Origin of the sequence: Christiangramia crocea (assembly GCF_022410465.1) — a bacterium.
In the GTDB taxonomy this organism is placed as follows: domain Bacteria; phylum Bacteroidota; class Bacteroidia; order Flavobacteriales; family Flavobacteriaceae; genus Christiangramia; species Christiangramia crocea.
Map to the genome: position 1 here is coordinate 1 of NZ_JAJSON010000019.1, position 115343 is coordinate 115343.

Sequence of the window (115343 nt, forward strand, 5' to 3'; positions counted from 1 at the left end):
GCCCGGTTATCGCGCCTGCTTTGGGAGCAGGAGGCCGCAGGTTCGAATCCTGCCACCCCGACTTAAGTTTTTGAAACCCTCTGTATTTACAGGGGGTTTCGTGTTTCTACAATCCTTTTTGGACAACATTTGGACAACATTTTTCTTAATTTAATTCAGAACTCGTTTAACATTTTGTTAACGCGATATTTATTGTGATCTCGAGAGTATCATATTATAAAAATCAGAAATATGGACTCGAACTTCTGATTAAAAAGTTATTTGATATTTTCTAAACAGAAAGAGAAACAGAAACAGAAACAGAAACAGAAAATATGATGAGTTAGGTAAACATTAGATGGAAACATTTTCACCTATCTCTTGGTATGCTTTTTTCATTTCCTTTCCAAAATTCTTCCAAAAACGGGAATACTGATTTTTTATAGTATCATCTTCATTAATTTGTTTCATTACGTGATTAGCTTTGTTTAGATAGCTAATATAATTCCCCCAATATTGTTCATTTGTTTTACTATAACCTGATTCGCTAGACGGATCCCTTTTCCAAATCATTCTTCTCTTTGCTCCCTTATAAGAAAACCTTTTATAGAGTCTTTCTTCAAATAAATTATGAGATTTATTTTCAGGTTTTGATGCAAAGTGAATACCTCTTCTAAAAGATCTCTTCATACTCCTGTAAAACTTTGAAAATCCAACAGTTTTCACTCTAACCTTACTTCCATCATATTCAAAGCCCAAATATTCCAACTGTTTATTTTCGGATACTACTTCATCCTCAACGATACCACCCGTGAAGCCATTTTCTTCTTGTTGATATCTATAAATTTTAGTTTTCTCTCTTTGAATTTCGAGATTAACAAGTTTATCTACACTATTTTGGATTAGATTATAAAAATATGCTTCATCTTTTTGATTACATATAATTATAAGGTCATCACTATATCTTTGATAAAACGCCATCCTCTTTTTACATATGTCGTAGACTTTATCATCAAAATCTATCATATAAATATTAGCAAGAGTAGCACTGATAGGTGTCCCTTGGGGTATGCCTCTATATTCACAGTTACCTCTACATCTTTGATGTTGATGGCTACAAGGTTTTTCTTTTCGAATTAAATCAATCGCCTGTGAAAAAAATTCTTTCTTTGTGCAAAAGGCTTTTACTCTTTCCTTTCTGAGATACCATATTTTCTTAACCGATTTTCTCTTAAGTTGAATTTTAGTTCTATCGTTTTTTAGAAACCGCTCAACGATAAGATTATTTTTGAACCTTTCATATAAATCTATTTCATTTACGTATCGTTTTGCTATTAAGCTTTTATAGATATTATAATGATCATCCGGTAAATCATTCACTTTGAGAACTTCTTTCCATTTCGAATGAAGGATTCTGTGATCTAGATTATCAAAGAAGGAAGTTATGTCCGAAACGATCATCGATAATTTTTCTTCTTTATGATCTTCTATAAATTTGAATGCCTCGAATGCAAATTCAATATTACATTTGTTTCCTTTTCCATTCTCATTTCGAATTTTTCTATATGCGACTGAACTTGAATTATAACCTTTGTCTTTTACAAAATCATTATATGCATTACTTAGTTCGTTACTGTAATAGCTATAGATGATTGAATCCAAATGGGATGGATAGTAAATTGGTCTGACTTTACTAGTTTTTATTATTCTTGTTCTTTTCCCAGAAGGATTCTTTTTTGAACTACTATTAGCACGAAATTTTCTTTGCGTTATAGTTTTGTGTAGAAGTGGTGTGAACTTATGCTTGGCAATTTTTTTTTCATCGGTAACATATCCTATTATCCATTTTGTATCCTTCTTAGTTAAAGGTTTACCTATGTGGGGATATTTTTTAAACTTCAGCCAATCTGGTTTCATATAGAATAAAAAAAAGGCTGGTCGTGGCTTGCTTTTAATGATGGTACATGCCTTATGCTACTTCAGCTAAGCTTGCGTAGCGCCACTCATTGTTAGAATTAAATTCATATATTACATAACAGCAACTATGTTACCATCAGTAGATATAGAACCGAAGACATCTTGCTGCCTGCTCCAGGGTATCTGCGAACTGTTGCCAGTTTGCACCTGTATTTGGCAGTTTGGAATGTCTGTCCACGTGTCAGCCGATTTCTGCACGTGATACACTCTCGTGTATTGATAATAAAACGTAACCATCAGCTTTGTCCCAGCCTTAAAATCAAATATAAAGTTTAACGGTTACATTTAAAAATTAAATCGATCAATTCTTCTAAAATGCGTTATAATGCGCAAAACCACATTAAAAGCGATTTGATTGTTGGACAACATTTGGACAACATACCTTTGCTTCATTAAATGCTATAATGATCTAAATAGAGTTAAAATCGAATATAATTTATATTTAATATATATTCTTTACCGATTATACCTCTGTATACATTAATTAAAATCATATGGAAATAGTAGTAATTGGTCCTGCCATCCCGACCAGAAAAATCCAATCACACAACGTGGTTGGATTTTTTGTTTGGAGAAAATCGAAGTTTACTTCGGATTGGAAACAAACAAAAAAGACAAAGGGCGAAGCCTGATTGGATTTTGATGAGCAACAACACCAAACTCAGGATCACCGACCATAGGGAGGTAATCCTTCCACCCCGACGAATCTTATCGAAACAAGAAATAAAACACTGTTTGTTAATCTATTGATTTTAAGTGTTTTTTGTTTTTAACAACATTATCTGATATCATATAAATGTATCTGTTTCAGTGAATGATTCGGTGAATACATTTTAAAATTCATTTCTTTATCTTAGGAGAACATTTCGGTTGATTTGATTTTCGTCTTTGAAAACTATTGCATCACTTAAAGACGTTCGAAATGCCTGATTTTACTACTTTTTCCGTGCTCTTTTTTCCAGAAAATTAAATGCGAAGGAAGACAAGTTATCTATTTATGCCCGTATCACGGTCAATGGAAAATGCTCAGAACTGAGTCTAAAAAGAAAGATTCCAGTGAATAAATGAAATACTTCAAAATCTAGATAAAAAAGAAATTCACCCCAAATACGAAAAATAAATGATTATTTGGACCAGGTGTATTCCAATCTATTGGATACCCATAAAAAGCTTCTGGACAAGGATTCGCTCATCACAGCCCAAAAAATTAAAGCTTCCTACCTGGGATTGGATGAGGATCATAAAACACTCAATGAAATTGTTCAGTACCATAATGAGAAGATGAAAGGATCGCTCAAATGGGGAACACTTAAGAACTATTACATCACTGCGTTAACTGGTTTTTGCATATCATCTGGTATTAAATGACTTCACTTTTCAGGAAGTAATTCGGTGTTCTTAGAACTTTTATTCCCCCTGGCTATAGGAATCTAAGGAAGAAACTAATTGTTTATTATTCCTACACTCATAGAATCCGGTTTTCTTCTGCAAAAAACATCCGCGTCAATTGTTAATATTTTCTAAAAAAAATTATCTTTACTCCCGTAATTTTGTATTCCATAGGTATTTATTGGCATTTTATCGAGACATGAAGCTTTTTCTATGACACGTCTTCTCTATTTTTCTAATTCCGGTTTTACCGGAAAAGTACATGAAATATTAAAAAAGGAATTTTTTGATGTTGAAGTAGTGGAATCTGGGAAATATAAAAAAATTGAGACTTTCCTTGAACGCCAAAAGCAAACCAAACCGGACCTTATCCTGGCTGATTACCATGATAATTATACTGAATCGCTGAGGAAATATTTGTCCAGTATAAAAGAACAAATTCCTTTAATTCTATTGACTGAGGTAGAGAATGAACACTTAGTACTACCTTTACTTGAAAGTGGAATCGTGAACGACTTCCTCTATTCTGACAGGCTGAATAAACTTCCTGCAATAATCAAAAAAACCCTTCACTGCAAGGTTACAGAACAGGAGATAAACGAAAAAAACAGAAAATATAAAGCAATCTATGAAAACAGTTTAGATGGAATCCTTCTTACTGTAACCGATGGCCGTATTCTTGCCGCTAATGCTGCCGCATGCCGGATTTTTCAAATGACTGAAGAAGAAATTTGTTCAGCAGGAAGAAAAGGTTTAGTTGACGTTAGTGATCCTAATTTTTTAAAGTCTTTAGAAGAAAGAAGACTCACTGGCAGACTCAAAGCTGAGTTAATGATGAAACGAAAAGACGGTAGTAGGTTTCCTGCTGAAATAACTTCCTCGGTCTTTACGAGTGGAGATGGCCAGAATATGACCTCTATGATCATTAGAGATATTTCTGAAACCAAGAAGGCTGACGAACAACTACGAACATCAAAACAAAAATATAAACAGCTTTTTAAAAATAGTCCTCTTCCCTGTTTTATTTATGATCTCGAAAATTATGAAATCCAGGAAGTGAATTTTGCTGCAATTAAGAATTATGGATACACACGACAGGAACTCCTTAACCTAACCATACTTGATCTTTTACCTGATAATGAAGTAGTTAATCATCGCAATAACCTGCAGAAAAAGGACCAGAAGGAAGGAGAAGTTTTTCAACACCGAAGGGTTCATTTAAAAAAAGGGAACTCTCCGGTTACAGTAGAAACCTATGAGTATTTTTTGGAATATAAAAACCGAAGATGTCATCTAATAATGTGTTTAGACATTTCTGAAAAGGAAGATTACCTTCGCAGGTTAAAGTCTAAGACTTCTAAATTGCAGATAGCCCAAAAAATTGCCAAACTGGGATACTGGGAGAATGATTTGACTAATGGAAAACTTTACTGGTCTGAAGAAGTCTATAACATCTGGAACCAAACAAGGAAAGATTTTAACCCCACATTAAAGTTTCTTCAAGACACTATTCATCCAGAAGATAAAAACAAGTTTGAAGAAGCTCATAAACTTGCTCTAAAAGGAATTAAAGATTTTGATATAGAGTACAGAATAATTCTTCCTGACGGTACTCAGAAATGGGTTCATGAGATAGGCAGACTTTCATCCAGTCTCTCCAAAAATATAATCTTTAGCGGAAGCATACAGGATATTACAGAAAGGAAGTTAATTGCAGAAACACTGTCCCGAAGTGAGGCCCGTAACCGGGCAATTCTGCAATCACAAACGAATTACCTTATCCGCATAGATTTAGAAGAGAATTATTCGTATTGCAATGATAAGTTTTATTCAGATTTTAAATGGTTATTTCCCGGAGGTAAGATCATTGGTACTCATGCAAAAAGTTCTGTTGAACCCTATCATTATGCCAGAGCTGAGGAAACCTTTAGAAAATGTTTGCAGAAGCCTAATGTAGTTTTTCAGGTTGAAATCGACAAGTTGCAACAAGAGGAAGGTACCAAAACTACTTTATGGGATTTTATTTGTTTAACAGATTCTAATGGAAAACCAATGGAAGTCCAGGGAGTGGGAATTGATATTACAGACAGGATCAAAACAGAAAAATCCTTACAGGAAAGCAACACCCGGTATGAACTTGTACTTAGAGCAACATCAGAGGTTATTTATGATTGGGATTGCACAACAAATAAAATTATTTGGAGTGGAGAATTCAGCAAAATTTTTGGATATGACGAAAAGGACATGCCTTGCGATATTGATGAATGGACCAGAAATGTACATCCCGATGACTCTAATGTAGTTGATTATCTTTATAAAGTACTTGAGGGGGGAGATGAAACTTTTCAGGCTGAATACAGATTCAAAAGAGCTGATGGCGAATATTCTTATGTTGTTGAAAGAGGAACCGTCGTAAGGTGTGAAGATGGAAAGGCTATACGCATGGTAGGAGCTATTAAAGATGTAACCGACAAGAAAACGGCATTATTACAACTGGAGAAAAGTAAATCATGGTATAAAAGCCTTATACAATCTCAGACGAATTATATGGTAAGAATTGATCTGCAGGGAAGATATTCTTATGTTAATAAAAAGTTTAGCGATGACTTTGGATCGCTCTATCCTGATGGAGAAATTATAGGCAAAAAATCCAAGGCTTCAATAATGCCTTATCATTATGCCCGGGTTAAAGAAGTAACAAAAAAATGTCTTGCCAACCCAAATCAGGTTTTCCAGATTGAAATAGATAAGCCCTGTACCAAGGGAGGAGTAAAGACTACCATGTGGGATGTTATCTATTTAAAAGATACTACTGAACTTGATGAAATACAATGTGTAGGAATAGATATTACAGACAGGGTTAAGGCAGAAGCCGAAAACCATTTCCAGGCTAACCTCCTGAGTAAAATTGGCCAGGCAGTAATAGCTACAGACGTTAAAGGGAAGGTTGTTTACTGGAATAATGCAGCCACCGAAATGTACGGTTGGGCTATAGAGGAAGTTTCGGGTGTCCGGATCGATAAATATCTTCCACAGTTTTCACAAAAAAAAGTACCTGTAAATTACGACGGGAAAAAACTTAAGGAAACCTATTCCCGCGATTTAAGAGTAAAGACAAAAAATGGGGAGGTTATTGATGTTTTTCTTACAAATTCCCCAGTATACAATGAAAGAGGTAAACTTACCGGTTTTATTAGTATTTCCAAGGACGTTACAGAACGTGTTAAAGCAGACCAGGAACTGAGGGAGCTAAACCGGGAACTAAAAAAGTATACTGAAGAACTTATAACGGCTAACAAAGGTCTGGAGCAATTCTCCTATATAGTTTCCCATAACCTCAGGGCTCCTGTTGCCAACATTCTAGGATTAGGAGATCTCATGAATGAAGATTATCCGGAAGAAGTCAAGAATGATTTTAAGAATAAGATGCTGGACAATGTAAAACGATTAGATTCAATAGTCAGAGACCTCAATGATATTCTACAGGTAAAGGTAGAGACCAGTGTAAAAAAGGAACCTGTTGACTTGAACGAACTGGTAAGTTCCATTAAGTCTGGTATAAGTGAGGTTATTCAAAAGGAAAATATAGAAATAATTACCGATTTCCATGATGTGCCTGTTTTAAATTCAATCAGAACCTATTTATACAGTGTCTTCTATAATCTCATTTTTAATAGTATCAAATATCGCCAGAATCATAATACTCCGATTATACAAATAAGATCCCATCAAAAAGAAGGAAAGATTATCCTTACATTCAAAGACAACGGGATTGGTATAGACCTGAAAAAACGAGGCAACGAGATCTTTGGTTTGTATAAAAAATTCCACCATCACGTAGAAGGAAAAGGAATGGGACTCTTTATGGTCAAAAACCAGGTGGAATTGATGGGTGGAAAAATTTCGGTCTCTAGTGAAGTTGGGAAAGGAACGGTATTTACAATTGAATTGGAAGAGGAAAAAACGATAAAAAAATTGAATGATGAAGAAGCCACAACAGTTTATTATAATTGACGATGATCAAACCAATAATTTGATATGCAGCCATGTAATTAAAAAATTCAATTCTAATGCCGAGGTAATACTTTTTCAGGATCCGGACCTGGCATTAGAATCTTTTCTAAATGATGAAGAAAAACTAAACGATAAAAACCAAACCGTGATGTTTCTAGATCTTAACATGCCTTCAATGTCCGGTTGGGAATTCCTGGATGTATTAGAAAAAAATAAACCGGAAATTTTACAACACGCAGAAATCTACATACTTTCTTCATCGATTGAAGATTTTTCACAGCAAATGGAGCAATATCCTTACATGGCCGGATTTATTTCAAAACCTCTTACTAAAGATATTCTCCAGGAAATTGCACTTAAAAAGGAAAAAGCCTAAGATAACCTCCTATGCTAAGAAATAGTATTTATAAATTCTTACTAATTATTTGACTATAAAATGAACATCCAGATAAGGCATCAAAATGTATTGATGCCCCATAAATACTGCCTGAAAACAATATAAAAGCACCAACTCAACCATCATTCCTGCCTGAAGATGCCAGGATGCTTAAAGTGAAAGAATGAATATTGCCACTCCCCTTATATTACTTGTGTAACCATAAACGCATTATATTTAATAATTTGTCAATATTTACCGGTTTGGTAAGATAATCATTGGCACCTGCCTCCAGGCTTTTGGCCTTGTCTTCTGGCATTGCTTTAGCGGTTAACGAAATTATAGGGAGATTTTTATAGGCCGAATTTTTCCTGATTTCAGTGGTGGCTTCGTATCCGTCCATTACCGGCATCATTACGTCCATCAGAACAATATCGATGTCTTTTTCCCGCTCTAATTTCTCAATCGCCATTTTTCCATTATCTGCGACAATCACTTTTATACCTGAGTCTGTTAAGGCTTTGGAAAGCGCATAGGAATTACGTTTATCATCATCTACAAGCAGTACCTTTTTATCTTTCAAACCATGTTTCGGATCGTGCAGGTCCGCCATTATCTTTTTTTGCCGGTTCGAAAGCTTACTTTCGTCAAAATGTATAAATAAAGAAACCTCATCCAGAAGTAATTCTGGTGATGAAGCACCTTTAATTAAAATACTATCTGTGAATTTGTACAGCTCCCTGACTTCTGCTTTTGTAAGTTCCTTTCCAGTATATATCACTACGGGGATATTATTTGGTTTTTGACTGGACTTCAATTTCTTAAGCACATCAAATCCGGTAATATCAGGTAATTTAAGGTCAAGTATTATACAGTCGAAGTTTTTAGACTGCAGCAGGTTTAATGCCTCCTTACCAGTAGTCGAAGTAAAGATTTTAATCTCCTTATTCTCCAGGATACTTTTAATTGCCTTTAAAGTTGCCTCGTCATCTTCAATAATTAGAATTTCTCTAACAAGTGAATTGTTTAGTTGTTCCATCTTTTGTATGGCATTCTCTATATTCCTGGGGGAAACAGGTTTTAGACTAAAGTCCATTGCACCTTTACTTAGCGCTTCACGACTTCGATCTTCTTTTGCCATAAAATATACCGGTATATGTCTGGTTTTTAAATTGAATTTTAAATGATCCAGAACGATAAGGCCTTTCATATCTGATAATTGCTCATTCATTAGGATACCATTTGGCTGATATTGCACGGCCAGTTTCATTCCTTCTTTCCCATCCCTTGCAAAAAGCAACTTAAAGTCATATTTCTTAACTATTTCTTTTACTGTTTGAGCAAGAAACCTGTCCTCATCAATTATCAGTAACGAGTAATCGGAAACTTTTAAATTTTCTCTGTCATCATGGATATAGCCCTCCGGAACTTCCTCTGATTTGGTGTTGCCCATTCCCCTCGCTTCATTATTTCGAGATTTGTCAGATTTTGAATCCCTGTATGAAGAAATAGCATCATCCTTTTCCTTTATGGGTGCATTGGTAAGGTCCACGGGGACATATACCTTAAAGGTACTTCCTTTTCCTTCTGTACTCTCTATATGGATTTCACCTCCTAATAACCTTGAAAGTTCTCTAGAAATTGTTAATCCGAGTCCTGTCCCTCCAAACTGACGACTGGTTCCTCCTTCCGCCTGTTGAAAAGCCTCAAATATCATCATCCGCTTAGCTTCAGGAATTCCTATCCCCGTATCTACTACCGATATTTCCAAAACATCTGATTTAGACAGGGTGATTTCCCGGAAAGTAACCTTTGTATCGGGTTTGCCAATTGAGACATTCACCGAACCTTTTTCAGTAAATTTAATTGCATTTGAAATAAGGTTTTTTATGATTTGTTCTAATCGCTGCCCATCGGTTATTATCCTTTCCGGCGCATTTGTCTTCGTTTCTATAGTAAACTTCAGCTTTTTTGATTTTGCCAGTGGCTGGAACTGATTTTGCAAATTATTTACAAGGCTGTCGATTAGAATTTCTTCAGGATGAATCTGTAGTTTACCAGCTTCTACTTTGGAAAGATCCAGAATATCATTAATAAGGTTTAGCAGATTTAGCCCTCCTTCATAAATAATACTGGCTGACTTTTGCTGATCTTTAAATAAGTTCCCTTTTCTGTTATCACTAAGATCCTTGGAAAGGATTAGAAGACTGTTCAATGGTGTTCTCAATTCATGAGACATATTGGCCAGAAATTCTGATTTATATTTACTGGCAAGCTCCAGTTCCTTTGCTTTGCGTTCTACTTCAACCCTGCTGGATTGCAGATCTTCTTTCTGCATCTCCAAATCTTTAGTTTTTGATTCAAGGTCGTCATTGGCCATCTGTAATTCCTTACTCTGGATTTTTAGTTTTTCCTGTTGTTCCAGCAACTCTTCAGATTGTCGCTGCGACTCTTCGAGTAAGTCTTTCATTTTTTCCCTATCCAGGGAAGAATTTGTCGTAATAGCTATATTTTCTCCTACTGAGCGAACCAATTCCAGCTGGTTATCATTAAAGGATTTAAATGATCCAATTTCGATCACTCCTTTTACTTCACCATCAATCATGAATGGCTGAACCAGAATGTGTCTGGGTTCTGTTTTTCCCAGGCCTGATGATACACTTATATAGTCTCCGGGTATTCCCGAAAGAACAATCGCTTCTTTCTCTATGGCAGCCTGACCAACGAGACCTTCTCCGAAATTAAAAGTGGTTTTAAGGGATTTTCGATGGGTAAACGCATAGGAGCCGGTCATTCTCAACTGTCTCTTATCCTTATTTTTTTCAGCCAGATATATTACCCCCACCTGACCACCCAGGTATTTAGTTAGATATGAAATGATATTTTTAGACAAGGTCAAAAGGTCCTGTTCTCCACGCATTCTGTCGTTAAGTCCCGCCTGCCCGGTCTTTATCCATGCTTCGTTCTCATTTTCCTCCGATATTCTCTTTAAGTTCTCGGTCATTGAATTCAATGCTATACCCAGTTGATCGGCTTCACTACGAAGTGGCATCTCAATTGAAAAGTTCCCCTCTGCTATAGTATTGGCGGCTTTTACAATAGTAGTGAAACTGTCTACCATCGCATTGATGTTATTCTTAAGCTCCTGAACCTCTCCTTTTACCTCAACATCAATTTTTCTGGAGAAATCTCCCCTTGCAAGTGCTGTAGAAACTCCTGCAATATCCCGTACCTGCGAGGTTAAATTACTCGCCATCTGGTTTACGTTGTCGGTAAGGTCTTTCCAGGATCCCGCTACATTTGGCACCTCTGCCTGGCCACCAAGAATACCTTCAGTTCCCACTTCCCGGGCAACATTGGTCACCTCATCTGCAAATATGTTAAGGGCATCAACCATTATATTGATGGTGGTAGAAAGTTCCAGTACCTCTCCTCCTTTTCCCTGTTCCGAAATTTTCTGTGAAAGATCCCCATGTGCTACTGCTGTGGTTACAGACGCGATCTCCCGTACCTGTGTGGTAAGATTACTTGCCATAGTGTTCACGTTATCGGTCAATCCTTTCCATGTACCTGCAACATTGGGTACTTTTGCCTGGCCTCCAAGCATACCTTCGGTTCCCACTTCCCTGGCAACACGGGTTACCTCTGCAGCAAAGACATTCAGCGAGTCCACCATCTGGTTAATGGTGTCTTTTAATTCGGCAATTTCTCCTTTTACGTCAATAGATATTTTTTGTGAAAGGTCCCCGTTCGCTACCGCGGTTGCCACGTTGGCAATCTCCCTTACCTGACTGGTAAGATTACTAGCCATGGTGTTCACATTATCAGTAAGATCCAACCATGCACCGGCAACATTAGGAACTTCTGCCTGACCTCCCAACATTCCTTCAGTACCTACCTCCCTGGCAACACGCGTTACCTCATTAGAAAGTATATTCAGCGAATCCACCATCGTATTGATAATAGTGGAAAGTTCCAGTACTTCTCCCCCTTTCTCTTCTTCAGATATTTTTTTAGATAAGTCACCATTTGCAACGGCCTTGGTTACCGATGCAATCTCTCTCACCTGCGTGGTAAGGTTTGATGCCATTGTATTTACATTCTCAGTTAGTTCCCACCATGCACCACCTACGTTTGGAACTTCCGCCTGTCCGCCCAGGATTCCCTCGGTACCTACTTCCCGGGCAACACGGGTAACCTCATCAGAGAAAATGTTCAGAGAATCCACCATCGTGTTGATAGTTTCTTTTAACTCTGCTATCTCCCCTTTGGCTTCAATTGCAATTTTTTGTGCCAGATCGCCTTTTGCCACTGCGGTTGCCACATTAGCTATTTCCCTTACCTGCGTGGTAAGGTTCGAGGCCATATAATTCACATTATCAGTAAGGTCTTTCCAGGTTCCGGCTACATCCGGTACCTTAGCCTGACCTCCAAGAATTCCTTCTGTTCCCACCTCACGGGCAACACGGGTTACCTCATCAGAAAAAATGTTCAGTGAGTCCACCATCTGGTTAATGGTATCCTTCAGTTCGGCTATCTCACCTTTTACATCAATAGTAATTTTTTGTGAAAGGTCACCATCAGCAACCGCGGTAGCCACATTGGCTATTTCCCGAACCTGAGTAGTCAGGTTACTGGCCATAATGTTAACATTGTCGGTAAGGTCTTTCCAGGTTCCGGCGGCAGTTGGAACGGTAGCCTGACCTCCAAGCTTTCCTTCAGTACCCACTTCTCGGGCAACACGGGTTACCTCAGCAGCAAATAATGTTAAAGAATCGACCATGCTGTTGATTGTATTGGAAAGAATGAGTACTTCTCCCCCTTTTCCTTCTTCTGTAATCTTTTGGGAAAGGTCTCCCTGGGCAACCGCGGTTGTTACCGAAGCAATCTCCCGCACCTGGTTGGTCAGGTTGCTTGCCATTGTATTTACATTGTCTGTAAGGTCTTTCCAGGTTCCGGCCACATCGGGAACTTCGGCCTGTCCTCCCAGCTTCCCTTCGGTACCTACTTCCCGGGCCACACGTGTTACCTCATCAGAGAAAATATTCAGGGAATCTACCATTTGGTTGATTGTATCCTTAAGTTCTGCTATTTCTCCCTTTACATTAATGGAAATTTTCTTTGAAAGGTCACCATTGGCAACTGAAGTTGCCACTCCAGCGATCTCTCGTACCTGAGCGGTAAGATTTGAAGCCATCGTGTTAACGTTAACCGTAAGATCCTTCCAGGTTCCCGCAACGTCCGGCACATCTGCCTGTCCTCCTAACTTTCCTTCTACTCCTACTTCACGCGCTACGTTCGTAACCTCTGCAGCAAAGATGTTCAGGGAATCCACCATCCTGTTAATAGTTGTGGATAGACCAAGTACCTCTCCTCCTTTACCTTCTTCCGTAATTTTTCTGGAGAGATCCCCATCAGCAACCGCCGTGGTCACTCCGGCTATTTCCCTTACCTGCTCAGTAAGGTTGCTTGCCATCTGGTTTACATTATCGGTAAGGTCTTTCCAGGTTCCGGAAACATTCGGTACACTTGCCTGACCACCCAGTTTTCCTTCCACTCCTACCTCACGGGCCACCTGGGTTACCTGTTCCGCAAATATATTCAGGCTGCCTAAGGTTCGGTTGATTACATCGGCCATGGCCCTGAAATCACCGGTTACCGTAAGACTAAATTTATCTTCCAGCTTTCCTGCTGCTATACTGTTTAGGATCCTGCTTACTTCAAGTACCGGTTTAGCAATTGCTTCAATCAGGATATTAATATTGTCAATCATGTCCTTCCACACCCCAGTGGAAGCCTTGAATTCAGCTCTGGCATCCAAATTACCTTCGATACCTCCCACACGTGATATACGCGATACTTCCGTACTTACCCCCCCAATCATTTCAACCATGGTATTATAAGCTTCGGCTACATCTGCGAATTTGTCATTCCGCTCCTTAGACAATCTAACGGAAATATCTCCTTCCCTAAATGCCTCCAGTGCAAATATCAGTCTGTCTAGCTGTTCATGCATATAATCGTTATCCTTGAACATATCTTTATCCGCTACCCTTTTGGACTTTTTAACAACTGTGCGTTTCGCTGGTGGAGTTTTCCGGGAAGAGGTTTTGCTAGTAGTTTTCGTGGTCGTGGTCTTTTTTGCCATTCTTATCGGTAATTTCAGTTAGATTTTCGTAGTAATTGAGGTAGTATATATATTAACAGGTTGTAAAAAACGGACTTTATATCTATGGTTTATGTGAAATTTATGCTAAAAATGTGTGAAAAATTTATGAAATGTTAAAGAATAAGACTTACGCAAAAATTATGGATCAGAAATTAAAATACGCTATTCCACTGATATATAGCATAAACCGACCGTTTACAGAAATCAGCTTAAATTCGGAAAGTAAAAACTTTTCTTAAATTCAATAAGTCGTAGGTTTATGTATCCAGATTAGCATTCCCTGATTCTTGAATTAATGCTTATTTTTGACCATTTAGGTTAAAAGGCAAAAGTATCCAGAAACCATAATTCCTTACGGAATCTAAACAAATTACCTGTAAGTTGATTGAGGTCAATAAAATGATCAATTAAATTAAAATTATCAAAATGAATAAAATTTTACTGGTAGAGGACGATTATCACCTGGGGCAAATACTCAAAGACCAGCTAGAAATGAATGGGTATGAAGTAAGTTTATTAAGGTTCCCCAAAAAAACGGTCGAAAATCTTCAGGAAAGTAAATTTGACCTGGTAATACTGGATAAATTATTGAACGGGATTGATGGTACACATATTTGTGCTGAAATAAGGAATACAGAACTTATTTCAAATACACCCATTCTTATGATGTCCGGATTTGATGGGGCCAGGAAAATTTGTACCGATGCCGGAGCTGATAATTTTATTGCCAAACCCTTTGAAGTTGACAGCTTCCTAAACAGTATTAAAGCTACAATAGATAAGACCAGGAATTTTCAGGATTAAATGGTTTGAATTATAATTGAGCTGGTGATATCCACCCGGTCTCAAAGAATTTTCCAGTAAATAAATACCTTAACCGTTTTATTAGCGACCCCTATTTCCTTCACGAGGAAAAAAATATAGTTTTATTTTATAATTATAATTTCCCAGTCTTCGGGTTTATTAATAATCTTCACCGTCACGTCAGAAAGACCTTCGTTTACGTTATGTCTTTGTAAATGTACATTGGTGTAACTATCCCCAACTGGGAGGTTGTCTAAATATACAAATTCCAAAAACTGAGGTAATTCCGGATTATGAAAAATCAATTTTTTTTCAATAGCATTAATTTCGATTTTAATGCTCGCCTGAAGTAACATAAACAGCGAACCTACTGCCCAGGCTTGGGGAGAACATGCTACCGGGTATTCCACAGGTTGTTTTTTAGGCTGCTTTTCAAATCCGCAAAACAATTCCGGCAATCTCTGAAGTTCAAAGAAAAGATCAGCCTCATAAAGTGCTTCAAAGATTTGCAGGGCTTCTGCTATTAAGTTATAGCGGGCAAGCCCCATTGCGATTAAGGCGTTGTCATGTGGCCAGACAGATCCGTTATGATAAGACATGGGATTATATCTTACCTCTTTAGAAGAAAGAGTTCTCACACCCCAATTAGAAAACATTTCTTTCCCTAATAACATATTGGCTACCGCTTTCGCGTGATTCTCATCTACAATCCCCGAAAATAAACAATGCCCCACATTAGACGCTTTTACCCTGCAGGGTTTCTTGTTCCCATCAAGTGCCAGGACATAAGTTTGTAATTGCTCATCCCAGAAAACCTCATTGAAATTTTGCTTTAAAATCCGGGCTTCCTCCTTTAAATTTTCTGCCAGCTCTTTCTTATTTAAAGAATTTGCTAATAAGGCGGCATTAATCTTTGCATCATATACATATCCCTGTACTTCACACAATGCGATAGGCGATTTAGCCAGATCTCCATTCTCATGGCTTATAGAATCAAATGAATCTTTCCATCCCTGGTTAAACAGTCCTTTTTCGCTATGATGCTGATACTCCACGAAACCATCTCCATCGATATCTCCATAATTTTTAATCCACTCCAGGGCAGCTTCAATATTCGGCCATATCTTTTTAATCGTTTCCAGATCCGCGGTCTGTCTATAATAATGACCTGCTAACACAATAAATAAAGGAGTCGCATCTACCGTTCCGTAGTATAATTTAAAAGGAATTTCTCCCAATTCTGCCATTTCGCCGTCTCTGGTCTCATGAAAAATTTTACCCGGTTCTGCATCTTTAGTATCATCTTTAACAGTAGACTGGGTTTCAGCCAGGTATAAAAGAACGCCTTTTGCAATATCCGGTTTTACCCAGAGAAGCTGCATCGCCGTGATAATTCCATCTCTTCCAAAAGGGGTATTATACCATGGTATTCCAGCATAAGGATATTTTCCATGAGAAGTAAGGGTGGTTAATGAAATTATATCTATACGGGCCTGATCAAACCAAATATTAAATAACTCATTATCGCTGGTAATTCTGGACATTTCTCTAATACTCTGCTCTTGTCTGGTTATCACTCTTTTGTGACAATCCTCAAAACTCAATGCTTCATCCGTAATGTTATTTTCTTGAATCTTAAATAGAACGCAATAGCCAATCTCAATAATCTTCAGGGGTTGAAGATGTAGTTTGTATTTTACTTCATTTCCACTAAAACTATCGGGTGGCGAAAAAAATATAAATTCAGTAGTCCTTTCAATATTGTCTAAACCCAGATATTTAAAGCTCACAACATTTGGTTTATTATGGGTTTTGGTCACTTTGCCCCTCTTTTCTCTTTTTTCTCCTCTTACTTCAAAAATATCTTTAAAATCTGCGTCTATTAAAAAAGAAAAGTCGATCACATGTTCTTTTCTATCATAATTGATAAGAGTGATCTTTTCATGGGCCTTGCCATTTTCAATAAATTTGGATCTACTTATATGAACCGTTCCTTTATTTAAATATTCATCTTTTTCTTTTAATAAATCAAAATTTGTCAAATCTGCATTTAGAATACTATCATCTACCGATGAACTAAGTAATAATGGCCTTTCTCCATTTATTTTAAATTCCATCTCCGATACAAAGCGGGTTCCAGCGTGAAAAATCCCCAAGGTTTCTTTTCCTATCATGTTCACATCTCCCCAATGGTCAAAAATTCCAAAAGTATCTCCACTGTTCGCTACATGAACCCTGGTATCGGCATAAGTGGAATTGGCCAGAATATAATGCTTATCTTTAATTTTTATTTTCTCACTCATAACTCCAGTTTTAGATTGACAGGCTTAACTTTTTTAATCAAATAATCATAAATTCTAAGATAGTCCCGGGTCATTCTTTCAGCGGTAAACTTTTCTTCAAAAATTCTGCGACAGCCTTTTCGGTCTATTTTATCAATATCCTTAATGGCCTGTATAGCTTCCTTCACTGAATTAACAATGAATCCAGTTTGCCCCTTATCTATTACCTCTGGTACTGAACCTTTGTTCCAGGCAATAACAGGCGTCCCGCAAGCCATTGCCTCTATCATAACAAGTCCGAATGGCTCACACCAGGTTATTGGAAACAGAAGAGCCGTTGCTTTTCCTAAAAAATCACTTTTCTCATGCTCTCCTATTTCTCCTATAAATTCGATTAATTCGTGATCAAGTAAGGATGCTATCTTTGTTTTAAAATAGTGTAGATCTGCTTTATCAACCTTAGCAGCTACTTTCAATTTTATCCCGATTCTTTTAGCAATATCAATAGCCCGCTCTATGCCTTTCTCCGGAGATATTCTGCCAAGAAAAGCCAGATATTCATCCCTTTCGTCAGTAGGCTGCAGCAAATCAATTGGTAGACCATGGTAAATTGTATCTATCCAGTTAGCCCATGGCAGGGGGGTTCTTTGATTATTGGAAATTGAAATTAAAGGGATGTCAGAAAAAACCTTATATAGCCCTTGTAAGTCAGGTAAATCCAGTCTCCCATGTAAAGTGGTAAGATGTACACTATTATTTATTTGAGATAAAGGAAAATGAAAATAATCTGTATGATAATGAATAATATCAAAGTCTGAAATTCTCTTTTGAACCATCTGCAGCTGTATCGTATGATGTACAAAAGAATCTATACATTCCGGATCAAGCCTCAGAGATTTTTGACAGACTGGTATTAACCTGGCACTTGTTTTAGAATCTCCTGAAGCAAAAAGGCTTACTTCATGCCCTTGTTTAACAAGTTCTTCAGTTATATAATGAACAACCCTTTCTGTTCCACCATACATTATAGGTGGTATACTCTCATACAATGGTGCAACCTGAGCAATTCTCATTTTTTCCTTATTTAACTTACACTTCCAACATTTTTGGCTTCCGCTTTATTTATATTCTCAATTCCCTGCAATAAAGCATCCGGATTAAAAGAAATACTGTTAATCCCCGCTTTTACAAGAAAAGATGCGAAATGGGGAAAATCACTGGGTGCCTGACCACAAAGTCCAATTTTCTTTCCGACTTTGTTTGCCTTTTCAATAGCCTGCGCGATCATGCTCTTGGGTGCTTTATTATTCTCATCAAAAAGTGAAGCTATAAGTTCGGAATCACGATCTATTCCCAGGCTAAGTTGGGTAAGGTCGTTGGAGCCGATGGAAAATCCGTTGAAGACCTGTGCGAACTCCTCGAGTAAAATCACATTACTCGGGATTTCAACCATCATATAAATTTCAAGTCCGTTTTCATTCTGTACCAATCCGTTTTCGGCCATTATCTCAACAACTTTTTTCCCTTCTTCTACAGTCCTGCAGAACGGAACCATCACCTTTACATTAGTAAGCCCCATTTCTTCCCTTACTTTCTTTACCGCATCACATTCCAGTTCAAAACCAGCTTTATATAAATCGTTATAATAGCGGGAGGCTCCTCTAAAGCCGAGCATAGGATTCTCTTCTTTTGGCTCAAACTGACTTCCTCCAATCAGGTTCGCATATTCATTAGTTTTAAAATCACTCATTCTTAAGATCACTTCCTTCGGATAAAATGCGGCGGCCATTGTAGCTATACCTTCAGCCAGCTGCTCTATGAAATAATCTTCCTTCTTAGTGTATTGTTCAGTTAATTCTGTAATTATCTTTCTAGCCCTCTTATCCTCAAGTTCATCAAATCTGACTAATGCCATAGGGTGTACCTTCACTATATGGGTTATAATGAATTCCATTCGCAGCAGACCTATACCATTATTTGGATAAAAGGAAAGCTGGTAGGCATTTTCAGGGTCAGAAAGAATAAATTTCACTTCAGTTTCAGGCTGTTTCACTGAAGAAAAGTCTACCGCCGTTTCTTCATATTCCAGGATTCCTTTGTATACATAGCCGGTTTTTCCCTGACTGCAGGAAATGGTTATTTCAGTGCCATCGTCAATATTTTGAGTAGCAAAATTACATCCCACTACCGCCGGCACACCTAATTCTCTGGCTACAATAGCAGCATGGCTGGTCCTTCCTCCCCTATTGGTCACCACTCCTGCTACCCGTTTAAGCAACGGATCCCAATCCGGGCTGGTTGTATCGGTAATGAGAATATCTCCTTTTTTTAATTTTCCCGCTTCCCTTGGAGAATCCAGTAAGCGTGCTGTACCAGTTGCTATTTGTGTACCTATGGCATTGCCCGATGCTAAAACCTCACTTTTCCCGGTAAGATTATATTCGATATGTGTACTGGTTTTTTTAGAGTAATGGACGGTTTCAGGACGAGCCTGAGTTATAAACAGTTCATTGGAAATACCATCTTTGGCCCATTCTATATCCATAGGCTTTTCATAATGTTTTTCAATGGCCAAAGCCCACGTGGCAAGTTTAAGGACCTCGACGTCAGAAAGCACAAAAATATCCTGTTTCTTAAGGTCGGTATCGATATTTACCGTTGAGGAATGCCCGTCAGATTCTGCATAGACCATCATCTTTTCTTTGTGGCCCAGCTTTTTCTGAACAATGGCATTCTTCCCCTGTTCAAGGGTAGGTTTAAAAACGTAAAATTCATCCGGATTGATAGTTCCCTGGACGATATTTTCTCCAAGTCCCCAAACCCCTGAAAGATGAATTATATCCTTAAATCCCGACTCAGGCTCAAGGGTGAATCCAACTCCCGAACAGCCTTTATCTGATCTCACCATCTTTTGAACACCTACCGAAAGGGCTACTTCCTCATGCTTAAATCCCTGATCTTCCCTGTATTTTATAGCACGATCTGTATATAAGGAAGAGAAGCACTTTTTTACAGCTTTCAACAAGGCTTCGTCCCCATGTATGTTGAGAAATGTATCATGCTGGCCGGCAAAACTCGCCTGGGGAAGATCTTCTGCCGTAGCACTGCTTCGTACTGCTACTTCCAGTTCATCACTCTTTCCCAGATCTCTGTAGGTTTTGATTATTTCCCTTGAAAATTTCTCAGAAAATTCCCCCTCTAAAATTAACTCCCGGGCCTTCAATGCTATTTCCGAAAGATTAGAATAAGTTTTCCTGTCCAGTTTCTTAAGGAGGTCTATTAATGCTTGCTTAAGATTGTTTTCTTTCAAAAAGGACCAAAAAGCCTCTGCAGTAGTTGCAAAACCATCAGGTACCTGTACTCCTTTAGAAGCCAATTGATTATACATTTCTCCCAGGGATGCATTTTTCCCTCCAACTTTAGGAACATCGGTTATAGAAACTTCACTGAATTTTTTAATAAGCACCTCCATATCCCCATAATTTTATCATTATTATGTACGTGATAAACTATATCAAAAAGGCAGGTACCTGTAAATAAAAGGCCGGAATACAGTAATGTATTGGGTTTAGCTTTATAATTTCCAGGCTTCAGGTTTTACGATTGGGAAAGACAAACAATTTAAAGTTAATAACCTATCTGAATATAGAGATTTTAATTTAAATATTCTGCTCAGTCTCGATAATAAATTTAAGCAATGGCAACCATTTTAAACATGATATATGTCATTAAGAAAACCATGTTGTCGGTTAAGTTTAAGAATCTAGACAGTACAGTATTTTGAACTAACATGGTTTTTCAAAAGAGATTAAACAAGTATGTAAATAAATGATTACAAATCAACTGAAATGATCTTTATCATTTTAGTGCTGCGACTTATGATTTAACTTTATTAGATCATTTAAAGTTTAGGTCATGAAAGAAAGGTTAAAAGGCAAGCGGGCTGTGATTACTGGCGCCGCCGGTGGAATTGGAAAAGCAACAGCTGAGCTTTTCATTAAAGAAGGAGCTAAAGTCATGCTGGTAGATCGCAATGAAAAAGGACTTAAAGAAATCGCATCCGGTTATGAATCGGGAGAGGTCGAAATTTTTGTTGCAGATGTCTCTAAAAAAGAGGAGGTTCAAAAATATGCTGATGCGGCTCTAAAAAGTCTGGGGAAAATTGATATCTTTTTTAATAATGCAGGTATCGAAGGAGTGGCAAGTCCATTTTATGATTATCCTGATGACGTTTTCGAAAATCTATTAGACATCAATTTAAAGGGTGTATGGTATGGCTGTAAATATGTAATCCCTCTTATGTCAGATAATGGAAGTGTGATCCTTACCTCTTCAATAGCCGGACTAAAAGGCTTCTCCGGCCTGGGACCTTATGTTGCATCTAAACATGCGGTAACAGGTATAATGAGAGTCATGGCACTTGAAAGCGCAGAAAGAAAAATAAGGGTTAACAGCGTACATCCCGGCCCGGTGAATAACCAGATGATGAGGTCTATTGAGAAAAAAATGTCTCCAGATGATCCCAGTTCCGTACAAAAAGAATTTGAAAAACAGATCCCGTTTCAGCGGTATGCGGAAAATCAAGATATTGCCATGCAGGTGCTTTATCTGGCTTCTGAGGAGAGTGCTTACATTACTGGAACTACCGCAGTTGTTGATGGAGGAATGCTTCTATAAATGCAATTCTTTTGGTTTGTTACATTAATTCTCTCAATATTATTCAGGTAAGTTTACTTATGAATAGGGAGGACCAGAAATGGATTCTCATTACGAAAACCAAATTTTTCCACTGGCGAGGAAAATAGCAGATTCCTGAAAAACGAATGCTTGTTATTAACCATCACTAAAAGATCTATGTCAAAATCTTTCTCAAATTCCATAATTGCTTTTACCAGGTTTTTGCCTTCTATAGTATGGAATTTATGCTGAACATCCTTTAGTGCCTGAGCAAGTAATTTTTTACTGTTGGTAGTTTCATGATCTAATTTATTCATCAGGACATGAAGAATATGAATTTGGGATTCGTGTGTTAAGCAAATATCTTTAACCACTTCAAGTATTTTGAGCGGATAGTTTAAATGAAAGTCTGAAGGAAATAGAATATGTTTTGGTCTTTTATAAGTATATTTTTCAGGTACTATAAGCAACGGACAGGAAATATTCTTAAGTGCATGAACCGTGTTGCTTCCCCATAAAATCTCCCGGGCCCCTGTTGCTCCTTTGGTACCCATTACCACCATATGAATTTCCTTATCGGTAACTATTTCGTTGATAGCAGATATAAGTAAATTAAAACTGGCTATTTTCTGAAAACTATGATTTTTTCCGGCGTATTTTTTTAATTGTTGTACCACTGTGTCAAGGCTTTCCTCAACGCCTTCAAGTACATAATCAAACTTTTCAATCATAAATATTTGAGGATCATACACCACCGGGGTATATGTATGCAGCACATAAAATTTGCATTTATCTTCCTTAAACAGCTCCATTGCATACCTCATGGCATTTAAAGAATTCTTAGAGAAATCGGTTGGTAAAAGAATGGTTTTCATAGTCCTATTTTTTAGGTAGCATACCTCATACCTTTCTGACACCTAAATTTAAAACCTATTATATTCTTTTTAAATGATAAATATCACATCACCTTAATATCTGGTAGTGAGTTGTTTATAAACATTTTATCACCCAGTAAGTACCTTATAAATGTGAGTTATGAATATAGATATATCCTTCATAGGTCATTAATGCTTAGGGAATAAACATTATATAGAACTATGAAAGTAGCTTTAATTAATACTTAATAAGCCAACAACTGGATTAACGCCTCAGAGGACGGAATTGACTTTATATTTTAATAATATCAGACGGGGTCTCCACCAAAATAGTCTTCTTTCCCTGTATGGCAATGGGCTGTTTCATAATTTCAGGATGATGCTGTATAAGCTTGATCCAGTCTTCTGATGATAAATCGGAAGGTTCGTAAATAGATCTGTAGGCATTATGATTTTGATTTACCAGATCTTTGATCTTTAAATTAAGTCTATCTGCAATTTCGGAAATCTGGGTTCCGGTTAAGGTTGTTTTTAAAATATTAATTTTCTGTAACCTCAGGCCTTCTGCTTTTGCATAGCCAATTGCTTTTTTTGCCCTTATTGATTCCGGATGATAGTAAATAGTAATAAGGCGTCTTGATGTTGCAATTTCACCCATTATTCTAAAAATTAAGTAATTATCTCCCCGAGTCTATCGTTTTCAACGATATGCTCAGTAATAGAAAAGAGCTCTCTTCTTTGTGTTCTGCAACTTTTGATAAACTCTGAAATTTTATCTTCGAGGCCCTGGTGTTCTTCTCTGAATCTCTGAGAATCATGAGTAAAAGGATCTTCCATAATATCTTTGATATGACCAAGATGTTTCAAAGTTTCCTTAATTAAATCATTTGACTGCCTGGTAAGTTTAATAACGCCATTGCGGATACTTTCAGCCTTTACCTGATGTTCCTTTTCATTTATCCAAATGAAATATTTGTCAATTAGATGACGAAAGAACTTTAGATCGTCTTTATAGAACTCTAAATTGGAAACCCAATGCCTTGTTAATACATAGAGCTCTTCCCAATTAGTTTCTAAAATATAATCGTCTTTTGGTCTCGATCTAAACATGGTACACTGTATTAATCTTATAAATGAAATTAGACTAAAAAAGAAAATTATAAAATGATAAAAATCATCATACAATTTCAAATCATCTCCAGACCTCAGGATTAGGAAAAGCTTTTTTAGCTCAGGAAGGCCTTAAAAAGAATATCTGAATGCAGCTTTTTCTAATTATTCCTAATAACTAACAAGTTAAATTCAACCTGATGATAATTATAAAAAACAAAATTAAAATTAGATTAAAAAGCTAGCATTTAGTAAATTAGACTGGGGATTAATGCCTTGGTAATTAAAAAAATCATGGTGAATATTTTACTTATTGAAGATGATAGGAGTCTTAGGGAAAACACTAAAGAAATATTAGAACTTGCGGGTTATAATGTGGAAACCGCTGAAAATGGACGGAAGGGAGTCCAGCTGGCACTTTCAAAGGATATAGATCTAATTCTATGTGATATAATTATGCCGGTTCTCGATGGGTATTCCGTGCTTAAAGAACTTTCTACAGTTCCCAGGACACAGAAAATCCTTTTTATTTTTCTTACTGCCAAATCCGGTTTAAAAGAGATAAGGGCTGGAATGAACCTGGGAGCAGATGATTATCTGGTTAAACCCTTTGAAGAACAGGAACTATTAGATACGATCCATAGCCGGCTCCTGAAATTTCAAATTTCACATAAGTATAATTCTAACAATTCTAAAAATGGAAGTTCAAAGATTGCCGATATTCAACATTTTAAAGAATATTTTATAGAAAACGGGGAGAAAAAAAACCTAATGAAAAATGAAGTTTTATTCAGGGAAAATAATTTATCCAGATATGTATATTTCTTAAAAAAGGGGTTGATCAAAACTTTCAAAATGGACGAATATGGAAAGGAATTGATTACAGGAATCTATCATAAAGAGAGCTTTCTAGGATTGTATTCTTTTAATGGTCTTGTTTCGTATCCTGAAAGCTCTCTCGCCATGGGTCCTTCCCTGCTCTACAGGCTGCCTTCAAATTTCCTTCGGGAAGCTTTTAAATACAATACCCAGTTAACCTTGGAATTGGCACAGAATATTGCCGAAGAAATCATTGAACTTAAAAATCATCTGTTACAAACCGCATACTCCTCAGCTTTACGAAAAACAATAAACACTATACTTGATTTCTCACAAAAAATGAAATTTGAAGAAAATGAAATGGGGGAAATATCCCGCAGCGACTTAGCCAATATCGCAGGTATTTCAAAGGAAAGCTTTATACGCTGCCTTTCTACTTTAAAGAATGAAGGCTTTATAAATATAGAAGGCCGAAATTTTCAGATTTTAAATATGAGTGGACTGCGGAAAATTAAATGATTACCGGATAAAGGATTATATATTCAGAATTTTCCCTGAATTTTTTTTTTCGCCAGGCTCAAACCCTTTAAATCACAATCTTCATTCTCCTTCATTAAGATCCCGGGTCTTATAATTCGTAGAATTCCCTTTTTAACTTCTGATGATACTTATCAATTATTGCTAATATGACTGGACATTAATTCATATTCAAGATGATATAAATCATTGCTAATCAAGTGATATTGAGATATCTTAATAAGAGAAACTGAAAAAAACTCAATAATCACTTTAATAATTAGAAATCATGAAAAAAATTCTTTTAGGCTTATTAATAATGGGACTCGCCAACCCAATTTTTTCACAGAAACCGGAACAGTTATCTGAAGTTACTGTTTATGCTACTAATTATAAATATTTGACAAATGTAAGCAGTGAAGAAGTTGCCTCTATTCCTGTAAAGGAACTGGAAGAAATGGTGGCTAATTACGATCTAAAAAGTTCCGACTTTTATCAGGACGAGTATGATGAATACGTCATAAGTTTTTACATTCCTGAAGGGAAAATCCTTGCCGCATATGATAAAGACGGAAAATTACTTCGCACTGCCGAGAAATTTGAAAATGTTAATTTACCTCGTGTTGTAAAAGAGTCTATTGCACTTCGATTTCCAGGTTGGACTGTTACCAAAGACATGTACCTGGTAACTTATTTTGATAAATCAGGAGCCGAGAAAAAGTATAAACTAAAACTTGCAAACGGAAATAAAACAATTCGTGTGAAAATGAATGAAAAAGGTGAATACCTTTAAACTTCCAAAATAATATTCTGGAATTAATCCCGTCCATGAAAAGGACGGGATTATTTTTTTAAAAAAATAAAGACTTCGATTTAAACTAAAATTTTTATTATGAATAGAAAGCGTCAATTTAAAGCTGATAAAGATCACCTTTAAAGGTGATCTTTATCATTGTTAAGGTACATACCATAAAGTACCTTTATAATATCAAATAAGAGATAAACGGCGGCTTGTAAAAGCCAACCTAATTTCGATTCAGATTGTGAAATTCATATACAGGTGTATATGTCGGGATTAAAAAGAAGATTTTAAGTTAAAGTCTCAGATAACTTTGGTTAGAGATAAAGCCTTAATAACTGTAATTTGATGTTTAAAATTTTTTTGAAGAGAAAAATTTTTGACAAAGCGGGTTTTAAAACCCGCTTACTGTTTTTAGAGCCCTGATGGTTCTGAAAGATCTCACCACATTCAAAAGCTTATAAATACACGCAACTAGAATTCAGAATTGTTAATCATTTCAAATAATTCAATCGCCTCTTTATCTGATATCTGGTCAAAATTTTCATAAAATTGACCTACTCCCTGAAAATTAACTGGTTTCTCCAGACAGATGACTTCATCAATATATGAGGATGATGAAAGCTTTAGAATAGTTGAGCTGGGTGCCACCGGAACTGCAACAATTATTTTTGAAGGTGATTCTTCATGCACCAGTTGAGCTGTAGCTAAAATGGTATTCCCGGTAGCAATCCCATCATCCACAATGATAGCCGCCTTATCTTTTAACTTACGAGGTTTACGGTTTTTATAGAATTCATTATGTCTTTTATTAAGGATGGACCTTAATCTCTGTGTTTCATTCTTGATATAGTCCTCGGATATTCCGGCAGCCTGCCTGTCTAAAATAATATTGCTTAAACTCACAGCCCCGATCGCGTATTCCTTATTAAACGGATGACCTATTTTTTTTATTAGTACTACTTCTAAAGGTAACCTTAAGTTTTTTGCCAATATAGCTCCTATGGGCAATCCTCCTCTGGGGACCGCCAGTATTATCGCATTCTTGCCCATATAGGATTGTAATTCTTCAGAGAGTAATCTAGCTGCTTCAGATCTGTTTGAAAACATGACTTACTTAATTTAGATATTTATCAAACCATTTGGAGGAAAATAATGCTACTTCCTCAAGTTTTCCTGGTTCAGCAAAAAGATGACCTGCTTCGGGAATAATTTGTAACTTTTTGATGCATTCCATTTTTTGTAGCGCCTTTTGATTTAATTTGATCACATCTTCGTCATCTCCTCCAACTAATAACAGTGTGGGGGCAGTTATTTTTTTCAAATAGGAATTTCCCGTAAGGTCCGGTCTTCCTCCACGAGAGACCACAGCTTTCACCTCTTCCCCCATAAAGGCTGCAACTCTTAATGCTGAGGCGGCTCCAGTACTGGCTCCAAAAAATGCCAGAGGCAGATCGTTGGAAGAAGGCAAACCTTTCAACCATTCAGATGTTAGGAGGAGTCGGGCTGTTAAAAGCTCAATATCGAACCTGTTTTTTAGATGCATATCTTCCTCTTCGGTCAAAAGATCGAAAAGCAGTGTTCCGAAATTTTGAGAATTCAGATTACGGGCTATATAATTATTTCTCGGACTTAAATGACTGCTTCCGCTGCCATGGGAAAAAATAACAAGCCCTCTGGAAGAAGCAGGAATTGTCAATACTCCTCGTAGGCTAACCCGCCCCAGGTCTATACGGACTAAATTTGTTTGTTTGGTTTCCATCTCTTCTGTATTTAAAAAAAGGATTAATGTATCTTCAGTACTTTAGCACCTTTTATGCTTTTGTTTTTTAAATCCATTAATGCTTTATTAGCATCTTTCAGGCGGTATTCCTGATAAACGGGTTTAATTACTGAGGCAGCTGCAAATTTTAAAAAGTCCTTTACATCTTTCCCTGTGACATTTGCCACGGTCTTGATCTCTTTTTCCATCCAAAGATGTTTTTCATAGGATAACTTAAGTAGCAGGTTTTGATCCTGGTTTTCTTTTCGAATGGCATTGATCACCAAACGCCCCCCCTTTTCTAAATTTTCCAGGCTATTTACAACTGGCTTCCACACAGGTGTTGTATCTATTATAGAATGAAGTTTTTCAGGTGATTTATCTGAAATATCGCCGCTCCATGAAGCCCCTAGTTGGTCTGCAAAGCTCCTCTCTTCGCTATTTCTGGAAAAAACAAAAACCTTAGTAGAAGGGAATAGATCTCTGACCATTTTTAATACCAGGTGGGCAGATGCTCCAAATCCCATTAAGCCCAGATTTTGACCATTTTTCAGGTTTGAAAGAGCGATAGACCTGTTTCCTATTGCTCCTGCACATAATAACGGAGCTGCTTCAACGTCTGAAAAAAAATCCGGAATGGGATAAATGAATTTTTCAGAAGCTGTCATGTATTCAGCATAACCTCCATTTTTATCCCTTCCCGTAGCTTTAAAAGCTGAGCATAGATTTTCTCTGCCCGATTTACAGAATTCACATTTACCACAGCTGGAATAGATCCATGCTACTCCCACGCGCTGCCCAATCATGGATTTTTTCACCTCTAATCCCTGGCTGATAATTATACCTACCACCTGGTGTCCCAAAATAACAGGAAAAAAAGCCGGCGGGGTTCTGCCTTCAATTTCGTCAAGCTCGGTATGGCAAACGCCACATGCTGAAACTTTTATCAATACCTCATTAGGTCCCGGAGTGGGAACAGGCAATTCTTCCAAAAGCAAAGGAGTTTGATTGGTTTCAAGTGAAGTACATTGTTTTAAAACCATTGCATTCATCAGGTTCTATGCTTTTAGATCAATTTCAGACCCCGGTTTATTTACATCTTCTTTTGTATATAATTGGTTAACAGGCCTATCGTAGTAATTTTTCCATAGTCCTCTTCGGGGATCTCTATTTCGAATTTTTCATTTACTGAAACAATAAACCTCAGGGTGTCAAAAGAATCAATATCCAGGCTTTCCTTAATATTTTCATCAGGTGCTAAAGCCGAAGGTTCTGTTTCGGGAGCAATCTGTTGGAGCAGCGCATAAAGCTCCTGTTTGATCTCATTCTCCTTCATAAGTCCTCAGGGTTTTGTAAGTTTTTATTTAGAATGGTCAAAAAGCGGTTTCCCGTGAGACCATCGGTAGCTCTGTGATCCCCTGAAAGGCTTGCATTGATGACCGGCCTAATTCCTAACATGCCATTTTCTGCCCAGGCTTCTTCAATAATTCCTCCAAAACCGATCACCGCCACTTGGGGAGGGTATATAACCCCTAACAAGGTATCGGCTCCTCCTTCTCCCAGGCTGGTGAGAGTAATGGTCGAACTGTTCAGTTCAGAGCTTCTGAGCTTCATAGCTCGTGCTCTGGGGATAAGATCATTAAGTGAGTCCATTATCTGCGAGACACTTTTCAGATCGGCATTATTGATAGATGGCACCATGATACCTCCACTTCTGAGCGAAACAACAAATCCTACATTGATCTCATTTTTGATCTGCAAAGCGTTTTCCCAGACAGCATTTAATTGCGGAACTTCATCAAGGGATTTTGCCACCGCCTTTATAAGCAGGGCGGCAGGAAGAAGTCTTTCCTGTACCGAACGTTCCTTATTACTTTCTTTGATCCAGTAAAGGCTTTTGCTCATATCAATCTTTTTCGAAAGATAATAATGCGGAATTTCACGATTGGATTTGCTCATTGCCGCTGCTACTGCCATTCTAATGCTTTTCCCAGAATCAGCTATTTTTTCAGGTTCTTTTTCCGGAAGTGTTTCCGAAATTTTTTCTTCTGTTTCTGGCGCTGTTCTTTGTTCTATAGCTTTATTGACATCATCTTTTATGATAGCTCCATTTTCTCCGGTTCCCGTTATTTTTGAAAGATCAATCTTGTTCTCTTCTGCGATCCTCCTTGCCAAAGGGGAAGCTTTAATCCTTTTTCCTGGAAATTTCTGTGGAAGAGGTTTTTCATCAAAATGTTCTTCCGTAGGTTGCAGAACCACCTTTTCTTTTTCTGAAACAGGGAATTCTAAACCTTGTTCTTTCTCCTGCCCTGTTTCAGAGTCTCCTGTCCTGATAAGCGCCATAGCTGTGCCTACCGGAACTTTCTCTCCCGGATCAACCAGTAACTTATCAACATATCCATCTTCAAATACTTCGATCTCAATGAGACCCTTCTGGGTATCTACTTCTGCTATGATATCACCACGAGTCACAGGGTCCCCCGGCTTTTTACGCCACTCCACAAGGGTTCCATCTTCCATATCGGCGCCCAGGCTGGGCATGAGAAATTCTTTCATGGCCGTATCATTTTTTTCACAACTTCAACTATATCTTTTTTTTGAGGAACTGAAGCATCTTCCAGATGTAAGGGATACGGGATGGGTACTTCAGCACCACATACCCTTTTCACAGGCACATCAAGTTCATAAAAAGCTTTTTCAGTAATACGTGCACTTACTTCAGAGGAAACACTCACTGAACGCCATGCATCTTCCACGATCAAAGCGCGGTGGGTTCTGCTTACCGAAGCAAGAAATGCAGCCTCATCCAGTGGTCGTAGGACCCGCAGGTCCAGCACTTCAGCTTCAATTCCTTCCACTTTCAGTTCTTCAGCCGCTTCCATACATTTGTTTACAGCTGCGCCATATGTAATAATCGAAATATCAGTACCTTCTCTTCGGATCTTTGCACTTTCAATATCTACTTTAATTGTTTCTTCAGGAAGCTCTCCTTCCATGTTGAGCATAGAGGTATATTCAAATATCACGACCGGATCAGGGCTTTGAAGAGCAGCCTGCAACACTCCCCGGGCATCTTCGTGAGTTCCTATCGATATTACTCTCAATCCAGGGACGTGAGCATAATAGGGTTCCCAGCTGTGAGAATGTTGGGCGGCAAGCTGCTTTCCAATTCCGCAGCTCATGCGTATTACTACAGGTACATTTATTTGACCCCCGCTCATGTGAAGCATGGTAGCCGCATTGTTCACCACCTGATCCATGGCAAGGAGTCCGAAATTCACGGTCATTACCTCTACTATAGGTTTCAGGCCTGCCATCGCAGCTCCAATTCCGGCTCCAACGAAGCCCGATTCAGAAAGGGGAACATCCATAATGCGTTCCTCACTAAATTCTTCAAGCAAGCCTTTACTCACGGCAAAAGCTCCTCCATACCTGCCCACATCCTCACCCATAAGGAAAACCTTGTCATTTTCGGTAAGAGCCTCTCTGATGGCTTCTTTAAGAGCCTCTCTGTACGTTATTTTACGGGTTTGACTCATTGGTATTGATTTTCGGAATAAACATATTTTGTGAGGTTTTCTACCGGTTCAAAAGTTCCTGTTTCAGCAAATTCAATTGCCTTCTTCACATCCTCTTCCACGCGCTCTTCAAGAGCATCCACCTTTTTCTGGGTAATAAGCTTTTGTTTCAATAAAGAATCCCTGAAACGAGGGATGGGATCCTTCTTTTTCCATTCATCAACTTCCTTTTTATCCCTGTAAAGTTCAGCATCAAACATAGAATGTGCTCTGAACCTATACGTATTACATACCAGCAGATAAGGTTTTCCGGTAGTTCTTATTTTTTTTACTGCCTTTTCAGAAGCTTCCATTACAGCTTCCAGATCCATTCCGTCAACTGTAGAAGAAGCCATTTTATAGGAAGGTCCTTTTTTCGCCAGTTCCTGCATTGCATGTGTGTAACGGAGTGCTGTTCCCATGGCGTAGAGATTATTTTCGCAAACGAACAATACCGGAACCTGCCAGAGAGAAGCCAGGTTCATGGCTTCATGAAATTCGCCTTCAGCAGCTGCTCCTTCTCCAAAAAAACAGCAGGTAATTTTCTTTTGTTTAAGTTTTTTAGCAGCCAGGGCCATTCCTACGGCCATTGGCAAATGAGCTCCAACTATGGCATTGCCGCCAAAGAAATTTTTACTTTTATCAAAAAGATGCATGGACCCGCCTCTTCCCTTACTGCAGCCTTCCTGTTTGCCGTACATCTCAGCCATTATAACCCCGGGATCCATGCCGCGAACCAGCGCATGACCATGCTCGCGATAGGTAGCAAGAATATTATCCTCATCTTTCAGGGCCTGAATAACTCCGGTTGCAACGGCTTCTTCTCCAATATATAAATGCAAAAATCCCCTGATCTTTGTTTTGGTATATTCTTCAGCTGCTTTTTCTTCAAATCTCCTTATTAAAAGTATTTGATATAAAAGCTGTTGCCCCCTTTCCGTATTTTTACTTTGCATCTTCATCAGTTTTTTTCCAGAGTTGAAATATCGCCTTCAGGCAAACCGAGCTCACGTGCTTTAAGAAGTCTTCTCAGTATCTTTCCACTACGTGTTTTTGGAACGCTATTAACAAATTCTATTTCCTTAGGAGCTACCGCGGGACCCATCTCTTTCCTTGCAAAGCCGATTATTTCCAGTTTTAGTTTCTCACTGGCTTCCTTGCCTTTACTAAGAACTATAAATGCTTTTACCAGCTCACCAATTGAAGGTTCGGGTTTTCCTATTACAGCAGCCTCGGCTACTGCGGGATGCTTCATCAAACAACTTTCAACTTCAAAAGGGCCTACCATATGCCCGGAGGTTTTAATGATATCGTCTGCTCTGCCTATAAACCAGAAGTAGCCGTCCTCATCCTTTTTTGCTAGGTCACCAGTGATATACCAATCGTCAATAAAGCATTTGCTATAGCGGGTTTCATCATGTAGATAGGCCCGAAACATTGAAGGCCATCCTTTTTTTAATACCAACTGCCCCTGAACGCCAGAGCCCAGTATTTTTATTTTTCCATTAATAATTTCAGCTATTTTGGCCTCTACTCCTGGTAAAGGCTTTCCCATCGAACCCGGTTTTATTTCCATAGAAGGGTAATTAGAAATCATTATTCCTCCGGTCTCGGTTTGCCACCAGCTATCGAGAATGGGAAGGTCAAAATTCTCTTTTCCCCATAGAACGGCTTCAGCATGAAGGGGCTCACCAACACTGAGTATAGCCCTGAGATTTTCAATATTATAAGCATCCTTAGGCTTAATATCTAAACGCATCAGTCTTCTAATGGCCGTAGGAGCCGTATACCAGATATTAATATTTTGTTCTTCAAGGATGCCATACCATCGCATGGCTTCAAACTCTTCGGTGTCAACCACATTCGTAACTCCATTTACCAATGGAGAAATTATTCCATATGAAGTACCAGTTACCCAACCTGGATCTGCCGTGCACCAGAAAGTATCTCCGGGTTTAAAATCAAGGACAAATTTTCCGGTGATATAATGAGTGAGCACTGCCTTATGTACATGTAAGGCTCCTTTAGGCATTCCTGTGGTACCGCTTGTGAAATGCAGAAGGGCCGGATCCTCAGGCTCAGTGGCAGGGATATCAAACTCTTCGGAAGCATTTTCTAAAAGTCTGGAAAAAGAAAGTGCTTTTTCTGAAATATCCTCCTTAGCATCTGCCAGAAGAATATATTCAAGGTCTGGAAGTCTTTTTTCAAGCTGCTTGATTTTTTTTTCATATAGGCTTGAAGTAGTAAGCAATACTTTAGCATTTCCACGGCTTAAGCGCTGAAAAACTGGCTCCGGACCGAAAACCGAGAACAAGGGACAAAATACCCCCAGAAATTTCAATGTACCCAGAGCTGTAATGTATAATTCAGGAATTCTTGGTGCAAATGAAAAAACGCTTTCTCCTTTTTCTAACCCCAAATATTCCAGAACATTGGCAAATTTTGAAGTAAGTTTTTTGAGTTCTGCATAGGTGATATCTTCCTTACTTTTATCCTTTCCTATAAAGCGTAACGCAGTTTTATATTTTAGTTCACCTTCTGCCTGCCTGTCCACTGCAATAAAACCAATATTATACCCCTTAAAATCAAATACAGGCTGTAGCTCATCTTTAAGCTTTTCCCAGGAAAAAGTCTTTACCTCCCGGTTATAATCTTCTAAATTGAAACCAGCTTTCTTTTTAATCGAATCCATAACTGATTTTTTATCACCGGAAATTTGAAATGAATTTAGAATCAGTTTCTTTCCAGGGTTTTAAATATTAATCGTTTACATATCAGAAAGTTAAATAATATACAGTTTGGATTCGATGATATTTATCATCTCCTTTAGTAAGAGTAAAGTTCTAAACAAAATATTTAAATCATTAAATTAGTAAGGAAAATGCTCAAAAAAGCGATCCCAATTTAAACCCAAAAATAGATCGCACTTCAGTCTGAAAAAAAGAAAACAATCCCAGTTAAAAGGGAAACCCTAAACCTCTGTAGATAAACCGGTAAGAGAAAGCTATTGGTCATTTAAAACTGTACTAGAAAATGAACCACGATTACTCTGCTAATTCTAATATAAACCAGGAAAATATCTGTTGGTACAGACTAACGGAAGAAGAGGCAATGGAAAGGCTGAATACTTCCATAGCCGGACTTACCTCTTCAGATATTCCTGATAGAGTTTCCAGATATGGCAAAAATGTGCTGCCATCCAGAAAAAGATTGACATTGTTCAGGGTTGTAATAAATCAGTTTCTAAACCCATTAATATATATTTTACTTGGAGCAGGTGGTGTGTCTATTATCCTTGAGGAATATTCGGATGCCGGTTTTATCTTTCTGGTGCTACTCATCAATGCCGTAATAGGGACCTTTCAGGAATGGCAGGCAGAGACAAAGGCCTCCGCTCTTGAACAAATGATCCAGCTAAAAGCGAAAGTCAAAAGAGACCAAAAGAATCTTATACTTCCCGGAGAAGAACTTGTGCCCGGCGATATTGTTATGCTGGAATCAGGTAATAAAGTACCTGCAGATATTCGCATTATAAGAGAAAATAATCTAACTGCAACTGAAGCCATCCTCACAGGTGAATCAGTGCCTGTTTCCAAAGATAGTATGGCTATGGAAAGGGAAGATATTCCTGTTTCTGACCATATTAATATGCTTTTTGCCGGCACTACAATTACCGCAGGCAGGGCTACAGGGGTTGTTGTTGCAACGGGTTTGGAAACTGAGATCGGTAAAATCGCTTCATCTTTAAAGGAGCTCGAAGCCGGTAAAGCACCCCTGGTGCAAAGGATGGAAAGCTTTACTAAAAAGATCAGTCTCACCGTGCTTGGCGCCTGCATGCTATTGGGAGGAATAGGATACTGGAGCGGTGTGCCTGTTAAGGAGATATTCTTCTTTGTAGTTGCTGTGGCAGTGTCGGCTATTCCGGAAGGTCTGCCAATAGCAATGACCGTTGCACTCTCTATAGGAGCTTCACGAATGGCCAGAAGAAATGTAATTATTCGGAAACTAACCGCTGTGGAAGGTTTGGGGAGCTGTACATTCATTGCTACCGATAAGACAGGTACACTTACCGTAGATCAGCAAACCGCCAGAATGATAGTACTTCCAGGACCCACCTCTTTTACTGTGACAGGGGAAGGATATAATGGTGAAGGGACTATCTGCGGGATGGATGGTGAAAAAATGTCGTTTAATTCATCCATTGAATTTGAGCAAATCATCCGTTCAGTAACTATCTGCAATGAAGGTGATCTAACCCGGGATAATGGAAGCTGGAGTAGCGCAGGCGATCCAATTGATGTGGCACTGTTAGCTTTATCCTATAAAGCAAATATTACCCCGAAAGAGATACTTAAGGATATAGAAAAGCTAAGCGAAGTGCCATTTGAATCGGAAAGACGGTATGCAGCAGTCTATTATCGGGAAAAAGAACAAAGCACACTTAAAATAGCTGTAAAAGGAGCCATAGAAAAGCTCCAGGAACACATTGATAAAGAGAAAAACCGTGATCTGTTAGACCAGGTGGATTACTATGCTGAAAACGGCTACAGGATCATAGCTGTAGGTGGAGGAACTGTGTCTGAAGTGGAACCGATTGATCAGTTACCAGATATGGAGCTGTTGGGGTTTGTTGCTTTGATAGACCCTTTAAGACCAGAAGCCAGAAATGCAGTCAAGCAATGTCATCTTGCAGGTGTGGAGGTAGCAATGATTACAGGAGACCATCCAGCCACTTCGCTGGCAATTGCCAGGGAGGTGGGTATTGCGCACAATAATAAAGAATCGATTACCGGTATGGAGCTAGACAGAATAATCTCCCAGGAAGGGGAAAGCCTGTTAAAAATCATCCAAAGCAAACGAATTTTTTCAAGGGTATCCCCGCAACATAAACAAAGTATCGTTCAGGCACTACGTGAATCCGGACATTTTATTGCTGTAACCGGCGACGGAGTAAATGACGCACCTGCCCTGAAAACCGCAAATATTGGTATAGCGATGGAATACGGCACAGACGTCGCTAAAGACACTTCTTCCATTATCATAGGCGACAACAATTTCGCTTCTATAGTGGCAGGTATCGAAGAAGGACGTTTTACATACGGCAATTTGCGAAAGATCATTTATTTACTCATCTCTACCGGGGCTGCAGAATTAATTGCCATAGGTCTTTCTCTGGCTTTTCAATTGCCCTTACCATTTTTACCTGTGCAGTTACTTTGGCTCAACCTGGTGACCAATGGCATTCAGGATGTAGCTCTTGCCTTTGAAGCAGGAGAAAAGAAAGCAATGCGTGAGCCACCGAGAGAGCCAGATGAAAGCATATTCAACAGGCTGATGGTGAGCCAGACGTTAATATCGGCTACGGTTATAAGCCTTTTGACCTTTGGACTTTGGTACCATCTGCTAAATCATCTGCATTGGGAGGAATTTGTTGCCAGGAATACGGTTCTGCTGCTAATGGTACTGCTACAAAATTTTCATGCTTTAAACTGCAGGTCGGAGACCCGGTCTCTATTTAAAATTCCACTACACAATAATTATATTTTGATATTGGGAATAATTGCTGCCCAGGGTATTCACATCCTTGCAATGTATATTCCATTTATGCAGGAAATTCTATCACTCCAGCCAGTCCCTCGGATAGACTGGGTTAAATTGTTCTTTACGGCTTCAATAATTGTGTTAGTAATGGAAATATTCAAAATGGTTTATAAAAAAAATATAAGATTGCCAGATAAAGCCAATACGCAGAAGATTTAGCAGAATTAAATAGGATTGAATAGCATGAGGATAATAGGCTTTACGATTTTAGTTCAAATACCCCACAATTTTTATTAGATGATTTGAATTCAGATGATATTTAAAAATTATGATAAAGTCTTTTTATTAAAAATGCTCTAAGCCCAGTAAAATAGGGAATTATTTTATGAAAAAATCTCATTTTTGAGGTGGAATCCTATATATTTATTCCCTCAATTACCAGATTTTATGCAAACGGAGCTCAAAAAAATATCAGATTACTGGAAGGAGATATATTCCAGCCAGGTAAAGGAGTACAGGCCTTTTGAAATCTCCGAAGATTTTAAAAGATTCGCTTCTCTACTCGCCCCGGGAAACTCCTATTTATATATTGTAAATCTCCATAATTTTGAACTGGAATATGTTTCTGATTCAGTGGAGCGTTTTGTGAGTAAGGATGCAAGTGATATTGAACTCAACGATCTCTTACAAACTGTTATTCCGGAGGAAATTGAAATTATCAACCTTAAGAGTAAGGTTATAAGCGATTTCTACATCTCTTTTTTGGACAAAGAAAAAGTCCTCATCTATAAAAATATGTTTACTTATCGCATGAAGGATGCAGGTGGACACACAAGGACAATGTTGTATCAGGCGTTTCCATTAAGCGTTTTAGAAAATGGGACACCAGAACATGTATTTTGTATTCAAACAGATGTTTCGCATCTTAAAGTGACCAGTACAAATACTGTTTCCTTTCTTAATATTAACGGTGGAAAATGTTATTTTAACATTGATATATCCAAAGGAAAATTTGATCCCGCAAGCTGCGATGAGGGGAGTAATGATTTTTCAGAGCTTCTAACAGAAAGGGAAAAACAGATTGTAATTAGATTATCCAGAGGCTTAAATGCGGAACAGATCGCGGACGATCTGAAACTCTCTCATCATACAATTAAAACCCATAGAAGGAATATCCTGCAAAAAAGCGGTTGCACAAATACGACTGAATTAGTCGTAAAGTGCCTTACTAATGGAATAATTTCTCCCAGTCTGAATTAAAATCAGAAATGGATAAAACTATTAAGCAGGAATTTCAGAGACTTTTTCCGGATTTTGCCAAAAAAGGAAAAACCAATCTCGGCTTTGAACTATGGGCTTTAACCGTTAGAGCCCCTTTTTAACTTTCATTTTAAATACCTGCCACATTCTTTTTTCCAAGGAATCGAAGCATTTTAATATGGTCTATAATAGCTCCCACAAAGGTCTTCTTGCTATGGTATGGAATTCCAAATTCCCTTGCCGTTTCCTCTACTATAACCGAAATATCCCTGTAATGAACATGGCAGATATTAGGAAATAAATGATGCTCTACCTGGTAGTTCAATCCACCAATGAGCCATGAAAAGACCTTGCTACGTGGAGAAAAATTGCTCGTAGTAGCTAATTGATGTGTATGCCAGTCACCTGAGATCGTATTTTTATTATCGGGCATAGGAAATTCTGCATCAGGAATAATATGTGCAACCTGAAAAACCGTACTTATTAAAAACCCGGTTACCAGATGCATACTTATAAAGGCCAGAATAACGATCCATGCGGCCTGTGGCACCATGATAAGAGGTAATATAAGCGCATAGGAAAAGTAAACGAGTTTCCAGCCTATTATCATACTCAGTTCCTTTTTAAATTCATTTCTTTTATTCAGAAAACCCATATTCTTAAAACGGGTGATCTTAACAAAATCCTTGGCGGTGATCCAGGAAATTGTAGAAAGGCAATAAAAAAACCACACATATAAGTGCTGGAACCTATGCAGCTTCATTCTTTTGGTGTTGGGAGAAAACCTGAGAAAAAATGGCTGATTAATATCATCATCAGCCCCTTCTATGTTGGGATAGGTATGGTGCAGCATATTATGCTGGATCTTCCATACTGTCGCATTTGCTCCAATAAGGTTAAAAGTCAAACCCAGGATCTTATTAAGCTTCTTGTGCTTTGAATAAGAACCATGTATGGCATCATGCATTATCCCCATTCCTATCCCGGACATTCCCAGTCCACTTGTTATATACAACATGAATAGTATCCATGGACTGGTTACAATACCGGTATTTATAATGATTAACGGTACAAAAAACAGCGCAAGCATTGTTATGGTTTTCAATACCATGCTTGTATTTGCATGCCGGCTAATGTTGTGGATTTTAAAGTAATTATTGACTCTTTTTTTTAATGCTTTTGAGAAGTCGGTACTTCTAACTGAAAAATTAGGATGTTTAATAGTATAATTATTTGATTCAAAAGCTGATGCAGGCTTTTATGTAGAAAAATTTTAGTAATAAAAGCATCAATCCGAAAAAAAGGAAATTTTAAAGGTTTCAGAACTCTTGTAGAAAAGAAACGGTTCTAAATATCTCAGTATAGCGGAATAATAAAACGTGCCTAATATACGCCTTTTTAAGGCCAAACCCTATTATTAATGCAATTGTTTTAAGTGCTGCGGCGAAAATAGATACGCCAGGAAACCTTAAAGTTTTTTTAATTGTATGACTTCCTAAAATAATTCAGCTTATTTTAAAGAATTCAAAGTTAATCAACCAAACTATTACAAAATGAGCAATAAAAAGGAAAATTTCGCAAGATTTGGTATGGCTGCCAAAGGAGGGGTTTATTGTATAATAGGTGTGTTAACCGCACTTGCCGCTTTTGGACAGGGTGGTGAACAAACCGGAGGAAAGGGAGCTCTCAAATATCTCGCCGAGCAATCTTATGGCCAGATATTGCTTATCATAATGGGTATAGGTCTTCTGGGCTACGTATTCTGGAGATTCTACCAGTCATTTGCCAATCCAAACGGATTCGAGGATAATGCAAAAGGCTACGGAAAAAGAGTCGCATTCTTTATAAGCGGACTACTTTACGGCGGACTGGCTTTCTATTCATTTAAAATGGCTTTTGGTGGTGGATCTGGAGACAGCAAGTCCATGACGGGATCATTAATGTCTGGACCCAATGGAGATACTATTGCAATTATTATAGGAATCGGAATGGCGATCAAAGCAATCTATGATCTTTATCGTGCTTACTCGGGAAAATTCAGAGAAGAAGTTGAAGAGACCGGGATGGATCATAAGGAACAAAAATTACTGATTAATGCCGGTAAATTTGGTCATACTGCCAGGGGTATAGTTATTGCCCTGATGGCATTCTTAACTTTAAGATCAGGTTTGTCATCTGGAAATAATATTGGCACACAAACCGATGCATTCAGTTTTATTCAGAATGAGTTTGGATCTGTAGCCTTAGGGATCGTGGCAATTGGGCTGGTAGGCTATGGTGTATATATGTTCATTAAAGCAAAATATCCAGCCGTTTCTGTAGCAAGTCTTCGCAGTAAAGGTGGAAGCTCAGCGAAGAAAACCATAGATCTTAAGTAAGTGCATGGTTCTGGGACAGACCCTGCCCGTAACAGATGGTTGTTAATTCCCGGGGAAGCCTTGTAAAAACAGGCCGGGAATGCAATTAAAACCCATTTAGAACTATTCAAATAATGATATATACAATAACAGTATAGTGCTAATTGCAAATATTATAGCTCTAATAAGGTCTTCTCTTTTGGTTTGAGACTCCATTATTCCAGCAATTACAATTACTAATTATGAGACTATTAAAAGGGGCACATCCTGTGGGGGGAAATATCCTTCGAAAGAAAAATTGAAAAATTACAGTAATAAATATAAACTTTTATTTTGAAACTACGCTTTGCTATATATTATTTAGGGTCCCTCTTTTTAATTTTCTCTATGGAATAACCAGTCAGAATGTGATCAGTTTTATTGAATTTCAACATGGATCAGTATTTAAAAATAGCGATTGAAGAGGCCAAAAAGGGCCTTTCCGAAGGTGGAATTCCAATTGGAAGCGTTATAGTATATAAGGATGAAATCCTTGGAAAAGGCCATAACAGGAGGGTTCAAAATGAAAGCGTTATTCTTCATGGCGAAATGGACGCTTTTGAAAATGCGGGCAGACAACCGGCTTCGGTTTATAAAGAATGTGTACTCTACACCACCCTTTCCCCCTGTCCAATGTGTACCGGTACAATTCTCTTATATGGTATTCCAAAAGTTGTTATTGGCGAGAATTCAACATTTTTAGGATCGGAAAGCCATTTAAAGGAAAATGGAGTCGAAGTTGTAGTTCTGAATAACAGGGAATGTATAGAAATGATGCAAAACTTTATTAGTGCCAAACCCGAACTCTGGAATGAGGATATAGGAAATTGACTTACTTCTATCTAATTTCCGGAGAAATGTGCTGTCCTCTTAATTAACTGCGATAAAGGCACTGTAAAACCACCAAAAAGTATAACCATTAAAAGCTGATCAATTTCCAGAGGTTGAAGGGAAAGCATTGTATTTAAAAATGGAATCCAGTATGCTGTTACCACAATTAGTAAAGAAAGTAAAATAGCTCCCCACACCCATTTATTCCGTGTTACTTCGTTATTTATAAACGAAGACTCTCTTGAAGCCAAGTTAAAAACATTTAGTAATTGTCCCAGGATCAAGGTATAGAAGGCCATATTGTTTACTATTACAGGATGATATTGTTTAAAAGAATATGCATACCAGGTAATTGCGATAACAGCCAGGGTTATGGAAAGACTGTATGCTACGATAGCTTTCCATCTTCCCGAAGTTATTATAGGTTCATCTGATAAACGTGGAGGCTGTTTCATAACATTCTTGCTACCTCTCCCCATTCCCAGGGCCAGCGCCGGAAATACATCGGTTACCAGATTAAGAAACAGAATTTGCAAAGGTAATAAGGGAAGAGGAAGACTGGATATGGAGGCAATAGCCACCGCTATTATCTCAGCCAGATTACATGATAGTAGGAAAACCACAAAATGCCTGATATTCTCAAAAATGTTCCTTCCCTGCCTAATGGCTAATTCTGTAGAAGTAAATTTATCATCCATCAGAATAACATCTGCCACTTCTTTTGCTGCCTCGGTCCCCCTTATCCCCATGGCAATACCAATATCAGCTTTTTTTAATGCAGGGGTATCGTTCACTCCATCCCCTAACATCCCTACCACCAAATTATTCTTCTGATATAAATTCACCAGATTGAGTTTTTGTTCAGGGATCATCCGTGCAAAAATACTGGCATTGAGCAATTTTTTTTCTTCCTCCTTAGAGATATTCTCCAAGTTATTAAAATCGGCCCCATAGATGATATTTTCTGAATTTGATCCACTCTTTATCAGGTTTATTTCCTCTCCGATTTTTTGAGCAGTATTTGGATGGTCGCCAGTGACCATAATAACCTTAACACCAGCATTCCTGTAGGTTTCAATAGCCTGGGCAACATCCTTTCGGGGTGGATCTTCAAAACCTATTAGCCCCAACAGAATAAGATTGCTCATGGGCTCAGAAGGAAGCTCCTTTACTGAATTGTATGCCAGGGCAAGTGTACGGAGTCCGTTTGAAGCCATTCGTTCACCTTCTTCCAGCCATTTTTCCTTATTTCCGAAGTCAATTACCTCTACTCCCGTCTGCAAATAATCACAATGCTTTAAAACGGTTTCCATAGCTCCTTTTACACAAACCAGAACATCAGAATTTTCCTGGTTTATGGTTAGCATGCGCTTTTTCTCCGTATCAAAAGGATATTCCTTTATTCTGGGAAAATCCTGACGCAGTCTCTCCCAGTCCCCATCTAAATCAGTAACAAAACCCAGTAAAGCTTCTTCAACCGGATCTCCCGAATTCTCTTTATCAAATCCTGCGTTATTGCATAATGCCGCCACCTGGAATAACCTCTCTTTTTGTTCTTCAGGAACCGGTAAATCCTGATTTTGAATATTGAAGGTCTCAAGACGCTCATTCTGGACCACAATACTACTCGCCACCATTTTATTCTCTGTTAGCGTACCCGTCTTATCAGTACATAACACACCAACCTCCCCTAGCGTTTCCACAGATTCAAGTTTTTTAATGATCACATTCTCTTTGGAAAGTCTTAGCATTCCCTTTGCCAGGGAAATGGTTGCAACTATTGGCAAACCTTCAGGAATTGCCGCAACGGCCAGGGCTATTCCCGTCTTTATCATCATTAAGAGTTCTTTTCCCTGAATGTATCCGCTTATGGTGGTAAGCGCAGCAAGAATAAGAGTAAGCCATATTAATTTTCTGCTTAAAATATTAAGCTTTTTCTCCAGGGGCGTCCTTACTTTTTCAGCTTCACGGGTGAGTTTACTTATTTCACCGATTTTCGTATTATTCCCAGTACCGGTAACAATTGCTTTCCCATTACCTCTGCTCACGATGGTACTGCTAAAAACCATATTGCTTTGGTCTGATAAGGGTGTTTCTTTATCTAACTTATCGGTATTCTTTTCAATCTGATGGCTTTCTCCGGTAAGTGATGCTTCCTTAAGAGCAAGGCCATTAGAATCTAATAGCCGTGCATCTGCCGGGATTACATCTCCCATCTCCAGGATAAGAATATCACCAGGTACCAACAGACTTGATTCTATATTCTGAACTTCCGAATTTCTAAGTACCCTGCTCTTCACCGGAGCGAGTTTCTGAAGCGCCTCAACCGATCTTATAGCCTGTAGTTCCATAAAAAAACCTATAAGGGTGGTCATTAAGATTACGAATAATACAGCAAAACCCTCTATCCAGTCCTGAAATATGAATGCCAGGATCATGGCTGCAGCCAGTATATATATTATGGGGTCTAAAAACTGTTCGGCGAATATGTATAGAACGCTTTTATCTTTTTTCTTTTCCAGAACATTCAAACCATACCTTTCCTGCCTCTGTACAGCCTCCTCAGAAGACAAACCATTTTCATTACAATCGAAATGTTTTAAAATCTCGTCTATACTGTAGGTATGCGGATTAATTGTATTTTTTTTCTCCATTTAATCTTGATGAGGATAAAAAACTTCAGCGTTCCATACTGAAATTAAAAAATAATGTCTTTTCTGTTAATCCTTAAAATTTCCTTAAATAAAAGCAATAGGCTTTTTAAATTTACGTTGAAAAAGCAAACAAAAAAATCCCTACCCCATGAGAAATTTTAAGATCACCCTGATATTAGTCACCCTAAGCCTTTTCCTAGCCTGTGATAATGATAAGGACGACATAACTCTTTCTGCAGCCGAAGCGGCGCAACTCAACTATATTGTACAGCAGGGCGAGTGGAGAATTTCCAGCTACAGCAGTAACGGCAGTGATAATACTGCAAACTATTCAGACTATTTATTTTTATTTGAAGATGATAATAACCTTTTAGCAAATTCTTCATCAGAAAGTATAAATGGCACCTGGAGGATCAGTAACGATTCGGGAAGCGAAGTTGATTCCTATAAAGATGTGGATTTCAATATTTTTTTCAGTTCCACTGGAAAACTGGCAGAACTAACCAGAAATTATGATGTTATTTCAGCTACCAATGATGAAATTCGGCTGAGCCTGGAAAATGCAACTAATGGCAATGCGGTCCTGCTGACTTTTAGTAAGAATTAAACTTAGATCGTTTCTTCAAAAGTATTTCCCTCTTAGGGATTGAACTTAAACAGTTTAATATAGGCTATCCAAAGCCATAAATATGGCTCTGGATGTTTTGATTATTCAAATTCTTGCTCAACTTCATTAATCAAAGACAATATATACTTAGGAATTAGTATTCTTCCCGTTTAGAATCTCGCTTTTCAAAGGCTTTTTAGTAAATTGGTTTTATAAAAAATAAATAAAAATGAATGCTTACCAACCTGATGAAAAAAGATATGACAAAATGCAATATCGCCGCTGTGGAAAAAGCGGTATCAAATTACCCTTAATATCACTGGGGTTATGGCATAATTTCGGAGATAAGGACGATTTTGAAAACGCAAGAAATATCTTAAGAACTGCATTCAGCAACGGGATTACTCATTTTGATCTGGCCAACAACTACGGTCCGCCATATGGTTCTGCCGAAAAGAATTTTGGAAAGATCTTTAAAGAAGATTTCAGGGCTTACCGGGATGAGCTCATAATATCTACAAAAGCCGGTTGGGATATGTGGCCCGGACCTTACGGCAATTTTGGTTCAAGGAAATATCTTATCGCAAGTCTGGACCAGTCACTACAGAGAATGGGACTCGATTACGTTGATATTTTCTATCACCACCGCCCCGATCCCGAAACACCTCTGGAAGAGACCATGGGAGCACTTGATCAGATCGTGAGACAGGGAAAAGCTTTATATGTGGGTATTTCCCAGTATAATGCTGAAGACACTGCCAGGGCAGCTAAGATCCTGAAGGAGCAAAGAACCCCCTTTCTTATCCACCAGCCTAGATATAATATGATGGATCGTTGGGTTGAAGATGGACTGCTGGACACTCTCGAAAAAATAGGGATTGGTAGCATTGTCTTTTCTCCACTTGAGCAAGGGATCCTAACTTCAAAATACCTGCACGGAATTCCTGAAGATTCCAGAGCAGCGACTGAAGGCAGCTATTTAGATAAATCGCAGATTACTGATGAAGTGGTTAAACAGGTTCAGGAACTGAATAAAATTGCTGAATCCAGAGGTCAAAGCCTGGCTCAAATGGCGGTCGCATGGTTACTGAAAGACGAAAGAGTCACTACAGTGCTGGTTGGTGTAAGCAAAGTATCACAGCTGGAAGACAATATTGCTGCTATTAAAAATACAGAGTTTAGCCAGGACGAACTTCAGAAGATAGATGAGATACTAAAATAGGTAGCAACCCATTATTTAATGTAGATTTCAAGAAGGTCAGCGTTTTTGGCCTTCAGTTTCACCTTTTTGGCAGATGCCGGAATCAGCAGGCTCTGTCCCTTTTTGAGATCCTCTGAATGGTCATCAATGCTTATTCTGGATTTGCCTTCAACACACATATAGATCACAAAAGAATCCAGAGAGGAATAATCCTTTTCCAGCTCACCTTCAACAGGCAGAATATTGGTAGTGAAATACTCACAACTTGCAATTTCAGAGGAGGTATTGGTATGTTTCTCATACTTCAGCCAGTAATCGTCTTTCTTTTCAAAGTCTATAGCGTCCAGGGCCAAAGCTGTGTGCAGATCCCTTCCCTTTCCTTCTGAATCCAGCCGGTTCCAGTCATATATCCTGTAGGTGATGTCTGAAGTTTGCTGGATCTCCGCCAGAAGCACTCCGCCTCCAATGGCATGCACCTTTCCGGTATTGATAAATACCGAATCACCTTTCTTAACTTCTTCAAAATTCAATAATTCGGTAATCTTTCCCTTTTCAAGATATTCCAGATATTCCCGTTTGTCCAGATCCTTTTTGAAACCAATATTCAGTTTTGAACCTTTATCTGCCTGGATTATATACCACATTTCGGTCTTACCGAAAGAATTATGCCGTTGTTTAGCCAGTTCATCATTGGGATGTAACTGTACCGACAAATCGGTTTTAGCATCTATGAATTTTATAAGCAAAGGGAAATCGTCCCCGAATTCCTTATAGATCTTCTCCCCTACCAGATCACCTTTATGTTCTGAGATAAGCTCCTTTAAATTTTTACCGCTTTCATCTCCATTCTGTACCACCGAGATATTACCTTCAACTCCAGAGATCTCCCAGCTCTCTCCAACATGTTCCCGGCTGGTGTCCTTATTGAGGATATCTTTTAATTTTCTGCCTCCCCATATTTTGTCCTGAAGAATGGGTCTGAATTTAATAGGATAATCAATCATTGTTTGGTTTTCTTGGTAATCAAATATAAATCTCTATACAATCTTTCCTTATGGGTATTCCCCACCGGATTCATGTCAATTTCGTCAATTTTATCCACCTGGAATTCTGAAAATACCTCTTTCATCTCCTCTTTCTGACCTTTGGTTGCTAAAATCAGAAATTTTTCAGACACCGGCATTTCGAAGCTATCACCATTCCAAAGTATCTTAATAGGCTTGCCGTATTCCCAGATTATTTCCGGAGTAAAGCCTTTAAATTCATATAATGGCATAGGATCCTTTTCAATATAGGTGTCTACATGCCTGATGCTGGTATAATTCGGGTTTGCTTCTATCTTTCTGGCCATTGGAAGCCCGAAGAATATAATACTAATAATAAACCAGACGCTAAGGTAGAAAACCGGTTTAAATCGGTTTATTTTAAGATAATACAGTATTAGCACTCCAATACCAAAAAGACATAGAGAAGTAACCAGAAACCATGGCCAGATATTTACCAGCTCATCCTGGAAATAGATAGCTCCCGCAATAGGAAAACTTAGGCCAATAATTGCAATGAGTATAAAATTGAAATAAACCACCCATTTCTCTTTTCCGGGTAACATGTCAAACCTCCGGAAAAGATATTCTATATAAAAACCAGTATTCAAAGCCATTGGAATTAGTACTGGTAAAAGATATCTGGATTTTTTTTCAGGAATAATGGAAAGTAAGACTACAGAAGCCAGAGTCCACCAAAGGGTAAATTTATATCCGGGTTTATTGAATACACGATTCTTAAGATATGGGTATAACAGACCTACGAAGGCCGGGATGGTCCATATCCCGCTCTGTATCACAAAACTCCAGTAATAATAGAAAGGCCGTACGTTATAATCCAGCCAGCGACCCGTCTCCTTTTCCGTAATCCTGGATACTGCATGGGTGTCGAAAAAATATACATAAAGGCTCCAGGAACCTGATATCATAAAGGCTGTAACTAACATTAATAATAAAGGCTTCCAAATGCTTTTAAACCTTCGGTACCTATAAACCGCGCCGTAAGCAATCAAAAATGGCAGAAGAAGCGCATACATAGATACGGGGCCCTTACTTAAAAAGGAACACCCAATAAGGATACCGGAGATTATTGCATTGGTATATTTATCTGATTTTTCCGTAAAGATCTTATACAGTCCATAGATTGCCATGATCATCCAGGCATGCGTATGGATGTCCCACTGCCCGTCCCTTCCGGAATAAAGTATATAAAAGGATGTAGAGGCAATAAGTCCGGAAATGAAAGCAAATTTCCTCTGGGCCGTAAACTTAAGTCCCAGTTTATAGATAAAAACGACTGTTAAAGTACCCATTATGGCCGCAGGTAATCTTAATGCGAAAAGGCTTTTCATCCCGAAGAGGAACATAGAAATTGCCGTGAGCCAGGTTGGCAATGGTGGTTTTTCATACCTGGGTTCATCATTAAGAGTTGTAAATATCCAGTGATCCAGATTGATCATTTCCCGGGCCGTGGCGAAGTTACGTGCTTCCATGATGTTCACATAAATGGCATCCAGGTTAACGAAAAATATCGCCAGACATACCAGAATCAATAAGAGAAGATAATTATCCTTTAATTTCATTCCTATGAATATAAATATTTCGAATGTACATTATCATACCAAAACCATGTCCTGCGAGTAAAACAGGGTCTCTTCTGAAAACAGCATAGATCAGTATAAGACCGGAACCAAGCAAACTGAGAAGCCAGAAACCCATAGGCAGTGACGATATTTTCCTTCTTTCCGAATAGACCCACTGATAGACAAACCTAAGGTTAAAAATTAACTGCGCAACCGAACCCAGGAGTATCAACCAGAATGGGATATCCTCATTTCTAAAAAGTCTGGCCGCATTGTACTCATTATTATTGAAACCATATATTACTATAAGAACCGGAAATATCCATAAAAAGACTCTTAAAAATCCGGGGAATCTTATCCACTCTCCCTGCAACTGAAGGTTCCTTATGTAAATGAAATAAGTTAGGGCCTGGCCGAACATGATTGCAAAATCATCCCTGAGATAGCCATAGACAAACAATAAGAAGGATGCAAATAAACTTAGCTGCCAGAAAATTACCGGAGTAATGATTTTTTTGCTCTTTTCTGAAAGTAACCACTGAAGAATCATACGCCCTGAGAACAATAGCTGTGCTGTAAATCCAAGAGCATAGATCAACCAGTTACTCATCTTTATCGGCTACTTTATAGTTTATATAGGATTTTTTCATCCATACATAGGCAAAACAGTCCAGTAATGGCCCCATAAAACGATTTCGAAAATTATACTTTGATTTGCCGGCCAGTCGGGGATAATGAGGGATCTCCACCTCTTTTATCCTTCCATTTTGAAGAAGCACCATTGCTGGCAGGAACCTTTGTAAACCCTTAAACATTGGGATATTTTTAGCATAAGCCGTCTTTATGATCTTTAACGGGCAGCCTGTATCATGCATATAATCCCGGGTAAAAACATTTCTTACACCATTCCCCACCTTAGAAGATATACGCTTTACAATTGTATCTTTTCTTTCCTTTCGCCATCCTGTTACCAGGTCGTAGTCTCCCAGAAAAGGAAGCAACTTTTCAAAGTCTTCCGGATAGGTCTGCAGGTCGGCATCCAGGTATCCCAGAAAAGGGGTGTCGGTATGGTCAAAGGCGGCCTTAAGCGCAGCTCCTTTTCCAAAATTCTTTTCAAAAATCAGATATTTAAAATCTTCATTTTTAGAACAGAATTCCCTTATCATAGAAGGACTCGCGTCAGAAGAACCATCATCAACCAAAAGTACTTTGGTCTTCTTAGAAGCCCTGGATAAATATTCTTTTAACTGAACAAAGAGTTGCGGAAGGCATTCCTGTTCGTTATAGACGGGAACAATAATGGTAAATTCGTAAGTCATGCTTTAGCGGCAATTCCATATTGAAGGTCAAGGATATTGTCACCGGATTTGATAGCAATATTCATCGAGAAGCAGGCTTGCTCTCCATTTTCGTATACCGGAGAGATTTTTAACAGAAATTCAGGCATAAATATGAGCTCGAAATTTCTGGCTAAATTAAGATAATTTTATAAACCCGCATTGATGTCCTTCACCGATAAATTCCTGCAATTAAAAGATTTTAGGTGATAATCCCACTGATGAAGCACATTTCCTTATATATTTGAGTTGCCAAATCTATTCGAATTACCTGCTTGCTAACTGTAAAAAAAACCGGTTATGCTCAAGCAACAGGATTATATTTTAAATACCCAGGAAGAATATAAACAGATCGATTCTGTAAAGAAAATGATACAGGATATCCACGAATCTGGTAATTTCTTTCATCTTTCATTGAAGACTCTGGAGCTTATAAGGCGCTTTAATATGCTGTTTGTCCGGGTATTCGAGAAAAATGATGAATCACCAAGCGTCTTTAATCAGCTGGTGATCCTTAGCCATCACCTGGAAGAGCAATTATTACGCGAAAACTGAAAAACTAAAAAATACTATTTACTGATAATCAAAAACTTCCTTCGGGAAGTTTTTCATTTTTAGACAGGGCTTTATTTTTTAAATAAAAAATCATTGTTTTATTTACAAAGAGGTTTATATTTGCAACCGCAAAAAGGTCTCGTAGCTCAGCTGGATAGAGCATCTGCCTTCTAAGCAGACGGTCACAGGTTCGAATCCTGTCGAGATCACAAAAAGCCACGCACAGCGTGGCTTTTTTGTTTCTAGTCATTTCTAAATAGCTTTCCTTTCACAATAAATTATAGGCCTTTCTTAAAGTATTGTCAAAACTCGCATTTTGGTGCTGCAGAGTTATTAATCTTCATAAATTAGGTACAAGTACTAATAAATACCGATTCATAAACCCCTAAAAATGATGCATTTATAGCATTATTTAAATAAGTTTTTGAAGAAATGCAGGAAATACCTGATCTATCTAAAAATTCCATTGAACAAATTTTAACAATTCTTGAAAAAGAAAAGGAGATTAGTTGTAGCCTACCTGGTAAAGGAATATTACATATAGAAAAGGAACTGCCTTACCTGGTGATTTACAGGCGGAAGAAAAATGATAAGGGTACCAGAAGGTTTGTTACCAATGAAGCATCTTATCTAATCATCGGCGACGAAGATTTTCCGGGATATCAAAAATTGCTTTATGCCATATCCGATAAAATATCTGCAGACCTGGAAGCCTTTCTGTTATTCGAGATCTATGCCGGAGAGCAGGGATCTTCAAAAATAAAAATCAAGGGACCTGCACAAAGACTTCCTTCCGCGCTGGATACCTTAAAGGAGGATTTTCTGAAGATAAATTCCGAATTTACAGGAATCTATCTGGATACCGAGATTCTTGATACCCCACACAGGCAGCCGGAAAATTCCCCACATTTAATGGAAATTGAAGATGCCAAGAACTGTGGTGCCGTGGTGGTGGGTCTTGAAATACCTCCAATCTACAGAAATGAAGAGAATAAATTATATCCAGTTTTCTTCAGGAGCTTCAAGGATTTCTTGGTAAAGGCTATTCATCGTTCGTTCTATGAATTTATAAGGGTTCAGACCTCCGGTGGTGTGGCAAGTTATAATGCCCTTGGCAGAAAGTACCTCAAACAGATCGTATATGATATAGACAAGCAACTCACAGATATAGAAAAATCCTACCAGTTCCTGTGGCTTGTATCACCGGCTAACATTCATGAAATAAAAGAAAAGTTCTTTGAAAGCAATTATGAAAAAGTCATGGATTACCACTACAGATTGCTTCCTGTAGACCCAGACGTGCTGAAACGAAGGCTTTATAACCTTAAAATGGAAGATATAGACGATCCTGCCATGTCTTTCCTATTCCGTGAAAAGCGCGAAGAACTCGATTTGCAGATAAGCATGCTTAGCGAACGGGGAACCCGAAATTTCATGTATGACAGTATACGCTTATACAAAGGTGTTGAAAATGTGTTGTGTGAGGAAGCACGGGGTATACTGAATGCTGTTGATGAAGAGGACCCGGATAAAGATAAAGATCTTCTCGACTCAAAGGCCTTTAGCAGTATGGCCAGAAAAGAGTTCGATTATTACAAGCAGCAGGACGAAAACTTCAAATGCAAGGTTCATATTAGAAAGGATGTGAATGTGATGATGGTCTCCCATGGGGAATTATATATACCGGAAGACTATAAAATGAGCCGCACTGAGGCTAAAGCCCTTATTCAACATGAGGTGGGAACTCATGTACTCACTTATTATAATGGTAGTAATCAACCTTTACATCAATTAAGCAACGGGCTGGCAGATTATGATCCTCTACAGGAAGGTCTGGCTGTGATGTCTGAGTTCATGGTAGATGGCTTGACGGCTAACCGACTTAGAATCCTCGCCGGAAGGGTGCTTGCCGGAGAGGCATTAATGGAAGGCGGTGATTTTCAGGAAATATTCCGACTCCTTAAAATGGATTACGGATTCACTCCTCAAAGAGCTTTCAATATTACCTCGCGGATTATGCAGGGTGGCGGTTTTATGAAAGATATAATTTATCTGAAAGGACTGGTTCTGCTAAAGGAATACTTAAAAAACGGGGGAGATTATGAACCGCTTCTGGCAGGAAAATATGGTATAAAACATACCGGTATTATTAAGGAATTAACAGACAGAATGGTTCTTAAGCCGGTACAGGTAAAACCAAGCTATCTGCATAGCGAAAAAATGTGTGAAAAATTAGAATTAATCCGGCAGGGACTTAGTCTGCCACAAATGGTATGTAAATGAAAATATGTTTTGTTTTAAATGATATTCAGAGCGAAGGCAATGGAACCTCGAGCGCTCTAATGTGTATGGCCCATCAACGTGGTCATGACGTATATGCAATGGGAGTAGGTGATTTTAATTTCCATCATGATGCTCCTATTACTGTAAACGCAACTCAGGTTCCCAAGAACACAAAAACCAAATCGCCAGCTAAATTCCTTGAAGCTTTACAAGGCAGTAAAGCCAGGAAAAAGCAAATTGACTCCACTAAACTGGACGTTCTTTTTATCAGAAACAACCCTACCGAAGAAGTTGGAAGACAATGGGCAGAACAGGCTGGTGTAGCTTTTGGGCGAATGATTCAGCAACAGGACGTTCTGGTGTTAAATGATGCCTATGCGCTTTCCCACGCCTTTATTGACAAACTATATTTTGAAGAGCTGCCACAGGAGATCAAACCAGATTCCATAGTTACGAGAGATAAAGATCAACTCCTGGATTTCTGGGAAAAACAAAACAAGAAAATGGTCTTAAAACCCCTGGAGGGTTCCGGAGGCCAGGATGTTTACCTCATAGATGAGCATGAGAAGAACGTGAACCAGATAATTGAACACCTTAGTTCCCAGGGATATGTAATTGCCCAGGAATTTCTTCCTGCAGTAAAAGACGGGGACGTAAGGGTTCTATTGCTGAATGGGAAAGTTATGGAGAAAGATGGTGAAAAAGCTATTATTCGCCGGGTAGCGGGGGAAGGAGAATTCCGAAGTAATTTTAAACTGGGCGCCACCGCAGACAGCAGTGACCTTACCCCGGAAATGCAACGTATTGTTGATCTTACCGCACCAAAACTTATCCGTGACGGATTGTTCTTTGTTGGCTTAGACATTGTGAAGGATAAGCTCATTGAAATCAATGTATTGAGCCCCGGAGGAATGGAACGTTTCAAAGACATTGGCCTTCCCCCTTTCACCGATTATGTGATCGAAGCGATTGAAAGAAAAGTGGAATATAAAAGGGTGTACAAAGGTCAGCTTTCCAACAGGACACTGGCTACAATGGATTAAATTTTTAGTTTATGAATGAAGAGTTGAAAGAAGAAATACCACGGATAATTGGGAAATACACAGCAGGTACCAAAGGCCCGCTACTGTTTGTTACGGCAGGTATCCACGGGAATGAGCCTAGTGGTGTAAAAGCCTTGGAAAGGGTCTTCGCGGAACTGGAAAAAACAAGACCTTCAATTAAGGGAACCATTATAGGTGTATCCGGAAATAAAATGGCGCTCAATCAAAACAAGCGCTATATTGATGAAGACCTGAACAGGACCTGGACCAAAGAGAATATAAAGAGTGGGTATAAGGATTCTCATGAAAAAAAGGAAATGTTCGAGATCATTGATATTCTTGAGCAATATCCGGAAAATGATTTTACCAAAAGATATTTTTTGGATTGTCATACTACCTCCTCTCCCAGCCTTCCATATGTTTCGGTACAGGAAGTAAATGATAATGATGCATGGGCCCATAAATTCCCTACATACATAATTCGCGGGTTTAGTGATATTATTACAGGAGACATAGACCATTACCTCAGCCGAACCGGAATGACGGGTTTTGTATTTGAAGCCGGGCAACATACAGATAAGACTTCTGTAGAAAATCATGAGGGAGTGATCTGGCTTGCGCTTAAGGAAGCCTGTGAACTTGATCTTACGAAGATCTCAACCTATCCTGAATGTGTGGATCGTTTTGCAAAAAAGAATGCGCCACCCCAGAAAACCTTTGAAATAATTTACAGACATGGTCTCGAGGATAGCGATATTTTTGAGATGCAGCCTGGTTATGAGAATTTTCAGAAAATTGAAAAAGGAGAGCTTCTGGCCAAACAAAACGGGAATGAGGTAAAAAGTGAATGGGATGCCCATATCTTTATGCCATTATACCAGTCACAGGGAAATGATGGCTTCTTTGTCGTAAAAGAAGTATAAAAAAATTTCATTAAGAAATTGTACTAAAAAAGACAGTAAAAAATATGCTGTCTTTTTTTTTGCTTAATTTTAAAGTAATAATTCCCTACAAGTTTTTAATCGATTGACTCTTAACGTATTACATGTATATGACTTAGGTTATTTATTCATAAACCGAAAAAATGGACACAATAATTAGTATCATAAACTTTGTTTTGATCGCCGGTGTGATACAGGGCTTTGTGTTCAACATTTTCACGATCCATATAACAAAAAAAAGAGTGGGATGGGCGGTAATCTATCTAAATCTTACCGTTCTTTTTATTTCTTTAAATAATTTGCAGGCCTGGCTGATAGAAGCTGGCTTCTCTACCAATAACTTTTTCTTCAGGGAACTCCTTGTCCCGTGGTATATGCCTATCATGCCAGTTTTCCATGCTTTTCTTGTTTATTATTTACGCATTGAAAATTCGGTTAAAAAATATATTAGACCGGCTATTTTGATCTTTTCCTTAGAGATGATTATAAGAATTACCCTGATTGCTTTTGTCTATTATTTTATCCCCGAGAGAGATAATTTTCTTATAACCAACTTTACTATTTTCGAGGAGATCTTTAACGCTCTTTTTCACCTGCTTATATTCTATGAATGTTTTAAACTGGTTTTTAAAAAGAAGCATTTATTTCCATTCATTTTAAAATATGACGATATATCATGGCTCAGAGTGATACTCAGGCTGGGAAGTTATGTTTTTATCTTATGGATACTTGCGATCATCATCTTCAATATTACGGGAGACAGATTAGCTTATTACCCCTTAAGACTGGGAACATCTGTCCTGTTATACTGGATAGGCTATCAGGGATTCTACAGGTACCATCAGGTAAATGATCGTATATCTTTAAGAAGATCAATCTCCTCCAGTAAAGCCCTTAGGGTAAATGATCATAAGTTAGAGAGTTCTCGAGACAGCTCTGAATATAACACCAAACATCAGAAGGATTTTGAAAAAATAGATTCTTATATAATAGAAAAGCAGAGTTATCTGGATCCAAATCTTGGGCTGGAGGAACTGGCCAATCAACTGGATATGAGTCCTACTCATTTGTCTAAGATTATCAATACCTACAGTGATTATAATTTTTCAGATTATATCAACTCTTTAAGAATTCAGCAGGCTAAAAAATTGCTTAACGATGACAGTTTCTGCCGGTATACTATTGTATCCATCGGCCTTGAATGTGGATTCAACTCTAAATCCACTTTTTATTCCGCTTTCAAAAAATTCACTTCTCAAACACCATCGGAATACAGAGAGACTACCTGTTAGTGTCCGGATTTAATTCCGGACGTCCGAAATATTACAAACAAGTAAAAAACTGGATATCAACACGATAAGTCTTATTTAATTTTACTTCACTAACCTGATGGAATCTTCCCCTACGATCATTCATCATAAAATTGAAGTGCCATGTTATTGATTTTATTAATGATTCTGATAGACAGGTTTAAACACAGGCTTCCCATAATTCAGGACCTGGACCTTAATAAGCACCTCCCGTACATTAAAATTATTCCCGTAGTAGTAATAAGTCTTTTACTCACTGGAAGTACCAAAGCCCAACAAAGTCAGGTGAAATTCGACATTCTTAAAAACGATAAAAGTATTGGAACCTTACAGATCGAAAAAAGGGAGGTCTCTCCTTTTACGGATTATCAGCTTTCTTCAAAAATCGAAGCTTCCTTTATTAAAAAATTCAGGATTAATGCTTCTGAAAAGTTTCGGTATAAGCATGACAAACTGATCTATTCTTTTATAGAAAGATCGATAAATAAGAAAGCTAATGCTCCAAAGGAACTTGTTTTTAAAGAGGACAGATATATCATTAAAGATGAAGGCGGAAAACGTATCCTTCCAAAAACGAAGATCAACTATAACCTGGTACTCCTCTATTTTAACGAACCGCTGGACATCAACTCGGTCTATTGTGATAATCAGCAAGTCATGGTAACTGTAAAGGATATTGGAAATAATCAGTATCGTGTGGACTTTCCAGACGGTGCCTCAAATATCTTCCATTACCGGGCAGGAAGATGTGTGCAAATAGATGTCTACGGAAAATTTTTCAAAGTCAAATTAATCAAGGAATAAACTAACTGAAAATGGAAACTGCAGGATTAATATTGATATGTTTTTGGAGCTACTTTCTTATCTCTTATACATGTTTTCGACTTAATGTAACCAAGATAAGCGAGGCCCTAAACAGGGAGAACGGTTTAAAAATATTAAATGTGAGGCATGTACTGGGGATCATCATTTTTGGATTCGCAGGCTATATTTTATTTAATGAGTCTCCCATAATATTATGGAAAAACTTAATGGAAGATCCCGCTCTAAGTGTAGCCGTAGCATTCTTTGCAACGATAAGTATGGATCTTTCGGTTTCTGATGCCACCTCAAATTACGCAAGTATTCCTCCAGTTCCATTTAGCATTATGAACGGACTGGGTTATATATCAATCCGGATATTATTTCTTTTTGCTTATGAAGTGTTTTTCAGAGGAGCACTATTTCTATTCAGCCTTCAATATGTAAACCTTATTTACTCAATATTGATAAACTTATTCTTCTATGCACTTATTCATGGTTTTGATTCCAGAAAAGAGTTTATAGGTAGTATTCCCTTCGGGATTGTATTATGCCTTTTCACCTATTTTTCAGGAAGCATCTGGCCTGCTTTTATTATCCACGCCTCCCTATCTCTTGGCTATGAAACTATTATTATTTCGAAAAGTCTAACTAAAATTCAAGAGTCATGAAAATTTTTATTACAGGTATTACAGGATATATAGGTTCTAAACTGGCACTTTCTTTAATTGAAGAAGGGCATATGATACACGCTCTGGTAAGGGATCCTAATTCAGCTACTTTGCCAAGGCATGAAAATATAATTCCTTTCAAAGGCAAACTTGAAGATATTGAAAGTATAAGAGTAGCCATGAAAGGATGCAAGAAAGTAATGCATGTTGCCGGATACACCAATATTCGCTGCAAAGATATCGCTCCATTTTACAAAGTAAATGTACTTGGAACCTCCAATGTACTTAAAGTCGCTAAAGAACATGAAATAAAAAAGTTCATTTACACCAGTAGTGTTTCAGTTTTTGGAGCTTCTTTTCCGGGTTTGGCTATTACTGAAAGTCAACCGAGGATGTCTACTTACACCAATGATTATGAACTCACAAAAGCATTAGGAGAAAACCTGGTAAGAGAATACACCAAAAAAGGAGTTCCGGGAATTATCCTGAATGTTTCAAGGGTGTATGGTCCTGGCATCGATTGTTATTCCAGTGGAATAAACAAACTTTTCAGAATCATAATGAAGAACAAGTTCCTGATAGTTCCGAACAAGTTAGCTGCCACGGCCAATTATGTTTATATAGATGATGTAGTGGAGGCTCATAAACTTGCAATGGAACATGCCACAGCAGGTGCACAATTTATTATAGGTGGAGAAAATGCTTCTTATGAAAGGTTGTTCGGAATCATGTTCACGAAAGCTGGCATCAAAAAAAACATTTACACTGTTAATTATCGGTTTTTAAAACATCTATGCAATTTTACTTCTCTTTTCAGTCTTTTCAGAAAATATGACAACAGTCTCTGTTCCAGGATACTTGATTTTCTATTTACAGATCGGGCAGCCTCCTCGAAAAAAGCCGAAAAGGAGCTGGGATATAGATATACCAGTCTTGAGAAAGGACTCGGGAACACTTATGAATTCATTAAAAACAAGGGTCATGAAAACAAATTATTTCACACTTATAACAGGAGCTAGTCAGGGTTTTGGTAAGGCACTGGCTATAGAATGCGCTAAAAGGGAAATGAATCTTTTCCTGATAGATCTGCCTGGTACAGGTTTAAATAACCTCCAGGAATTTCTAAAACAAAACTTCGGTATAAAAGTTTATTCCTTCAGTATAGACCTTAGCTCCACGGAGGATTGCAAAGAGCTTGTTAAATTCATTCATCATCAAAAAATCGAACTAAAATATCTCATCAATAATGCCGGCGTTTTAAGCAAAGGGTTCTTTCATGAAGTAGATCTAAAATATTATCTGAAACAGATAGAAGTAAATATTTGTGCTCCTACCCTACTCATCAAACTATTTTACGACCAGCTAAAAAGAAATGCGCCTTCAGGCATCCTGAATGTTAGCAGTATGGCCAGTTATTTCAGCCTACCCACTAAACAGGTTTATGGAGCTACTAAAGCTTATCTATATTCATTGTCCAGAAGCTTGAATCTTGAATTTAAATCTGAAGATATCTGGGTTTCCATAGTTTGTCCGGGAGGCATGAACACGAATCCGTATATGTGCTATAAGAACCGGACCATGGGATGGTTTGCTAAACTATCTATTATGGACCCTGAAGAAGTGGCTGCAATTACGATGGATGCCTTCCTGGAAAGAAAGGAAGTTATTATTCCGGGAACCGTAAACAAATTCTATTTAGCTTTAGGTAAACTTATTCCCCAGTCAGTAAGAGATAGTATCACAACCAAGGAGATGAATCGCTTCAGGGCTGCAGGCTTATCTGTTGGATAATATTTTAAACATGAAGCATTTCTTTTACGTAAGTATATTTCTTTTAGCCTTTACCCCAGGGTACATTTCAAATGCACAATCGTATTTTGATATCATCAATATGGGTTATGAGCATTCGGAATATTCTCCCAAAAATGCTTCAAATTTCGGTTTTGATAAATTTCATACCAGGATCAATCTTGGCCATGAGCTAAAAAATGATGATTATATTCTGGGAACCTTTTCCGGAGAGATCTTTAAATTCCGGGATATTGAATATACAGGAGAAGAGATGAACCTTTACTCCAGTTTTGTAAGTGCCGGGTATCTTCATTTTTGGAAAGAGAAGGAATGGAGTCTTCTAACACAAATAAGGTTCAAACTGAATTCAGATTATTATCAGACATCTATTAATGATATACAAACCGGAGGTTGGTTCATGTTCACTCATAAAAAAAATGAGAAACTAAGTCTATTTGCCGGGATGTATTTCAACCAGGAAGTAGATAAAAACCTTCTGTTCCCCATTGGCGGACTTCACTGGGTGCCTGATGAAAAATGGAATCTTTATATCCTGGTTCCATCCATCATAAGATTTGAATGGATCCTGAAAGAAGATAATTGGTATACTGGTCTGGAAAGCAACTGGAACCTGAATTCATACCTGATAAAGGAAAATCCTGAGATTCATTATTTCAGGATCGAGACGCTGGTAACCTCCATTTTTATCGAAAAACATATCTCCGAAAAAATAGTACTCTATGGAAAAATTGGCAACTACCAGATAAACGATTATGAAGCTTTTGACAATTCTGAGCAACAAATCTCTCAACCTAAACTGGAAGCCGGGCTTATTAAAAACTTAAGCCTGGATGCCGGGATCGCATACCGACTCAGATACTGATCTCCTACTAAAAAATATCCTATGTTTTTTTATTTTTTTACAATGCCAAGAACTTTTCCAGTCTGGCAATCAACACGAAGTAGCTCATTCTGCTCCATTCCGTATTTTCCAGGAGGAACCTTATAATCACCTACACCCCTGATAGATTCTACCATAATTATTTCAGTTCCATCTGCAGGGTCTACCAAAGGACTTTTACATGCATTTTCCTCAAAATCCATCCCTGATTTTGTAATAAAGGTTGAAGGAGCCCTTGCAGCATCACGCATAGTTTTAGAAGTAAATGATTGTGAAGAACAGCCACCAAATAACATAGGAATGGCTATTAATGCAGACATAAAAACTTTTTTCATTGAAAAATGAATTAAAAATTTGACTGCTAAATTTAGATAAAAAAATAGTTGGTTTTACCAGTATACAAAACTATTGTTCAGATCTTTACAGATTTATATTTCATAGATCATCTCACAAATTCAAGGCATACCGGTGTCTTAATTTTAAATACCGGCGGCTGGGGTTTTAATTTTCCTGTTTCGGGATTGATCTGGTATATGGTAATATTTCCGGTATCCTGGCTGGCTGCGTACAGGTATTTCCCATAAGGCGAAATAGCAAAATTTCTGGGGGTCTCTCCAGCAACCGGAACAAAATCCACTTTTGTAAGTTTCCCGTTTTCAGCATTTATTTCATATATGGCAATACTGTTATGTCCACGATTGGAAGCATAAAGAAACTTTCCATCAGGATGTAAATGTATATCGGCGGGAAAATTCTTATTCTTATAACTTTCAGGTAATGATGAAATATTCTGTATTAACTCCAGTCCGCCATCCTTTTTAACAGTAAATACACTTACTGTGCTGTTCAATTCATTGATAGAATAGGCATAAATACCATTTTTAGCAAAACTCATATGACGGGGTCCGGCACCATCTTTTAAGGCAACAAATGGCTGACCGTGAGGTTCAAGCATCCCATTCATAATATTAAAATTATAGATCCAGATCTTATCATTACCAAGATCAGCTATATATGCATAACGGTTATCTCCGCTAACTTTCACTGAATGGGCATGGGCCTTATCCGGAGCCTGAAGTTTGATTTCCTGATTCCGTATCAGTTTCCCATCGCTATCGATTTTATAAACCATCACAACTCCGCCTACATAGTTACTTACGAAAGCATACTTACCCGACCGGTCTATTGCGATATGACAGGGAGCAAATCCGCCGGTACCGAGTTTTCCAATATTTCTTAAAGATCCGTCTTCCTGAATCTCATACGAGTAGACAAAACCACTTTCAGCATCACTGGGTCCCAGTTCGCTAACAGAATATAGATATTTCCCCATTTTTCCGACTTTAATGAAGGAAGGATTGGTTACCTCGGCAGCAGTGCAAACAAATTCCAGGTTACCGGTACTGGCATGCTGATTCAGCAAATAGATTCCACGGGCTTTTCCATCAACATGGCCCTCTTTTTTAGTGTAGGTACCCACATATATCCTGTTTATTGAATCCGCCACATTCTTCTTCTCCATTTGTGCCATAACGGGATTAATGGTCAGTATCCCTAAAATTATTAAAAAACCTGTAATTTTCATTTTTCTGTATTTAAATTCATAACCACTTCTTCCTTTTAAAATAATAGAGCATTAAAAAGAAAATGATGATCATTATTCCCCAGAGAACGAAGTAGCCATATTTCCATTCTAACTCAGGCATATATTCAAAGTTCATCCCGTAAATACCAGCAATAAAAGTAAGTGGTATAAAAATACTAGCCATGATGGTAAGAACCTTCATAACCTCGTTCATCTTATTGCTGATCGTAGTCATATAAAGATCCATAAGTCCCCAGATCATTTCACGGTAGATCTCTATGTTTTCAGATATCTGAACTATATGATCGTGCAGATCTCTTATATAACTGACAGTACTGCTTTTTATGAGTTCGTTTTCCATTTTCTCAAGTCGGCCTACCACCTCACGCAGCGGAAAGACAGATCGGCGTATCCTTAAAATAGTGCTCTTAAGTTCCTGGATCTCCTGGGTAACATTATCCTTTGGTTTATCGATAAAAAGGCTGGCCTCAAGCGTTTCAATACGATCACTCATATCGTCTATTACAAGAAAGTAGTTATCTATAATCGCATCCAAAAGTGCAAACATCAAATAATCTGCAGAGCGCCCTCTTATCCTGCCTTTAGCGGTTTCAAGTCTTTCCCTCACAGGATCAAAGACATCACCATCGGATTCCTGAAAAGTGAGTAGGTAATTTTTTCCCACGATCATACTTATATGTTCATTCTCAATATTACCATTTCTGTAATAAAGCATTTTGGCAACAATGAACAGGTAATCCTGATGCTCCTCAATCTTGGGCCTTTGACCTGTATTCACTATATCTTCCATTATTAGGTGATGAAGCTCATAATATTCTCCCAGCTTCTGAATTTCCTCAATATTGCTCAAACCATCAATATTGAACCAGGTGATCTTATCTTCATCAACAAATTTAAAGGCATCTTCAGTACTTGTAGAGCTAAAACGCTCATAGCTATCCTGGTTATAATCAATAACCTCAAGCCTTGTCCGGGCTGTTTCCTTACGACCAACATAGGTCATGGTTCCCGGAATCTGGTTTACCGTTTTGGTATTCTTTGGTCGCCTAAGCAGGGATTTTGGTTTAAGGGCCATAAACGCAGTAATATTTTTTATAAATGTAAGAATAATCCCTTAACAGAAATTTTAAAGAAGTGAATCTGATAAATCGGTCCTGGGAATTAGAGTAAATCTAAGCTTAATTTTACCTTTGCCTCTATGAAAGAAGCAAGGCTGTTAGATACCCTTAAGGAATATTTTGGTTATGAGAAATTTAGACCTTTACAGAAAAAAATAATCAATTCGGTTTTTGAAGCTAAAGATAACCTGGTTATTATGCCTACAGGGGGAGGTAAATCTATCTGTTATCAACTTCCGGCAATTCTGCTACCGGAAATCACCCTGGTAATTTCTCCTCTTATCGCGCTTATGAAAGACCAGGTGGATGGCCTGAATGCGAATGGGGTTCCCGCAGCTTATCTGAACAGTAGTCAGGAGGAAGCCGATAAAGAGGTTATTTTTCAAAAAATCGATAATAAAGAGATCAAATTATTATATGTAGCTCCTGAAAGTCTTCAGTTTGTGGATCGTTTTCTAAGCCATGGTAAAGTAAGCCTTATCGCCATAGATGAAGCCCACTGTATCTCCAGTTGGGGGCACGACTTTAGGCCTGCCTACACTCAGCTTGGTTACCTGAAAAATCGTTTTCCTATCACACCGGTGCTGGCTTTAACTGCTACGGCTGATAAAGCCACCAGAAAGGATATTTGCAAGCAGCTTAATATTCCTGGAGCAGAAAAGCATATCGCTTCCTTTGATCGTAAGAACCTGAGTTTAGAGGTTAAACCTGGTATAAAACGTTTTGAGAAGATCGCTGAATTTATTAAAAATCGGAAAAAGGAAAGCGGTATCATCTACTGTTTAAGCCGGAAAACTACCGAGGATCTTGCTTCCAAGCTTCAGGCTAAAGGTTTTAAGGCAGCTGCATATCATGCCGGCCTCAATCATTTGGAGCGTTCACAGATACAGGATGACTTTATAAACGATGAAAAACAGATCATTTGTGCTACTATAGCTTTTGGAATGGGGATCGATAAATCCAATATTCGCTGGGTGATCCACTATAATATGCCGAAAAATCTTGAGGGTTATTATCAGGAAATTGGCCGTGCCGGCCGTGATGGTTTACCATCAGATACTCTTCTTTTTCATAGCTATGCCGATGTGGTGCAGCTTCAGAAGTTTGCTTCCAATGCAAAAAATGAAGAAGTCCAGCTTGCCAAACTGGACCGCATGAAGCAATATGCAGAAGCACTTAGTTGCCGGAGAAAGATATTGCTAAGCTATTTTGGTGAATTTATGGAAGAAGACTGCGGAAACTGTGATATCTGCAGAAATCCACCAGAGTTTTTTGATGGAAGTATTATAGCCCAAAAGGCACTTTCCTGTATCTTCCGCTTAAAGGCATCTGAACCAATTTCAGCGGTAATTGATGTTTTACGCGGAGCCGGGAACGAGACGGTTAGAAGTAATCACTACGAGCAGCTATCTACCTACGGAATTGGGAAAGATATCTCATGGCATCACTGGCAGCAATATCTAATTCAGCTTATTAATTTAGGTTATATAGAAATTGCGTTCGACAGGAATAATCATTTACAGCTCACGGAACAGGCCAAAAAGGTCTTGTTTGAAAATGAAAAAGTATTACTGGCTCAAGTAAAAGAAAAAGAGGTACAGTCAAGATCAGAAAAAACCACTACAACATCAGATTCTCTTTTTGAAAAACTTAGACAGCTGCGTCTTGAGATTGCAAGAGATGAAGATATTCCTGCCTATCTAATTTTTAATGATGCCACACTCAAGGACATGGAAAAACAACGACCAATGTCTGATTCTGAATTTTTGCTCATAAATGGCGTGGGGCGGAAAAAAATGGAAAATTATGGTTATAGATTTATCAAGGAGATAATCGCTTTCAGCCAGGAAAAGAGAGAAAAGAAACCTAAAAAGAAAGTAAAAAAGGGAAATACATTAAAAGAAACACTGGCCTTATATAAAGAAGGCTTAAATGTGGAGGAGATCTCTAAAGAGCGTGGTATTGCTAAAAACACAATTTTCACACATTTGATCAAGCTTTATGATGAAGGCGAAGATATCAATTTGCGTCAGTTTGTACCGGGATTAGAACTAGAATCTGTAAGAAATGCTAAAACGGAACTTGAAAATCCGAATTCGCTAAGAGCATTCTTTGAGCATTTCGAGGAAACCATTCCCTATGAAACAATAAAGATCTCATTAAAGATCCTGGAAAAGGAAGAAGCACAATAGCTTAATCAAATTCTATCTTATTCAGAATAAGTCCGGAGGCCGGAGCTATATAGTCCATTTGAAGATGGGGGCTGTCCGGCAGTAAACTTTTTTTGATATTTTCCAGACTTAGCTCTCCCCTGCCAACCAGTACTAGGGCTCCCATCATGAGTCTAACCTGGTGCCTTAAGAAACCGGCAGCATGAATGTGAAAGATATATGACTTTTCAGGAAAGAAATTGGCTGTATATAACTGGTTCTCTACGATCTCAGATATTAGCATTTCCCTTTCAAAAGTGCTGTTTTCAGATACCCGTACGCAATAGTTCTTAAAATTATGGGTTCCCTGGAATAATTTTGCAGCCTGTTTCATCTTTTCAATATCCAGATCTTCCTGAAAATTGGCCATAAAAGGAGCGCAAAATGGATGGAATTTCTCCCCTACACTAAAAAGGTAAGCATACTCTTTGGTCTTGGAATGCTGAATGATGTTGAAATTCTTGTCTACTTCCTCAATACTCAGAGCACGTATATCCTGTGGAAGGTTCTTATTGAAAAGATCAAGAAAAGCATCCAGGTCTTTTAAAGGTTCATGATCAAGGAACAATTCAAATGCCGACTCTTCCGCAGAAACCATGGCATCGGTTCGGCTCGTACCAAGGATCTTACATTTGGCTTCAGGCATTACCCATCCCAGGGTTTTCGTGATTAGCCCTTCAACGGTCTTCACATCAGGCTGTTTCTGCCAGCCATGGAGCCTGTATCCTAAATACTGGATCTTAATAAAATAATAGAATCGTTTTCGGAACAAAATCGAAATTTTCAGGCAAATATATTCATAATTCAGAGTCTCTTCAGCGGAAAACCTATTAATACCGGAGCTCGGGGAAATATAGGTCTAAGAAGAAGATAATATTTAGATATTTTTCTTAATTTTATAAAGCTTTGAATATACTTCCATGGCTTTTTCTTCTTAACTATTTCGTTCCCGGAATAGAATGATTTCTGAAATTATTTCGGAAACAGTTTAATAAAGTATTAAATTAAAAAGACAATGCCGAGGTATATAGTTGAAAGAGAGCTTGAGGACGCAGGAAACCTGTCTGGCGATGAGCTTCAGGCAATTTCCCAGAAATCATGTAGTGTACTTGAAAAGTTAGGCCCACAAATACAATGGGTACAGAGTTTTGTTACAAAAGATAAACTCTACTGCATATATATTTCTCCCAACGAACAATTGATTAAGAAACACGCAGACCTTGGTGAGTTACCATTGAATGCGATTAATGAGGTAATGACGATAATAGATCCGGTCACGGCAGAGTAAAGAATTAATGATTTTACCATCAATCAAAACATCATAGGCCCCGAAAGGGGCTTTTTTATTATCGATTAATTCTGATTAAATTGAATAAAAAAATTGAAATGAAGCCAAGTCCTAGAAAACCTGCCCATAAATGCCTGATCCAATTTGATAAGAACTTTTCCAACATTGAAGATCTTAGAACAGAAATTTCAAGCAGTCTGGTGACGGAAGATAATTTGTGGTTAAGCTATGACGAAGATGCAGGAATAGAACGTTTAACCAGGACTGAGCGGGGATTTGGCTATCATAAGCATTATGAACTTTTTGATTTCTTTGATCTGCCCGCCGGAAACGGGGAAGCCGATATGGAAGCACTGGCTTATCAGGAGCCCTTCTTATGGTTCTGCGGAAGTATGAGCCTGAAACGTGATTCTCCAGATGCTGATGATTCCCTTGAGAAACAACTGGACGACCTCAGTGATATAGACGTAGATGAAAACAGATTTAGCCTGGGTTGCATCCCCTGTATAAAAAAAGATGGAAGCTATGAACTTCTGAATGAAGCTGAATATAATGGAAAAAAGATAAGACCTCTAATGTTGCGGGGTGGCACGAAGAGTACCGAACTTCATAATGCCTTAATGCGTGACCAGCATCTGGAACGCTTCATGATGATTCCCTGTAAGGATAATGGTTTTGATATAGAAGGCCTGGCCGTATATGATGACAGGATCTTTATTGGCTTAATAGGACCTGTATTAAACGGATTTGCGGTAATTCTTGAAATTGGCTGCAAGGAATTCGATGGCGAACTGCTTTTATCCAAAAGACCTGATGAAGAAAAGCTTTACCGAAAACATTTCATAGACCTACGAGGGATGGGAATAAGGGAACTGAATATTACCAAAAATGGAGACCTTTATCTTCTCGCCGGTCCCACCATGGATCTTGATGGTACCATAAGTATATACAGGGTCAATGGCGGACTACCAGATCAACATGCCAGTGTGATCCATGACCCTGAAAGATTGTTTGACGTGGCTCGTGGTGCTGAGTTAGAGCACGGCTCAGACAAAGCTGAAGGAATGGCTTTTTTATCGGACAGGAAAGTACTCATTACTTATGACTCACCAGTGGAAGAAAGACTTGAAGGCGGCACAGGGGTTTGGATGGATTGTTTTGATCTTTAAATCACCCCCGGTAAAAAGTTGAGTTTATTCAATTCACATGGCTTTTACCGAGGCATGTTTATTTTTTATCTTGCTGCCTCAAATATATTCCAGAAAAATATAATAAATGAGAAAATCGCTCCAGTTCTTTTTTATATCCATGTTAGTGGTTTTTGCCGGCTATTCACAAACAGAAAGAGATTCATTAACCGTCGAAGATTATGAACATGCAACAAAATTTTTAAGTTTTAATACTTCTTCTCTTGTAGACCGAAGTTATGTGAGCCCCCAATGGTTAAAGGGCGGTAGTTTCTGGTATGATGTTTCAACTGTAAACGGTGATGAATTTGTGCTTGTAAATCCAAAAAATGGTAAAAAGCAAAAAGCTTCCAGCGAAAAGGAATTGTTATTCGGTATGGATGCTCATAAATCTAATGGAAAAAAGAACTACACCCGTAATGAGGTCCTTTCTCCAGATGGAAAGAAAGTAGTATTTATAAAAGACTGGAATCTCTGGATGCGAAACCTGGAAACAGGAAAAGAAACCCAGCTAACCACCAATGGAGAGAAGAATTTTGGTTATGCCACAGATAATGCCGGATGGCGTAAAAGTGATAAACCCATTCTACTCTGGTCACCAGATTCCAGGAAAATCGCTACATATCAACAGGACCAGCGACATGTAAATGACATGTACCTGGTATCTACCAAAGTTGGTGCACCCGAACTTCTGAAATGGAAATACCCCCTTCCTTCTGATGAGGAAATAATTAAGATTCACAGGGTGATCATAGAGGTTGAGGAGCCAAAAGTCATACGCCTTGATATACCTGCAGATCCAAGACGTGGAACCCTGTGTGATAATATTTCATGCTCGGGAGCTTTTGACGATAACCAGTGGAATGAGGATGGCACAAAACTCGCTTTTGTTTCGACTTCCCGTGACCATAAATTGGCTAAAATGAGGATCGCGGATTCCGAAACCGGAGAAGTGAGGGAAGTTTTTGAAGAAAAAGTGGAAACACAGTACGAATCAGGTCGGGGATCTATCAACTGGCGCTACCTCGCAGATTCGGAAGAGATAATATGGTATTCCGAAAGGGACGACTGGGGTCATCTTTATCTTTATGATTCAGAAACAGGGAAACTAAAGAATCAGATCACCGAAGGAGATTTTGTAGTTACTGAATTACTGAGAGTAGATGAAGATAAACGCAAACTATATTTTCTGGCTAATGGACGTGAAAAAAGCCGGGATCCTTATTTCAGTCATTTCTACAGCGTGGATTTTGATGGAAAGAATTTAAAATTACTTACGCCTGAAAATGGAAATCATAAAATTTCAATATCTCCGGAAGGTCAGTATTTTGTAGATAATTATTCACAACCCGATGTGCCGAATGTTGCCCAGTTAAGAACCATAAAAGGAAAACTGGTCACTACTCTTGAAAAAGCAGATATTTCCAGGTTAAAAGATGCCGGATGGAAAGCTCCAAAACCGATCACTGTTAAATCCAGAGATGGGAAATGGGATCTTTACGGACTCATATTTACCCCTACTCATCTTGATGAAAGCAAGAAATATCCTGTGGTCAATTATATATATCCTGGCCCACAGGGAGGCGGAGTTGGCAGCCGTTCCTTTTCCCCTTCACGGAGGGACCATCAGGCGCTGGCCGAATTGGGCTTTGTAGTTGTGGTGATAGACGGAACCTGTAATCCGGACAGGTCAAAATCCTTTCACGATACCTGCTACGGTAATATGGCCGATAACACTTTGGAAGACCAGATCTCCGGAATTAAACAATTAGCAGAAAAATATCCTTATTTGGATCTGGACCATGTAGGTATCTGGGGGCATTCAGGAGGTGGTTTTGCCACAGCTGCTGCCATGTTCAAGTATCCCGAATTTTATAAAGTGGGTATTTCAGAATCAGGAAATCATGATAACAGGAATTATGAAGATGACTGGGGAGAAAGATACATCGGTCTTTTGACCAAAGATGCTGAAGGGATCTCAAATTATGAGAAACAGGCTAATCAGAATCTGGCTGAGAACCTTGAAGGAAAACTTTTGCTGGCTCATGGAGCGATGGATGATAATGTTCCGCCATATAATACCTATCTTGTAGTGGATGCTCTTATTAAGGCTAATAAAGATTTTGATCTCATCATTTTCCCACATGCGAGACATGGTTATGGAGATGACTATTACTATATGATGAGACGACGCTGGGATTACTTTGTAGAACATCTTATGGGAGCCACACCTCCTTCAAACTTTGAAATAGATCCTTCAAAATAAAAATTTGATGCAAGAACCTGAAATTATTGAAATAAAAACAAAGAAACTCGTCGGGATCAAGGTCTCTACCAGTCTTGCCGACGACAAGACCAGCCTTCTCTGGAAAAGATTCATGCAGTCCAAAGAGGCTATTAAGAATAATATTAATCAGGACCTCTACTCGGTGCAGTTGTATGGTAATAATTTCATCAAAGGAGATTTCGACTCGCAATCGGTCTTTGAAAAATGGGCTGCGATGGAAACCCAAGATCATAGCTTTATTCCAAAAGGTTTACAACCATTGGAGATACCCGGCGGACTGTATGCTGTTTTCACTCATCATGGAACAGCCAGGGAATTTGCAAAAACCTCAAAATTCATATTTGAAGAATGGCTGCCTCCATCCAAATATACTTTAGACGACAGGCCTCATTTTGAAATCCTTGGAGAGGAATATAAAGGTCCGGACAATCCTGATTCAAAAGAAAAAATCTGGATACCAGTAAAAACCGAAAATTGATGCAAATTCTGGATCAGTTTACCGGATTCTTATCTACTACCTCTCTCCTGCCGAAGGAAAATTTAACCGGTTTTCAATCCTTTGACTTTCCGGATGTCCAGATCACTGACCGACTTAAAAAGGACCTTGAAAGGATCGATCACCCTCGGAATTCAGTTCTGGGAAAAAGGATGGAAAGTTTTTTTGAGATCGCCATTAATCATTCTGAAAGATATCGGCTTATAGATTCAAATATTCAGATCATAGAAAATAAACAAACCCTGGGTGAAATTGATTTTCTGGTTTACGATGAACAATATGAAAAACCATTACATGTAGAGCTTGTATATAAACTCTATATCTATGATGAGAATTTGGCTCCGGAGATCAACAGATGGATAGGGCCTAACCGAAAGGATAGTTTTTCCGAAAAACTGGATAAGTTAAAAAACAGGCAATTTCCCATCCTATTTAAGCCAGAGACTCTCAAATACCTTAAAAACTTAGGCCTGCAGCAGGAAGAAATCGAGCAGCAAATATGCTTTAAAGCGAAGTTATTCACCCCAGCAGGATTTCAGGATCCACGAACGGCTGAAATAAACACTGAATGCTATAGCGGGAAGTGGTTTAATTTTACTGAATTTTCAAGGTTTAAAGGGCAGGATAATCTGTTTTTCAGTCCGCCGAAAAGATCCTGGAGTGCTTCTCCTGAATCTAATAAGGAATGGTTTACTCATTCTGAAATGATAAAAACAATAGAGACCCTCTTCGAAAAACAGAAATCCCCTCTTATCTGGATGAAGACAAAAACTGCTTATCAAAGCTTTTTTGTAGTTTGGTGGTAATTGAAAAAACGATGATGGAATTTCTTCAGGATATCGATCTTCTATTTCTACTTTTACTTTTTTTAGCAGGTATTGTTGCATTCATTATATCTACCATATCGGGTGGCGGTGGCGCACTCATTTTAGTGCCAACACTTAATTTCCTGATAGGAACAACCAAAACTGCGCCGGTATTAAACCTTGGTACCTTCATCGGCCGTCCGGCCAGACTCATTTTATTCTGGAAATATATTAACTGGAAGGTTTTCTGGTATTATGTACCGGCTGCAATGATCGGTGCATGGGTGGCAGGCTGGTTCTTTACTAAAGTGCAGGCTTCCTGGTTACAAATCATCGTAGGACTATTCCTGATAAGCACCGTTTTTCAATATAAATTCGGGAAAAGGGAACGTTCTTTTCCGGTAAAGCTATGGTACTTTATTCCTCTGGGCTTTATGGTTTCATTGCTGGGAACCATTATTGGAGCATTGGGCCCTGTGCTGAATCCATTTTACCTTAATCTTGGGCTGGATAAAGAGGAACTTATCGCCACCAAGACCGTAAATTCATTTTTTCTGGGGATCTCGCAAATTGGAAGTTATGCCTTCTTTGGTCTTTTATATGCTGAATTATGGGTCTATGGTGTTGCACTGGGCATGGGAGCGGTAATCGGGAATATTATCGGTAAAAAATTCCTGTCAAAAATGAAGAGCAGTACTTTCAGGAAACTTCTTATCACATTGATGGTGATTAGTGGAATTTTACTTATCTATAATCAGTTGAAGTAACAAAATATTATAATTTAGCAGTTATTAAAACCCAATTTTATGCAGCCGGGAGCCCGGGAAGCTATCAAGGCATCATATCTTAGTATTGCAGGAAATGCTTTCCTGGCAGCAGCCAAATTTATTACAGGAGTTTTTGGAAATTCCTATGCGCTAATCGCCGATGCCATAGAATCTACCACAGATGTCTTTTCTTCAATCTTAGTGCTTATTGGTTTAAGATATGCAACTAAACCTGCCGATGATAATCATCCCTATGGCCACGGAAAGGCTGAACCTTTATTTACATTTATTGTTGTGGGGTTTTTAATAGTTTCGGCAACTATAATAGCTTACGAAAGTATCGAAAATATTAATACACCCCATGAAGTACCGGAGCCTTACACCCTTTTAGTACTGGCCGCAATCATAATTATCAAAGAGACTTTCTACCGCGTGGTTTCAAAAAAAGGAAGGAAAACGGATAGCTCGGTATTAAAAGCTGATGCCTGGCATCATCGGAGCGACGCGATAACCTCACTTATGGCGTTTATCGGAATTAGTGTAGCCCTTGTAATGGGCAAGGGTTACGAAAATGCTGATGACTGGGCGGCCCTTTTAGCTTCCGGATTCATTCTCTATAATGCCTACCTCATACTTAGACCGGCTTTGGGAGAAGTAATGGACGAACACCGGTATGATGAGATCGAAAATGAGATCAGAAAAGTTGCACATAAGTATCCAGGGGTTGTAGAGACCGAGAAATGTTATATTAGAAAAACGGGAATGACCTATCATGTAGACCTTCATATTGCAGTAAATGCTCAGATAACTGTAAAAGAAGGTCATGAGATAGCTCACAGGGTAAAAGATGATATCCTGCAGCACATTCCACAGATTGCCGATGTCCTAATTCACGTAGAGCCAGACGACGAGCTTTAGACTACTACTATTTATTAGTATTTCTTTTAAAACCCTTCAGATTAATTAAGAAAGATTTAGCACTAAGAGAAAACTTAGAGCTTTGATGTCTATGGCTTTAAACGTATCTTATATCTTGTAATTAACCACTTAAAAATTGGAGTTATGTCGATGATTAACGAGAAAGAATTTAAAAAGCTGGCCAGTCATAAAAATGAGGTGTGTGTATCTATTTTTATACCTACTCAAAGGGCCGGAAAGGAAGTACTTGAAGAAAAGAATAAAAAGCATTTGCATTCTGAATGGGTTCAGATACGAAAGGAGCTCAAAGAAGACGGTATAAATAACAGTCTGATTGATAAAATAGGAAAGCCAATTGAGAGCCTGCTCGACGATCGCGACTTCTGGAGACATCAGTCCGATGGTCTGGCTATTTTCTCTTCTCCGGAGTTTTTCGAAAAATATACCTTACCGGTGAATTTTGAAACTTACCATTATATATCTGAAGAGTTCTATGTAAAACCTCTGGTACCTGCAATGACAGGAGATGGGAAATTCAATATCCTGGCTATTCAATTAGGAGATGTAAGTTTTTATGAAGCTACCAGGTTCAGTATCACTCCTTTAGAAATTGACGACCTCACCCCTTCCAGACTGGAAGATAGAGTTGGATATGACTATAAGGAAAAAGCACTGCAATTCCGTACCCAGGGAGAAGGTGGCGAAAAAACGCAGTTCCATGGACATGGCGGTAGCGAAAGAGATGAAAAAGAAGAAGCTAAACAGTTCTTTAGAGCCGTAGATCAGGGGTTGAAGAATTATCTTAATAAGGAAAAGCTACCTCTTGTAGTTTACTGTCAGGACTATTTATTTCCCATCTATAAGGAAGCCAACACCTATAATAATATGATCGATAAGGTAGTTTCAGGAAACCCGAATGATACTGATTTAATGGGGATCCATCAGAAAGCACTGGAAGTGGCAGAACCATTCCTCAATGAAAACAGGGATGAAAAGATCGAGAAATACAGGGAATTAAGCAATACAGAGAGCACTACCTCAGTAGTAAGTGATATTATCCCGGCGGTTTATCAGGGAAAGGTGGATACGCTTTTTATCGAGAACAGGGCCGAGATCTGGGGTGAATATAATGAGGATAAAATGAAGGTCAAATTCCACGAAAACCATCAGAATGGCAATATTTCACTTTTAAATCTTGCTGCAAGAAAAACGATCGAAATGGGTGGAAAGGTTTATCTTGTAGAACACGAATTCATGCCTGAAAAAGAGTCCAAAATGAATGCACTTTTCAGATTCTAAAAATCCGGGAGGGCGTCTAAATAAGCTAGACCTTTTAGCCTGAACTGGTTGCTGGATCCTGATTAATATCTGGCGATCTTAGAATAAGTCAGATTCTAAAATAACATACTGTTATACTTTTAGACGGCCTCTTGATTTTAATCCATTAAAAGATATATTTTAAATAATAGGCTTAACTTTAGCTTTCCTAAAAAACTTAATATTTAATGGAAACTAATCTTGCAGTACTTATTGATGGTGATAACATACCTTCTGCTCATGTAAAAGAGATGATGGAAGAGATCGCCAAATATGGAAATCCTACTATAAAACGTATATATGGCGACTGGACAAAGCCTCATTTGAACAAATGGAAAAATGTTCTTCTTGAGAATGCCATACATCCAATTCAGCAATACGGTTACACACAGGGAAAGAACGCGACCGATTCTGCAATGATCATAGATGCAATGGATATATTATACTCCAATAAAGTTGATGGATTCTGCCTGGTTTCCAGTGATTCAGATTTTACACGCCTGGCTACCAGACTGAGAGAGGCCAGTATGAAGGTGATTGGGATAGGTGAAAAGAAAACCCCCGATCCTTTTATTGTGGCTTGTGATAAGTTCATTTATATCGAGATCCTTAAAAATCAGAGTAAAGAGGTTGAATCTGAAAGCGGTAAGGCAAAAGATAAAACTGCCAAAAAACAGAATGTAGATAAGATCACACCAAAAGTCATCAGGCTTATCTCACAAACCATTTCTGATGTTGCCGATGAAGACGGATGGGCATTTTTAGGAGATGTAGGAAGTCTTCTTCAGAAGAAACAACCGAATTTTGATTCAAGGAACTATGGCTTCCAAAAGCTTACACCCATGATCAATTCAATCAACAAATTTGAAATCGAATCTCGCGAGAATGCTAATTCTAAATTTAAGCTTATTTACGTACGCAATAAATAGTTATCGATGAGGAATATCAAAAAAGTACATAAGGCAGAATACAGGCCTATGGGAGACCTTGAGACATGGTCTCCGATTCCCACTCGTAATCTCCAAATGATAGATCCTTTTATTTTTCTGAACCATCATGGTCCGCAGGTCTATCCGCCAAATAATAACGGGTTGCCGTTCGGACCACATCCACACCGCGGAATGGAAACAGTAACATTTATCCTCGATGGCGATATTGCTCATAAAGACAGTGACGGTAATTACAGCGTAATTGAAAGCGGTGGCGTACAGTGGATGACCGCAGGAAAAGGGCTTATACATGCTGAAGTTTCTTCAGAAAAATTTAAAAAAGAAGGTGGCCCACTGGAAATCCTGCAGTTATGGGTGAATCTGCCTAAACGACTGAAAATGATGGAACCTCATTACCGGGGTGTTCAGAAGGATAAGATCTCTACCTGGAAAAATAAAGAGGAAAGTATAACGGCGAGAGTAGTTTCCGGAAGTTTCAGAGGAATACGCGGGGTATTTGATACTCCCACCTCTGTAAATCTTTCTTTGGTGCATTTCGAAGACGACTCCAAACTGGAAATTGAAATCCCTAAAAGCGATAATATCTTCTTCTATGTGATACGCGGAGAACTGGAAGTGAACGAGATCAATGTCCCGGAACTTCATTTAGCCGAATTCTCCAAAAATGATGAAAAACTGAATATTTCTTCCCGCAAAAAAAGCATCCTTTTGTTAGGGCATGCCCAACCATTGGAGGAAAAAGTGGTTTTTGGAGGACCTTTCGTCATGAATTCAGAAGAAGAGATCCGCCAGGCATATGAAGATTATAAAGCTGGTAAAATGGGGGATTGGGAGCAATAGCACTCCCGGAATTAGAGACCAATTCCGGCCACTCCAAAAAAGATTATAACAAATATTATAGAAGCTGAAACAGGTTCAGCTTAGAGCCTTCTTAAATTTACTAATTCAGTCTATCAATGCCTTTCCCGTAGTATTTTCACCACATCTTTCAGCTGAAAACCTTTGGCCTTAAGAAGGATCAGATAATGAAATAACAGATCGGCACTTTCGTTCAGAAATAGTTCATCGTTTGAATCCTTGGCCTCTATTACCGTTTCAACGGCCTCCTCTCCTACTTTTTGGGCTATTTTATTAATTCCATTATCAAAAAGTGAGACAACATAACTCGATTCGTTCTCCTTGCGCAAGTCAGGTTCTGTTTCACTTAGTTTTCGTCGGCTTTCGATTATTCCTTCCAGCTTTGACAAAAATCCGTAATCAGCCTCATTATCCTCTGCCCAGCAGGTGTCAGTTCCTTTGTGACAAACGGGGCCAACAGGATTCACATGAACTAATAAAGTATCCCGGTCGCAGTCCAGCTTTATATTTACCAGTTCAAGAAAGTTTCCACTTTCTTCACCTTTGGTCCACAATCGCTTTTTTGACCTACTATAGAAGGTCACTTTTTTGGTTTTATTGGTCTTTAAAAATGCTTCTTCATTCATATAACCAAGCATCAAAACCTTTTTCGTATTCGCATCCTGAATTACCGCAGGAACCAGGCCGTCTGCATTTTTATTAAAATCTATATCCATTCTATTTTCTGTTAAGGTCGTTTTTAAATTTTCAATTCTTATAACCGCACCGGTATCCCCGCATTTTTTAAATGTCCTTTCAATTCCCGGATCTCTATTTCCTTAAAGTGGAAAACACTGGCAGCCAGAGCTGCATCAGCTTTTCCTTTCTGAAAAGTATCGATAAAATGATCAATATTACCTGCACCTCCCGAGGCAATGATGGGAATATTCACCTCTTCTGAAAGTCTTGCCAGAGGTTGGTTAGCAAAACCCTTCTTGGTGCCGTCGTGGTCCATGGAGGTGAACAGAATCTCACCGGCGCCTCGCTGCTCAACTTCCTTAGCCCATTCAAAAAGGTCAATATCGGTAGGTACCTTTCCTCCCACCAGATGAACTTTCCAGTTACCATCAATATTTTTAGCATCGATAGCGACCACTATACACTGACTCCCGAATTTTTCGGAAAGCTGATTGATAAGTTCAGGATTCTTTACGGCCGAAGAATTTATAGAAACCTTATCGGCGCCATTCTTTAGCAGAATATCCACATCTTCCACCGATGATATCCCACCACCAACGGTAAAAGGAATATTCAGTTGTTCGGCTACATCCAGAACCAGTTTGGCAAGGGTCTTCCTTTTTTCTTCGGTAGCTGAAATATCAAGAAATACGAGCTCATCGGCGCCTTTTTCGGCATAAGCAGCCGCGAGCTCTACCGGATCTCCGGCATCCCTCAGGTCAACAAAATTGATTCCTTTGACCGTCCTGCCATTTTTGATATCAAGACAGGGTATAATTCGTTTTGTTAGCATCTTTGTAGATGTTAGATTTTAGTATTTTTAATTTTTATGATACGTCAAGCTGAACATATTTCAGCTTCTCAGAGACCCTGCACCATCCCGATAGCTATCGGGACAGGGTGACGATTTAATTATTTAAAATATAATTCTCCAATTGTTTTAAACTGATCCTATTCTCATAGATCGCTTTGCCAATTATCACTCCTTCGCAACCTATCTCTTCCAGTGAGGGAAGTTCATCAAATTTTGAAATCCCTCCGGAAGCTATAAGACTGATATTATCGGTTTCAGAAAGGATCTCCTCATAAAGAGCAAAGGACGGACCTTCAAGCATTCCGTCTTTTGAAATATCCGTACAGATCACATATCGCACTCCGCTCTTCTCAAATTCCTGAATAAAAGGAATGATCTGTTCTTCCGAATTTTCCAACCAGCCTGAAACTGCAATTTTCCGGTCTTTGGCATCTGCACCCAGGATGATCTTATCATTTCCATATTTCTGAAGCCAGCTCTGAAACAATTCCGGGTCTTTTACGGCGATACTTCCTCCTGTAATCTGATTCGCTCCGCTTTCAAAAGCTACTTTGAGATCTTTATCTGACTTTAATCCACCTCCAAAATCCACTTTTAAACTGGTTTTTGAAGCTATTTGCTCCAGTATCCTGTAATTTACTATATGGCTGGATTTAGCGCCGTCAAGATCTACAAGGTGCAGATATTCAATCCCATGATCCTGAAATGATTTAGCTACTTCCAGGGGATTTTCATTGTATATTTTTTTCGTATTATAATCTCCTTTAGAGAGCCTTACACATTTACCTTCGATTATATCTATTGCAGGAATTATTCTCATTTGAAGTTTGAATTTAGAAGTGGGAAGGACGAATTATTCATTTGTTTAAGTTTCTTTTTGTTGTATTTATTGAGGCAACAACTATAGAAATTATTTCATTACACTATGAATGTAATTTCTTTGCCTGATCAGCCTTATTTTCTAATATTTCGATAAACAACTCTAGAAAATACATGCTTTCATCAGCTTCCTCCTCCACTATTTTTAATTTATTGATAAAATCTGCACTGCTTTTCGCTCTTTGGGCTGAACGGTAATTAGCTCCTACTGAGCTGGATGATCTTATTAGTTGATTAACGTAAGCATTATACTCACGAGAATTTGGAATTGAGGAACAGAATCGCCAACAATCGATGGCAAATTGTTTTGTTCGGTCTTTTAATTCTCTCATAACTCCTAATTCTAATTTCGTACTTCTAACTTCTTAAATCTAACTTCAAAAAGTTTTTAAGTATCTGTTCTCCTGTTTTACTACTTTTCTCAGGGTGAAACTGGACTCCGTAGAAATTATCACGGTGTAATGCCGTGGAATAGTTAATACCATACTCGGTTCTGGCAATTTCGTCAACACATTCAGGTACATAGTAGCTATGCACCAGGTAAACATATTCGCCGTTTTCAACATTATCGAAAAGATGTGAATCAAGATTTGTGATCTGGTTCCATCCAATTTGCGGGACTTTTACCGAATTATCGAAACGCTTCACATCGGCATCAAAAATCTCCAGACCTTTGGTATCCCCTTCTTCGGAATAATTGCACATTAACTGCATTCCCAGACAAATACCCAGAACAGGCTGTTTCAGAGTTGGTATTACTTCATCCAAACCAGTTGATCGGAGCATTTTCATGGCACTGCCGGCTTCCCCTACACCCGGAAATATTACCTTATCAGCCTTCCGTATTTCCTCGGCATCACTGCTTAACTCAGCCTCAAAACCAAGTCGCTTTATAGCAAACATGATACTTTGTATATTACCTGCACCGTAATCTATAATTACAATTTTTTGGTTCTTTTTCATGGTAAAATTTAATGAAGTCAATTCAAGAGTGATTCTAACTTCTCACGTTTAAAATCTAATTTCTCTATAGCATTCCCTTTGTTGATGGCAGGATCATTTTTTCAGTGTCCCTCTTTACCGCCATTTTAATCGATTTTGCAAAGGCCTTGAAAATTGCCTCTATCTTATGGTGTTCATTGATTCCTTCAGCCTTTATATTTAGATTCGCTTTAGCCCCATCAGTAAAAGATTTGAAGAAATGATAGAACATTTCTGTTGGCATCTTGCCAATCATTTCCCTGTTAAAATCAGCTTTCCACTCCAGCCAGTTACGGCCTCCAAAATCTATCGCCACCTGGGCAAGACAATCGTCCATAGGCAGGCAAAAACCATATCTTTCAATACCCAGCTTATTTCCCAGAGCCTGACTAAAAACCTCTCCAAGGGCTATAGCCGTATCTTCAATAGTATGATGTTCATCCACTTCCAGGTCGCCATCTACTTTTATCTTAAGGTCCATTTGTCCGTGGCGGGCTAGCTGGTCCAGCATATGGTCAAAAAAGGCAATTCCTGTACTGATGTCACTTTTACCTGAACCATCAAGGTTAAGTTCAATTTGAATATCAGTTTCGTTGGTCTTTCTTGTTATTTCAGCAGTCCTGTCCTGAAGTTTTAAAAACTCATAGATATCTTTCCAGGAATCAGTCTTCAAGACGATATTATCCTCAACTTCTTTTTTATCATTTTCAACTTCATCAACGGCCAATTCCTCATGAGTATCTATAAAAATTCCCTTCCCACCAAAATTGAAAGCGAATTCAATATCTGTGAGTCGATCGCCAATCATAAACGAATTTTTAAGGTCGTATTTTCTGTTGTTAAGGAACTTCTCCTCCATCAGCCCCAGATTAGGCTTTCTGGTAGGAGCATTTTCTTTTGCAAAGGTCCTGTCGATCAAAACATCACTAAACTCTACTCCTTCATTTTTAAAGATTTTGATGATGAAATTCTGAATAGGCCAGAAATCGCTTTCCGGAAAACTGTCGGTTCCCAATCCATCCTGATTGGTCACCATCACGATTTCATAATCCAGTTCTTTGGCTATTTTTCCCATATAGGTTAAAACCTCCGGATAAAATTCAAGTTTGTCCAGATTGTCTATCTGGTAATCTCCCGGTTCATGTATAAGGGTTCCGTCCCGGTCTACAAATAAAACTTTAGTCATTTTTTATTTCTTTTAATGCGTTGATCAGTTTTCTGTTCTCCCTCTTTGTCCCCACAGTAATCCGCAGGCAATTATTGCATAAAGGCTGGTTACTTCTGTTTCTCACAACTATTCCCTTTTCGATCAATTGATCATATCTCTTATTGGCATTATCCACTTCTATTAGCAGGAAATTGGCATCAGACTTATAGACTTTTGAGATAAAATCAACTTCAACTAATTCTTTAATTAAACTACTTCTTTCCTTCAGTATTTCAGATACTTGCAATTTAATTTCTTTTATGCGCTGTAAAGCTTTTAATCCCTCATTTTGAGTTAATTGATTTACATTATAAGGAGGTTTGATCCTGTTTAGAATCCTGATAATCGCTTCAGAAGCATATAGAATTCCCAATCTGATTCCTGCCATTCCGTAAGCCTTGGAAAAAGTTTGAGTAACTATCAAATTTGGGTATTCCTGAAGTCTTTTTGTCCAGCTTTCCTGTTCTGAAAAATCGATATAAGCTTCATCTATTACCACAAGACCCATGAAATTATCAAGGATCTTTTCTATTCTATCCACCTCAAAGGAATTTCCCGATGGATTATTGGGCGAACAAAGAAAAATGATCTTTGTACTATTATTAACCTGATTCAAAATTGCAGTCACATCAGGCTCGAAATCATGATTTAGCAAAACTTCCCTGTTCTCGATATGGTTAATATCGGCCAGAACTTTATACATCCCGTACGTAGGCGGCAGGGTAACCACATTGTCTTTCCCCGGTTCGCAGAAAGCCCGGAAGATAAGATCCAGCACTTCATCGCTTCCATTTCCCAATAGAATATTAGCTTCCGGAATGTCCTTAACCTCTGAGAGTTTTTCTTTTAAAAGATTCTGTTGCGGATCGGGATAACGATTAAGTCCCGTATCATTCGGATTCTCATTAGCGTCCAGAAAGACCATCTCAGCACCCTGAGTCTTGAACTCATCCCTGGCCGAAGAATATGGCTTTAATGAAGCGACATTACTCCGAACCAGTGTATTTATATCAAATGCACTCATGCTATTCGAGGTCTTTTAATCTTAGACTAACTGCGTTTTTGTGAGCCTGTAAACCTTCAGCTTCTGCGAGCAATTCTATAGAAGGACCAATCTCTTTTATGCCGGCTTCAGAGATCTTCTGAAAAGTGATCGTCTTCATAAAGCTATCCAGATTCACCCCGCTATACTGTTTTGCATAACCATTGGTAGGCAGGGTATGATTGGTTCCCGATGCATAGTCTCCAGCACTCTCTGGAGCATAATTCCCGATAAATACAGAGCCTGCATTGGCAATTCCATTCACAAAAAAGGATTCGTTTTCAGCACACACGATAAAGTGTTCAGGACCATATTCATTGATGAGTTCCAGAGCTTCTTCATCGGAATCAATCAGAATCAACCGGGAATTCTCAATTGCTCTCTCCGCGATCGCCTGGCGTGGCAATGCATTTATCTGAACTTCAATCTCATCTGAAACTTTATCCAGAAGCTTTTCTGAAGTAGAAATAAGAATCACCTGACTATCTATGCCATGTTCTGCCTGACTTAAAAGATCGGAAGCCACATAGGCAGCTTTAGCAGAATCATCAGCAAAAATGAGCAATTCGGAAGGTCCGGCCGGCATATCGATGGCTACCTGGTATTTGGTAGCAAGTTGCTTTGCGACCGTAACAAACTGATTTCCCGGTCCAAATATCTTATAAACCTGTGGAACATCTTCAGTCCCAAAGGTCATCGCTCCAATCGCCTGTATACCCCCAATCTTAAAGATCTTCGTTACCCCGCAAAGTTCAGCAGTATATAAAATTGCCGGATTTACCCTAGCCTCTTTACTGGGAGGTGTGCAAAGGATGATCTCCTCGCAGCCTGCAAGCCTGGCCGGGATGGCAAGCATTAAAATTGATGAAAAGAGCGGAGCCGTCCCTCCGGGAATATATAGTCCAACTTTCTGGATCGGTTTTTTTTCCTGCCAGCAACTCACACCACTGGTAGTTTCAACACTTACCTTTTCTGTCTTTTGGGCTGAATGAAATTTTTCAATATTGGCTTTCGCCAGCTTTATAGCCTCTTTTAATTCTGAAGATATTTCGTTTTTAGCCTCCTCTATTTCTTGCCGGGTAACCACTAGGCTGTCCAGTTTGATTCCATCAAAAAGATCGGTGTACTTTGCAACCGCTGAATTACCTTTTGTTCTGATCTCATCGAAGATCTGATTTACGGTTTGCTCAATATCGGTAACGGTCTGGGTTGGTCTCTTAAGGATTTCAGGCCAGTCCGTTCTGGATGGATTTAAAATCTTTTTCATAATCTAAATTTTCAGCAGTTATTAAATTACCATTTTTTCGATTGGTGCAACCAGTATACCTTCAGCCCCATAATTCTTAAGCTCGTCTATCACTTCCCAAAAACGCTCTTCGTTTATCACCGTATGAACAGAACTCCAGCCTTCTTCTGCCAGGGGTAGTACTGTAGGACTTCGCATTCCTAGCAATAATTTAATGATATCCTCCAGCTTTTCATCAGGTGCATTCAGTAAGATATATTTCGACGTCCTCGCATTTAGCACCGATTTGATTCGGAACTGTAACTTTTGTAAGATACTTTCTCTTTCAGGAGAAATCTTCGGGGAAATTGCAATAACAGCTTCGCTTTTCAACATTACTTCAACTTCTTTGAGTCCGTTTTTAAAGAGAGTGCTTCCACTGGACACTATATCACAAATAGCATCTGCAAGACCAATATTAGGTGCGATCTCCACAGAGCCATTAATAATATGAAGCTCAGCAGAAACCCCTTTTTCCTTTAAGAATTCATTTACTGTATTTGGATAAGATGTGGCTATCTTCATTCCATCAAGATCTTTAATGCCCGAATATTTGAAAGATTTGGGAACGGCCATGGAAACCCTGCATTTTGAGAAGCCTAGCTTTTCTGCCTGAATGATGTCCTGCCCTTTTTCAATCAGAACATTTTCACCAATTATGGCCACATCTACCACTCCATCCCGTAAATACTGCGGAATATCACCGTTTCTCAGATACATCACCTCCAGTGGGAAATTTCGGGAAGAAGCCTTTAACTGTTCCTTTCCGTTATCAATTGAAATCCCGGCATCCTTAAGGATCTTAATAGAGTCCTCATATAATCGGCCCGATTTCTGAACTGCAATTCTTAATTTTTCTTTACTCATAACTTTAAATTGGCTGATATTAGAAATAAAAAAACCCGTTTGATTGCTCAAACGGGTTATGATATATTTTAGTTAATGTTACAGCATATCATATTCACCTCGCCTGAGCGTGGATAGAAAAATGATGATGATGTACAAAAATTGGTCTCATTGCTGGTCCAAATCTAAACAAAAAATTTAAAAATAAAACCTTAATCAGGTTTTTTAAGATTTGTTTTTTAGTTGTTTCCTAAAATAATCGGCATTCCACTGTCGCCCTGACCTATAACAACCACTTTAGCATTTGGAGATTTTGCCAGTTCTACCGTGGCTTGAATTCCTTTTTCTTTCAGCACTTTATCCGTCAATGACTCACTAAGAATACGGTTTGCGGTTGCTTTACCTTCCGCATCGATACGCTGACGCTCTGCTTCCTGTTCGGCTTTGGTCAATCTAAATTCATATTCCAGGGATTCCTGTTCCTGTCTTAGCTTTCTTTCTATCGCATCTTTAATTGTAGAAGGAAGTGATACATCTCTAACAAGAACTTCATTTACCTGTACATACTGATCTTCAAGCAAAAGATTTGTTTCGTCAAAAATTTCCTTTTGAATTGCTTCTCTTTTACTTGCGTAAAGCTGCTCCGGATTGTAACGTCCTACCACTGCTCTGGTAGCTGAACGAATTGCTGGTTGTAATAACCGCTGGATATAAGCCTCTCCTTTTTCCTGGTGAAGTTTACCTAACGCAGCATACTCTGGTTGAAACCAAACAGATGCATCCAGGCTGATCTCAAGTCCGTTAGAAGAAAGTACTCGCATTTCTTCATCTATAGACTGTTGACGGACTTCGTAAACAAAAACCTTATTCCAGGGAGCTACAAAGTGAAAACCTTCAGATAAAGGTGGTTGATCTGTAACCACACCTCCGCCGAAAGTTCGGTATAACACTCCGGCTTCACCAGAATCAATAGTAACTGTAGATTTTGCAATAAAAATTATTAAAATGACTACACCTATGAATAAGGGTATGCCAATCTTGGGTAATCTTTCCATATATAAAATTTGAAATTTAAATTAATCCTAAATATTTTCGGTAAAACCATTCTGCGGCAAGAATAATTATCAGGATAAACAACAGGTAATACCAGTCTATCAAAGGTACGGTTTTTTGTCGGCTTTTCTGTACAGGACGGAACTTATCATTATTTAAAAGCTTCGTGATGAGCTCATCTATCCTATCAGGAAAAGTGAGATTTGTTCCGTTGTTTTCTGCAAATGATTGCATCCCCAATAAATTAGCCGAAACGAACTGTTGCTCGGTATTATAATCTATAACCTCAAAGCTTCCAGATTTGGATATATTTCTCTCCAGAACCTCCACGGTAAAAGCATAATTTCCAGCCGGAAGATCACCCGCATCAAACTGATAAAAATTGTTTTTCAACACAAGGTCTGAAGTAAAGCTTTCCTGGGTATCATTATTCAATACAGTGATTTTTAAACTTTCTTCAGCATCAAACCGATAATTTTCGTCAAAATACTGGGCAGTAATAATCACATTCTCATTGGCATAATAAAAATTTTCGTTCTCTACATTCAAACGGTCCCTGGATCGTTTGGCAGAAAGATTCTGGACCAATTTTCCGAAGAAATCGTCAAATTCCTGGAATGATTTATTATCTAAATAAGATTTCGCACGCCAGCGCCAAAGATTTTCACCCAGTAAAAATCCCGATTTTGGGGAATCTCTAGAAACTCCCATAAGAGGCTCCCCGGTTTTAACTCCCTGCAGCTCCTGATAAAGCAATATTCCATATTTACTGTTATCGAATTCCAGAGGACCAAACTTATCTACCAGAGGCGGGAAATCATTAAAACCAATATCCTCGAACTGAAATGCGCTAAACGTAGGATTATAAACCGGAAATATTTCCTGTGGCTGACTGACGGCATTCCTGGAATAACCGAGCGTAAGACTATTAAGGTAATTCCAGTCCGTCTGAGTACCTGTAATTATTAAAAAATTATAATTCCTATCAAGAATTTCATTCACCAAATCATTAAACCTTCTGTTAATTTGATAAATTATAATTAATTGATAATCTGTTATTTGTAAATTATTATTACCCAGGTACTTTATATCTGCCTTACGTTGCTGATTACTTTCAATTGATTTCTTTAGCATACCAAGATCGGGATGAGAAACATCGGTTAAGATCAAAACCGAAGTTCTTTCATCAATCACTTCAACCGCAAAATTCTGTTGATTATTTACAATGTTCTTTTCATCAGATAACGGGTCGATCTCTATTTTATAGGTTTTCACACCTAGAGAACTTGCGGGAAGATCTGTTCTTACAATCTGCGATTTTGAATCTGGTGAAAACCGGAGATTCCTGCTAAAAACAGTATTGTCTCCAGACATGATCCTAAAACTAGTCTCCGCAGCCTCACTGCCTGTATAGTTTAGGAATATCTCCACGGGAAAGCGGTTGTTCAGAAAGGCATATTTATTTGAATTTATCCTTTCAATGCTCAAATCCTTATAGCTGGCGGTATCCCCTATTACGACAGGAAAAACCTGGGCATTCTTTTTTGTTTTATAATATCTGAAATCCCTTCCCAGACTTTGGTTACCATCGGTGAGCAAAACTATGGCAGACTGCTTCCCTGAAAATATTTCCTGGGTTTCAGAAAGGGCATTATAAATATTGGTATGGCGTGCGTCAAAATCAAGACTATCCTCCATGAACAAATCCTCACCAAAACCAATTTGATTCACCTCAAAATTCCGGTTGATTTCCTCATTTTCTGAAAGGCTTCGGGCAATACTTTGCAGGTTCTGCTTTTCTTCGAGATAGGCAACAGATTGAGAATTATCGGCCAGAATAATCAGTTCCGGTTTTTCTACTTCATATTCAACAGAAGTGATTTTAGGGTTTATAAGTAATAAGATTACCAGAAATACAGAAAGGCTTCTTAGTGCAAAGAAGATATAGTCTTTTCGCTGCCTGTGCTGCTTCCGGAACAGGTACTGAAAAAAAGCGAACCCCAGCGCTATAATTAGAGCCAGGGTTATATATAATAATGTGCTTATTGCCATTCTTAAAGTTGGAAGTTATAAGCTAACAGCTCAAAGCTCCAAGTTAACTAAAATTTTCATCGCTATAAAAATTCCTAAAACTTGAATTTCTAACTTCTCACTTCTAAAATCCAAATACTATCAGGTGTGCATTCCCCCATCAACATGAATGATCTGTCCTGTAACATAAGAGCTCAGGTCACTTCCAAGATATACACAGGCATTGGCGATATCTTCAGGTTTTCCTCCTCTTTTCAGCGGGATTGCCTCCCTCCAGCCCTGAACCGTTTTCTCGTCCAGTTTTTCGGTCATTTCAGTTTCAATGAATCCGGGAGCGACCACATTGGTCCTTATATTACGTGAACCTAATTCCTGAGCCATGGATTTTGAGAAGCCAATAATTCCCGCTTTAGAAGCTGCATAGTTCGCCTGGCCTGCATTTCCGGTAACGCCAACCACAGAACTCATATTGATGATACTACCCTTACGCTGTTTCAGCATGGTACGCTGAACAGCCTTGGTCATATTGAATATAGACTTCAGGTTCACTTCAATAACCTTATCGAAATCTTCCTCGCTCATCCTCATCAAAAGATTATCCTTGGTAATCCCGGCATTATTCACCAGAATATCTATAGATCCAAAATCCTCATTTACTTTATCTACTAATTCCTGGGCTTCCTTAAAGCTTGCGGCATTAGACTGGTAAGCTTTAGCCTTAACACCCAGTTCCTCCAGCTCTTTTGCCAGTTCTTCAGCCGACTGCGCCGATGAATTATATGTAAAAGCAACATTTGCTCCATGCTGGGCAAATACCTGGGCAATACCTTTTCCTATTCCACGACTACCCCCTGTAATTATTGCATTCTTTCCTTCTAATAATTTCATATTGATTGGTCTTGATTAATTGACTATCCAAATATAACAAAACTGAACAGGCCTCTAATAAAAAACCCTTCTGAAAAATATTCAATTCAGAAGGATCTTTAAAATTTATAATAATTGAGGTTTAGCTATTAAGAACCTCAGCTACTTTTAATCCGATTTCTGCAGGAGAATCCACAACATGGATTCCATTCTCCTTAAGAATTTTCTTTTTAGCCTGAGCAGTATCTTCGCTACCTCCAACGATCGCACCGGCATGACCCATGGTACGACCTGCAGGAGCAGTTTCACCAGCAATAAAACCAATAACAGGTTTTTTGTTACCGTTCTCTTTCACCCATTTGGCTGCATCAGCCTCTAGCTGACCACCAATCTCGCCAATCATTACGATACACTCTGTTTCTTCATCATTCATCAACAATTCAACAGCTTCTTTGGTAGTAGTCCCAATGATAGGATCACCACCAATTCCGATAGCCGTGGTAATTCCAAGCCCTTGCTTCACCACCTGATCTGCTGCTTCATAAGTAAGAGTACCGGATTTAGATACGATACCAACTTTCCCTTTCTTAAAAACAAAACCTGGCATAATACCAACCTTAGCTTCTCCCGGGGTAATTACTCCAGGACAGTTAGGGCCAACAAGTCGGCAATCACGATCCTTGATATAATCGGCAGCCTTTACCATATCGGCAACAGGAATACCTTCAGTAATGGTAATAATTACTTTAATACCGGCATCGGCAGCTTCCATTATGGCATCGGCAGCAAATGCTGGCGGCACAAAAATGATCGATACATCTGCCCCGGTTTGTTCAACCGCATCAGAAACCGTATTGAAAACTGGTTTGTTAAGGTGTTTTTGTCCTCCTTTTCCCGGAGTAACTCCACCAACTACATTTGTACCGTATTCTATCATCTGCTCGGCATGGAAAGTACCTTCACTTCCGGTAAAACCCTGCACGATTACTTTAGAATTTTTATTGACTAAAACGCTCATAAGTGTTTTTTGATTTTGGTTTACAAAAGTATGTTTTTAAATATAAATCTTAAAGGCTTTTTAGGGATTATTCCCCGGATAATTCATAAAATTCCCATAAAAACTGGCTGGTTTCAGGCAATAAAAAAACCGAAGCGTCAACTTCGGTCCCCTGATTATTAATTTAAAAAATAGCTTCCTGCACTAAAGAGAATCCTTTTTCTTTTGTTGCTGGTTCTGTTTTTCCTTCTCTGCCTTTTCTTTTAGGCGCATTTTTTCTTCCCGTAACACCTCTTGTTTTTCTCTTATTTTAGCCCTTTCTTCAGAAATTTCTGCCCTGCGCGCCTGAATTTCTTTCCTCACAACGATTTTATGTTGCTGCCTTATACTGTCTCTCTGCTGTTGAACCTTTTCCAGATGAGCCTCCCTTTTCCTTTGCATTTCCTCCCTGCGCAATTCCCTTTCTATCCTTATCTCTTCTCTTATCAGATCTCTTTTATTCCTATGAACCCTGCTTAGGGAATCATGTTTTCTTTCATGAATTCTGGGTGCGGGCGGCGGAGCAGGAACATCTTTATGTATGTTCTTCGGCGCTGGAGGTGGTGGAGGAATATTTCCAGTGGCAGAAGGAGCCGGCGGACTTGGTGGCGGTCCTGCTTTTCCTGACGGTGCTGGTGGTGGAGGTGGAAAAACAGTGTGACCTGTGACTTCAGAAAATCTTGTCTTTTTGAATTCTGTATTCAAGCGATCCAGAACTCCTTCTTCCGGATTCTTCGTTTGAATATGAAAACTCATCTTTTTTATCTCCGTATCGTTCTTAGCTTCAACCATTGCATCCAGATGATCCACTAATGCTTTCAACTCTATTTGTTCGCCATTCACAAAGATGTTGTCATCCTGCACCCGGATAGAGATTTTACCAGGATCCTGGATATTATGCCGTGGTTCAATATTTTCTTTGTTATAAATATTTTTAGCAACCGGTTTGGCAACTATATCGTTATTAAAGAAATAAATACATAAGGCCAGAACGGGAATAAAGAAGCCTATCCTGCTTAGAAAGCGTTTCAATGAAAAACTTTTTGAAATCATGATAATTCGTTTTTTGATTAATGAATTGCTTATTGAGCTTGACAATGAATTCTGATGAAATTCGGCGCCATAGTTTAAAAGAATATTTGAGTACTCAAGTGCATCTGTCTTTTTTGATAAAACCTGCTGATCTGCCAGGAATTCGTGGTTGAGCTTAACCGATCTCTTTAAAAGTATGAATACAGGATTGAACCAGAATACAATCTGAAGGAATTCGATAAACAGAATATCCAGGGAATGTTTTTGATCTACGTGAGCTTTCTCATGCTCCATGACAGATTCAGAAATCTGATCATTTTCGTATTCGGCTTTATCAAGAAAAATATAATTAAGAAAAGTGTGAGGAATCAATTTCTGCCTTAACAAGACATAGATGTAGTTCCAGCTTTTAAGTTTCTGATTATTCCTGATATCCTTTTGAATGGAATACAGATTTCTGCCAAATCTGAATCCCATAATTAGAAAACCCGTTATATAGGTCACGAGTGCAGCTATCATCAGGTATGATGACCAGCTTTCATTCTTAGTGTTATCATCTATCCCTGAAGCCTGTGATAAGGGAAGAGCGGCTCCGGGGTCTTCCAGATTTTCAACGTTATAGGAGAATGTTATAAGGGGTATGATGAAAGAAAAAAGCACGGAACCGATTAGAAAAAATCGCTTGAAACTGTGCATATTCTCAGCTTCCAGGAAAAGCTTGTAAAAGCTGAACAGGACAAGCAGACACAATACGGATTTTATTAAATAAGGCAGCATCTTATTTATTCTTTATACGTTCATCAATAAGCTTTCTGATCTCCTTTAGTTCTTCATCGCTTAGATCGGTTTCTCTGGTAAAGAAGGAAGCGAACTGAGATGCTGAATCATTAAAGAAACTCTTTATCATTCCGTTCATCTGTCTGGAGAAGTAACTTGTTTTGGACACTTTGGGAAAATACTCCCTTGATCTCCCTTGTTGGGTATAGCCCACAAAAGCCTTATCCTGCATTCTCTTAAGCAAAGTAGCAACAGTTGTTATTGCAGGTTTTGGATCGGGATATGCCTCCACAAGTTCTTTCATAAAGGCTTTTTCCTTTTTCCAGAGAAGCTGCATCAACTGTTCTTCAGCATTTGAAAGTTCCATATAAATCTGTTTACTCTACAAATGTAGAACATAAATTTTAATTCTACAAACATAGAACAACAATAAAATAAAAAAGGCCCAAAATAAGGACCTTTCATTTCCTGAAATTAGTTATGACCAGGGACTTTCTTCGATCTCTTCCCCTAACTGACTAATTTGAACTCCTTTAAAAAGTTTTCCATCTTTTAGCTCCCAGATAGCGATAAAATGTGCCAAAGGCATTTCTTCATCAGGGTTTTCTATAGTTCGAACATGATATGTGAAATTGATGGCGGCCTCATCTTTTTTAACTACAACCTTTTCTATTTCCGCCCTAAGTGACTCAAAAGAAGAAGAGAGCTGATTACTGATTTCAGCAATCCCCTGAAGGTTCAGCTTCCTGAAACCGGTAGTCCCAAACCACGAAAGCTCCACATCGGGATGAAGAAAACTTTCCAGCACTTCTTTATCTTTATAGAAATTGGATTGATAGAATTTTTCTACCACTTCTCTAGTTCTTAATCCCATAGTTAGTTATTTTAGTGTTTTGACAATTTCCGGCAGTTTCTTTATGGCTGCGTATTCTTTCAGTTTAGTTCGCACTTCTCCAAAAGGGGTGCCCCAGTAAGTCGTATTTGGTTCTGTATCCTTGGACACTCCACATTGCGCCATAAGGACAGTTCCTTTGGCAATGGTAATATCACTTCTAATACCTACCTGCCCCCAAATGGTCACATCCTCTTCTACCACTACACATCCTGCGATACCCACCTGCGAAGCTATAAGGCAATTCTTTCCTATCACGGTATCATGTCCAATTTGGATGAGATTATCCAGCTTTGAACCTTCTCCTATGATAGTATCACCAGTCACTCCTCTATCTATAGTACAATTTGCCCCAATCTCAACATTATCCTTCACCACCACTCTACCGCCTGAAAGTAATTTATCAAAACCTTCTGGTCTTTTCTTATAATAAAAAGCATCTCCTCCCAGAACGGTACCATTATGAATTATCACATTGTCGCCAATCACACAATTATCCCCAATATTCACACTGGCATGGATAAGACAGTTGCTGCCAATTCTAACGTTATTACCCAGAAATACATTAGGCTGAATGATCGTCCCTTCGCCCACTTCGGCAGAATCGGAGATCATGCCAGTTGAAGCTTGAAAAGGCTTAAAATGTCTGGTAAGCTTATTGAAATCCCTGAAAGGATCATCAGATATCAATAAAGCCTTTCCCTCGGGACATTCCACTTCCTTATTAATAAGGATAATAGTAGCCGCTGAATTTAAAGCTTTATCATAATACTTGGGATGATCCACAAAGACAATATCACCAGGGGTAACCACATGTATTTCATTCATTCCCAAAACCGGGAAATCTGCATCACCTACATAATCGCAATCGATAAGTTCTGCGATCTCCTTCAGAGAATGTTTTTGGGCAAACCTCATTATTCCTTTATCCTTTCCTTATAGGTTCCTTTTTCGGTCTCAATCTTGATCTTATCTCCTTCATTAATGAAAAGAGGAACATTCACTTCAAAACCTGTTTCAACAGTAGCTGGTTTTGTAGCATTTGTTGCGGTATTACCCTTAACGCCAGGTTCGGTATGAGTTACTTCAAGCACAACGCTTGCAGGCATTTCAACTGAAAGTGGCATGTTATCTTCAGTATTTATTAGAATGGTCACCACTTCGCCTTCCTTTAATAGTTTAGGCATATCCAGGGCATTTTCAGTAAGCCTTATCTGTGTGTAATCTTCAACATTCATGAAATGCCAGAATTCACCATCTTCATAAAGGAACTGAAACTTATGTGTTTCAACTCTTATATCTTCGATCTTATGACCTGCTGAAAATGTATTCTCGAGAACCTTTCCCGTAGTAACACTTTTCAGTTTCGTTCTTACAAATGCAGGACCCTTTCCTGGTTTTACATGGAGGAATTCCACGATTTTATAAATGTCGTGATTGTATCTTATACAAAGTCCGTTTCTTATATCGCTGGTTGTAGCCATTTAAATAAAATTAATTTGAGCTGAAGTATCCTTTCATGATACCTCGTTGTGAGTTTTTAATAAATTCCAATATTTCATCTCTCTCTGCCGTAGCCTGCATTTCAGCTTCAATGATGGCCACTGCCTGAGAATTATTATAGTTTTTCTGATAAAGAATCCTGTAAATATCCTGAATCTCCCTGATCTTATCTGTGGAAAAACCTCTTCTTCGCAAGCCGATAGAATTGATACCCACATAACTTAGAGGTTCCCGACCCGCTTTTACAAAGGGAGGAACATCTTTTCTAACCAGTGATCCACCGGTAACAAAAGCGTGTTTACCAATACTACAAAATTGCTGGATTGCCGCCATCCCCGCCAAAACAACATATTCGCCCACATTGATGTGTCCGGCAAGAGTACTGTTATTTGAAAAAATACAATTGTCACCTACTATGCAGTCATGTGCAATATGACAATAAGCCATGATCCAACAGTTGTTGCCAACCACAGTTTTCATCCTGTCGGTTGTGCCCCTGTTGATGGTAACACATTCCCTGATTGTCGTATTATCACCGATTACGGTAAGTGTATCTTCGTCATTAAATTTTTTATCCTGGGGGACGGCAGAGATTACAGCACCAGGAAAAATACTACAGTTCTTCCCGATCCTTGCGCCTTCCATTATTGTAACATTGGAACCAATCCAGGTACCTTCTCCTATCACTACGTTATTATGAATTGTCGCGAAAGGTTCTATCACCACATTTTTAGCGATTTTAGCTCCCGGATGCACATATGCTAAGGGTTGGTTCATATCAATTATTTAGATTTTACAATTTGGGCCATTAATACAGCTTCTGTGGCAAGTTGTCCATTTACATAGGCATAACCCTGCATTTGACAAATCCCTCTCCTGATAGGAGCTAATAATTCTAATTTAAAAATTAACGTATCCCCGGGAACTACCTGTCTTTTGAATCTTACATTATCAATTTTCATAAAGAAAGTAAGGTAATTTTCCGGATCCGGCACCGATTTCAGGGCAAGAATACCACCGGTCTGAGCCATGGCTTCCACCTGAAGAACCCCCGGCATTACCGGTTTTCCCGGAAAATGCCCAACAAAGAAAGGTTCGTTCATCGTCACATTCTTAACTCCTATTACATGAGTGTCTGTCAACTCATAGATCTTATCTACCAGTAAAAATGGTGAACGATGCGGCAATGTATCCATAATATCATTCACATCCATCAAAGGTGGTTGTGAAAGATCAATTTTAGGAACATTATTGCGTTTTTCTGCTTTTATAACTTTAGCCAGTTTTTTGGCAAATTCGGTATTTACATGATGGCCCGGTTTATTGGCAATGATCTTACCTCTAATTCTTGTTCCTATGAGCGCAAGATCACCAAGCACGTCCAGTAATTTATGTCTGGCAGCTTCATTTGGATAATGTAGGGTGAGATTATCCAGGATTCCATTCGGCTTAACCGAAATATCTTCTCTATTGAAGGCTACCCGAAGTTTTTTCAGCGTCTCTTCTCCTATTTCCTTATCAACATATACTATCGCATTATTGAGATCTCCTCCCTTGATAAGACCGTGTTCAAGGAGCGTTTCTATTTCATGTAGAAAACTGAAGGTTCTGGAATCGGCAATTTCCGTCTTGAATTCAGATAGATGTTCTATAGAAGCATTTTGTGTGCCAAGAACTTTCGTTCCGAAGTCAACCATCGTAGTTACCTGATACTCATTTGCAGGCATTGCTATGATTTCACTTCCGCTTTCTTCATCCCGATAGCAAATAATTTCATTCACCACAAATTCCTCACGATCTGCTTCCTGCTCTACCGACCCGGCCTTTTCAAGAGCTTCCACGAAAAACTTTGAAGAACCATCCATAATAGGAGGTTCAGATGCGTTAAGCTCTAAATACAGGTTATCTATCTCCAAACCAACACAGGCAGCAAGCACATGCTCTGAAGTTTGAATGGTCACACCGTTCTTTTCGAGATTGGTACCTCTTCTGGTGTTCACTACATAGCTAACATCCGCTTCTACTTCCGGTTCGCCTTCAAGGTCGGTTCTTTTAAAAACATAGCCTGTATTTTCAGGAGCAGGTTTAAAAGTTAATTTTACTTCCTTACCTGTATGCAGGCCAACACCTTCAAGAGAAACTTCCTCCCGAATAGTTCTTTGTTTCGAAATTCTATCAGCCATTATTATTCATCTTTTTTTCCAGTTGGTTTATCGTTTTCATGGTCTTGGGTAGATTCTTAAAATGTATGTATGATTTATTGTAATCACTATAGCCTATAGCTGGTGAGCCCTGTAACATTTCATCATCTTTAATATCACGCCCGATACCTGATTGTGCCTGTATCTTTACCCTATCACCTATAGTAAGGTGGCCGGCAATTCCAACCTGACCTCCAATGAGGCAGTTTTTACCGATTCTTGTGGAACCGGCAATGCCTGTTTGGGCCGCAATGGCCGTATTATCTCCAATTTCTACATTATGTGCTATCTGAATATGATTATCCAGTTTTACACCCTGTCTTATGATAGTGGACCCAAGTGTAGCACGATCAATGGTTGTCGCTGCTCCAATATCAACATTATCTTCAATGATCACATTACCAATCTGCGGTACTTTACTATACTCACCAGTATCTCCGGGACTAAAACCGAATCCGTCAGCACCAATTACAGCGCCACTGTGAATTGTACAGTTATTCCCTATAAGGCTTTCTGAATAGATCTTCACTCCTGCAAAAATGGTAACATCATTACCGATTTTGACATTATCCCCAATATATACATTAGGATATATCTTTACATTATCACCGATAACCACATTCTCGCCAAGGTAGGAAAAGGCACCGAAATAAAGTCCTTCCCCGTATTTTGCAGTGTCAGATACAAAACTGGGAGCTTCAATTCCCGATTTATTCAGTTTAATCTGATTATAATATTCCAGTAATGTGGAAAAAGCCTTATAGGCATCCTTTACCTTTATAAGGGTGGTACTTACGGGATGATCTATCTCAAAATCATTATTTATGATCGTGATAGAAGCATTAGTGGTATATAAAAATGATGTGTATTTTGGATTGCTTAAAAAAGTAAGGGAGCCTTCTGAACCCTCCTCGATTTTGGCAAGCTCAGAAACTTCCACTTCGGGATTTCCTTCAACCGTGCCTTCTAATATCTCGGCTATTTGCGCTGCTGTAAACTTCATTCTGGCAAAAGTAAAAAAAATGCTTTAATCTTTAACTTTAGGATAACACATATAGTATTTGGTGACCGTATTGGTAAGAGCCTTTAGATTGAACTGGTCTGAAGCCTTCACCACATCGTTTATCTTCCCGTTCTTATGCAGTATATTAATATTGTCCTGTTCTCTCTTATATGCCAGATTGGCTATTTCTCCTTCAAAAACAAAATAGGAAGCTTCCTCTTCTGAAATCCCGTATTTATTCTGAAGGGCAACGGAGCGTTTCTTCAACTTGGTTTCAGAAGGTCTTTTCTTCTTAATCTTCACCTTTAGAAGGTTTCGGTTGATGATCATTTCGCAAAGGTTACTTAGAACGAAATCGTCTGAATACATCCATTCTTTCATAGCCGAGATCACATCGTTATCATCAAGCCTTGAAAAGATTTCCAGGGTCTCATTATCAAAATTATTCCGGCTGATCTTATTCTCCAAAAAATATAACAAGGCCCCGCTGGCATGTAATTTTTCTCCTTTCCCTATTAACTCCTTGGCTCTTTTCAGGACTCTAATCAGTAATTGCTCAGCGACCAGACTGGTTTTATGAAGATATACCTGCCAGTACATCAGCCTGCGACCAATGAGGAACTTTTCTACAGAATAGATGCCCTTTTCTTCAATTACCAGCTCATCATCCACAACATTCAGCATGGTTATAAGCCTTTCGCTATTTATATTCCCTTCAACCGCCCCGGTATAAAAACTGTCTCTTTTAAGGTAGTCCAGCCGGTCCATATCCATCTGGCTGGATATAAGCTGGTTCATAAAATTACGATTGTAACTGCCTTTGAATATCTTGATGGCAAGAGTTAAACTTTGGTTAAAGTTTAAATTCATTTCTTCCATGAAAAGGAGCGAAATAGTCTCATGATCAACACCTTCCACCAGGCTGTGTTCCATTGCATGACTGAAGGGACCATGACCAATATCATGCATTAAAATAGCTATAAGCAAGGCCTCCTCTTCTTCCTTTGAAATCTCCACACCTTTATACCGAAGCACTCTCACCGCTTTTTGCATTAGATGTACACAACCAAGTGCGTGATGAAACCTTGTGTGATGAGCTCCGGGATAAACCAGATAAGAAAGTCCCATCTGGGAAATTCGGCGTAATCTTTGAAAGTAAGAATGTTCAATAATACGAAAGATCCGCTCATTCGGAATGGTAATAAAACCGTAAATTGGATCGTTTAATATTTTAAGTTTAGTTTGCGACGCCAAGCTTTATTTTTCTAATAATTTAAAAACAAAGATACATATATGAAATGAGCCGCAGTGGAATCTGAAAATAAACTAGGATTCCCCGGGAAATTCATTTTAATCATAAGAAGACATTAAAATATATGAGCAATATAAAAATACTATGGGTAGATGACGAGATTGACTTGCTGAAGCCTCACATTATGTTTCTGAAATCACGCAATTACGAAGTGGAAACCTGTAAAAGTGGTACTGAAGCTTTGGACCTTATAGAAAATGAAAATTTTGACATAATCTTTCTGGATGAAAACATGCCAGGGCTAACTGGTCTTGAAACGCTCTCTGAAATCAAGGATAGAAGAGAGACAGTTCCAATAGTTATGATCACGAAGAGTGAAGAGGAATATATAATGGAAGAGGCAATTGGCTCTAAGATTGCCGATTACCTTATTAAGCCTGTTAATCCTAATCAAATTCTTTTAAGCCTGAAGAAAAACCTGGATCACTCCAGGCTTGTTTCTGAAAAGACCACTTCAAATTACCAGCAGGAATTCAGAAAGATTGCGATGGATATGTCTCAGGTAAACACCTATGAGGAATGGGCAGAACTATATCAGAAATTAGTTTACTGGGAATTGCAGCTAGAAGATATTGAAGATTCAGGGATGTTTGAAATTCTGGAATCCCAGAAACTGGAAGCGAACAACCAGTTCTTCAAATTTATTTCTAAGAATTACCAAAGCTGGTTCGAAAAAGGAGCTGAACCACCGGTAATGTCCCATACTCTTTTTAAGAAGATGGTTTTACCAGAAATAAAAGGCGACCAGCCTACTCTTATGATCGTCGTTGATAACTTAAGATATGACCAATGGAAGAGTTTAGAGCCTATCATAAGCACATACTATAAGAAAGAAAAGGAAACCCCTTATTACAGTATACTTCCTACCGCTACTCAGTATGCGCGGAATGCTATTTTTTCTGGTCTTATGCCAAGTGATATGGAAAAGTTATTTCCCGATTACTGGAAAAATGATATAGAAGAAGGAGGAAAGAATAATTATGAAGCTCAGTTTCTTAAAGAGCAATTAAAGCGTCTTGGAAAGGACCTGAAGTTCGAATATCATAAAATTAGCAGCCTGAAAGCCGGTAAGAAGCTGGTTGATAATTTCAAGACACAAAAATCAAATGACCTTACTGTAGTGGTTTATAATTTTGTGGATATGTTATCCCATTCAAAAACCGAAATGGAGGTTATAAAAGAACTTGCTTCCAATGATAAATCATACAGAAGCCTTACTCAAAGCTGGTTTAAAAATTCTCCATTACTGGAAATCATACAAAAAGCACAGCAATCAGGATTCAAGCTTATTATCACAACAGACCACGGGACCATTAATGTGAAGAATCCTTCAAAAGTTATTGGGGACAAGAACACAAGTTTAAACCTGCGCTATAAAACCGGTAAAAGCCTCACGTATGAAAACAAAGAGGTATTCGCGATTGAAGATCCAAAATCAGTTCATTTACCAACTATCAATATGAGCAGTTCTTATATATTCGCCAAAGAAGATCTGTTCTTCGCCTACCCCAATAATTACAATCATTATGTAAGTTATTATCGAAATACTTACCAGCATGGAGGTATTTCATTGGAGGAAATTGTAATCCCCTTTGTAGTCCTGAACCCGAAATAATCGATAAAAAGCATTTTTATTCGATTAAAAACACTTTTAAAAACTATACTAAACTGATTATCAGTTATATGTGGCCTGTTATCTATTTTTTATATATCTTTACAGTCCCGAATCTGACATTTTGAATTTATGGAGTTAACCTACAAACTTCAAGAACTGGATGTAGCCGTAAATTACATTCTAAGTAATACAAAAAGCAAAACATTGCTTTTTTACGGTGAAATGGGTGCAGGAAAGACCACTCTTATAAAGGAGCTGGTTAAAGCACTTGGTGTACGTGATGTCGCCTCCAGTCCCACGTTTTCATTAGTTAACCATTACGAGTCAGAGGAAGGATCTGTTTTTCATTTCGATTTTTATCGAATTGAAGATGATACAGAAGCTTTAGACATTGGTATTGAGGATTACCTGGATTCCGATGGATGGAATTTGATTGAATGGCCTGAAAAAGTAGAAAGATTATTAGGGGAAAACACCCAAAAATTGCGTTTAGAGGTCGAATCTGAAAATACCAGAAAGTTAAAGTTTTGTTAATAAAATTGAATTTAAGGAAAAACACTGCCTAAAATTAATTGTAAGAATTTTATTACTTTTGGAGCAGATTTATAAAGTGAATTTTTTTAATTTAATTCATTGAACGATTTATAAATAAGTTTAGACTAACATATTTAAAGTTTTTCAAGCGATTTTTAGGCCATTTTTTGGCTCAAAAAAGGGCGCAAAGGTACGACTAATGTTTTAATATATAGGATTTTAAGTTGCCATATGTTTGTTATCAGAAAACAAAACGAATTACCCAATTTAAAAACCTATAACGATGAAACTAAAAGCAATACTTTTCGCAGCCGCAATATTTGGAGCAAGTTTTTTTGTAACTTCAACTTCAGACAATGACACCAAAAAAGATGAAATTCAAAAACAAGCGGTCGACAGAAGGACGATCAGAATTCCTGCTGCTGGGTAGTATAATTGCCCTTTCGATAGCATTTTCACCTTATTTATTTTATCTATATGAAATTTTCCCAAACACTCCCGTTTGGGAAAATTCTTTTTTTACATATGAGAGCAAGTATTATCTGAATGTGACCACTGCCATGTGGACATATTTAGGTAAACTAGTACCTTTGCTTTTATTACTTACCTGGTTTTTCACCTGTAAGCACTGGTGGTATCATGCCATTCTCATCCCCACAGGGATGTATGCTTTCCAGTTAGTTGTCGCTTTTTATGAGGATGTTTATATGGACACTAGCATATTTATGGATATAAACGGACTTATTTACTTGGCCCCATTCTTTATTATTATCCTTTCTATAGTTTATTTAGTTCGTATCAAAATCTTTGATCGTGTCTATGGTTTAGATTTATCGGAATTGGAAGAAACAGAGATATCTGTTTTCTCTCCTATTTCTGATAAGGATATGAATGAAATCAAAAATTTTCAGGAAGAAGAAGAGTTTGAAGAAGAGCAAACTTCCGAAATTATCCTAGAAGACTATTACCGTAAACTCTAAACCTATTTCTTCTTTTTATAAATTTAGTTGTAATTTAACTGCTTTAACATAGTTATATGGGAAAACAGCAGGTTTCACCTTTTACTAAGGAACAACTAATACCACAGGAGGAAACCCTTGAGATATACAAGAGCAAAGGGCAACTTTTTATAGGAATTCCAAAGGAAACAGCCTACCAGGAAAAACGTATCTGTTTGAGCCCTGATGCTGTGGCTGCCATTACAGCCCATGGCCATAGGGTGATGATCGAATCTGGTGCCGGCAAATGGGCCCGATTCAGTGATAAGGATTATTCCGATGCGGGAGCCGAAATCACCAGAGATACGAATAAAGTATTCTCCTGCCCTATTATCCTGAAAATTGAACCGCCTTCTGAAGATGAACTGGAGTTGATCAATCCTCAAACCATACTCATCTCTGCGCTGCAGATTAAAACACAATGTAAAGAATACTTTCAGAAACTTGCTGAGAAAAGAATTACCGCCCTGGGATTTGAATTCATAAGAGATGATGATGGCAGCTATCCCATTGTTAGGGCTCTTAGTGAAATTGCCGGTACGGCCTCCGTATTGATCTCTTCAGAGATCATGAGCAACCATGAAGAAGGTAACGGACTCATGTTCGGGAATATCAGTGGAGTACCACCAGTGGAAATAGTAATTATAGGAGCCGGAACCGTAGGTGAATTTGCTGCAAGATCTGCTATCGGCCTGGGAGCCAGCGTAAAAGTATTTGATAGCTCTCTTACAAAACTCAGGAATATTCAGGCTAATCTGGGAAATACCTTCTACACGAGTACCATTCAGCCAAAGAATTTATCAAAAGCCTTAAAACGGGCCGATGTTGTTATTGGTGCGGTAAGAGGAAAAGATCGCTCTCCTGTTCTGGTTACCGAAGAAATGGTGCGTTCCATGAAGCGGGGAGCCGTTATTATTGATGTAAGTATTGATATGGGAGGCTGCGTGGAAACCAGCGAAATAACATCTCATGACGAGCCCATTTTTACCAAACACGATGTAATTCATTATTGTGTTCCGAATATACCCTCTAGATATGCCAGAACATCCTCACTTTCTATAAGCAACATTTTCACTCCTTACCTCTTACATATTGCTGAAGAAGGCGGACTGGAAAATACTTTAAGATTTGATCGCGGTTTGCGAAGTGGTTTGTATTTTTACCACGGAATTTTAACCAATAAGTCTATTGCAGACTGGTTTAATCTCTCCTACCGTGATATTAATCTGTTGATCTTTTAGGATATGAAACTCATTCACCGGCTCGGGTATTATGGCCTGGGACTTTTTTTTGGAATCGTTATTTTAATTTTCTTTTTAGGTGGCAAAAAAGCCTCTTGTGATTATAGCCCAAATGCAAGAGTACTAAAGAATATTAAAACCAAAAAACGTACGTTTTCTGATAGCTCTCTTCGCTCTTTTGAGAAAAACAATCTTGATACGAATATAGTATCAATTATTCTTGATAAGGGTGATGTAGACTTTGACAGAAGTTTAACCCAAAAGGATCCCTGCAATATTTACTATATTTCAGGTGAAGAAGAAAATAAACTTATAGAACTGGAAATAGAGAATTGTGATAGTCTCGCAACGATAAAAACCGCAAGCATAAAAAAAAGCGAATAGAATCTATTCGCTTTTTTCTTTTCTAGTAATGAGATGGCTACTGCTCTAAGATCTGTTCTGCATGAGCCTTTGTTTTTACCTTTTTAATTACTTCTTCAATTTTACCATTCTCATCAATAATAAAAGTTGTTCGGTGAATACCATCATATTCCTTACCCATAAATTTTTTAGGTCCCCAAACTCCATAAGCATTAATTACCTCTTTATCTTCATCTGCAAGTAAGGGATAGGGAAAGTCATACTTATTTTTGAAATTCTGCTGTCTCTTTTTAGAATCGGCACTAACTCCAAGTATCTCATAACCTTTTTTTTGCATAAGCTGGAAATTGTCACTCAAATTACAGGCTTCAGCTGTACAACCGGGAGTACTAGCCTTCGGATAGAAGAACAGCACCAGTTTCTTTCCTTTATAATCTGAAAGTTTTATTTCGTTCCCATCCTGGTCTTCAGCTTTAAAATCGGGAGCCTTGTCCCCTGCTTTCAATGTTGTCATAATTGTTACTTTTGCCTTAAATTTAAAGTTTTATGACCAAACAGGAAAAGGTACAGTTCGTTATTGATACGTTAAATGATATATACCCCGAAATTCCTATACCCCTTGATCACAAGGATCCTTACACTTTGTTAATAGCAGTATTACTTTCAGCTCAAAGCACCGATGTAAAAGTCAACCAGATAACTCCAAATCTATTTGAAATAGCAGATAATCCATATAAGATGGTAAAGCTTTCAGTGGAAGAAATAAGGGAAATCATTAAACCCGTTGGATTGTCTCCCATGAAATCCAAGGGCATCCATGGCCTTTCTAAAATTCTTATAGAAAAATATAATGGGGAAGTTCCGGCAGATATGGATGCTCTTGAAGAATTGCCTGCTGTAGGTCATAAAACCGCCAGCGTGGTCATGGCTCAGGCCTTCAATATTCCGGCTTTTCCTGTAGACACCCATATTCACAGACTTATGTATCGATGGAATCTAAGTAATGGCAAAAATGTGACCCAAACCGAAAAAGATGCAAAGCGCTTATTTCCAAAGGATCTTTGGAATAAACTTCATTTACAGATCATCTGGTATGGAAGACAATATTCTCCTGCTAGAGGATGGGATCTGGAAAAAGATATAATTACCAGAACAATTGGAAGAAAAAGTGTAGTTAAAGATTATTTAAAGAAGAAAAAATAAAAAAGACCTGCTGGCTAATGAAGCAGGTCTTTATATAATCAATTCAGAAACGTTTCATACTTCATCTTCTTGTGCTCAATTACACTCAGTGCTTTTGAATAATTCAAAAGAAACTGTATCGTCTCTTTCTTTGGTTGTGGATGATTAATTTTTCCTTCTTTTGAAGGTTTTTTAAAGTAAAGTTTCCCCATTTGGTATTATTTTTTGATGGTTTTATAGAATAACGCAACAAACGGGGGGATATTGTTCGATTAATTGGTTAAAATTAAATTTCTCTTTTCTATGATCTTCCGTAAATTGATAAGCGCATATCTCATCCTTCCCAGAGCCGTATTTATACTAACTCCCGTACGTTCAGAGATTTCCTTAAAACTCATATCCTTATAGATACGCATGGTTAAAACTTCCAGCTGATCTTCAGGAAGTTCTTTGATCAACTCCTGAACGTCAGATTCTATCTGATCTTTTATCAGTTGCTTTTCAGCATTTAGATCATTATCGCTTAAAACAGAAAAAATGTTAAATTCACCGCTGTTGTCAAACTTGGGCATCCTTTTATTCTTTCTGAAATGGTCAATTACAAGATTGTGGGAGATACGCATTACCCAGGGAAGAAATTTACCTTCCTCATTATACTTTCCTCTTTTTAAAGTCCGGATAACTTTAATGAAAGTATCCTGGAAAATATCCTCAGCGATATCTTTGTCAAAGACTTTTGAGAAAATAAAACTATAAATACGATGTTGATGACGATTGATGAGTGCGCCAAGCGCATTTTCGTTTCCATCAAGATAATCACGTACGAGCGAAGCGTCAGTTACCTTAGTGTTATTCATAACAGTTACTTTAATGTACAGGAATTTAGGGCTTCCTGAGGGTTAGGTTATTTAGTCTTTAAAAGTAACTGTGTGCTATAGGCTAATCTGATTTCGGTTGTTATGCTCCAAATATAGCAAGATAAAGTCGAGAATTACAAATAAAACCTTAAATTTTTAACAATACTATAAGTTTTTATCTACTTTCTTTCCCGCCCCATATTGAGTACCTTTGCCGTTTTAGCAGAATAAGGAATGACCGTAGATATTACCAATGCAGACCCTAAAAAGAACATAATCATTAAGGGTGCAAAACTGCACAACCTCAAGAATATTAATGCTATCATCCCCAGAAATAAACTGGTGGTGATAACCGGACTATCGGGATCAGGAAAGTCCAGTTTAGCCTTTGACACCTTATATGCAGAAGGCCAGCGACGATATGTGGAAAGCTTAAGTTCTTATGCCCGGCAGTTCCTGGGAAGACTTAATAAACCCAAGGTTGATTATATTAAAGGCATTGCTCCGGCCATCGCTATTGAGCAGAAAGTAAATTCTACGAATCCAAGGTCCACGGTTGGAACTTCTACCGAAATTTATGATTACCTCAAATTACTTTATGCCAGGATAGGCAAAACTTACTCACCAATTTCAGGAAATGAAGTAAAAAAGGATACCGTAACAGATGTAATAAATTACGTAAAAGACTTCCCCGAAAGGGAAAAATTACTACTTCTGGCTCCTATCCATGTTGAAGAGGGCCGTTCTCTTGAAAAGAAGATAAAGATCCTGGCCCAACAAGGTTATAGCCGGATCAAAATAGATAAAGAAGTTCTCAGGATCGATGAAACAGACCTTAGCAAGGCTCATGATGATAATACCTGGCTGGTGGTGGACAGGATTATTACCAAAGATGATGAAGATTTTTACAATCGCCTGGCCGATGCTGTTGAAGCCGCCTTTTTTGAAGGAAAGGGAGAACTATTCATAGAAAAGCTTGCTGATAACACCCAGAGACATTTCAGCAATAAATTTGAACTGGATGGGATAAGCTTTGTTGAACCAAATGTTCATTTGTTCAGTTTTAACAACCCCTATGGTGCATGTCCAAAATGTGAAGGTTATGGAGATGTGATTGGTATAGATGAAGACCTGGTGATCCCGAACACAGGCCTTTCTATCTATGAAAACGCTATTTTCCCCTGGCGTGGGGATAGTATGAGCTGGTACAGGGACCAGCTGGTCAACAATTCTCATAAATTCGATTTCCCCATACATAAACCCTATTTTGAGCTTACAGATGAGCAGAAAGATCTTGTGTGGAACGGAAATCAGTATTTTGAAGGCATCAATCAGTTCTTTGAATTTCTTGAAAGCAAGGCATATAAAATCCAGAACAGGGTGATGCTTTCCCGGTACAGAGGCAAAACCCGATGCACTACCTGTAAGGGCAAGCGATTGAGGCCAGAGGCCCAATATATAAAGGTTAGTGAACACAGCATTACCGATCTGGTGGAAAAACCTTTGAATAAGGTAAGGGCATTTTTCAGGGATCTTGAACTTAATGAATATGATGAAAAGATCGCTAAGAGGCTTTTAACAGAGATAAGAAACCGTCTGCAATTCCTTTCAAATGTAGGTCTGGATTATTTAACGCTCAACAGAAAATCGAACAGCCTTTCTGGCGGTGAGTCACAACGAATCAACCTTGCAACCTCGCTGGGGAGTAGTCTTGTAGGTTCTATGTATATCCTGGATGAGCCTTCTATTGGTCTTCATCCAAAGGATACCGAAAAATTAATTGGGGTATTAAAGCAACTTCGGGATCTGGGAAATACAGTAATCGTAGTGGAACATGATGAAGAGATCATGAATGCGGCCGATGAGATCATTGATATTGGCCCTGAAGCAGGAACCAATGGAGGTTACGTGGTTGCGACAGGAACCATGAAAGAAATCTTAAAATCTGATTCTCTTACCGCAAGCTACCTTAACGGTAAAATGGAAATCGAGGTGCCCAAAAAAAGAAGAACTTCAAAAAATAAAATTAAAGTTCTGGGTGCTAGGGAAAATAATCTGAAGAATATAGATGTTGAATTTCCTTTGGGTGTATTTACTGCTATCACAGGGGTTTCCGGAAGTGGAAAAAGTACTCTGGTAAAGAAAATTCTTTATCCTGCCGTACAAAAGGAAATTGGAGGTTATGGCGAAAAAGCAGGACAATTTAACGGAATTGAAGGCGATCTGAAAAAGCTTGGAACTGTTGAATTTGTAGATCAGAACCCAATTGGCAGGTCATCCAGATCCAATCCGGTGACATATATCAAGGCTTATGACGACATAAGAAATCTTTTTGCAGATCAGCGTCTGGCAAAGCTACGCGGATTCAAGGCAAAGCACTTTTCCTTCAATGTAGATGGCGGAAGGTGTGAAACCTGTAAAGGTGAAGGTGAGGTCACCATAGAAATGCAATTTATGGCCGATGTTCACCTGGAATGTGAAACATGTAATGGTAAACGTTTCAAAAAGGAAGTGCTGGAGGTCACATTTGAGGATAAGAACATTGATGATATTCTAAATATGACCATCGATGATGCAACAGCTTTCTTCGAAGAATATGGGCAGGATAAAATTGTAAAAAAACTGAAACCCTTAAGGGATGTGGGCCTTGGATATGTACAACTGGGGCAAAGTTCCTCTACCCTTTCAGGAGGAGAAGCCCAGCGTATAAAACTTGCTTCATTTTTAGTTAAGGGAAATACCAAAACCAAAGCCCTTTTCATTTTTGATGAACCCACCACCGGCTTGCATTTCCATGACATCGAGAAATTGCTTAAATCCTTCGATGCCCTTATTTCAAAAGGGCATACAGTAATAGTGATTGAGCATAATATGGACTTGGTTAAATGCGCTGATCATGTGATAGATCTTGGACTCGAAGGAGGTGAAAACGGAGGATATATTATAGGTGAAGGCACTCCCGAAGAGATCGCTCAAATAAAAGAATCCTATACTGCTGAATACCTTAAACAAAAATTAAATTTCTAATAATCAGGTTTTTAACACTGTAAAAAAAGGGTTGACAGTGCTCTGAAGTCGCTCTGTACGGACTTTGGCACGTGCTTTGTATATAATTGAGAAAATGTTCTTAATTAAATATAATCTACTACCATGAGAAACCTGACCCTTTTATTCGCATTCTTATTTATTGGATGGTCAGTATCGGCATCCGTAAATTCTAACCCAACCAACAGTTACTATAACGATTCATTTATCTTTATTGAAGGAGGCGTGGAATTTGCGGTTTACCCAAATGGTGAATTCGATTTCTATTTTAACCCTGAATTCAGAAGGGGAAATTCAGTTCATGTTTCGACTCCTAATGTAAACATCAGTTATAATTCCGGATACAACTACGATCCTTATGTTCAGTATGATGACTACGGTGCAGTAATCCAGATAGAAAGCGTTCCTGTTTATTATGATTATTACGGAAGAATAATTCAGGCAGGAAATGTGTTCATTAGTTATAACAATTTTGGTCGTATTTCCCGAATAGGGAACTTACGCGTCCATTACAATCACAACCATCATTTTTCCCACTACAGCGGGTTTATCAACCACCACAACAGGCAGTATGTATACAGGCCATGGCATAGCTATTACTCCCGCCCGAATGTGAATGTAAGCATAGTTTTCAACAGGCCCTACAGGGCATATTATCAACCACACAGAATTTCATATAATAAGTATGTAAGTGTTTACAATAATTACTATGTGAAAAATAACGGTAGAAGGAATTTTTACAGACCATCCGATCGCATAAGATCATATAATTACGGATCAAAGACTACCAGTAAACGTAATCTAAAACCCGTGCGTACAAGATCAAGTGATAATATTGCCAGGTCAAGACAAAGCGTTGCAAGAAATAAGGCCTATTCAGACCGGAATAAATCAGTAAAGCCTTCAGGTAATGACAGGACCAGGTCGTACTCTCAAAGAAATGAAAGAAGAGTGATAGGTAAGGATGATGGCGGCAGGAATAAATCTTACAGTTCTAGAACTGAAAGAAGCACAAATTCAAGAGGAAGGTCTGCGGGAATTAATAAAATTCAGAAACAAAGAAGCTCAAATGATAATCGATCTGTAAGGACTCCAAACCGAACTTCTCAAAGAAGCATTGAAAGCAGAAGCAGCAATACTAAAGTTGAACGGCCTGCACAAAATACCAGACGTAGATCTATTCAAAGATCTTCAGGAAGTTCTGAAAGGAAACCTTCGGTTCAACGTCAAAGAACTCAAAGAAGTTCTTCTGTTAGAGGCAGATCTTCTTCCGGAACATCGAGATCTGGATCAATTAGATCAAAAAAATCCTCAAGATCAATAAGTTCGGCACGAAATATGAAAGTATAATTATAGATGACAAGTTCATAATTTAATTTTTTGGTTGGTTAGTTGGAAAACCCCTGAAGCTCCCACGCTGAAGGGGTTTTCTCGTTTAATACCTCTTCAGAAGCCTGTTTATTATTTGGTTTATATCTACTGAAAACTGGAAACGGTATACCAGAAAAATATATAGAATCACCGTGATACTGCCTTTCAGAAAAATGTCTATTACTGGATGTAATGAAAAGTCCCAGAAATAGAATCCAAAACTAAAAATAGTAGTAAGAAGGAATAGCCACCAGGTATTTGAAGTAAATGGATGAATTTTAAATTTATTGAAGACAATAAATAGTTTTGAAGTGTTGTAGAGTGAAAAAGCCAGAAAACTGGCAAGAGCAGCCCCTTCTATTCCGAATTCAGGAATAAAAACTAAATTAAGAATAAAGGCAATTGCAACCAGAACAACTCCAACCCCAAGTACCAACCGGTAATAATCTGAATTGAACAGAATACTGTTATTGTTACCCAAAAAATTATCATAGAGCTTGACTAAAGATATAAGAAGCACCACCAAAATGCTGATCTCATATTCTTCCGGTATCAACTCATACAGTGAATTGATGTTTGTAATGATAAGTATAAATATCAGTCCGCCAACGATTAAAAGGTTTAATGAGCTTTTTTCATAAATATCCTTCAGTCCAAGCTTATCTTTATTATTAAGCATTTCGGCCGTAAGAGGATGGGTTATTTGATGCATTGCTTTTTGTGGCACCGAAATTACCGTGGCTATATACACTGCAATGCCATAAATAGCTACATTCTCTATAGGCAGGTAGTATTCAATCATCACCTTATCCAGATCCAGAAGAACAGTGGCCACAGAAGCTGCAATTAAGATCAGTGATGAATATTTCAGCACAGGAGAAAGGTTTTTTGGAAACTTTAAGCCAAACCTGGGCCTGTGAAGTGAAAAAGCATACATAGCCATTAAAATGGTGCGCAATACAAATACACCGGAAATTGCATATATAAACACCTCCACTGAAATCCACTCAAAATAAACAGAAAAAAGTAGGATGCTAATACAAAATCTATGAAAGACTTCTTTCATAAAATTTCCAAAGGTGCTTTTATAATAGATCTTGGACCATGAAAAAAACACCTCAAAATAAGCTGTGGCAAGTGCAATAAGAAAGATTAGCCATACATACGGCTGTACCAGATCGTTCTCTCCTTCAAAATAATTCAGCAGATATTCATAAAAAATCCATCCAAAACATCCTAACACAAGTGCGGCCAGGGCAGGAATTATAAGGACAAGGTTTAGCAACCGGTCCTGGTCACCTTTTGTTCTATAGGAAGTGAAGAATTTTATAAGTGTACTGTGTACTCCAAATATGAGGAAAGGCCAGATAAGGTTGGCTGCTGAAAGTAAAAAGCTCACCAATCCGTAATATTCCTGTTCTAGAAAATAAGTGAACAAGAAAAGGGTATTAACCGCCCCTATACCAAACCCGATATAGGTAGTCACCATGTTCTTAAAGGACTGGTTAATAATAACTCCCATTTATAGATTCTTAATCAAATTAGCCAGTTTTTCGGTTAGGGTTTTTCTGTGATAATCAGCTATATTATGAGAATTACTCAGTAAATCCTTCTGCTGATATTTCTGAAATTGTCTTAAAATATAAGATTTAATCCCATTTATATCCCCATAATTATACATCTCTCCTGCCCCTGTTCGGGTTATTATTCTTTCAACATCCCAGTTCTCAGGCCCAATGGCCAGAATTGGTCGTTTTGCGGCAAGGTACTCGAATAACTTACCGGGAATAATGCCTTTAGTCTCTTCAGAATCTATTTCTATAAGCAGAAGTACTGAAGCTGATCTTTGGAGTTCCAGGGCTTTCGCATGACTAACATAACCTTCATTTTCCAAATAAGGCTGAATGGCGTTTTCGCTGATAATATCTAAAACCGCTTCACTTATTTTTCCAGCAAGTCTCAATCTGAAATTATTCGCGAATTCTTTATTCTCCTGAATCAACTCTCCAATGGCTTTCCACAATTGCGCCGGATTACGTTCAGATAACAGTGAGCCGATATGCGCAAGCTCAAACTTATCATTTTCCGGCTCTTCTCGACTGATCTCGGCATCAAAACCATTGGTGATAACAGTTACCGGTTTTGAGGTCTTGGAATTGAACTCATCCCTTGTAGTAAAACTCGTGGTAATAATATGATCGGCTGTATTCAAAACACTTTTTTCCAATTCCTCATGCTTTTTTCTGGAGCTATCAGTAAGTTTGAGTTTCTCATGATAACCTATACGGGTCCAGGGATCCCTGAAATCAGCTACCCAGTTTATTCCAAGCTCTTCCTTTAGCTTTAGACCTATGAGATGCAAACTATGTGGCGGCCCCGTAGTTATTATTGCATCATAATCTCCATTTTTCAATTCCTCTCTCAAAAAACTAACAGAAGGTTTAACCCAAAAGTTACGGGCATCGGGAATAAAAAAATTTCCCCTTATGTAAAGCATGGCCTTTTGCATGGCCGACTGATTTTCTTCTTTTGAAATGATCCCGGAACTAATAGTCTCGGTTTCCTTTTTTGAAAAAAGTCCGGCAATGGAATAAGGTTCAAATATCTTCTTCTTGATCACTTTCACCCCATCAGGAATTTCCGATTCAAAGCTCTTATCTATTATCGGATAACTCGGGTTCTCTGGTGCATATACTACTGGTTCCACACCAAAATGTCGTAAATATTTCACGAATTTCAGCCAGCGCTGCACTCCGGGTCCACCTGCGGGTGGCCAGTAATATGTTATGATGAGAACTTTTTTCATTCAGATATAAGAATGGAGAACATCAATTTCTTTTTTTCAGTTCGTAACCAACTCCGCCAATTAGAACAAGGCCGATTAAAACTGAGCTAATAAGGGCTATAGTACTTCCTGTTTGTATAACTTCAGGCTCAAATTTAAATGTTATTTCATGTTCTCCTGCTGGCACATTCATCGCCCTTAATACATAATCTGCCTGTACATGAGGTACTGCCTTTCCATCTAGATATGCCTGCCAGCCAGGCTGATAATAAGATTCTGAAAAAACGACGAACTGACCTGATTCTGCTGAGACTTTATATTTCAATTCATTAGGCTGCTGACTCACAAGCTCTATCCTGGCATTTGTATCATAATTAAAATCCTCGTTTACTTCTTCTTTAAATTTTTCATTAATCACAGCAGTCCTCTGCAGGTCGGTATCATTTAAGGCAAGTATCTCTTCATCTGCATCTCCTACCCATTTGATATTTTCCACGAACCAGGCATTTCCAAAAGCATTTGGGTTTTGCTGCGCCTGATTTCCTTCTTCGGTAGGAACAATAAAATATTTCACATTCAGCATATTTAAAATCTGCATGTTATTCTCTGAAATATAGAAGTCATACAGATCCTGAATTCTTCCGGGTTTAGCCGCATGATATCCTCCCAGTGCATTGTGGAAATAAGAAGTTCTTCCTGTATTGAAAGGGTTACCCGACACATCGAAAACACGGTAATGTGAAGTATCCTGTAATATGGCAGCATCGGCTTCCTGCATTTCATATGGTTGTTCCATTTCCCTTGCCTGAACGAAGTCATCCCGGTTCACATACCGAAGGTCAACCCCGATAAGGTCTACCAGGAAAAGAATTGTGAATCCGCCTATTACGAAATTCCTGTTTATTTTACCAAGAAGATATACCCAAATAAGACCTGCAGAAAGAAGTACAAATATTAAGGAGCGCAACACATCAGAGGTGAAAATAGCTTTTCGGTCCTCTTCTAGAGCATCCATAAAGTCCATTCCGAATTGCTGATTATATATAGCATCATTGGCACCGGTAAAATCGAAGAGTATAGATTTGAAAAGCAGGAAAACAAGAAGCAATCCGCCTGTAATGATCGCCGACCACTTTAAAGCATAGGACTTTTCCTCTTCTTTAACTTTTTCATTAAAAAGCTTATAAAGCCCGAAAACAGCCATTACAGGTAAGCATAACTCAAGGATCACCTGAACCGAAGAGACCGCCCTGAATTTGTTATATAACGGCACAAAATCAATAAAGAACTGTGTTAAAAATCCGAAGTTCCTACCCCAGCTTAAAAGAAGTGCGAGAATACTTGCTCCTATTATCCACCATTTCAACCTACCTCGTACAAGGAAGAGTGCAAAAACGAATAGAAATATTACTGCAGCACCAATATAAGCCGGAGCTTTCACATAGGTCTGGTCTCCCCAGTAGGTCGGTACATTTTTCGCGAAATCGGCCGCCTGAATACTGGAAGCTCCAATTTTTCTTATCGCATCATAGACATTCGAGTCCCTACCTAAATTCTCAGAACTTCCTCCTCCCATAAATCGCGGAACAAAAAGATTGAAGCTCTCCAGGACGCCATAACTGTATTCAGTAATATAGTCGAAACCTAATCCCGATTTTTCTTTCGGAGTTCCATCTGGCTTAATGCTAAGTCCTGAATCTCCCCGGGTACTGAATTGAGTATATTCACTGGTGGCCATAAGATTAGTGGCGTTGGCGGCAATAGCGAGAATAACGGCTATCACCATCACTCCTATAGATTTAAAAAACTGAGGAAGCAGTTTTTTCCTGTAAGCGTCTATTAAATAAGCGATTCCAAGAACAATTACCAGCAGCAGGAGATAATAGGTCATCTGGAAGTGATTGGCCTGTATTTCAAGGGCCATTGCGACAGCCAGCAATAAAAAGCTCCAAATATTCCTATTCCGAAAAACAGCAATGATACCGGCCAGAACCATAGGCATATAAGCAATCGCATGTGCCTTGGCATTATGCCCCACTCCCAGGATTATAATAAGATAAGTGGAAAACCCGAAAGCTATAGCCCCCAGAAATGCAAGTTTATAATCTAATTTCAAACAGAGTAGTAATATGTAAAATCCTATGAAATAAAGGAACAAATAATCAGCAGGTCTTGGAAGGAACCTTAATATACTATCCAGTTTTTTTACATAATTATGCGGGTAATGAGCTCCCAGCTGGTAAGTGGGCATTCCACCAAAGGCCGCATCTGTCCAGTAAGGTTCTTCTCCGTTATCGGCACGAAAGTCTGTCTGCTCCTTTGCCATCCCGATATACTGAACTATATCGCTCTGGAAGATCTCCTTTCCCTGGAGAACAGGATTAAAATAGAATAAAGATAAAATGATAAAACCTGCCAGTACGAACAGGTGTGGTAAGAATTGCTTCAGTTTAGCCATTAATCGGACTTTAGATTTTAATCACAATATTTGTGTAAAAGCAAAGGCTTAGCCAAGGCTTTGTTAAAATCCGAAATTAATCAATTTCTTCGTAATCGATATATTCACCTACTTTTTTATTAGATCGCCTACTGGATTTGGCTTTTTTATCAACAGTCACATTCCCTTTTTTGTTTCCCGGTTTCTCCTGTGCTCCACCAAATTGTTGATTAAACTGTTGTTCAAACTTACGTCCCATTCGCTTCATAAAATACTTCAATAATATGGGACCAAAATACCGTAGTAATATTTTAAGACCAAAGTATACTAACAAAACGATAAGAACCGTTTTCAATACTCCCGATAATGATGCTTCTAACATTGTCTAAGCTTTTTGCAAAAATAAAAATAAGCCTTCACAATCATGAAAGCTTCAGCGATAAAATTATAATAAAACTTATATATTTGAGACAACCAAGCCTAGTAATTATGCGTAAATCAGCCTTATTTAGCCTTCTGTTCATTCTAGGAACCACGCTCCAAGCCCAATATACCGAAACCATTAATTCCAATCGGCCCGGACAGTCCCAGGGAGCCTTTGCGGTTGGAACAAATGTGATCCAACTGGAAACCGGTGCTTATTTTGGAAATGATGAGCATTCCGCTTTCGCCAGTACTACAGATATTTGGGGAATTGATTATCAGCTCAGATATGGATTGCTTTTTGAGAATCTTGAACTCAACCTTACTGGAGCTTTTGAAAACCAGGATATTTCGCGGAATTTTCTGGGAACTCCGGATGAGTCGACTGTCAGAAATTTCAAGTCAAATACCATAGGTGCTAAATATTTAATATTTGATCCCTATAAAAGCCTCGAAGAAGATAAACCCAATCTATATAGCTGGAAGGCAAATCAGCGGTTTAAATGGAAAAAGCTAATCCCTGCAGTATCCCTTTATGCCGGAGCAAACTTTTCATTCGGGGATAATCCATACCTCTATGAAGGGGAAGGAAAATTTAGTCCGAAAGCAGCTATCATCACCCAGAATAATTGGGGAAGATGGGTACTGGTAATGAATTTTATTGGTGATAAACTCTCTGAAGAATACCGGTCTTATACTGCTATGGCCACATTAACACATGCTATCAGTCAAAAATTTGCCGTTTTTGGTGAATATCAGAGTATATGGAGTGATATCTATGCAGATGATCTTGTTCGCGCCGGTGCAGCTTACCTGGTAGGTAAAGATTTGCAATTTGACGTTGCAGGCCTGATCAACTTTAAAGACACCCCTTCAAGATGGCAAGTGGCTGCAGGAGTTTCTTACAGGTTTGATCTGCATAAAATGGATGAATTTCTTGAGGATTCAAATGAAGGCAACAAAAGAAGACGAAGAAGCGAAAAATTTGGAAGGGAAAACGAAAATGAAGTTGAAGGAAATGGAGATAGAGGTCAATAAGAATTATAAAGCTATCAATATAATAAAAGAAAATCCCCCGCAATTAGCGGGGGATTTTCTTTTATATACTTTTATATAAGTGAATGTTATTTATTCGACATTGCTGCTGTCACAGATGCAGAAAGCCTTTTATAGGTTCCATTCTCCAGTCTTTCACGAATCGCAGAGAAGGCATCAAGTGTTTGTTCAACATCCTCTAAAGTATGGGTAGCAGTAGGGATCATTCTAAGAAGGATAAGTCCCTTAGGAATTACAGGATAAACCACTATTGAACAGAATACCCCATGGTTCTCCCTAAGATCTTTTACTAAGGC

General features: G+C 38.4%; 100 protein-coding genes and 1 tRNA gene (1 of these 101 running past the window's edge). 45 read left to right on the forward strand and 56 right to left on the reverse strand.

The window, feature by feature from the left end; all coding sequences use genetic code 11:
• Positions 1-333: 333 nt before the first annotated feature.
• The gene (locus tag LU635_RS08420) at positions 334-1896 is read right to left on the reverse strand and encodes a reverse transcriptase domain-containing protein (RefSeq protein WP_240098116.1); all 1563 of its coding nucleotides are present in this window, start codon (positions 1894-1896) and stop codon (positions 334-336) included.
• Between the two features lie 1065 nt (positions 1897-2961).
• On the opposite strand from LU635_RS08420, the gene LU635_RS17295 reads away from it, so the two are divergent.
• From LU635_RS17295 to LU635_RS08435, 4 genes are all read left to right on the forward strand, one after another.
• The gene (locus tag LU635_RS17295) at positions 2962-3024 is read left to right on the forward strand and encodes a hypothetical protein (protein WP_479876589.1); all 63 of its coding nucleotides are present in this window, start codon (positions 2962-2964) and stop codon (positions 3022-3024) included.
• 60 nt (positions 3025-3084) lie between these two features.
• Positions 3085-3324 carry a hypothetical protein gene (locus tag LU635_RS08425; protein ID WP_240098118.1) on the forward strand — a complete coding sequence of 80 codons (240 nt, stop codon included), beginning with the start codon at positions 3085-3087 and terminating at the stop codon, positions 3322-3324.
• A gap of 234 nt (positions 3325-3558) precedes the next feature.
• A complete protein-coding gene (locus LU635_RS08430) occupies positions 3559-7359 on the forward strand; it encodes a PAS domain S-box protein (protein WP_240098120.1) in 3801 nt (1266 codons plus the stop codon).
• A complete protein-coding gene (locus LU635_RS08435; RefSeq protein WP_240098123.1) occupies positions 7325-7735 on the forward strand; it encodes a response regulator in 411 nt (136 codons plus the stop codon). The genes LU635_RS08430 and LU635_RS08435 overlap by 35 nt, the downstream gene beginning before the upstream one ends.
• Before the next feature lie 208 nt (positions 7736-7943).
• Here the strand turns inward: LU635_RS08435 and LU635_RS08440 are convergent, their stop codons facing one another.
• The gene (locus tag LU635_RS08440) at positions 7944-13883 is read right to left on the reverse strand and encodes a HAMP domain-containing protein (RefSeq protein ID WP_240098125.1); all 5940 of its coding nucleotides are present in this window, start codon (positions 13881-13883) and stop codon (positions 7944-7946) included.
• A gap of 447 nt (positions 13884-14330) precedes the next feature.
• Here LU635_RS08440 and LU635_RS08445 point away from each other — a divergent pair, with 447 nt between their 5' ends.
• Complete coding sequence (locus LU635_RS08445) at positions 14331-14708, forward strand: response regulator transcription factor (RefSeq protein ID WP_240098127.1); 378 nt, start codon at positions 14331-14333, stop codon at positions 14706-14708.
• 122 nt (positions 14709-14830) lie between these two features.
• Here LU635_RS08445 and LU635_RS08450 read toward each other — a convergent pair whose 3' ends face one another.
• Genes LU635_RS08450 through ppsA form a run of 3 tightly spaced genes read right to left on the reverse strand, consistent with a single transcriptional unit; the run spans position 14831 to position 20462 of the window.
• Positions 14831-17011, reverse strand: coding sequence for an amylo-alpha-1,6-glucosidase (locus tag LU635_RS08450; RefSeq protein ID WP_240098129.1), 2181 nt, complete (start codon positions 17009-17011; stop codon positions 14831-14833).
• Positions 17008-18063 carry a glycosyltransferase family 4 protein gene (locus LU635_RS08455; protein WP_240098131.1) on the reverse strand — a complete coding sequence of 352 codons (1056 nt, stop codon included), beginning with the start codon at positions 18061-18063 and terminating at the stop codon, positions 17008-17010. The genes LU635_RS08450 and LU635_RS08455 overlap by 4 nt, the downstream gene beginning before the upstream one ends.
• An 11-nt stretch (positions 18064-18074) precedes the next feature.
• Positions 18075-20462: a phosphoenolpyruvate synthase gene (gene ppsA, locus LU635_RS08460; RefSeq protein ID WP_240098133.1), complete on the reverse strand. Its 2388-nt coding sequence runs from the start codon at positions 20460-20462 to the stop codon at positions 18075-18077.
• A 443-nt stretch (positions 20463-20905) separates the two neighbouring features.
• Here ppsA and LU635_RS08465 point away from each other — a divergent pair, with 443 nt between their 5' ends.
• Positions 20906-21667: an SDR family NAD(P)-dependent oxidoreductase gene (locus LU635_RS08465; protein WP_240098135.1), complete on the forward strand. Its 762-nt coding sequence runs from the start codon at positions 20906-20908 to the stop codon at positions 21665-21667.
• A 53-nt stretch (positions 21668-21720) separates the two neighbouring features.
• On the opposite strand, the gene LU635_RS08470 is transcribed toward LU635_RS08465, so the two are convergent.
• From LU635_RS08470 to LU635_RS08480, 3 genes are all read right to left on the reverse strand, one after another.
• Positions 21721-22542 carry a universal stress protein gene (locus LU635_RS08470; RefSeq protein ID WP_240098137.1) on the reverse strand — a complete coding sequence of 274 codons (822 nt, stop codon included), beginning with the start codon at positions 22540-22542 and terminating at the stop codon, positions 21721-21723.
• A 292-nt stretch (positions 22543-22834) separates the two neighbouring features.
• Complete coding sequence (locus LU635_RS08475; protein ID WP_240098139.1) at positions 22835-23200, reverse strand: arsenate reductase family protein; 366 nt, start codon at positions 23198-23200, stop codon at positions 22835-22837.
• A gap of 11 nt (positions 23201-23211) precedes the next feature.
• Positions 23212-23652: a hypothetical protein gene (locus tag LU635_RS08480; RefSeq protein WP_240098141.1), complete on the reverse strand. Its 441-nt coding sequence runs from the start codon at positions 23650-23652 to the stop codon at positions 23212-23214.
• 294 nt (positions 23653-23946) lie between these two features.
• Here LU635_RS08480 and LU635_RS08485 point away from each other — a divergent pair, with 294 nt between their 5' ends.
• Both LU635_RS08485 and LU635_RS08490 read left to right on the forward strand, forming a co-directional pair.
• Positions 23947-24990, forward strand: a complete 1044-nt coding sequence (locus LU635_RS08485; protein ID WP_240098143.1) for a response regulator — start codon at positions 23947-23949, stop codon at positions 24988-24990.
• Positions 24991-25276: 286 nt separating this feature from the next.
• On the forward strand, positions 25277-25780 hold the full coding sequence (locus LU635_RS08490) for a nicotinate-nucleotide adenylyltransferase (RefSeq protein WP_240098145.1): 504 nt from the start codon (positions 25277-25279) through the stop codon (positions 25778-25780).
• A gap of 480 nt (positions 25781-26260) precedes the next feature.
• Here the strand turns inward: LU635_RS08490 and LU635_RS08495 are convergent, their stop codons facing one another.
• Genes LU635_RS08495 through acsA form a run of 8 tightly spaced genes read right to left on the reverse strand, consistent with a single transcriptional unit; the run spans position 26261 to position 33797 of the window.
• Entirely contained in the window at positions 26261-26896 is a 636-nt protein-coding gene (locus tag LU635_RS08495) for a phosphoribosyltransferase (protein WP_240098147.1), read from the reverse strand.
• 7 nt (positions 26897-26903) lie between these two features.
• The gene (locus tag LU635_RS08500; protein ID WP_240098149.1) at positions 26904-27548 is read right to left on the reverse strand and encodes a dienelactone hydrolase family protein; all 645 of its coding nucleotides are present in this window, start codon (positions 27546-27548) and stop codon (positions 26904-26906) included.
• A 23-nt stretch (positions 27549-27571) separates the two neighbouring features.
• Positions 27572-28600 (reverse strand): zinc-dependent alcohol dehydrogenase family protein, encoded by a 1029-nt coding sequence (locus LU635_RS08505; RefSeq protein WP_240098151.1) that lies wholly within the window; start codon positions 28598-28600, stop codon positions 27572-27574.
• 41 nt (positions 28601-28641) lie between these two features.
• Positions 28642-28884, reverse strand: coding sequence for an acyl carrier protein (locus LU635_RS08510; protein WP_240098153.1), 243 nt, complete (start codon positions 28882-28884; stop codon positions 28642-28644).
• Entirely contained in the window at positions 28881-30104 is a 1224-nt protein-coding gene (locus tag LU635_RS08515) for a dihydrolipoamide acetyltransferase family protein (protein WP_240098155.1), read from the reverse strand. The genes LU635_RS08510 and LU635_RS08515 overlap by 4 nt, the downstream gene beginning before the upstream one ends.
• A complete protein-coding gene (locus tag LU635_RS08520) occupies positions 30101-31087 on the reverse strand; it encodes an alpha-ketoacid dehydrogenase subunit beta (RefSeq protein ID WP_240098157.1) in 987 nt (328 codons plus the stop codon). The genes LU635_RS08515 and LU635_RS08520 overlap by 4 nt, the downstream gene beginning before the upstream one ends.
• Positions 31084-32061: a pyruvate dehydrogenase (acetyl-transferring) E1 component subunit alpha gene (pdhA, locus tag LU635_RS08525; RefSeq protein WP_240098159.1), complete on the reverse strand. Its 978-nt coding sequence runs from the start codon at positions 32059-32061 to the stop codon at positions 31084-31086. The genes LU635_RS08520 and pdhA overlap by 4 nt, the downstream gene beginning before the upstream one ends.
• A 5-nt stretch (positions 32062-32066) precedes the next feature.
• Entirely contained in the window at positions 32067-33797 is a 1731-nt protein-coding gene (acsA, locus tag LU635_RS08530) for an acetate--CoA ligase (protein WP_240098161.1), read from the reverse strand.
• A 341-nt stretch (positions 33798-34138) separates the two neighbouring features.
• Between acsA and LU635_RS08535 the strand changes: the two genes are divergently transcribed.
• Together LU635_RS08535 and LU635_RS08540 are read left to right on the forward strand one after the other, a co-directional pair.
• On the forward strand, positions 34139-36865 hold the full coding sequence (locus LU635_RS08535) for a cation-translocating P-type ATPase (RefSeq protein WP_240098163.1): 2727 nt from the start codon (positions 34139-34141) through the stop codon (positions 36863-36865).
• Between the two features lie 228 nt (positions 36866-37093).
• Positions 37094-37906 carry a response regulator transcription factor gene (locus LU635_RS08540; protein ID WP_240098164.1) on the forward strand — a complete coding sequence of 271 codons (813 nt, stop codon included), beginning with the start codon at positions 37094-37096 and terminating at the stop codon, positions 37904-37906.
• Between the two features lie 130 nt (positions 37907-38036).
• Here LU635_RS08540 and LU635_RS08545 read toward each other — a convergent pair whose 3' ends face one another.
• The gene (locus LU635_RS08545; protein ID WP_240098166.1) at positions 38037-38996 is read right to left on the reverse strand and encodes a fatty acid desaturase family protein; all 960 of its coding nucleotides are present in this window, start codon (positions 38994-38996) and stop codon (positions 38037-38039) included.
• 463 nt (positions 38997-39459) lie between these two features.
• Between LU635_RS08545 and LU635_RS08550 the strand changes: the two genes are divergently transcribed.
• Positions 39460-40284, forward strand: coding sequence for a DUF1206 domain-containing protein (locus tag LU635_RS08550; RefSeq protein ID WP_240098169.1), 825 nt, complete (start codon positions 39460-39462; stop codon positions 40282-40284).
• Positions 40285-40695: 411 nt separating this feature from the next.
• On the forward strand, positions 40696-41133 hold the full coding sequence (locus tag LU635_RS08555; protein ID WP_240098170.1) for a nucleoside deaminase: 438 nt from the start codon (positions 40696-40698) through the stop codon (positions 41131-41133).
• 11 nt (positions 41134-41144) lie between these two features.
• Here LU635_RS08555 and LU635_RS08560 read toward each other — a convergent pair whose 3' ends face one another.
• Complete coding sequence (locus LU635_RS08560; RefSeq protein ID WP_240098171.1) at positions 41145-43787, reverse strand: cation-translocating P-type ATPase; 2643 nt, start codon at positions 43785-43787, stop codon at positions 41145-41147.
• Positions 43788-43935: 148 nt separating this feature from the next.
• Here LU635_RS08560 and LU635_RS08565 point away from each other — a divergent pair, with 148 nt between their 5' ends.
• Positions 43936-44394, forward strand: coding sequence for a hypothetical protein (locus tag LU635_RS08565; protein ID WP_240098172.1), 459 nt, complete (start codon positions 43936-43938; stop codon positions 44392-44394).
• A 229-nt stretch (positions 44395-44623) separates the two neighbouring features.
• The gene (mgrA, locus tag LU635_RS08570; protein ID WP_240098173.1) at positions 44624-45616 is read left to right on the forward strand and encodes an L-glyceraldehyde 3-phosphate reductase; all 993 of its coding nucleotides are present in this window, start codon (positions 44624-44626) and stop codon (positions 45614-45616) included.
• Between the two features lie 11 nt (positions 45617-45627).
• On the opposite strand, the gene LU635_RS08575 is transcribed toward mgrA, so the two are convergent.
• The 5 genes from LU635_RS08575 to LU635_RS17220 are packed head-to-tail and all read right to left on the reverse strand — an operon-like array spanning position 45628 to position 49668.
• Positions 45628-46599 carry a type I phosphomannose isomerase catalytic subunit gene (locus LU635_RS08575; RefSeq protein WP_240098174.1) on the reverse strand — a complete coding sequence of 324 codons (972 nt, stop codon included), beginning with the start codon at positions 46597-46599 and terminating at the stop codon, positions 45628-45630.
• Entirely contained in the window at positions 46596-48221 is a 1626-nt protein-coding gene (locus LU635_RS08580) for an ArnT family glycosyltransferase (protein ID WP_240098175.1), read from the reverse strand. Before LU635_RS08580 ends, LU635_RS08575 begins: the two co-directional genes overlap by 4 nt.
• Positions 48205-48831 (reverse strand): lipid-A-disaccharide synthase N-terminal domain-containing protein, encoded by a 627-nt coding sequence (locus LU635_RS08585; RefSeq protein ID WP_240098176.1) that lies wholly within the window; start codon positions 48829-48831, stop codon positions 48205-48207. The genes LU635_RS08580 and LU635_RS08585 overlap by 17 nt, the downstream gene beginning before the upstream one ends.
• Positions 48824-49540, reverse strand: a complete 717-nt coding sequence (locus LU635_RS08590) for a glycosyltransferase (protein ID WP_240098178.1) — start codon at positions 49538-49540, stop codon at positions 48824-48826. The genes LU635_RS08585 and LU635_RS08590 overlap by 8 nt, the downstream gene beginning before the upstream one ends.
• Positions 49537-49668, reverse strand: a complete 132-nt coding sequence (locus tag LU635_RS17220; RefSeq protein WP_255749707.1) for a hypothetical protein — start codon at positions 49666-49668, stop codon at positions 49537-49539. The genes LU635_RS08590 and LU635_RS17220 overlap by 4 nt, the downstream gene beginning before the upstream one ends.
• A 190-nt stretch (positions 49669-49858) precedes the next feature.
• Between LU635_RS17220 and LU635_RS08595 the strand changes: the two genes are divergently transcribed.
• The 11 genes from LU635_RS08595 (at position 49859) to LU635_RS08645 (ending at position 59836) form a co-directional block, all read left to right on the forward strand.
• On the forward strand, positions 49859-50113 hold the full coding sequence (locus LU635_RS08595; protein ID WP_240098180.1) for a hypothetical protein: 255 nt from the start codon (positions 49859-49861) through the stop codon (positions 50111-50113).
• A 135-nt stretch (positions 50114-50248) separates the two neighbouring features.
• A tRNA-Arg gene (locus LU635_RS08600) sits at positions 50249-50322 on the forward strand.
• A 223-nt stretch (positions 50323-50545) separates the two neighbouring features.
• Positions 50546-52396: a peptidase MATCAP family protein gene (locus tag LU635_RS08605; RefSeq protein WP_240098182.1), complete on the forward strand. Its 1851-nt coding sequence runs from the start codon at positions 50546-50548 to the stop codon at positions 52394-52396.
• Positions 52393-53439: a glutathione synthetase gene (locus LU635_RS08610; RefSeq protein WP_240098185.1), complete on the forward strand. Its 1047-nt coding sequence runs from the start codon at positions 52393-52395 to the stop codon at positions 53437-53439. Before LU635_RS08605 ends, LU635_RS08610 begins: the two co-directional genes overlap by 4 nt.
• 11 nt (positions 53440-53450) lie before the next feature.
• On the forward strand, positions 53451-54362 hold the full coding sequence (locus LU635_RS08615) for a M14 family metallopeptidase (RefSeq protein WP_240098186.1): 912 nt from the start codon (positions 53451-53453) through the stop codon (positions 54360-54362).
• A gap of 161 nt (positions 54363-54523) precedes the next feature.
• The gene (locus LU635_RS08620) at positions 54524-55672 is read left to right on the forward strand and encodes a helix-turn-helix domain-containing protein (RefSeq protein WP_240098188.1); all 1149 of its coding nucleotides are present in this window, start codon (positions 54524-54526) and stop codon (positions 55670-55672) included.
• 141 nt (positions 55673-55813) lie between these two features.
• The gene (locus LU635_RS08625; RefSeq protein ID WP_240098190.1) at positions 55814-56494 is read left to right on the forward strand and encodes a DUF6134 family protein; all 681 of its coding nucleotides are present in this window, start codon (positions 55814-55816) and stop codon (positions 56492-56494) included.
• An 11-nt stretch (positions 56495-56505) separates the two neighbouring features.
• Positions 56506-57162 (forward strand): CPBP family intramembrane glutamic endopeptidase, encoded by a 657-nt coding sequence (locus LU635_RS08630; protein WP_240098192.1) that lies wholly within the window; start codon positions 56506-56508, stop codon positions 57160-57162.
• The gene (locus LU635_RS08635; RefSeq protein WP_240098194.1) at positions 57159-58181 is read left to right on the forward strand and encodes an NAD-dependent epimerase/dehydratase family protein; all 1023 of its coding nucleotides are present in this window, start codon (positions 57159-57161) and stop codon (positions 58179-58181) included. The genes LU635_RS08630 and LU635_RS08635 overlap by 4 nt, the downstream gene beginning before the upstream one ends.
• Positions 58144-58953 carry an SDR family NAD(P)-dependent oxidoreductase gene (locus LU635_RS08640; RefSeq protein ID WP_240098196.1) on the forward strand — a complete coding sequence of 270 codons (810 nt, stop codon included), beginning with the start codon at positions 58144-58146 and terminating at the stop codon, positions 58951-58953. Before LU635_RS08635 ends, LU635_RS08640 begins: the two co-directional genes overlap by 38 nt.
• Before the next feature lie 10 nt (positions 58954-58963).
• Entirely contained in the window at positions 58964-59836 is an 873-nt protein-coding gene (locus LU635_RS08645; protein WP_240098198.1) for a DUF6268 family outer membrane beta-barrel protein, read from the forward strand.
• A gap of 29 nt (positions 59837-59865) precedes the next feature.
• Here LU635_RS08645 and LU635_RS08650 read toward each other — a convergent pair whose 3' ends face one another.
• The 3 genes from LU635_RS08650 to corA all read right to left on the reverse strand — a co-directional run bounded on the left by LU635_RS08650 (position 59866) and on the right by corA (position 62535).
• Positions 59866-60174 (reverse strand): hypothetical protein, encoded by a 309-nt coding sequence (locus tag LU635_RS08650; RefSeq protein ID WP_240098201.1) that lies wholly within the window; start codon positions 60172-60174, stop codon positions 59866-59868.
• 122 nt (positions 60175-60296) lie between these two features.
• The gene (locus LU635_RS08655) at positions 60297-61439 is read right to left on the reverse strand and encodes a lactonase family protein (protein WP_240098203.1); all 1143 of its coding nucleotides are present in this window, start codon (positions 61437-61439) and stop codon (positions 60297-60299) included.
• Positions 61440-61455: 16 nt separating this feature from the next.
• Positions 61456-62535 carry a magnesium/cobalt transporter CorA gene (corA, locus tag LU635_RS08660; RefSeq protein ID WP_240098204.1) on the reverse strand — a complete coding sequence of 360 codons (1080 nt, stop codon included), beginning with the start codon at positions 62533-62535 and terminating at the stop codon, positions 61456-61458.
• A 123-nt stretch (positions 62536-62658) separates the two neighbouring features.
• Here corA and recQ point away from each other — a divergent pair, with 123 nt between their 5' ends.
• Positions 62659-64770, forward strand: a complete 2112-nt coding sequence (gene recQ, locus LU635_RS08665; RefSeq protein ID WP_240098206.1) for a DNA helicase RecQ — start codon at positions 62659-62661, stop codon at positions 64768-64770.
• Between the two features lies 1 nt (position 64771).
• On the opposite strand, the gene truA is transcribed toward recQ, so the two are convergent.
• Complete coding sequence (truA, locus tag LU635_RS08670; RefSeq protein ID WP_240098208.1) at positions 64772-65560, reverse strand: tRNA pseudouridine(38-40) synthase TruA; 789 nt, start codon at positions 65558-65560, stop codon at positions 64772-64774.
• A 243-nt stretch (positions 65561-65803) separates the two neighbouring features.
• Between truA and LU635_RS08675 the strand changes: the two genes are divergently transcribed.
• From LU635_RS08675 to LU635_RS08720, 10 genes are all read left to right on the forward strand, one after another.
• Positions 65804-66076, forward strand: a complete 273-nt coding sequence (locus tag LU635_RS08675; protein WP_240098210.1) for a DUF4242 domain-containing protein — start codon at positions 65804-65806, stop codon at positions 66074-66076.
• Positions 66077-66174: 98 nt separating this feature from the next.
• Positions 66175-67245 carry a DUF3616 domain-containing protein gene (locus LU635_RS08680; RefSeq protein ID WP_240098212.1) on the forward strand — a complete coding sequence of 357 codons (1071 nt, stop codon included), beginning with the start codon at positions 66175-66177 and terminating at the stop codon, positions 67243-67245.
• Positions 67246-67351: 106 nt separating this feature from the next.
• A complete protein-coding gene (locus LU635_RS08685; protein ID WP_240098214.1) occupies positions 67352-69529 on the forward strand; it encodes a S9 family peptidase in 2178 nt (725 codons plus the stop codon).
• Positions 69530-69536: 7 nt separating this feature from the next.
• Positions 69537-70028: a GyrI-like domain-containing protein gene (locus tag LU635_RS08690; protein WP_240098216.1), complete on the forward strand. Its 492-nt coding sequence runs from the start codon at positions 69537-69539 to the stop codon at positions 70026-70028.
• Positions 70028-70852, forward strand: coding sequence for a DUF1853 family protein (locus LU635_RS08695; protein ID WP_240098218.1), 825 nt, complete (start codon positions 70028-70030; stop codon positions 70850-70852). The genes LU635_RS08690 and LU635_RS08695 overlap by 1 nt, the downstream gene beginning before the upstream one ends.
• A gap of 11 nt (positions 70853-70863) precedes the next feature.
• Positions 70864-71619: a sulfite exporter TauE/SafE family protein gene (locus LU635_RS08700; RefSeq protein WP_240098220.1), complete on the forward strand. Its 756-nt coding sequence runs from the start codon at positions 70864-70866 to the stop codon at positions 71617-71619.
• A gap of 39 nt (positions 71620-71658) precedes the next feature.
• Positions 71659-72537, forward strand: a complete 879-nt coding sequence (locus LU635_RS08705; RefSeq protein ID WP_240098222.1) for a cation diffusion facilitator family transporter — start codon at positions 71659-71661, stop codon at positions 72535-72537.
• Between the two features lie 144 nt (positions 72538-72681).
• Positions 72682-73836, forward strand: coding sequence for a baeRF7 domain-containing protein (locus LU635_RS08710; protein ID WP_240098224.1), 1155 nt, complete (start codon positions 72682-72684; stop codon positions 73834-73836).
• 206 nt (positions 73837-74042) lie between these two features.
• A complete protein-coding gene (locus LU635_RS08715) occupies positions 74043-74783 on the forward strand; it encodes an NYN domain-containing protein (protein ID WP_240098226.1) in 741 nt (246 codons plus the stop codon).
• A gap of 6 nt (positions 74784-74789) precedes the next feature.
• Positions 74790-75644 carry a pirin family protein gene (locus LU635_RS08720; protein WP_240098229.1) on the forward strand — a complete coding sequence of 285 codons (855 nt, stop codon included), beginning with the start codon at positions 74790-74792 and terminating at the stop codon, positions 75642-75644.
• Between the two features lie 113 nt (positions 75645-75757).
• On the opposite strand, the gene hisIE is transcribed toward LU635_RS08720, so the two are convergent.
• The 22 genes from hisIE to LU635_RS08830 all read right to left on the reverse strand — a co-directional run bounded on the left by hisIE (position 75758) and on the right by LU635_RS08830 (position 97082).
• Positions 75758-76378, reverse strand: a complete 621-nt coding sequence (gene hisIE / locus LU635_RS08725) for a bifunctional phosphoribosyl-AMP cyclohydrolase/phosphoribosyl-ATP diphosphatase HisIE (protein WP_240098231.1) — start codon at positions 76376-76378, stop codon at positions 75758-75760.
• A gap of 38 nt (positions 76379-76416) precedes the next feature.
• Positions 76417-77172 carry an imidazole glycerol phosphate synthase subunit HisF gene (gene hisF, locus LU635_RS08730; protein WP_240098233.1) on the reverse strand — a complete coding sequence of 252 codons (756 nt, stop codon included), beginning with the start codon at positions 77170-77172 and terminating at the stop codon, positions 76417-76419.
• 115 nt (positions 77173-77287) lie between these two features.
• Positions 77288-78013: a 1-(5-phosphoribosyl)-5-[(5-phosphoribosylamino)methylideneamino]imidazole-4-carboxamide isomerase gene (gene hisA, locus LU635_RS08735; protein ID WP_240098235.1), complete on the reverse strand. Its 726-nt coding sequence runs from the start codon at positions 78011-78013 to the stop codon at positions 77288-77290.
• A 103-nt stretch (positions 78014-78116) separates the two neighbouring features.
• Positions 78117-78404, reverse strand: coding sequence for a four helix bundle protein (locus LU635_RS08740; RefSeq protein WP_240098237.1), 288 nt, complete (start codon positions 78402-78404; stop codon positions 78117-78119).
• A 25-nt stretch (positions 78405-78429) separates the two neighbouring features.
• Positions 78430-79035, reverse strand: coding sequence for an imidazole glycerol phosphate synthase subunit HisH (hisH, locus tag LU635_RS08745; protein WP_240098239.1), 606 nt, complete (start codon positions 79033-79035; stop codon positions 78430-78432).
• A gap of 64 nt (positions 79036-79099) precedes the next feature.
• On the reverse strand, positions 79100-80239 hold the full coding sequence (gene hisB / locus LU635_RS08750; protein WP_240098241.1) for a bifunctional histidinol-phosphatase/imidazoleglycerol-phosphate dehydratase HisB: 1140 nt from the start codon (positions 80237-80239) through the stop codon (positions 79100-79102).
• Positions 80232-81284, reverse strand: coding sequence for a histidinol-phosphate transaminase (gene hisC / locus LU635_RS08755; RefSeq protein ID WP_240098243.1), 1053 nt, complete (start codon positions 81282-81284; stop codon positions 80232-80234). The genes hisB and hisC overlap by 8 nt, the downstream gene beginning before the upstream one ends.
• A gap of 1 nt (position 81285) precedes the next feature.
• Complete coding sequence (hisD, locus tag LU635_RS08760; RefSeq protein ID WP_240098245.1) at positions 81286-82569, reverse strand: histidinol dehydrogenase; 1284 nt, start codon at positions 82567-82569, stop codon at positions 81286-81288.
• Positions 82570-82590: 21 nt separating this feature from the next.
• Positions 82591-83454, reverse strand: a complete 864-nt coding sequence (hisG, locus tag LU635_RS08765; RefSeq protein WP_240098247.1) for an ATP phosphoribosyltransferase — start codon at positions 83452-83454, stop codon at positions 82591-82593.
• Between the two features lie 218 nt (positions 83455-83672).
• Entirely contained in the window at positions 83673-84488 is an 816-nt protein-coding gene (locus LU635_RS08770; protein WP_240098249.1) for a prohibitin family protein, read from the reverse strand.
• Positions 84489-84504: 16 nt separating this feature from the next.
• Entirely contained in the window at positions 84505-86538 is a 2034-nt protein-coding gene (locus LU635_RS08775; protein ID WP_240098251.1) for a vWA domain-containing protein, read from the reverse strand.
• Positions 86539-86658: 120 nt separating this feature from the next.
• On the reverse strand, positions 86659-87405 hold the full coding sequence (gene fabG, locus LU635_RS08780) for a 3-oxoacyl-[acyl-carrier-protein] reductase (protein ID WP_240098253.1): 747 nt from the start codon (positions 87403-87405) through the stop codon (positions 86659-86661).
• Between the two features lie 121 nt (positions 87406-87526).
• Entirely contained in the window at positions 87527-88402 is an 876-nt protein-coding gene (sucD, locus tag LU635_RS08785) for a succinate--CoA ligase subunit alpha (protein WP_240098255.1), read from the reverse strand.
• A gap of 183 nt (positions 88403-88585) precedes the next feature.
• Positions 88586-90112, reverse strand: coding sequence for a M56 family metallopeptidase (locus LU635_RS08790; protein ID WP_240098257.1), 1527 nt, complete (start codon positions 90110-90112; stop codon positions 88586-88588).
• Positions 90113-90230: 118 nt separating this feature from the next.
• On the reverse strand, positions 90231-90596 hold the full coding sequence (locus LU635_RS08795) for a BlaI/MecI/CopY family transcriptional regulator (RefSeq protein ID WP_240098259.1): 366 nt from the start codon (positions 90594-90596) through the stop codon (positions 90231-90233).
• Positions 90597-90707: 111 nt separating this feature from the next.
• On the reverse strand, positions 90708-91103 hold the full coding sequence (locus tag LU635_RS08800) for a nuclear transport factor 2 family protein (RefSeq protein ID WP_240098261.1): 396 nt from the start codon (positions 91101-91103) through the stop codon (positions 90708-90710).
• A gap of 6 nt (positions 91104-91109) precedes the next feature.
• Positions 91110-92039, reverse strand: coding sequence for a UDP-3-O-(3-hydroxymyristoyl)glucosamine N-acyltransferase (locus LU635_RS08805; RefSeq protein WP_240098263.1), 930 nt, complete (start codon positions 92037-92039; stop codon positions 91110-91112).
• Positions 92039-92605, reverse strand: coding sequence for an elongation factor P (gene efp, locus LU635_RS08810; RefSeq protein WP_240098265.1), 567 nt, complete (start codon positions 92603-92605; stop codon positions 92039-92041). The genes LU635_RS08805 and efp overlap by 1 nt, the downstream gene beginning before the upstream one ends.
• Before the next feature lie 10 nt (positions 92606-92615).
• A complete protein-coding gene (lpxA, locus tag LU635_RS08815; RefSeq protein WP_240098267.1) occupies positions 92616-93401 on the reverse strand; it encodes an acyl-ACP--UDP-N-acetylglucosamine O-acyltransferase in 786 nt (261 codons plus the stop codon).
• Positions 93402-93406: 5 nt separating this feature from the next.
• A complete protein-coding gene (locus LU635_RS08820) occupies positions 93407-94807 on the reverse strand; it encodes a bifunctional UDP-3-O-[3-hydroxymyristoyl] N-acetylglucosamine deacetylase/3-hydroxyacyl-ACP dehydratase (protein WP_240098269.1) in 1401 nt (466 codons plus the stop codon).
• On the reverse strand, positions 94800-95828 hold the full coding sequence (gene lpxD, locus LU635_RS08825; protein ID WP_240098271.1) for a UDP-3-O-(3-hydroxymyristoyl)glucosamine N-acyltransferase: 1029 nt from the start codon (positions 95826-95828) through the stop codon (positions 94800-94802). Before lpxD ends, LU635_RS08820 begins: the two co-directional genes overlap by 8 nt.
• Positions 95829-95852: 24 nt before the next feature.
• The gene (locus tag LU635_RS08830; RefSeq protein ID WP_240098274.1) at positions 95853-97082 is read right to left on the reverse strand and encodes an HD domain-containing protein; all 1230 of its coding nucleotides are present in this window, start codon (positions 97080-97082) and stop codon (positions 95853-95855) included.
• A gap of 122 nt (positions 97083-97204) precedes the next feature.
• On the opposite strand from LU635_RS08830, the gene porX reads away from it, so the two are divergent.
• From porX to LU635_RS08855, 5 genes are all read left to right on the forward strand, one after another.
• Entirely contained in the window at positions 97205-98755 is a 1551-nt protein-coding gene (porX, locus tag LU635_RS08835) for a T9SS response regulator signal transducer PorX (protein ID WP_240098276.1), read from the forward strand.
• 129 nt (positions 98756-98884) lie between these two features.
• Positions 98885-99289, forward strand: a complete 405-nt coding sequence (gene tsaE / locus LU635_RS08840; RefSeq protein WP_240098277.1) for a tRNA (adenosine(37)-N6)-threonylcarbamoyltransferase complex ATPase subunit type 1 TsaE — start codon at positions 98885-98887, stop codon at positions 99287-99289.
• Positions 99290-99645: 356 nt separating this feature from the next.
• Entirely contained in the window at positions 99646-100269 is a 624-nt protein-coding gene (locus LU635_RS08845; RefSeq protein WP_240098279.1) for a hypothetical protein, read from the forward strand.
• 56 nt (positions 100270-100325) lie between these two features.
• On the forward strand, positions 100326-101528 hold the full coding sequence (locus tag LU635_RS08850) for an alanine dehydrogenase (protein ID WP_240098281.1): 1203 nt from the start codon (positions 100326-100328) through the stop codon (positions 101526-101528).
• Between the two features lie 3 nt (positions 101529-101531).
• On the forward strand, positions 101532-101912 hold the full coding sequence (locus LU635_RS08855; RefSeq protein WP_240098283.1) for a hypothetical protein: 381 nt from the start codon (positions 101532-101534) through the stop codon (positions 101910-101912).
• 37 nt (positions 101913-101949) lie between these two features.
• Here the strand turns inward: LU635_RS08855 and bcp are convergent, their stop codons facing one another.
• Entirely contained in the window at positions 101950-102405 is a 456-nt protein-coding gene (gene bcp, locus LU635_RS08860; protein ID WP_240098285.1) for a thioredoxin-dependent thiol peroxidase, read from the reverse strand.
• A gap of 32 nt (positions 102406-102437) precedes the next feature.
• On the opposite strand from bcp, the gene LU635_RS08865 reads away from it, so the two are divergent.
• Positions 102438-103094, forward strand: a complete 657-nt coding sequence (locus LU635_RS08865; protein ID WP_240098287.1) for an endonuclease III domain-containing protein — start codon at positions 102438-102440, stop codon at positions 103092-103094.
• A gap of 251 nt (positions 103095-103345) precedes the next feature.
• On the opposite strand, the gene LU635_RS08870 is transcribed toward LU635_RS08865, so the two are convergent.
• On the reverse strand, positions 103346-103930 hold the full coding sequence (locus LU635_RS08870) for an RNA polymerase sigma factor (RefSeq protein WP_240098289.1): 585 nt from the start codon (positions 103928-103930) through the stop codon (positions 103346-103348).
• 234 nt (positions 103931-104164) lie between these two features.
• Here LU635_RS08870 and uvrA point away from each other — a divergent pair, with 234 nt between their 5' ends.
• Both uvrA and LU635_RS08880 read left to right on the forward strand, forming a co-directional pair.
• Complete coding sequence (uvrA, locus tag LU635_RS08875; protein WP_240098291.1) at positions 104165-106957, forward strand: excinuclease ABC subunit UvrA; 2793 nt, start codon at positions 104165-104167, stop codon at positions 106955-106957.
• Positions 106958-107080: 123 nt separating this feature from the next.
• A complete protein-coding gene (locus LU635_RS08880) occupies positions 107081-108325 on the forward strand; it encodes a hypothetical protein (protein ID WP_240098293.1) in 1245 nt (414 codons plus the stop codon).
• An 85-nt stretch (positions 108326-108410) separates the two neighbouring features.
• On the opposite strand, the gene LU635_RS08885 is transcribed toward LU635_RS08880, so the two are convergent.
• From LU635_RS08885 to LU635_RS08900, 4 genes are all read right to left on the reverse strand, one after another.
• A complete protein-coding gene (locus LU635_RS08885) occupies positions 108411-109868 on the reverse strand; it encodes an oligosaccharide flippase family protein (protein WP_240098295.1) in 1458 nt (485 codons plus the stop codon).
• Positions 109869-111152 (reverse strand): glycosyltransferase family 4 protein, encoded by a 1284-nt coding sequence (locus LU635_RS08890; RefSeq protein WP_240098296.1) that lies wholly within the window; start codon positions 111150-111152, stop codon positions 109869-109871.
• Positions 111153-111174: 22 nt separating this feature from the next.
• Complete coding sequence (locus tag LU635_RS08895; RefSeq protein ID WP_240098298.1) at positions 111175-113589, reverse strand: YfhO family protein; 2415 nt, start codon at positions 113587-113589, stop codon at positions 111175-111177.
• 76 nt (positions 113590-113665) lie between these two features.
• The gene (locus LU635_RS08900; RefSeq protein WP_240098300.1) at positions 113666-113950 is read right to left on the reverse strand and encodes a DUF4834 family protein; all 285 of its coding nucleotides are present in this window, start codon (positions 113948-113950) and stop codon (positions 113666-113668) included.
• A gap of 107 nt (positions 113951-114057) precedes the next feature.
• Between LU635_RS08900 and LU635_RS08905 the strand changes: the two genes are divergently transcribed.
• The gene (locus tag LU635_RS08905; RefSeq protein ID WP_240098302.1) at positions 114058-115029 is read left to right on the forward strand and encodes a transporter; all 972 of its coding nucleotides are present in this window, start codon (positions 114058-114060) and stop codon (positions 115027-115029) included.
• An 86-nt stretch (positions 115030-115115) separates the two neighbouring features.
• Here the strand turns inward: LU635_RS08905 and capB are convergent, their stop codons facing one another.
• Positions 115116-115343 carry the end of a cysteate-C-fatty acyltransferase gene (gene capB, locus LU635_RS08910; RefSeq protein WP_240098304.1) on the reverse strand. 1035 nt of this gene lie beyond the right edge of the window, so the window shows 228 of its 1263 coding nt (coding positions 1036-1263); the start codon falls outside the window, past its right edge; the stop codon is at positions 115116-115118.

Bases quoted from the DNA above. Each gene is read 5' to 3' on its own strand.
- LU635_RS08420 (WP_240098116.1), bottom strand. From the start codon at position 1,896: ATGAAACCAGATTGGCTGAAGTTTAAAAAATATCCCCACATAGGTAAA.
- LU635_RS08430 (WP_240098120.1), top strand. From the start codon at position 3,559: ATGACACGTCTTCTCTATTTTTCTAATTCCGGTTTTACCGGAAAAGTA.
- LU635_RS08435 (WP_240098123.1), top strand. From the start codon at position 7,325: ATGATGAAGAAGCCACAACAGTTTATTATAATTGACGATGATCAAACC.
- LU635_RS08440 (WP_240098125.1), bottom strand. From the start codon at position 13,883: ATGGCAAAAAAGACCACGACCACGAAAACTACTAGCAAAACCTCTTCC.
- LU635_RS08445 (WP_240098127.1), top strand. From the start codon at position 14,331: ATGAATAAAATTTTACTGGTAGAGGACGATTATCACCTGGGGCAAATA.
- LU635_RS08450 (WP_240098129.1), bottom strand. From the start codon at position 17,011: ATGAGTGAGAAAATAAAAATTAAAGATAAGCATTATATTCTGGCCAAT.
- LU635_RS08455 (WP_240098131.1), bottom strand. From the start codon at position 18,063: ATGAGAATTGCTCAGGTTGCACCATTGTATGAGAGTATACCACCTATA.
- ppsA (WP_240098133.1), bottom strand. From the start codon at position 20,462: ATGGAGGTGCTTATTAAAAAATTCAGTGAAGTTTCTATAACCGATGTT.
- LU635_RS08465 (WP_240098135.1), top strand. From the start codon at position 20,906: ATGAAAGAAAGGTTAAAAGGCAAGCGGGCTGTGATTACTGGCGCCGCC.
- LU635_RS08470 (WP_240098137.1), bottom strand. From the start codon at position 22,542: ATGAAAACCATTCTTTTACCAACCGATTTCTCTAAGAATTCTTTAAAT.
- LU635_RS08475 (WP_240098139.1), bottom strand. From the start codon at position 23,200: ATGGGTGAAATTGCAACATCAAGACGCCTTATTACTATTTACTATCAT.
- LU635_RS08480 (WP_240098141.1), bottom strand. From the start codon at position 23,652: ATGTTTAGATCGAGACCAAAAGACGATTATATTTTAGAAACTAATTGG.
- LU635_RS08485 (WP_240098143.1), top strand. From the start codon at position 23,947: ATGGTGAATATTTTACTTATTGAAGATGATAGGAGTCTTAGGGAAAAC.
- LU635_RS08490 (WP_240098145.1), top strand. From the start codon at position 25,277: ATGAAAAAAATTCTTTTAGGCTTATTAATAATGGGACTCGCCAACCCA.
- LU635_RS08495 (WP_240098147.1), bottom strand. From the start codon at position 26,896: ATGTTTTCAAACAGATCTGAAGCAGCTAGATTACTCTCTGAAGAATTA.
- LU635_RS08500 (WP_240098149.1), bottom strand. From the start codon at position 27,548: ATGGAAACCAAACAAACAAATTTAGTCCGTATAGACCTGGGGCGGGTT.
- LU635_RS08505 (WP_240098151.1), bottom strand. From the start codon at position 28,600: ATGAATGCAATGGTTTTAAAACAATGTACTTCACTTGAAACCAATCAA.
- LU635_RS08510 (WP_240098153.1), bottom strand. From the start codon at position 28,884: ATGAAGGAGAATGAGATCAAACAGGAGCTTTATGCGCTGCTCCAACAG.
- LU635_RS08515 (WP_240098155.1), bottom strand. From the start codon at position 30,104: ATGAAAGAATTTCTCATGCCCAGCCTGGGCGCCGATATGGAAGATGGA.
- LU635_RS08520 (WP_240098157.1), bottom strand. From the start codon at position 31,087: ATGAGTCAAACCCGTAAAATAACGTACAGAGAGGCTCTTAAAGAAGCC.
- pdhA (WP_240098159.1), bottom strand. From the start codon at position 32,061: ATGCAAAGTAAAAATACGGAAAGGGGGCAACAGCTTTTATATCAAATA.
- acsA (WP_240098161.1), bottom strand. From the start codon at position 33,797: ATGGATTCGATTAAAAAGAAAGCTGGTTTCAATTTAGAAGATTATAAC.
- LU635_RS08535 (WP_240098163.1), top strand. From the start codon at position 34,139: ATGAACCACGATTACTCTGCTAATTCTAATATAAACCAGGAAAATATC.
- LU635_RS08540 (WP_240098164.1), top strand. From the start codon at position 37,094: ATGCAAACGGAGCTCAAAAAAATATCAGATTACTGGAAGGAGATATAT.
- LU635_RS08545 (WP_240098166.1), bottom strand. From the start codon at position 38,996: ATGCTTGCGCTGTTTTTTGTACCGTTAATCATTATAAATACCGGTATT.
- LU635_RS08550 (WP_240098169.1), top strand. From the start codon at position 39,460: ATGAGCAATAAAAAGGAAAATTTCGCAAGATTTGGTATGGCTGCCAAA.
- LU635_RS08555 (WP_240098170.1), top strand. From the start codon at position 40,696: ATGGATCAGTATTTAAAAATAGCGATTGAAGAGGCCAAAAAGGGCCTT.
- LU635_RS08560 (WP_240098171.1), bottom strand. From the start codon at position 43,787: ATGGAGAAAAAAAATACAATTAATCCGCATACCTACAGTATAGACGAG.
- LU635_RS08565 (WP_240098172.1), top strand. From the start codon at position 43,936: ATGAGAAATTTTAAGATCACCCTGATATTAGTCACCCTAAGCCTTTTC.
- mgrA (WP_240098173.1), top strand. From the start codon at position 44,624: ATGAATGCTTACCAACCTGATGAAAAAAGATATGACAAAATGCAATAT.
- LU635_RS08575 (WP_240098174.1), bottom strand. From the start codon at position 46,599: ATGATTGATTATCCTATTAAATTCAGACCCATTCTTCAGGACAAAATA.
- LU635_RS08580 (WP_240098175.1), bottom strand. From the start codon at position 48,221: ATGAAATTAAAGGATAATTATCTTCTCTTATTGATTCTGGTATGTCTG.
- LU635_RS08585 (WP_240098176.1), bottom strand. From the start codon at position 48,831: ATGAGTAACTGGTTGATCTATGCTCTTGGATTTACAGCACAGCTATTG.
- LU635_RS08590 (WP_240098178.1), bottom strand. From the start codon at position 49,540: ATGACTTACGAATTTACCATTATTGTTCCCGTCTATAACGAACAGGAA.
- LU635_RS17220 (WP_255749707.1), bottom strand. From the start codon at position 49,668: ATGCCTGAATTTCTGTTAAAAATCTCTCCGGTATACGAAAATGGAGAG.
- LU635_RS08595 (WP_240098180.1), top strand. From the start codon at position 49,859: ATGCTCAAGCAACAGGATTATATTTTAAATACCCAGGAAGAATATAAA.
- LU635_RS08605 (WP_240098182.1), top strand. From the start codon at position 50,546: ATGCAGGAAATACCTGATCTATCTAAAAATTCCATTGAACAAATTTTA.
- LU635_RS08610 (WP_240098185.1), top strand. From the start codon at position 52,393: ATGAAAATATGTTTTGTTTTAAATGATATTCAGAGCGAAGGCAATGGA.
- LU635_RS08615 (WP_240098186.1), top strand. From the start codon at position 53,451: ATGAATGAAGAGTTGAAAGAAGAAATACCACGGATAATTGGGAAATAC.
- LU635_RS08620 (WP_240098188.1), top strand. From the start codon at position 54,524: ATGGACACAATAATTAGTATCATAAACTTTGTTTTGATCGCCGGTGTG.
- LU635_RS08625 (WP_240098190.1), top strand. From the start codon at position 55,814: ATGTTATTGATTTTATTAATGATTCTGATAGACAGGTTTAAACACAGG.
- LU635_RS08630 (WP_240098192.1), top strand. From the start codon at position 56,506: ATGGAAACTGCAGGATTAATATTGATATGTTTTTGGAGCTACTTTCTT.
- LU635_RS08635 (WP_240098194.1), top strand. From the start codon at position 57,159: ATGAAAATTTTTATTACAGGTATTACAGGATATATAGGTTCTAAACTG.
- LU635_RS08640 (WP_240098196.1), top strand. From the start codon at position 58,144: ATGAAAACAAATTATTTCACACTTATAACAGGAGCTAGTCAGGGTTTT.
- LU635_RS08645 (WP_240098198.1), top strand. From the start codon at position 58,964: ATGAAGCATTTCTTTTACGTAAGTATATTTCTTTTAGCCTTTACCCCA.
- LU635_RS08650 (WP_240098201.1), bottom strand. From the start codon at position 60,174: ATGTCTGCATTAATAGCCATTCCTATGTTATTTGGTGGCTGTTCTTCA.
- LU635_RS08655 (WP_240098203.1), bottom strand. From the start codon at position 61,439: ATGAAAATTACAGGTTTTTTAATAATTTTAGGGATACTGACCATTAAT.
- corA (WP_240098204.1), bottom strand. From the start codon at position 62,535: ATGGCCCTTAAACCAAAATCCCTGCTTAGGCGACCAAAGAATACCAAA.
- recQ (WP_240098206.1), top strand. From the start codon at position 62,659: ATGAAAGAAGCAAGGCTGTTAGATACCCTTAAGGAATATTTTGGTTAT.
- LU635_RS08675 (WP_240098210.1), top strand. From the start codon at position 65,804: ATGCCGAGGTATATAGTTGAAAGAGAGCTTGAGGACGCAGGAAACCTG.
- LU635_RS08680 (WP_240098212.1), top strand. From the start codon at position 66,175: ATGAAGCCAAGTCCTAGAAAACCTGCCCATAAATGCCTGATCCAATTT.
- LU635_RS08685 (WP_240098214.1), top strand. From the start codon at position 67,352: ATGAGAAAATCGCTCCAGTTCTTTTTTATATCCATGTTAGTGGTTTTT.
- LU635_RS08690 (WP_240098216.1), top strand. From the start codon at position 69,537: ATGCAAGAACCTGAAATTATTGAAATAAAAACAAAGAAACTCGTCGGG.
- LU635_RS08695 (WP_240098218.1), top strand. From the start codon at position 70,028: ATGCAAATTCTGGATCAGTTTACCGGATTCTTATCTACTACCTCTCTC.
- LU635_RS08700 (WP_240098220.1), top strand. From the start codon at position 70,864: ATGATGGAATTTCTTCAGGATATCGATCTTCTATTTCTACTTTTACTT.
- LU635_RS08705 (WP_240098222.1), top strand. From the start codon at position 71,659: ATGCAGCCGGGAGCCCGGGAAGCTATCAAGGCATCATATCTTAGTATT.
- LU635_RS08710 (WP_240098224.1), top strand. From the start codon at position 72,682: ATGTCGATGATTAACGAGAAAGAATTTAAAAAGCTGGCCAGTCATAAA.
- LU635_RS08715 (WP_240098226.1), top strand. From the start codon at position 74,043: ATGGAAACTAATCTTGCAGTACTTATTGATGGTGATAACATACCTTCT.
- LU635_RS08720 (WP_240098229.1), top strand. From the start codon at position 74,790: ATGAGGAATATCAAAAAAGTACATAAGGCAGAATACAGGCCTATGGGA.
- hisIE (WP_240098231.1), bottom strand. From the start codon at position 76,378: ATGGATATAGATTTTAATAAAAATGCAGACGGCCTGGTTCCTGCGGTA.
- hisF (WP_240098233.1), bottom strand. From the start codon at position 77,172: ATGCTAACAAAACGAATTATACCCTGTCTTGATATCAAAAATGGCAGG.
- hisA (WP_240098235.1), bottom strand. From the start codon at position 78,013: ATGAGAATAATTCCTGCAATAGATATAATCGAAGGTAAATGTGTAAGG.
- LU635_RS08740 (WP_240098237.1), bottom strand. From the start codon at position 78,404: ATGAGAGAATTAAAAGACCGAACAAAACAATTTGCCATCGATTGTTGG.
- hisH (WP_240098239.1), bottom strand. From the start codon at position 79,035: ATGAAAAAGAACCAAAAAATTGTAATTATAGATTACGGTGCAGGTAAT.
- hisB (WP_240098241.1), bottom strand. From the start codon at position 80,239: ATGACTAAAGTTTTATTTGTAGACCGGGACGGAACCCTTATACATGAA.
- hisC (WP_240098243.1), bottom strand. From the start codon at position 81,284: ATGAGTGCATTTGATATAAATACACTGGTTCGGAGTAATGTCGCTTCA.
- hisD (WP_240098245.1), bottom strand. From the start codon at position 82,569: ATGAAAAAGATTTTAAATCCATCCAGAACGGACTGGCCTGAAATCCTT.
- hisG (WP_240098247.1), bottom strand. From the start codon at position 83,454: ATGAGTAAAGAAAAATTAAGAATTGCAGTTCAGAAATCGGGCCGATTA.
- LU635_RS08770 (WP_240098249.1), bottom strand. From the start codon at position 84,488: ATGGAAAGATTACCCAAGATTGGCATACCCTTATTCATAGGTGTAGTC.
- LU635_RS08775 (WP_240098251.1), bottom strand. From the start codon at position 86,538: ATGGCAATAAGCACATTATTATATATAACCCTGGCTCTAATTATAGCG.
- fabG (WP_240098253.1), bottom strand. From the start codon at position 87,405: ATGAAATTATTAGAAGGAAAGAATGCAATAATTACAGGGGGTAGTCGT.
- sucD (WP_240098255.1), bottom strand. From the start codon at position 88,402: ATGAGCGTTTTAGTCAATAAAAATTCTAAAGTAATCGTGCAGGGTTTT.
- LU635_RS08795 (WP_240098259.1), bottom strand. From the start codon at position 90,596: ATGGAACTTTCAAATGCTGAAGAACAGTTGATGCAGCTTCTCTGGAAA.
- LU635_RS08800 (WP_240098261.1), bottom strand. From the start codon at position 91,103: ATGGGATTAAGAACTAGAGAAGTGGTAGAAAAATTCTATCAATCCAAT.
- LU635_RS08805 (WP_240098263.1), bottom strand. From the start codon at position 92,039: ATGAGGTTTGCCCAAAAACATTCTCTGAAGGAGATCGCAGAACTTATC.
- efp (WP_240098265.1), bottom strand. From the start codon at position 92,605: ATGGCTACAACCAGCGATATAAGAAACGGACTTTGTATAAGATACAAT.
- lpxA (WP_240098267.1), bottom strand. From the start codon at position 93,401: ATGAACCAACCCTTAGCATATGTGCATCCGGGAGCTAAAATCGCTAAA.
- LU635_RS08820 (WP_240098269.1), bottom strand. From the start codon at position 94,807: ATGGCTGATAGAATTTCGAAACAAAGAACTATTCGGGAGGAAGTTTCT.
- lpxD (WP_240098271.1), bottom strand. From the start codon at position 95,828: ATGAAGTTTACAGCAGCGCAAATAGCCGAGATATTAGAAGGCACGGTT.
- porX (WP_240098276.1), top strand. From the start codon at position 97,205: ATGAGCAATATAAAAATACTATGGGTAGATGACGAGATTGACTTGCTG.
- tsaE (WP_240098277.1), top strand. From the start codon at position 98,885: ATGGAGTTAACCTACAAACTTCAAGAACTGGATGTAGCCGTAAATTAC.
- LU635_RS08845 (WP_240098279.1), top strand. From the start codon at position 99,646: ATGACACCAAAAAAGATGAAATTCAAAAACAAGCGGTCGACAGAAGGA.
- LU635_RS08850 (WP_240098281.1), top strand. From the start codon at position 100,326: ATGGGAAAACAGCAGGTTTCACCTTTTACTAAGGAACAACTAATACCA.
- LU635_RS08855 (WP_240098283.1), top strand. From the start codon at position 101,532: ATGAAACTCATTCACCGGCTCGGGTATTATGGCCTGGGACTTTTTTTT.
- bcp (WP_240098285.1), bottom strand. From the start codon at position 102,405: ATGACAACATTGAAAGCAGGGGACAAGGCTCCCGATTTTAAAGCTGAA.
- LU635_RS08865 (WP_240098287.1), top strand. From the start codon at position 102,438: ATGACCAAACAGGAAAAGGTACAGTTCGTTATTGATACGTTAAATGAT.
- LU635_RS08870 (WP_240098289.1), bottom strand. From the start codon at position 103,930: ATGAATAACACTAAGGTAACTGACGCTTCGCTCGTACGTGATTATCTT.
- uvrA (WP_240098291.1), top strand. From the start codon at position 104,165: ATGACCGTAGATATTACCAATGCAGACCCTAAAAAGAACATAATCATT.
- LU635_RS08880 (WP_240098293.1), top strand. From the start codon at position 107,081: ATGAGAAACCTGACCCTTTTATTCGCATTCTTATTTATTGGATGGTCA.
- LU635_RS08885 (WP_240098295.1), bottom strand. From the start codon at position 109,868: ATGGGAGTTATTATTAACCAGTCCTTTAAGAACATGGTGACTACCTAT.
- LU635_RS08890 (WP_240098296.1), bottom strand. From the start codon at position 111,152: ATGAAAAAAGTTCTCATCATAACATATTACTGGCCACCCGCAGGTGGA.
- LU635_RS08895 (WP_240098298.1), bottom strand. From the start codon at position 113,589: ATGGCTAAACTGAAGCAATTCTTACCACACCTGTTCGTACTGGCAGGT.
- LU635_RS08900 (WP_240098300.1), bottom strand. From the start codon at position 113,950: ATGTTAGAAGCATCATTATCGGGAGTATTGAAAACGGTTCTTATCGTT.
- LU635_RS08905 (WP_240098302.1), top strand. From the start codon at position 114,058: ATGCGTAAATCAGCCTTATTTAGCCTTCTGTTCATTCTAGGAACCACG.